The sequence below is a fragment of the Pseudothauera nasutitermitis genome (assembly GCF_004801295.1).
GTDB lineage: Bacteria > Pseudomonadota > Gammaproteobacteria > Burkholderiales > Rhodocyclaceae > Pseudothauera > Pseudothauera nasutitermitis.
Genome location: NZ_SSOC01000008.1, coordinates 57365 through 169834 on the forward strand (window position 1 = coordinate 57365; position 112470 = coordinate 169834).

Here is a 112470-nt window from a genome sequence, read left to right on the forward strand (position 1 = left end):
AAATACCACCCGGGTCCGTCCCCGCCCATCCCGCGGCGCCCTTCCACGACGCCCACGAACCGGACCGCACGCGCTGGTTCGGTCTGCTGCTGCCCTATTTCGCCCTGGCTCTGCTGATCGCCAGCATCGTGCTGCTGGTCTGGCTGGTGCGCCAGTACGACGCCGACGAGCAGCAGACCACCTTGATCAGCGACGTGCTGTGGATGGAGCAGAGCCTGCGCTTCCAGCTCGACCGCAACGAATCCATCCTGCGCCAGCTCGGCCCCGACCTGCTGGGCGCCGCGCGCCTGCCGGCGCAGGCCGAGGCCCAGTTGAAGCAGCTGATGAGCCAGGACCGCAGCCTCGTCCGCGTGTTCTGGCTCGGCCCGGACGGCACGCCCCTGGGGGCCTTCCCGCCCCAGCCCCGCAGCGGAGCGGGGGGAGAAGACAGCCTCACCGCCACCTCCGCCTCGGTCGCCACCCTGGCCCATGCCGTCGGCCGCGCGGTCTATGGCCCCGCCTACCAGGCCGCCGGCGCCCATCACCAGTTCGAGGTGCATACCCCGGCGTGGTCGGGAGAAGCCTTCCTCGGCACGGTCGCCGGCGTGTATTCGCTCTCCGACCTCATCAGCCGGGAACTCCCCTGGTGGTTCTCCGAGCGCTACCGGGTGGAAGTCCTCGACCCCGACGGCCGCGAAATCGCCGCGAAGACCAAGATCGCCCCGCTGGAAGCCCACCGCAGCTACACTACCCCCTTCGACCCACCCGGCCACGGCCTGATGCTGCGCATCACCGCCTACCGGGGCGAAACCCGCTGGATGCCATTGCTGCTGATCGCCTCCATCGTCCTGTTCGGCGCGGTGATCGTCTGGAGCATCTGGCAACTGCGCCTGCAACTCGCCCGCCGCCAGGCCGCGGAAGCCGCGCTGCTGCGCGAGACCGCATTCCGCAACGCCATGGAGAACTCCGTCATCACCGGCCTGCGCGCACGCGACCGCCAGGGCCGGCTCACCCACGTCAATCCGGCCTTCTGCCGCATGGTCGGCTACAGCGCCGAGGAGCTCATCGGCCGCCCGCCGCCCATGCCCTACTGGGACCCCGAATACATCGAGCGCACCCAGGAGATGCACGACATCATCATGAACGGCGGCACGCCGCGCGAAGGGGTGGAACTGCGCCTGCGGCGCAAGGACGGCACCCGCCTGGATGCACTGGTGTTCGAAGCCCCGCTGATCGACAGCCAGGGCCGGCACAGCGGCTGGATGGGCTCGGTGCTCGACATCACCGAGCAGAAGCGCGCCGAGGAACTCGCCCGACAGCAGGAAGAACGCCTGCAGGCCACCTCGCGCCTGATCACCATGGGCGAAATGGCCTCCACTCTGGCCCACGAACTCAACCAGCCGCTGGCCGCCATCTCCAGCTACAACAGCGGCTGCATCTACCGGCTGGACGCCGGCGGCGAGATCGACCGCGCCGAACTGCGCGACATCCACGCCCGGCTGGGCCGCCAGGCCCAGCGCGCCGGCGAGATCATCCGCCGCGTCCACGACTTCGTGCGGCGCTCCGAGCCCAAGCGCGTGCCGGTGGACATCAACGCCACCATCCGCGACGCCCTGGAACTGTTCGAGGGCGACACGCGCAAGCGGCGCATGCGCGTGCTCACCCAGCTCGCCGACCGCCTGCCGGAAATCGACGCCGACCCGGTGATGATCGAACAGATCCTGGTGAACCTGGTGCGCAACGCCATGGACGCCATGCGCGACAACCCGCCGGGCCGCCGCAGCGTGCGCATCACCACCGGCCTGGAGGACGATCTGCTGGTCGTGCGCGTGGCCGACCTCGGCCACGGCATCCCGCCGGAAGCCGCGCGCCGGCTGTTCGAGCCCTTCTTCACCACCAAGCAGGAAGGCATGGGCATGGGCCTCAACATCTGCCGCTCCATCGCCGAACTGCACCGCGGACGCCTCGGTTTCGAAGCCAACCCCGAAGGCGGTACCATCTTCATCCTTTCGCTTCCGGTGCAACCCGCATGACCACCGCCCGCGCCCACATCATCGACGACGACGAAGCCATCCGCGACGCCCTCGAATGGCAGTTCCGCACACGCGGCATCGCCTGCACGCTGTGGCCCGGCGCGGAAGAGTTCCTCGCCGCCTGGCAGCCCGACTGGCGTGGCTGCATCGTGCTGGACATCCGCATGAAAGGCATGAGCGGGCTGGAATGCTTCGACACCCTGCTCGCGCGCGACTGCCAGTTGCCCGTGGTGTTCATCACCGGCCACGGCGACGTGCCGATGGCGGTCGGCGCATTGAAGAAGGGGGCCTTCGACTTCCTCGAAAAACCCTTCGGCGACAATGAACTGATCACCGTGGTGGAAAAGGCCCTGGCGACCGACGCCGAACGCCACCGCGCCGCCGCCGGCCGCGAAACCGTCGAGGCCCGCCTGGTCACCCTGACCGCGCGCGAACGCGAAGTGATGACGCTGATCCTGGAAGGCAAGTTCAACAAGGTCATCGCCGACCAGTTGGGCATCTCGATGCGCACCGTGGAAGCCCATCGCGCCAAGATCTTCGACAAGATGGGCGTGCGTTCGGCGGTCGAACTCGCGCAGATGCTCACCGGCACGCGCGCCTGAACACCCGCCCGCGTTCCTGCCGGCGCCCGGGCATGCTCAGCCGGAACGCCAGAGCGGCTCCACGCCCGCCTCACCGTGCCCTGCGCGCCAGGCCCCGGCGCAGCCGATACCGCCGATCCACACCGCCTCGCCATCGGCCTCCAGCACCGGCAGGCGCCCGCGCAGCCAGGGCGGCACGCCGGCTTCCTGGCAGAGCTGCTTGAACGCGCGGCGCGGCCGCCCCGCCTCCAAACGCATCGCCAGGCCCGGCCAGCGGCAGCGCAAGCGCACCGAAGCGGCGCCCTGCAGCGCCGCCGCACTCAGCCCCAGCCCCTCGGCCGGACGCAGCAGCACCTCGCCGTCGCCCCAAGGCAGCACCGGCTCGCCGCGCCATGCGCACGCCTGCGGCGCCGCCGTCTCGGCCGGCTCCAGCCACAAACGGCCGCGATAGGCGCAGCACGCCAGATCACCAAACGCCATGCGCAAGGGCGCCTGCACGGCCGCCTCGCGCAACTGGCGTTCGACTTCCAGCAGGCGGGCACGCACCGGCGGCAAGACCCCGAAGCGCCGTACCTGCCAGCGCAGCAGATTGCGCAGACGCGCCGAGGGCAGCGCGAGCACGGCCTCCAGCCTCAGCACACGGCCGCCGCAGGTCGCCTCATCCAGCGCGGCCAATTCATCGAGCAGCCCATCAGCCTCGCGGAAATTTTCGGCGGCGCGCACCAGCGCCGGCACCGCGGCGGGAAAAGCCGCTTCCAGCACCGGCAACACACGATGGCGCAGACGGTTGCGCGCATGCGCCAGCCTGGCGTTGCTCTCATCCTCCACCCACGCCAGCCCGGCTGCGCGGGCGGCGGATTCGATGCGTTCGCGGCGCACGCCGAACAAGGGCCGCAGCACGCCGGGCCGACCCGCCTCATGCTCCGCCATCGCCGCCGCGCCGCGCACGCCGGTGCCGCGCAGCAGACGGAACAACAGGGTTTCGGCCTGATCGTCCTGGTGATGGCCGAACACCAGCCAGTCGCAAGCCAGGCTGCCCAGCACCGCATGCCGCGCACGCCGTGCGGCCGCCTCCAAGCCATCCGGCGCGCCACGCTCGACCTCGACGCGGAAAACCCGCAGCGGCACTGCCAGCGCGGCGCACACCGCCATGCAATGCGTGGCCCACGCATCGGCGTGCGGACTCAATCCATGATGAACGTGCGCGGCTTCCAGGCGAAAGCCGAACGTGCCGCGCAGCGCGGCCAGCCCGTGCAGCAGCACGCTGGAATCCACGCCGCCGCTGAATGCGCAGCACAAAGTGGCGCCGGGAAACACGGCGGCGGCCCGCAAGGCCGCCGCCAGTTCGTCCTGCAGCGGCGCGCACGCCGGGGGACGCATGAAGAGTGCGAGGGCCGCCGTCAGGCGACCTTCTGTTCCTTGAAGCGACCGTGCCCCATGAGCTTCTCGAAGCGCTGTTCGACGAGTTGCGCAGGGGTCAGATCGGCCAGTTGGCGCAGCGAATCGGTCAGCGCGCGCTTCAGGTTCTGCGCCATCGCGCGGTAATCGCGGTGGGCGCCGCCCACCGGCTCGTTGACCACCTTGTCGATCAAACCCAGGGACTTCAGGCGCGCGGCGGTGATGCCCATGGTCTCGGCGGCCTCGGAAGCCTTTTCCGCGCTCTTCCACAGGATGGACGCGCAGCCTTCCGGCGAGATCACCGAATAGGTGGAGTACTGCAGCATCTGCACCTGATCGGCCACGGCGATGGCCAGCGCGCCGCCGGAACCGCCCTCGCCGATGATGGTGGTGATGATGGGCACCTTGAGTTCGGCCATCACGTACAGATTGTGGCCGATGGCCTCGGACTGCCCGCGCTCCTCGGCGCCGATGCCGGGATAGGCGCCCGGCGTATCCACGAAGGTGAATACCGGCAGGCCGAACTTCTCGGCCAGTTTCATCAGGCGCAGGGCCTTGCGGTAGCCTTCGGGGCGCGGCATGCCGAAATTGCGCGCGATCTTTTCCTTGGTGTCGCGGCCCTTCTGGTGGCCGATGACCACGCAGCTCTGCCCGTTGAAGCGCGCCAAGCCGCCGACGATGGCCTTGTCGTCGGCGAACGCGCGGTCGCCGTGCAGTTCTTCGAAATCGGTGAAGATCAGTTGCAGGTAATCCAGCGTGTAGGGACGTTGCGGATGGCGCGCCACCTGGGCGATCTGCCAGGGGGTCAGCTTGGCGTACAGATCCTTGGTCAGCGTCTGGCTCTTGGCCTCGAGGCGGGCAATCTCCTCGGAGATATCCACCGCCGAATCATCCTGCACGAAGCGCAGTTCCTCGATCTTGGCCGCGAGGTCGGCGAGCGGCTGTTCGAAATCCAGAAAGGTGGTCTTCATCTGACCCGTCCAAACTTGAGAGGCGCGTATTGTACCCCCACCCCCGCCATGGGGAAGCGTGCGGATGCAAACCCGCGCGTAAACAGAAACGGGCGGCCCGCGGGCCGCCCGTTCCTCGCATGGCGACGAAGAATCAGTCGCTGTTCATGAAGCCCAGCAGGTGCAGCAGGCTGGTGAAGAGGTTGTAGATGGACACGTACAGGGTCACCGTGGCCATGATGTAGTTGGTCTCGCCGCCGTGGATGATGTTGCTGGTTTCGTACAGGATCAGACCGGACATCAGCAGCACGAACATCGCCGACACGGCCAGCGACAGCGCGGGGATGGAGAAGAAGATCGCTCCCAGGCCGGCCAGGAAGGCCACCAGGATGCCGACCATCAGGAAGCCGCCCATGAAGGAGAAATCCTTGCGGGTGGTCAGCGCGTAGCCGGACAGGCCGAGGAAGATCGCCGCGGTGCCGCCCATGGCCTGCATGACCACGGCGTGGCCGTTGGGCATGGACAGGTAGTACGACAGGATCGGCCCCAGGGTGTAGCCCATGAAGCCGGTGAGCGCGAACACGGCGAGGATGCCGGCCGAGCTGTTGCGCAGCTTGGTGGTCAGGAACAGCAGGCCGAAATAGCCCACCAGGGTCAGGATCAGCCCCGGATGCGGCAGGCCCAGCGACATCGAGATGCCGGCCACGACCGCCGAGAAGGCCAGCGTGAGCGACAACAGGATGTAGGTGTTGCGGATGACCTTGTTGGTCGAGAGGACGGATGCCTCGGACCGGGTCATGGTGGTCATGCGGTTTTCCATGGAACGTCTACCTCCTGTTCAAAGCGAAAAATCTGTGGGTCGGTCCGGTTCAGGCACCGGCCAGGGCCAGTTGGGGCATCCGCTGCGCGTGGAGGCGGCGTTGCAGCCTGCTCGCCAGCACGCGCGAAACGCGATCGGCCGCGCGGTCCACCGCGGTGCGCACCTCCAGTTCGGTGATCGCGAAGATCACGTCCGGCAGGTTGCGCAGGCGCAGTTGTACCACACAGCGCTTGTCGGTTCCGCCGCGCGGACCGTTCACATCGGCCACCTTCACCCGCGCCCACTGGATGTGGTCGCGGAAACGGCCGATGGCGAAACGCATCCGTCGCGCCACGTAGTCCTTCAGTCCCGGGTTGGCTTCGATGCCATCACAACGCAGATCGATTCGCATGCCTGTCTCCTTGTATTGCGCACTGGATCGGCATGCTCACGGTCATGCCGAATGCTACGTCTAAGACTGTTCGGTAAAATCCGAGTTCAACGGAATCTTTATCCGGTTTTTCCGAACATTGGGGCCGCATGCTCAATTTCAAGCAACTGCATCACTTCTGGAACGTCGCGCGTGCCGGCGGCATCGTGCGCGCCAGCGAACGCTCCGGCCTGGCGCCGCAGACGCTCTCGGGCCAGATCGCCGCGCTGGAGGCCAGCCTGGGCATCACCCTGTTCCGCCGCCAGGGCCGCCGCCTGGCGCTGACCGAAACCGGACAGATGGTGCTGGCCTACGCCGAGGAGATCTTCCGCGTCGGCAGCGAACTGGAAGAGGCGCTGAACAGCCGCTCGGCCGGTCGCGTGGTGCCGTTCCGCGTGGGCGTCGCCGACGTGGTACCGAAGGCCATCGCCTGGCTGTTGCTGGCGCCGTCGATGGCCCTGCCCGAGCCGATGCGCATCGTCTGCCGCGAGGACAAGCTGGAACGCCTGCTCGGCGAACTGGCCATCCACAAGCTCGACGTGGTGCTGGCCGACAGTCCGCTGCCTTCCCACATGGATGTGCGCGGCTACAGCCACAAGCTGGCCGAATCCCCGGTCAGCCTGTTCGCCGCGGAGCCGCTCGCGGCCACGCTGGGCGAGCGCTTCCCGGCCTCCCTGGACCGCGCCCCGCTGCTGCTGCCGGGCGCCGAGGCGGCGGTGCGCGCGCCCCTGCTGCGCTGGCTGGAGGAACACCGCATCCGTCCGCGCATCGTCGGCGAATTCGACGACAGCGCGTTGATGAAGGCTTTCGGCGAGGCCGGCGCCGGCGTATTCCCGGCGCCCACGCTGATCGCCGAACAGGTCTGCCGCCAGCACGGCGTGCGCTGCATCGGCGAGGCCAGCCCGGTGATCGACGCGTTCTATGCGATCTCCGTGGAGCGCCGGCTGATCCATCCGGCGATCCGTGCGATCAGTCGGGAACACGGCACCGGCACGCGAACGCCCCATCCACCGCAGGACGCGGCGCCCCGGGAAACCCCGGCGGACGATGGGCCTGCTCCCCCCGCGGCCAGCGCCCGCCGTGTGGCCCGCACACGCAAACGGACGCGCGGCGAGCCGACCGGCTAGGCTCAAACTTCCAGCCCGTGCTGCAGCGCGTAGCGCACCAGTTCGGCGTTGGAATGCACATTGAGCTTTTGCATCAGGCGTGCCTTGTGCGTGCTGATGGTCTTGGCGGAAACGTGCAGCACCTCGGCGATGTCGTTGAGGCTTTCGCCGCGCGCGATGCGCACCAGCACTTCGTACTCGCGATTGGAAAGGAGTTCGTGCGGCAGGCGGTCGCCGGCCAGCGAGGTTTCGAACACCAGCTTCTCGGCCAGCGCGAGGTCGATATGCCGTCCGCCGGTCGCCACCTTGCGCGCCGCGGCGATCAATACCTCCGGCTCGCTGTCCTTGGTCAGGTAGCCGGTGGCCCCGGCCTTGAGCACGCGCGCGGTGATCTGCGCCTCGCCGTGCATGCTGAGCACCAGCACAGGCAGACGCGGGTGTTCATCCTTGACGCGCTTGACGAGGTCCACGCCGTGCGGCCCCGGCATGCTCATGTCGGTGATCAGCAGGTCGATGCCACCCCGGCGCAGGCTTTCCACCACCTCCCAGCCGTCGCGCGCCTCGGCCACCACCTCCATGTCGCCGGCCAGGGCGAGCACCTGACGCACGCCCTGGCGCACGATGGCATGGTCGTCGGCAATCAGGATGCGGATCATGGCATGACTCCCTCGGCATTCTCATCCTTCAGCGGGATTTCGACACGCAGACTCGTACCGGCCCCAGGCCGGCTGGAGAACCGCGCGCTGCCGCCGAACATGCGTGCGCGCTCGCGGATGCCCATCAGGCCGAAGGTTTTCTTGCCGCGGACTTCGTCCAGATCGAAACCGCCCCCGTCGTCGCGCACTTCCAGTACCACGTTCTCGTCGAGCTGGAAGATGTCCACCTCGACACGCGAAGCGCCCGCATGGCGGCTGATGTTGGTCAGCGACTCCTGCAGGATGCGGAACACCACAGTGGCGCGCGCGTCATCCAGCTCCAGTTCCTGCTCGGGCTGACTCAGTTCGCAATGCACGCCGGAGCGGGTGCTGAATTCCCCGACCAGCCATTCGGCGGCCGACCCCAGACCCAGGTCGAGCGCGGCCGGACGCAGGCTGCTGGCCACCCCGCGTACCACCTGGATGGTGCGGTCGATGCTCTTCTTCATCACGCTGACGCGCTGCGCCAGCGCGGGATGGTCCTCGCCGAACTGCAGTTGCAGCAGCGCCGCCTCCATGCGCAGGGCGGTCAGATGCTGGCCGAACTCGTCATGGATTTCCCGCGCGATATGGGTGCGCTCCTCCTCGCGCAGCTTCTCGTGGTGAGCGGCCAGTTCGCGCAGTTTCTGGCGCGAATCGAGCAGTTCCGCCTCGCGCGCCTTGCGCTCGGAGACGTCCTCCACCGTACCCGTGGTGCCGGAAGGGGTCGTTCCGCCCCTTTCGAATTCGGGCTCCGCGCGCTCGCGCACCCAGCGTGTCTTGCCGGCCGCGAGGATGCGGTATTCGATGTCGTGCGGCTCGCCGCCCAGCGCGGAACGCCAGGCCGCGCGCACGCGCGCGCGCTCGTCGGGGTGAATGGCGCTGATCACCCGCCGGTGATTGATCGAAGTGCCGCGTTCGGCCCCGAAGATGCGGTAGGTTTCGTCCGACCAGGCGATGCTTCCGCTGCGCGCGCTGGCGTACCAGCTGCCCACGCGGGCCACTGCCTGGGCGCGGTTGAGCGCCCGTTCGGTGCGGCTCAGGCGCAGCAGCAGCGGCTTCACGTGGCGATGCACCACCGCGCCGCCAGCCAGCGCCACCAGCAGCACCAGCAGCACGCCGCCCCACAGGGTACGGCGCAGCGGCGCCTGCAGGTCGGCCACATCCACTTTCAGCACCACACCGGCGGCGCTGCCGGCGATCGGCGCATAGGCCGCCATCACCCGGCGCTGGCGATAATCGCGCACCAGCTCCACACCCGACTCCCCCTCCAGCGCACGGGCCATCGGCGTGGGTTGCGGCTTGCGCGCCTGCACCAGCATGCGTTCGAAAGCCCGTCCGATGCGTCGGGTGGGAAAGCAGTGCTCCATCCCGTCCCCGTCCGGCTGCCCACAAACCACCAGTTCGCCGCTGCGCCCCAGCGCCGCGATGCGCTCGGCGAGCAGATCGAACGGGGCGAAGGGCATTTCCACCACGATGTCGCCGCGCTCTGCGTCGAGCGTGCGCCGGCTTTCGATCCACCAGCCTGCACGCAGCGTCAGCGCGGCCTCGCCGTCCCGCCCGAGCGGCATGCGCAGCCCCCCGTCGCGTGGCGCCCGGGTGCCGGGGGGCTCAATGCGGATCGAGACCGCCGCGGCACGTGCGCCGGCGAGGTTTTCGGGCGCAACGAACCAGTCCAGCGCCCCGCCTTCGGCCCTGCGCCGGGCTTCCTCGGCGATGCTGCCCGCCACCCGGAGTTCGGCATCGGCCAGCAGCAGGTGGGCGCGCAGGGATTCCGCCAGCGCGTCGCGCTGCCCCTGCAGGCTCGCGCCGGCCAGCAGGCCGCTGGTCAGCACCCCGCCGACCACCAGCATGCCCATCAGACCCACCGCACTGAGCGCAAACACGCTGCGGTCCGGACGCCCCGCGAAATACGCCGCCACCGGCGGCGCGCCCACCGCCATGCGGAACAGCGCCAGCACCAGGGCGAGCAGCCCGCAGGCAGTACCCATGCCGGTTTCCACCGACTCGCCGAACGGGCTCACCAGCAGCGGCAGTTCGACCAGAGGACCGAGCACGCCGACCAAGCCCAGGGCGAACAGTGCGGTGAGCGCGACGAACCACAGCTTCACGCCGCGTCCGCCAGCCAGACGGCCGAGCATGATCAGGCAGCCCGCCGCGAGCATCAGCCCGATGCTGCTGAACATCGACATCCGCCCCGGCCAGAAGTCCGCGCGGCCGGGCTCCTGCCGAGTGTCGAGAATCAGGCGCAGCACGCCGTCGGCCGGATGGAGTCCGAGCAGGGCTTGCAGCAGCGGGCCGACTGCCAGCAACAGGGCCGCGCCGGCGAACAGGTCGCCGAGGTGTGGGCGGTCGGTGCGCAGGGCGATCACCGCGGCGCCGAGCAAGGCCAGCGCCAGCAGCGAGTTGGGGCCGCTGGTCTGCAGCACGGGCAGCCAGCGCATCAGGACGGTGGGCGCCAGGACGGCCCCCAGTGCCAGCGGCAGGCCGAACGCCGCCAGCAGGATGCCGATCAGCATCGGCAGCCGGGCCAGCCAGTGCGGATCGGATTCGATCCGCGGCCGGTGCGATCCGAACAGGGTGGCCGTGGCATCTGACATGAACAGGGCCGCCGGACGCGCCGGCCGGTCGTTGTTATTCCCTCGCCATGGGATTCGATCAAAATCCATCAGGCGGCGCAAGCATCCGCTCCCATAACCACCGTCATCGGCGATCATCCCGGGGTACGATCGATTTCACGGTGCTACTGCGACGTCAGACAAAAAGGGTAGACTGCGGCATAGACTGTATCATCAGGACGGCGCCGTCAAAGAATCGGCCATCTCCCCTGCCCTGTCCAACCGGTGGGGAGTTGCTGCGTGGCGCGAACCGTCATGCCTTGCCAGCAATCCTGCGAAGCGCGCGCAGACCGCCACGGCATCAGTCGTGGGCGCTGTACGACACTTCCGGAAAATCGCACGGATACGACCGCCGACCACCGCTGCATTCGACCATCAGTCGGCGCGCGACGAAACGGGGAGAAGTGACCGCACAAGGACAGTCGATTATCGCCATTAGATGCCATATGAGGCAACTCGTCAATACAAGCAACCATATCAGATACCAACCAGAAAGGAAATATACCTGATATGGCACACCTCGCCAATCAAACCCCTACCCCAGATCAGTCATGCAGCGGCGCCACCGCGCGAATCGGGGTGGATATTCTGCACCGAAATGCCGATGAGTCTTGCTGACCGGATCCGGCAGGCACGCAATGCGCTGCGGATGAAGCAAGGTGAAGTCGCTTCGATCGCGGGCATCCCGCTGAGCACCTATCGGAAATACGAAGGCGGTACCACCGAACCCGGAGCGGCCGCCATCGCGGGCCTGCTCAGGACGGGAATGAGTGCCAACTGGCTGCTCACCGGCGAAGGACCGATGCTGATGGGAAGGCCCGACGGGCCACACGACGACCCTGCTCCCGCAGCGCAGGACCGCCCTGGCGCGGCCTGGGACGAGGCCACGGCGGACGCCCTGCCGTTCAACGGCGCGGCAATGCGCCGCATCATCGCCGGCGTGCTGGAAGCCCAGCGCGACTGGCGCGACCTCTCCGCCGACGAACTGGCGCAGCGCGCCGTGGGACTGTACGCCCAGGCGATGACGCCCCAGCCGCGCCTGCCGCACGGCCAGGACCGGAAAACCCGAGGGAACAGCAAGGACAGGCCGGTCTGAGGCCGGCGAGGTCTGTTAGAATCCGCGGCCGCGGACGCCCTGCAACGGCGTGCAGCACCGGAACCCGCGACGGGCCGGAGCTGGTGCCGGGAGTGGGACTCGAACCCACACACCTTGCGGCGGCGGATTTTGAATCCGCTGCGTCTACCGATTCCGCCATCCCGGCACGGGAAGCCGTGCATTATCCACGATCACCGCAGCGCACAGCAAGCCGATGCCCCTGACCCTAGACGACTTCGACTACCCCCTGCCCCCCGAGCGCATTGCCCAGGCTCCGCTGGCCGAACGCAGCGCCAGCCGCCTGCTGACGATCGAACGGGGCGAGCCGGTGGACCGCATGTTCACCGATCTGCCCGCCCTGCTGCGCGCCGGCGATCTGCTGGTATTCAACGACACCCGGGTGATCCACGCCCGCCTGCACGGAGTGAAGGACAGCGGCGGCCAGGTGGAGGTGCTGGTGGAACGCGCCGTCGGCCCGCACGAGGCGCTCGCCCAGATACGCGCCAGCAAGTCGCCGCGCGCCGGTAGCCGGCTGCGCCTGGCCGATGCCTTCGAGGTCGAGGTGCTGGGCCGGGTGGGCGAATTCTTCCACCTGCGTTTTCCCGCCGGTGAGGAACTGTTCGCCCTGCTCGAACGCCACGGCAAGCTCCCGCTGCCGCCCTACATCCGGCGCAGCGCCGGCGATGCCGACGAGGCGCGCTACCAGACCGTATATGCGCGCGAACCGGGCTCGGTGGCCGCGCCCACGGCCGGCCTGCATTTCGACGACGCGCTGCTCGGCCAGGCGAAGACGCGCGGCGTGCAGCTCGCCTGGCTGACCCTGCATGTGGGCGCCGGCACCTTCCAGCCGGTGCGCGAGAACGATCTCGGCAAGCACCACATGCACACCGAGCGCTACGTGATCCCCGCCGCCACGGTGGCCGCCATCGAGGCCACCCGCCAGGCCGGCGGGCGCGTCATCGCGGTGGGCACCACCAGCCTGCGCGCGCTGGAAGCCGCCGCACAGGACGGCCCGCTCGCCGCCGGCAGCGGCGAGACCGATCTGTTCATCCTGCCCGGTTTCCGCTTCCAGGTCGCCGACGGCCTGGTCACCAATTTCCATCTGCCCAGGTCCACGCTGCTGATGCTGGTCTCGGCCTTCGCCGGCCTGCAGGCCATCCGCCGCGCCTACGCTCACGCGGTGGCGCAGGAATACCGCTTCTTCAGCTACGGCGACGCCATGTTCCTGACCCGGAGCGACGATGCACTTTGAACTCCTGAGCACCGCCGGCGGCGCGCGGCGCGGCCGTCTCACCCTGAATCACGGCGTGGTGGAAACCCCAGTGTTCATGCCGGTGGGCACCTACGGCACGGTGAAGGCGATGACGCCCGGCATGCTGGCCGGCATCGGCGCGCAGATCTGCCTGGGCAACACCTTCCACCTGTGGCTGCGCCCGGGGCTGGAGGTGATCGCCGCGCACGCGGGGCTGCACCGCTTCATGGCCTGGGACAAACCCATCCTCACCGACTCCGGCGGCTTCCAGGTGTTCAGCCTGGGGGCGCTGCGCAAGATCAGCGAGGAAGGGGTGAAGTTCGCCAGCCCGATCGACGGCGCGCGCCTGTTCCTCACCCCCGAGATTTCCATGGAAATCCAGACCGTGCTGAACTCGGACATCGTGATGATCTTCGACGAATGCACGCCCTACCCGGCCACCCGCGATGAGGCCGCCAAGTCCATGCGCCTGTCGCAACGCTGGGCGCGCCGCTCGCGCGATGCGTTCGACGGCCTGGAAAACCCCAACGCGCTGTTCGGCATCGTGCAGGGCGGCATGTATGAAGACCTGCGCGACGAATCGCTCGGCGCGCTGGAAGAGATCGGCTTCCACGGCTTCGCCATCGGCGGGCTGTCGGTGGGCGAACCCAAGGAAGACATGGCGCGCATCTTGGCGCACACCGCGCCGCGCCTGCCGCGCGAAAAGCCGCGTTATTTGATGGGCGTGGGCACGCCGGAAGACATCGTCGCCGGCGTGGCCGCCGGCATCGACATGTTCGATTGTGTGATGCCCACGCGCAACGCGCGCAACGGCTGGCTGTTCACCCGCTACGGCGATCTGAAGATCAAGAACGCCATCCACAAGGCCGACACCCGCCCGCTGGATCCGAGCTGCGACTGCTACACCTGCCGCAACTTCAGCCGCGCCTACCTGCACCACCTGCACCGCACCGGCGAAATCCTCGGCAGCATGCTCAACACCGTGCACAACCTGCGCTACTACCAGACGCTGACCGCCGAACTGCGCGAGGCCATCGCCGCCGACCGCCTTGCCGAACACATCGCGCGCTTCCGCAGCGAACGCGCTACCGGCACGGCCTGAACAGAGACGGCCGCTGCGGGCGGAAAAACTAGCGCCCGAGAGATTTGGCGGAAACGCCGGCGATACCCCAGTTCTCCTTGGGCACATCGTGGACCCAGACGCGCACGTTCTCCTTCGGTGCGCCGACCGCCTCGACCAGCGCGGCGGTAACCTTTTCGATCACGGCGCGCTTCTGTTCTTCGGTGCGGCCTTCGATCATGTAGATCTGGGCGAATGGCATGATTGTGCTCCTTGCTGTCGAGGGGCCGGCGGCGCGTGCCCGCGCCATCGGCCGGAACTCCCCTCGCGGGAGAGGGGCCGGGGGAGAGGGGGCGCCCCGCCAGGAGCGCACGGTGAATCAGCCACTGCGCCGCCCCGCCAGCCAGCCGTGCAGCAGCCGGGTCAGGCGCGGCATCACCACCCAGGTCATGACCGCCACGATCAGCGCGGTCAGCAGCGCGGTGCGCAGCAGGAAGGGCAGCGCCTGCAGCAGCGGCGCTACCAACCACAGCACCAGTGACACGGTGGGGAAGATGCCCAACCAGGTCACCACCGCCATGCGGGCGCGCGGCGGGTGCATGGTGGCCGGCACCACCGCCGGCGCGAACCAGGCTTCCAGCCCGGAGAGGCGGCGGAATTCGGGTTCGCCCTCGGCGACTTCGCGCAGCCGGGCATGGCTGTGCGCGCGTTCCGGCGACTCGTCCCAGGCCTGCAGCGCCGCTTCGGAAGCGAAGCGCACCACGATCTGGTAGTCGCCGCCGGCCTGCTCGGGCGGCAGCAGGTCGGCGCCGAGAAAGCCGGCGCGGTTGCGCATCGCCGCGAACATCTCGCGCACTCTCGCCTCGTACTCCGCTTCCCTGCCCGGTATCGCCCTGCGCCGCGCGATGCGGGTCAAGGGGGCCGGTGTGGATGTGCCGTGTTGCATGGCCGGACCTCCGTGTTGTTGCGCACCGGCCCGCCGCGGCGGGCCTGCGGCGTCAAAGCGGCATGATCAGCTTGAACCAGACCTTGTCGCCGCCGAAGCGGTTGCGCACCCGCGTTTCGTGCTGCCACTGGCCGATGAAGTGCACGCCGGCCTGGTTGGTGTAGGTCACGCTCGGCCCCGCCGCGAAGACCTCGCCCTTGCGCCCCGCCGACCAGAAGCCCGGGTTCTCGGCGATCCGGTGGCCGTCCAGCTTGTCGCTGTTGACCTGCTTCAGGTAGTAGCCGGAGACGCCCACGCCCCACGGGCCGAAACGCTTGCCGACGAGGTAGTCCAAGTGAAATTCGTCGCCCGATGCGTAGCGCATCCTGGGCGCGCCGGGGGCGGGGCGGAAGTCCTTGTTCTTGCTCTTGATGTTGTACATGAACTTGGCCGACACCTCCCAGCCCGTATCGCCCATCCAGCTCAGCGCGACGAGGGGCTCCACGCTCCAGTAGTTGGCGCCGATGCTGCGCCGCGGGTCGCCTTCCTTGTAGCGGCCGGTGGGCAGGTTGATGTCCAGCCCCACCGCCCAGTGCCAGTTGTCGGCGTGCCAGGAGAGGATGAAGGGGTTGACGGTGATGTCGCCCAGCCCGCTCGTCGTCTTCGCGCCGCCCAGGTCCACCTTCTGGTGCACCAGCGGCACGATCACGTGCCAGCCCCAGTTGCCGCCCAGTATCCGGTGTTCGGTGACCTGGATGAAGCGCAGCGCGTCGAACCAGGCATCCACCTTGCCGGCCGGCGCCTTGTCGCCGTTGCCGTCACGCAGTTTGCCGCCGTAGTAGCCGAAATAGTTGATGAAGTAGTTGCCGGGCGGCGGTACCGCGCCGGCCAGCCAGTTTTCCGCGCCGTTCGGATACTGGTCGCCGCCTTCCTTGGCCTGCGCGCCGCCGATGGCGAGGCTTGCGAGCGTGGCCGCTGCCAATTGTCTGCCGAGCTTCATGTCTTTCTCCTCCTCCTGGTGGTGCTGCGATGGGTGCTGCTGTATCGATGGACGCACGCAGCCCCGACCTCTGGCGGGCCGTGAACGGGGCTGCCCGTGTTGTGTGGGGGCGGGCTAGGTGAAGCGCACCGAGACCGAGCCGAGGTGCTGCGCCCGCAGCGTCACCGCGTCGCCCGGCTGCACCGCCACCGCTTCGGTGATGCCGCCGGACAGGATCAGCGTGCCGGCGGGGATTTCCTCGCCTTTTTCGCCCAGCTTGTTGGCCAGCATGGCGATGGCCGCCGCCGGATGGCCGAGCACCGCCGCGCCGGCTCCGAAGGCCACCGGCTCGCCGTTCTTTTCCAGCACGATGCCGAGGGTGCGCAGGTCGAGGTCGGCCGCGTCGCCCATCCGCCCGCCGACCACGAAGCGGCTGGACGAGCAGTTGTCGGCGACCACGCTCTTGAGGTCGAACTTGAAGTCGCGGTAGCGGCTGTCGATGATCTCGATGGCCGGGATGACGAAGTCGGTGGCGGCCAGCACCGCGCCGATGTGGCAGCCCGGCCCTTTCAGCGGCGCCTTGGTGACGAAGGCGATTTCCGGCTCGACCTTGGGATGGATCAGCTTGCCGGTGTCGATCTCGCCGCCTTCGGGCACGCCGAAGTAATCGGCGAGAAAGCCGAACACCGGGGTGTCCACGCCCATCTGCTTCATCTTGGCGTGGGAGGTGAGCCCGGCCTTGAGGCCGACGATGCGCGTGCCGCGGGCGATCTTGCGGCACTTGATCTCATCCTGGATGGCGTAGGCGTCGTCCCAGTCCATGTCCGGGTGCTCGTCGGTGATCTTGGGCGTGTCCTGCGCCTGCAGCTCGCAGGTTTCGAGATGGGTCGCCAGTTTCTCGATGGTCGCGCGGTCCAGTTTCATGCTGTCACTCCTTTTGCCTTGGCGAGGCTCAACGCGGTGTCCTCGATCATGTCCTCCTGGCCGCCGACCATGCCGCGCCGGCCCATCTCCACGAGGATCTCGCGCGCCGATACGCCGTATTTCTTCTCCGCGCGCTTGGCGAACAGCAGGAAGGAGCCATACACCCCGGCGTAGCCCAGGGTCAGCGCGTCCCGGTCGATGCGGATCGGGAAGTCCATGATCGGCACCACTAGGTCTTCGGCCACGTCCTGGATCCGGAACACGTCGACGCCGGTTTCGATGCCCATCAGCTCGCACACCGCCACCAGCACTTCCATCGGCGTGTTGCCCGCCCCTGCACCCAGCCCGGCCGCGGCGGCGTCGATGCGCGTCGCCCCGGCTTCGATTGCGGCGATGCTGTTGGCGACGCCCATCGCCAGGTTGTGGTGGCCGTGGAAACCCAGTTCCGTTTCCGGCTTCAAGGCTTCGCGCACCGCGCCCAGGCGCGCCTTCACCGTGTCCGGCAGCAAATGCCCGGCCGAGTCGGTGATGTAGATGCAGTTGGCGCCGTAGCCTTCCATCAGCCTCGCCTGCGTCACCAGCCCCTCGGGGCTGTTCATGTGGCTCATCATCAGAAAGCCCACGGTGTCCAGGCCGAGCTTGCGGGCCAGGCCGATGTGCTGTTCGGAGACGTCGGCCTCGGTGCAGTGGGTGGCCACCCGGATCGTCGCCACGCCCAGTTCGTGGGCCATCTTCAGGTGATCCACGGTGCCGATGCCGGGCAGCAGCAGGGCCGAGACCTTGGCCTGCTTCATCAGCGGGATCACCGCGCCCAGGTATTCCTCGTCCGAGTGCGCCGGAAAGCCGTAATTGACCGAGCTGCCCCCCAGGCCGTCGCCGTGGGTGACTTCGATCAGCGGCACGCCCGCTTCGTCCAGCCCCCGGGCGATGGTCTTCATCTGTTCCAGCGTCATCAGGTGGCGCTTGGGGTGCATGCCGTCGCGCAGGGTCATGTCATGAACGGTGATCTTCTTGCCCTTCAGTTCCATGGCGGGGCTCCTTATGCGGTGACGGGTTCGAGGACCAGTTCGCCCTTGAGGATTTCCTCGGCGAACATCTCGGCGGTACGCGCGGCGGCTGCGGTCATGATGTCCAGGTTGCCGGCGTACTTGGGCAGGTAGTCGCCCAGGCCCTCGACCTCCATGAAGATCGACACGCGCTTGCCGTCGAACACGGGGCCATTGACCAGGCGGTAGCCGGGCACGTACTTCTGCACTTCGCCGATCATGGCCTGCACCGATGCGGTGATCGCGGCCTGGTCCGGTTCGGTCTCGGTCAGGCAGTGGATGGTGTCGCGCATGATCAAGGGCGGTTCGGCCGGGTTGATGATGATGATGGCCTTGCCCTGCCTGGCGCCGCCCACCTTTTCCACCGCGCCGGCGGTGGTGCGGGTGAATTCGTCGATGTTCTTGCGCGTGCCGGGGCCAACCGAGCGGCTGGAGACCGTGGCGACGATCTCGCCGTAGGCCACCGGCTGCACGCGGGAGACCGCGGCGACCATCGGAATCGTGGCCTGCCCGCCGCAGGTGACCATGTTCACGTTCATCTCCCGCCGGCCGACGTGGGCGGCGAGGTTCACCGGCGGCACGCAGTACGGGCCGATGGCCGCGGGGGTGAGGTCGATCATCAGCACCCCGAGTTCGTTGAGCTTGCGGCTGTTCTCGGCATGCACGTAGGCGCTGGTGGCGTCGAAGGCGATCTGCACGCCGTCGGCGGCCACGTGGGGCAGCAGGCCGTCAACGCCGTCGGCGGTGGTCTTCAGGCCCAGCTCGCGGGCGCGGGCCAGGCCGTCGGAGGTGGGGTCGATGCCCACCATCCACACCGGTTCAAGCACCGGGCTTCTCTTCAGCTTGTAGAGCAGATCGGTGCCGATGTTGCCCGGACCGATCAGCGCGCATTTGATCTTGTTCATTCAGCGGTCTCCTTGAAATCAGACGAAGCGCACCGAGCAGCCGCCGATGCCGCCGATGGTCACGCGCAGGCTGTCGCCGGCCTGCACCGGCACCATGATCGCCAGCGAGCCGGACAGGATCACTTCGCCGGCCTCGAGGGGGATGTCGAGCGCGCCCAGGGTGTTGGCGAGCCAGGCCACCGCATTGGCCGGCGCGCCGAGCGCGGCCGCGCCGGCGCCGGTGGCGACGATCTCGCCGTTCTTTTCCAGCACCATGCCGCAGGTGTTCAGATCCACCCGGCGCGGGTCCACCAGGCGGTCGCCGAGCACGAACACGCCGCACGAGGCGTTGTCGGCGACGGTGTCCTGGATCTTGATCTTCCAGTCGCGGATGCGCGAATCGACGATCTCGAAGCAGGTCATCACGCCTTCGGTGGCGGCCAGCACGTCGGCGGCGGTGACGCCGGGGCCCTTGAGATCCTTCTTGAGCACGAAGGCGATCTCGCCTTCGGCCTTGGGCTGGATCAGCGTGTCGGCGGGGATGGCCTCGCCCTCGTTGTAGAGCATGCCGTCGAGCAGGTAGCCGAAGTCGGGCTGGTACACGCCCAGCATGTTCATCACCGCCTTGCTGGTGACGCCGATCTTCTTGCCCACCACGCGCTCGCCCGCTTCCAGGCGGCGCGCGATCATGCGCTGCTGGACGTGGTAGGCGTCGTCGATGGCGATCTCCGGGTGGCGCTCGGTCAGCGGCGCGAGCACTTCGCGCTTGACCAGCGCCTGGTAGAGCTCGTCGCCGAGCCGGGTGATCAGTTCCTTGTCCATGTCGCCTCTCTCAGTTCAGGGGATGGGGTTCGTCGGCGCCGGCCTCGGCCACAAAGTCGCCGACCAGGCGGGCGAAGCGCGCGGCGTGCTCGATCTGCGTCCAGTGCCCGCAGCGGCCATACACGTGCAGTTGGGCGCGGGGAATCCAGTCGGCCAGGGTCAGCGAATTGGCCAGCGGGATGACCCGGTCGTCGCGGCCGTGGATCACCAGGGTTTCGTGCGGCAGCGCGCGGAGGTCGGCCTCGCGGCTCGCCATTGCGTCCACCCAGCGTTGGCGCGGGGCGGGGAACATCGCCGCGAAGGACTCCTGGAAGCCGGGGCGGATGCTGGCCTCGTAGCGCAGCCGCGCCAGTTCGTCGTTGACCAGGGAGCGGTCCCAGGCGAAGAGATCGAGCAGCGCGCGCATGTTGTCGAGGGACGGCGTGTAGCCCCACACCGCGTCCAGCCCCGGGGTGATCTCGAAGGGCACGCCGACGCTGCCCATCAGCACCAGCCGGCGCACCCGCCGCGGGTGGCGGATGGCGAGCGCCAGCGCCAGTGCGCCGCCGAAGGAGTTGCCGACCAGGTCGGTGCGTTCGATCTGCAAGGCGTCGAGCAGGCCCACCGCCTGGCCGACCCAGGCGTCCATGTCATAGACCTGACCGGCGGGGCGCTCGGTGAAGCCGAAGCCGACCATGTCGGGAGCGATCACCCGCGCCCGCTGCACCAGTGCCGGCATCACCAGCCGCCAGTTGGCCCACGCGCTGACGCCCGGCCCGGAACCATGGAGCATCAGCAGCGCATGCCCGGTGCCGCTGTCGTGGTAATTGCTGCGGATGCCGGCGGCAGCGGTGCTGCGGCCGATCTCGGGGTTTTGCTCGCTCATCGCGGCACGCTCACAGCTTGATGCAGACATTCTTGAGTTCGGTGTAGAACTCCAGCGAATGCACGCCGCCCTCGCGGCCGATGCCGGACTGTCTGGCGCCGCCGAAGGGGGTGCGCAGATCGCGCAGGAACCAAGAGTTCACCCACACCAGGCCGGCTTCGATCTGTGCCGCCACCCGGTGGGCGCGGGCCAGGTCGCGGGTCCACACCGAGCAGGCCAGGCCGTAGTCGGTGTCGTTGGCGCGGCGGATCACCTCGTCCTCGGCGTCGAAGGGCTGGATCAGCGTGCACGGGCCGAAGATCTCCTCGCGCGCGATCGGCGAGTCGTCGCCCAGCCCGGTCCAGATCGTCGGCTGCACCCAGGCGCCTTCGGCCAGTTCGCCGGGCATCTGCGGCACGCCGCCGCCGGTGACCACGGTGGCGCCGAGCGCTTTCGCTTTCTCGTAGTAGGAGAGCACCTTGCTGCGGTGTTCCTGCGAGATCAGCGGCCCCAGGCCGGTGGCCGGATCTTCCGGACGGCCGGGCTTGAGGCCCTCGGCGCCCTGTTTCAGCGCCGCGACGAAGCGTTCGAACAGTGGCCGCTCGACATAGACGCGCTCGGTGCCCAGGCAGACCTGGCCGCAGTTGGCGAACACCGAGCGCATCGTGCCTTCGATCGCGGCGTCGAAGTCGCAGTCGGCGAACACGATGGCCGGGTTCTTACCGCCCATCTCCAGCGACACCGGGCGCGCGCCGTCGGCCGCGGCCTTCATGATCGCGGCGCCGGTGCGGGTCTCGCCGGTGAAGGTGATGGCGTTGACCTGCGGATGGGTGGTGACGAACTCGCCCGCCGAACCGGGGCCGAAGCCGTGCACCACGTTGTAGACGCCCTTGGGCAGGCCGACCTCGTTCATCACCTCGCCGAGCAGGGTGGCGGTGTGCGGGGTCTCTTCCGAGGGCTTGACCACCACGGTGTTGCCGCAGGCCAGCGCCGGGCCCACCTTCCAGGTCATCAGCAGCAGCGGCAGGTTCCACGGGCAGATCACCCCGACCACGCCGACCGGGCGGCGCAGCGCGTAGTTGAGCGCACCGCGGCCGTCCGGCGTGGCCATCTCGAAGAACTCGGTGGGCACGCTCTTGATCACGTCGGCGAAGATCTTGAAGTTGGCCGCGCCGCGCGGAATGTCGATGTGGCTGGCAAGGCTGCGCGGCTTGCCGGTGTCGGCGCACTCGGCGGCGAGGAAGTCGTCGAAGCGCCGGTTGATGCCGTCGGCCACGGCGTTGAGCAGGTCGACCCGCTCGGCCACCGTCAGCCGCCCCCACGGGCCGGACAGCGCCGTGCGGGCAGACGCCACTGCGGCGTCCACCTCGCTGCGGCCGGCTTCGTGCACCGCGGCGATGACGCGGTTGTCGAGCGGCGAACGCTTGTCGAAGGTCCGCGCGGTGGCGACGAACTCGCCATTGATGAAGTTGTGGATCTGTTGCATGGCTTCTCTCCGTGAGTCACTCCCGCCTGGAGGCAGGCGCTTCCTCGCCACAAAATGGCGGCGCCTTCGGCGCCAAAACTGGCTTGCCTTGCTTGACCTCGCCCTGAAGGGCGAGGCTTGCACTCTGGCCCGTGGTCAAGCTTCGCCGGCGTCGGCGCCGATTTCGAGCAGTCCCGCCCGCGCACACGCCTCGTCCTGTTGTGCGGAGGCACCGGAAACGCCGATGCCGCCGATGAGTTGTCCCTGGGCGCGGATCGGCAGGCCGCCGCCGAACACGATCAGCCCGGGCTGGGCGGAAAAACCCAGCCGCATGCCCTCGTCGCCGGCGCACACGTCCATCCACTGTGCGGTCGGAAAGCCGAAGCCGCCGGCGGTATGGGCCTTGTCGATGGCGATGCGGACCGACTGCGGAAAGGCGCCGGGCATGCGCAGGAAGGCCACCAGGTTGCCGGCGCAGTCGGCCACCGCGACGTTGATCCGCACGCCCAGCGACCGGGCATGGCCCACCGCGGCCTTCACCGCAGCATGGGCCGCTTCCCAGGAAATCGTTGCCTGCGGCACTGCGATGTTCATTCCTGCTCTCCTTGTCCGCCCCGCAGGGGCCGGCACGTGTCCAGGTGGGAAAGATAGACCCGGGCAAATATCGATGTCAATAAATAATATCGAGATTTTTACGAGATGATATCCGGCGTTCCGGGCCTCGGCTAGAATCCGCAGTAACGAGATTGCCGCGCAGACCATCCTCATGAACGACACCGCCACCCTCCAGCCGCACGCCGCAGCCGAGCCCAAGACCCTAGTCGAGGCCGCCTACAACCGGCTGCGCCGCGACATCATCGAAGGCGTGCATCCGCCCGGTGAAAAGCTGCGCGTGGAGCACCTCAAAGACCAGTACGAGGTCGGCGCCGGCACGCTGCGCGAGGCGCTGCTGCTGCTGGTCACCGACGCCCTGGTGGTCGGCCAGGGACAGCGCGGCTTTCGCGTCGCGCCGATCTCGCTGGCCGACTTCGAGGACATCACCCGCACCCGCGTGCTGCTCGAATCCGAGGCCCTGCGCCAAGCCATCGCGCGCGGCGACGAAGCCTGGGAGGCCGATCTGGTGGCCGCCTTCCACCGCCTGTCGCGCGCCGAGCAGAAGCTCGCCGACCATGACGTGAGCACCACCGAGGAATGGGAGACGCGCAACCGCGCCTTCCACGAGGCGCTGATCGCCGCCTGCCCGTCGCGGTGGATCCGTCATTTCCAGCACATCCTCTATCAGCAGTCGGAGCGCTACCGGCGCATCAGCCTGTTCCGCCAGCCCATCGCGCGCGACATCCACGCCGAACACCAGGCCATCTTCGAGGCCACGCTGGCGCGCGACGCCACGCGCGCCGTTTCCATCCTGTCCGAGCACATCCTGCGCACGCTCGACGCGGTCAAGCGCATGCCGGCCGATTTCTTCACCCACGGCAAGCGCGGCTGAGGCTCTGCCCCCTGCTCGTTGCCCTCATTGCGGGCACGAAACTCCCCTCTCCCGCGAGGGGAGAGGGAGCACGCAGTGCCGGCTGCATACGCTTGCCCTGGACCGATTCGCCTCAGGACACCACGCTGAGGAAGGCCTCGTTGAGCTTGCGGTCGTGGTAGAAGATGCCGGCGCCGACTTCGTCCCAGGTCCACGTCACCGGCTTCCAGTCCGGGTAGCTCTGATAGCCGCCGCAGAAGGTCTCGAAGCGGTTGCCGGAGGGGTCGAAGGCGTAGATCGTGGTGCCGCGGGTGACGCCGTGGCGGGTCGGGCCGATGTCGATCGACACCTTGTTCATCGACATGATGTCGGCCGCGCGCAGCACCTTCTCCCAGCTTTCCAGCAGGAAGGAGACGTGGTGCAGCTTGCCCGGCTCGGGGTGGCGCACGAAGGCGATGTCGTGGGCCTTGATCGAGCACGACAGCCAGACCGCCAGGTTGGTCTTGCCGTCTTCCATCAGCACGTGCTCGACCAGGTAGAAGCCCAGCACCTTCTCGAAGATCTCCTGCACTTTCTCGATGTCCGGGCCGTACAGCAGGCAGTGGTCCAGGCGGATCGGCGCGATGCCGTGCTCGGCGCTGTCGGTCCACGGCGGCGGGTTGGTGTAGGTCTCGGGCGTGCCGATGTCGGTCTTTTCCCAGTACAGCTCGATCTGGTGCCCGGACGGGATGCCGAAGCGCACCCGCTCGCCGGTCTCCAGCAGTTCGCCGGCGGGGATGCGCTCGGTCTTCAGGCCGTATTCCTGCAGGTCGCGCTCCAGCTTGTCCAGCGTGGCCTGGTCGGCCACCTTGAAGGCGAAGAAGTCGATGCCGGCGCTGTCGGCCTCGCGGATGATGACGCTGTTGTGGTCGCGCTCGTCCCAGGCCTTGAAGTACACCCGGCCCTGCTTGTCGCGGCCGGTCTCGATCAGGCCGAGCACGTTCTTGTAGTGGTTGATGCCTTCTTCCAGGTCCAGCACGCGGATCTGGGCGTGGCCCGGACGCAATACACCAGTCATTGCCATGGTCGTCTCCTCCAGTCGTTCGCTCGTCCGTGCATTGCCAGCCGGATCGAAACGGGTTGTCAGCCATCGAACATCAGGCTGGGGAATGGTAGCGCGTGAAATACGATAAAGTAAACTTTTCTCGAGATTATTTGAGAAATCTCAAATTCTCTTGAACAGCGGGCTGCGCACCTGCTGCACGTCGGCCGCGGAGAAGAACTTCTCGGTGTAGATGTCGTTCTCGAACAGCCGCCCCTGCATCAGCGCGGCGATGCACGCCTCGATCATCAGCGGCGGGCCGCACAGGTAGGCCTTGTGGCCGCGGAAGTCGCCGCCGAAGAGCGCCAGCGCCGCCTCGTGCACGAAGCCCCGCGCGCCCTGCCAGGCGGAATCGGCGGCTTCGTCGGACAGGGTCGGCAGGTAGCGGAACTGCGGGTGGCGCGCGGCCAGGGCGAGGAACGCTTCGTGGTAGTACAGTTCCGCGCGGTTGCGCTGCCCGTAGACCAGGGTGATGGGCCGCGGGTCGCCGGCTTCCAGCAGGTCGAGGATCATCGCCCGCGGACTGGAGAGCCCCGAGCCGCCGGCCATGAAGATCAGCGGCTGGGGCGCGGAACGGCGCACGAAGAAGCGCCCGTAGGGGCCGGACAGCTTGACCCGGTCGCCGGCCTGCAGGTGGTGGTGGATCCAGCCGGTGCCCTCGCCGCCCGGCACGATGCGGATGTCCAGTTCCACCTCCACCGCGCGCCCGCCGGAAGGCGGGTTGGCCAGCGAGAAGGTGCGGGACAGGCGCCCGCCGTCGATCTCCAGGTTGATGTACTGCCCGGCCTGGAAGCGGATGGGCTCGTCCAGGGTGATGAACACGCCCTTGATGGTGGGCGTGAGGGCTTCGATCCGGCCGACGGTGCCGTGGAAATCCCGCACCGGAATGGATTCGGCGTCCGGGTCGTCATCCACTTCGGCCTCGATCACCACGTCGCTCTGCAGGCGCGCACAGCAGGCCAGGGCCTTGCCCTCGTCGCGCTCGAAATCCATCAGCGCGAAGCTGGACGCCTCGCCGTGGTCGATCTCGCCGTCCACCACCTTGACCTTGCAGGTGGCACACAGGCCATGGCAGCAGGCATGGGGCAGCCAGATGCCGGCACGCAGCGCGGCGTCGAGGATGGTCTGCTCGTCCTCGACGGCGATGGTCTGGCCGAGCGGTTCTATGGTCAGTTCGTAGCTCATGGTGCGTTTCCGTTGGGGGGTGCAAAGCCCCTCTCCCCCCGCGGGAGAGGGGTTGGGGAGAGGGGAGTTTCCGTGGGCGTTCAACGGGGCGTGCCCGTTCTCAACTGCTGGAACCGGCGATGCCGTTCAGCCCCGGCGTGCGAAACCGGATCACGTCCTTGTGCCCCAGCCCGTTCTCCGCCAGCGACTTGCCGAAGTCCGGCTGCCAGGGCTTGCCGGACTTGAACCACTCGGCCTTCGCCCAGTCGATGCGGGCGAAATCCGGGTGGTAGCCGAAGCAGCCGGGCAGCACCCCGGTGACGATGTCGCCGAAGCGCATGGCGGGCGGAAAGGGCAAGGCGAACGGGGCGCAGAACAGCAGGTGGTCTTCCCAGCCGATGTAGAGCAACTGGTTGCCGTGGAATTTCTCCACGCTGTCGAGCGGTGCGAATTCGTACTGGGTGATGGCGGCTACGGCCATGTGGTGTCTCCTCGTATGCTGTGTGCGGACCCGCGTCAGACGTTCTTCGTGGCCTGGCCGCGCCAGGTCTCGAAGTTCTTCTGGTCTTCCGAGCCTTCGAAATCCAGGTTGTCGCGGCCGAATTCCAAGTGGTAGTACTGCAGCACCGCGGCCAGCGGGTCGAAGCCCTCGGCGGTGGGGTCGGTGCCTTCCGGGAAGCAGTTGCCCTGGTAGATCTGGTGCACCGGCAGCCAGGACTGCACGTACTTCTCCGGCTCGTGCTCGAAGATCTCCTTGCAGTGGTCGGAGCAGAAGTGGTACTTGCCGCCCTTGTAGTCCACCTCCCGGTAGCAGATCTTGGTGGGGTCGCCCGGTTCGGTGAACAGCATGGGGATCTGGCAGGTCTGGCACAGCATGGGCAGGGTCTTGTTGTAGAAGCGCTTGCCCTGGGCGGCCTGCTCGCGCCAGTATTCCAGGCGCGGTCGGTAGTACTTGTCGAAGCTGTCGGGGTACTTGGCCGCCAGCCAGTCCATCTCGTCCTTCTCCGGCACCCAGGTGTGGAAGGCCGCGGCCGCGCCGTAGTTGTAGAAGGTGCCCCAGGCCTGGTGGGAGAGGTGGTCCTTTTCCAGCGCGATGGTCTCGGCGCACTTGGGAATCTTGATGCCGTAGCGGGCCAGGTCCTTGAACAGGGCGCCGCCGTTCTCCTCGAAGTACACCTCCCAGGCTTCCTTCCAGCTCATCGTGCGCTTGGGCAGCATGTAGTCCATCATCATCGCCACCAGGGTCAGCACGCGGTAGCCGCGCCAGGTCCATTTGTCGATCCAGCGCTGCACGATGGGCAGGTTGTCCGGGTCCTGTTCGAGGATGAACTTGATCACCTCCAGACCCAGGGTCATGTGGCGGGCCTCGTCGGACTGGGCGGAGAAGCCGAAGGTCATGGTGCCCATGTCGCCGTTGTAGGCCGCGCCGGAGACGAAGGGCACGAACAGCAGGTTGGTGAGCACGTATTCGAACGAGAAGCCGATGGCGATCATGAACTCGAACGGCCCGGCGGTGATCGCGTCGTCGAAGAAGCTCTTGGGCACGGAGAGGTACCACACCCGGTCGTGCATGTGGCGGAACTCATGCAGGCCGTTGTAGTGCTTGTTGTAGTTGGACAGGGCGTGGATCTGGGTCTGGGCGTGGCGGATCTCGTCCAGCGACTGCATCAGGCAGGCCACCCGCGGCCCGGCGCCGGGGAACTGCCGGCCCACGTGGGCGAAGCCGCGGTGGGCCATGTATTCCAGCGGGCTCACGCCGGTGAGGAAGAGCTTCACCGTGTTCAGGTAGCGCGCGTCGGTCACGTTCAGGTGGCCGTTGCTCTGCGCATAGGCGTCGATGATGGCGTAGAGCTTGCGCTCCTTTTCCGCCTGGTACTTCCAGTAGGCGTCCATGGTGAGGCGGAAGGGGTCTTCCCACTTGTCCCAGTCGTGGATCTTGATGCCCTCGTAGGTGGCATAGGGGTAGATGTCTTCCTTCTTCTGGTAGCTCGGCTCCCAGTCCAGGCCGCGGGTCATGACCTGGTACTTTTCCTTCAGGCCGAGCTTCTTCTTGGGGGCGTGCATGTCCATTGTGCGGTTTCCTCAGGCATTCCAGCTCAGGGTGAATTCGTCGTCGGTCTCGTCGATGTGGCCGGACAGGGAGATCAGGTTCACGTGCAGTTCCTGCAGGTCGAAGTCGCGCCCCAGGCGCTCCTCGATGGAACTGCGGCGCACCGTCAGGCGGCCCTCGGCGTCGATCTTGACCATGGCCGGCGCCTCGTTGAGGCGGGCGTGGGGGTTGTCCTCGGCAATCGCCTCGATGATCGGGCGGGTGTCCTCGTTGGCCTGAAAGGCGATGAATACGGTGGACATCGGCGGCTCCTCAGACGGTCAGGCCGGCTTTCGCCAGGCGGGCGTTGAACTGGCCGAGCGCGTCGGCCAGCATTTCGTCGGCCGCCTCCCCCAGCCCGATGCGGGCCACCGGGCGCAGCGCAGAGGCGGCGCGGTCGCGCCAGTGGGTGCTCCAGTGCTCCAGCAGGGCCTTGTTGTCCGCCGATTCGCCGGCCGCGGTCTTCAGCGTGGCGTCCACCCACTTGCGGGTTTCCTGGAACCATTCGCTCATGAAGCTGGTGAGCAGGGCCACCGCGCTGCCGCCGCGGCTGGCGAACACGTCGTCCACCGTGGTCAGGTACACCAGCGGGTAGAGCAGGCCGTCGAGCGCCACGTTCTGCGCCACGTAGAGTTCGATCGGGTCCTGCACCACGAAGCTGTCTTCCACGTAGCGGCGCAGCCCCTGCCAGGCCTCGTCCTCCAGCCAGGCGCGGCGCCCCTCGTCGAGCGCGTCCAGATCCCCCAGCAGCAGGCCGGCGCGGGTCAGGTACTGGGCGATGCCCAGTTGGTCCATGGCGTGGTAGATGCACGGCTGGGTGATCGCGGTGCCGTAGGCATAGGCACAGATGGCGGCGTTGTTCATGTTCGCCCCCCAGGCCACGTGGCGCAGCGGCACCAGCAGCCGGGTGGCGGCGGTGCGCAGTTCGGGCTCCAGCATGTCCGCCAGGCCGCGCGTGTCGACGAAGTCGAAATTGGCCTCGGCAGTCTCCTGCTGCCGCCCCCGGGTGATGGTGTAGGTGCCGTAGTAGAACTGGCGCGGGTCCTTGAAGGCGTACCAGTCCGCCATGCGCAGCGCGGTGCGCGAGACGTCGAAGATCTCGTGCGCCGGGTCCCAGGTGGGGCGGTAGTGGAAATTGGCCGTGGCCTGCAGGTCCAACGTGCCTTCCTGGTAGCGCGATGCCGCCTTGCCCTCGCCGATGCGTCTGGCCACATGGTCGAAGGTCTGGCGCAGCGGCTTGATGGATACGGTGCGCAGGTCAATGTGCATGAACTCTCTCCTCCTTGGTCTTGTATGGACCGCTCAGCGGAAACGCTGGCGGGTCGCCTCGCGCAGCCCCCACTCCCAATCGCTGCCGGTGGCCTCGCGCGGCGGCAGGAACTGCACCGCGTTGCTGCGGCAGAACTGCCGGAAGCCCTCCTCCGGCAGCAGCAGTTCCACGCACAGATCGGGCTCGCCGATGGCGAACTCGAATTCGACGAACCCGTCGGGCCGGCGCTCGATCAGGCGGACGAACTTCAGATTGACGTCGATCTCGGGCTTTTCGGTGTTCATGGGCCGGCCTTTCTCCAAGCTGGAACATTGCGGGGGTGTGGCGGGGGTCACCTAACAAGCTTCGTGCCATGTTCACGAAAACCAGGCACTTACACAGAAAATGCACTTTCTCGATATTTATTGCTTCAATCAGCAAAACTTATCAGATCATCAAATGATCAAATCCACCCCTACGCTTCACCATTTGCACAAGCCGCCTTATTGCCTTGCAGCAAAAAGAAAGGCCGGAACGCCTGCGCGCTCCGGCCGCCGTACTCCCTTCTGCGCCTGCTCTGCCCCCTCAGCCGCAGCCCCGCTCCAACGCCCTGCCCATTTTGCCCACCACCCTGAGTGCCAGGTCGCTGGCGGGAAACAGCTTGCAGGCCAGCACCACGCCAGCGGCCTCTTCCTCCGCGCTCACGCAGGAGCGGCTCATCCTGCTGGTACGGTAGCGGCCGCGCAGCACCTGCACCTTGCACACCCCGCAGCCACCGCCGCGGCAGCCTACCGGGATGCCGCGGCGGCCCAGCAGTTCCATCGCGCGCAGCACGTTCTGGTCGTCCGCGCAAACCACGCGCTGCTCGCAACCGTCGATGCACACCCAAAAACGACCACCCATGTCTCCTCCTTTTTTTCGCTTTGGCGGACCGCACGGCAGGTGGTGAAATGATCCACCGCCGCCACGACCGGCCTGAACAGGCAAAATACATGCTACCCACGGCAATATATCGAGATTATGCACTTCGATCGATATAAACACGCCTTTCCGCGCAACCCGCCCGCCACCTGTGCTATAAGCGGGAAAGAGAGCCCGTCACAGAACGGCGCCGAAGAAGGAAGGAGGAGTCCTTGCAGGCAAACACCATCCACTATCCGGAAAGTGCCGACCTGCGCAGCCTGCTGCGCTTTTCCGCCGAAGACGGCCTGATCTGGCTGGGCGAGAACCGCATGGTGCTGCTGCACGTGGCCGCCCTGTCCGAGTTGCGCAGGGAACTGATCGCCTCCATCGGCAGGGAGCAGGCCCGCCGCATCCTGACCCGCATGGGCTTCGCTTCCGGCATGCGCGACGCGGAACTGGCACGCAAGACCCGCAGCGCCTGCAGCCTGGCCGAAGCCTTCGCCGTCGGCCCGCAGTTGCACATGCTGGAAGGCTGCGTGCAGGTCGAACCGGTGCGCCTGGACATCGACCCGGACAGCGGCGGCTTCTACGGCGAGTTCCTGTGGCGCCACTCCTGGGAGGCGGAAGCCCACGTCCAGCAGTTCGGCGAAGTGGACCACCCGGTGTGCTGGATGATGATCGGCTACGCCTCGGGCTATACCTCGGCCTTCATGGGCCGCTTCATCCTGTTCCGCGAAGAGCAGTGCACGGCCACCGGCACGGAGCATTGCCGCATCGTCGGCAAGCCGGCCGAAGACTGGCCGGACGCCCACGAACTGACCCCCTACTTCGAGGCCGACACGCTAGTCGGACGCCTGCTGGAACTGCGCGAGGAAATGGAAGCCATGCGGCGCAGCATCGTCTGTCCGCGGCGCATCCCCAGCCTGATCGGCAACTCCAGCGGCTTCCGCAGCGCCTACGATCTGATGGTGAAGGCGGCCGGCACCAGCGTGTCGGTGCTCCTGCTGGGCGAAACGGGGGTCGGCAAGGAGCGCTTCGCACGGGCACTCCATGAAATGAGCCCGCGCCGCGACGCGCCCTTCGTGGCCGTCAACTGTGCGGCACTGCCGGACGAACTGATCGAGTCCGAACTGTTCGGCGTCGAGCGCGGCGCCTTCACCGGAGCGCATGCCTCGCGCGCCGGCAAGTTCGAGCGCGCCGACGGCGGCACGCTGTTCCTCGACGAAATCGGCGAACTGCCGCTGGCCGCCCAGGCCAAGCTGCTGCGCGTGCTGCAGGAGGGCGAGATCGAGCGCCTGGGCGACGACCACACGCGCAAGGTGAACGTCCGCCTGGTCGCGGCCACCAACGTGGACCTGCGCACGGCGGTGGCGGCGGGAAGCTTCCGCAAGGACCTGTTCTACCGCCTCAACGTCTATCCGATCACCATCCCGCCGCTGCGCGAGCGCGCCGCAGACATTCCGCCGCTGGCCGAAGCGATGATGGAACGCTTCCAGACCCTGCACGACAAGCGCATCGCCGGCATCACCGACAGGGCCATGCATGCGCTCAAGTGCCATTCCTGGCCGGGCAACGTGCGCGAACTGGAGAACGTCCTCGAACGCGGCGTGATCCTGGCGCCGCACAACGGCATGATCGAGGTGCAACACCTGTTCCTCGGCGCCACCAGCGAGGATGAGCCCCACAGCGGCCTCAACGCCGCTGGCACGCTGGAAGAGCACTCGGTGCCCCCGGCCGTGCCCGACTTGCCCGCTGCGGTGCTGGACGCCGGGCTGGACCTGGAAAGTTTCGAGCAGGCGCTGCTGCAGTGCGCGGTGGAACGCGCGGAAGGCAACCTGGCCGCTGCGGCCCGCCTGCTCGGCATCACCCGCCCCCAACTCGACTACCGCCTGAAGAAAACCTCCCGGCAGGCGGGCGACCACGGCCAGGCCCGCAGCATTCCGGACTGATCATCCGGGCGGGAGGCCACAGCTGCACGGCAGTGGCGGACAAGCCGGCCGCCGTCTCCGTCCGTTCAGCTCCGCCCCACCGGCACCCCCATCTCGTCCTTGACGTTCTCCATCACCACATAAGTGTGGGTCTGCTTCACGCAGGGCAGTTCGGAGATCTTCTCGCCCATCACCCGGCGGTACTCGTGGATGTCGCGCGTGCGCACCTTCAGCAGGTAGTCGAAGTCGCCGGCGATCATGTGGCAGGACTGAATCTCCGGCACGCGCATGACCGCCTCGTTGAAGCGCCGCAGATCGTGTGCGGTGGTACTCGTCAACAGCACCTGGACGATGACGATATGGCCGGCATCCACGGCCTCGGGGTTCAGGTCCGCGTGATAGCCGCGGATCACCCCGGCCTTCTCCAGCCGCCGGATGCGCTCCGCGCAGGGGGTCTTGGTCAGCCCGACGCGGCGCGACAACTCCACCAGCGACAGACGGGCGTCGGCCTGCAGTTCGGCGAGGATTCTGAAGTCGATTCTGTCCATTGCGGCGCAGCAGGCGTTTTTCCTGCAAAAGATAGAAATGAAAGTGATTATGTCTGAATTAACCCAATTTTTGGAGCCATAAACTTTTGCTGTTCAGCCATATTTCAGCCACTCGACCTTCCGGCGCCGAGGCCTGTTCCGTGCCCGCCGGATCACCACTGATGGAGCCCTTGTCGTGAACATGCCCGTTTCGTTCCCGGCGGCCGCCGCCGCGCTCACCGACACCCCGCGCGAAGCGCTGCGGCAAAGCATCGAGGCCGCCTGGCGCACGCCCGAACCGGAGTGCGTCCCGCCGCTGGTGAGCGCCGCACGCGTGGACGAGACCCTGGCCGCGCGCGTCGCCCAGCTCGCCCACAAGCTGGTCAGCGGGCTGCGCGCCAAGCGCGTGCGCTCTTCCGGCGTCGATGCGCTGATGAAGGAATTCTCCCTGTCCAGCCAGGAAGGCGTGGCACTGATGTGCCTGGCCGAAGCCTTGCTGCGCGTGCCCGACCGCGCCACCGCCGACCGCCTGATCCGCGACAAGCTGTCCGGTGGCGACTGGCGCGCACACATCGGCCACAGCCCCTCGCTGTTCGTCAACGCGGCCACCTGGGGCCTGCTGATCACCGGCCGCCTGGTGTCCACCAACAGCGAGGAAGGCCTGGCCAGCGCGCTCTCCCGTCTGCTGGCGCGCGGTGGCGAACCGCTGATCCGCAAGGGCATGGACCTGGCGATGCGCATGCTGGGCGAGCAGTTCGTCACCGGACGCACCATCGACGAAGCCCTCGACCGCGGCCGCAGCGCCGAGAAGCGCGGCTACCGCTACTCCTTCGACATGCTGGGCGAAGCCGCGATGACCGCCGCCGACGCCGAGCGCTACCTCCGCTCCTACGAGGAAGCCATCCACGCCATCGGCCAGCGCGCCGCCGGGCGCGGCGTGGTGGACGGCAACGGCATCTCGGTGAAGCTCTCCGCGCTGCACCCGCGCTACGTCTGGGCGCAGCGCGAGCGCATGATGGAAGAACTGCTGCCGCGCATGAAGGCGCTCTGCCTGCTCGCCAAGCGCTACGACATCGGCCTGAACATCGACGCCGAGGAGGCCGACCGCCTCGACCTCTCCCTCGACCTGCTCGAAGCGCTCGCCCACGACCAGGACCTCGCCGGATGGAGCGGCCTGGGCTTCGTCGTGCAGGCCTACCAGAAGCGCGCGCCCTTCGTGCTCGACTGGATCATCGAACTGGCGCGCAAGAGCGGCCGGCGCATGATGGTCCGCCTGGTCAAGGGCGCCTACTGGGACGCCGAGATCAAGCGTGCGCAGGCCGACGGCATGAGCGGCTACCCGGTGTACACCCGCAAGGTGTACACCGACGTGGCCTACATTGCCTGCGCCAAGAAGCTGCTGGCCGCGCGCGAGGTCATCTACCCGCAGTTCGCCACCCACAACGCGCACACGCTGTCCACCGTGTTCCATCTGGCTGGCGACGACTACCGCGAGGGCAGCTACGAGTTCCAGTGCCTGCACGGCATGGGCGAACCGCTCTACGACCAGCTCGTCGGTAATCCAGAAACCCGCCGCCTGGTGCGCATCTACGCCCCGGTCGGCAGCCACGAGACGCTGCTCGCCTACCTGGTGCGCCGCCTGCTGGAAAACGGCGCCAACTCCAGCTTCGTCAACCGCATCGTCGATGAGAGCGTCCCGGTCGAAGCGCTGATCGCCGACCCGGTCGCCGAGGCCGCCCCGCTGGCCGGCACGCCGCATCCGCGCATTCCGCTGCCGGCCGATCTGTACGGCGCCACGCGCAGCAACTCGGCCGGCATCGACCTGGCCGCCGAGGCCGTGCGCACACGCTTCGCCGCCGCGCTCGAAGCCAGCCGAGCCGAGCCCGCCGTGGCCGGTCCGCTGATCGCCGAAGGCGCCACCGGCGGCGGCAGCCAGCGTCCGCTGCCCAACCCGGCCGATCATCGCGACGTGGTCGGCCACACCACCGAAAGCACGCCGGCCGAGGTCGAGGCCGCGCTCGGCGCGGCCACCGCCCACGCGCCCATCTGGGCCGCCGAAGCGCCGGCCGCGCGCGCCGCCTGCCTGGAGCGCGCCGCCGATCTGCTCGAACGCGACGGCGACCGCCTGATGGCACTCGCCGTGCGCGAGGCCGGCAAGACTTGGGCCAACGCGGTCGCCGAACTGCGCGAGGCGGTGGACTTCTGCCGCTACTACGCCGCCCAGGTACGCGCATTCGACAACGGCACGCACACCCCGCTCGGCCCCATCCTGTGCATCAGCCCGTGGAACTTCCCGCTGGCCATCTTCACCGGCCAGGTCGCTGCCGCGCTCGCCGCCGGCAACCCGGTGCTCGCCAAGCCGGCCGAACTGACCCCGCTGATCGCCGCCGCCGCCGTGCGCCTGTTCCACGAGGCCGGTGTGCCCGCCGCCGCGCTGCAGCTGGTGCCCGGCCGCGGCTCCGTGGTCGGCAACGCGCTGGTCGGCGACCCGCGCGTGCGCGGGGTGATGTTCACCGGCTCCACCGAAGTCGCCGCGCAGATCAACCGCACGCTCGCCGCGCGCGGCGGCAACGTGCCGCTGATCGCCGAGACCGGCGGGCAGAACGCCATGATCGTCGACTCCACCGCGCTGCCCGAGCAGGTGGTGGCCGACGTGCTGGCCTCCAGCTTCGACTCCGCCGGCCAGCGCTGCTCCGCGCTGCGCGTGCTGTGCCTCCAGGAAGACGTGGCCGACGGCATCCTGGAAATGCTCGTCGGCGCCGCGCGCGAACTGACCCTGGGCAACCCCGCCGACGTACGCCGCGACGTCGGCCCGGTGATCGATGCCAAGGCGCGCGACAGCCTGGAAGCCCACGTCACCGCCATGCGCGCCGCCGGCTGCAAGGTCACCCGCCCGGAACTGCCGGCCGAATGCGCGCACGGCACCTACGTGCCGCCCACGCTGATCGAGATCGACAGCCTGTCGCGCCTCGGCCGCGAGCAGTTCGGCCCCATCCTGCACGTGCTGCGCTATCGCGAGCGCGATCTGGAAAAACTGGTGGAAGACATCAACGCCACCGGCTACGGCCTCACCATGGGCGTGCATACGCGCATCGACGAGACCATCGCCCGCGTGGTTTCGCGCGCCCACGTCGGCAACCTGTACGTGAATCGCAACATGATCGGCGCGGTGGTCGGCGTACAGCCCTTCGGCGGCGAAGGCCTGTCCGGCACCGGCCCCAAGGCCGGCGGCCCGCTCTACCTGCACCGCCTGCTCGCCCGCACGCCGGGCCCTCGCTTCGAGCGTCCGCTGGGCGACACGCCGGCCGTGCTCGACCAGTTCGCCGAATGGCTGGAACGCGACGGCCGCGCCCTGCTGGAAGGCGACGACGTGGCCGTGCTGCGCGACCGCCTGGATGCCTACCGCGCGCGCCGCATCGACCACCTCAGGGTGAGCCTGCCCGGCCCCACCGGCGAGGACAACAGCCTCAACTTCGTGCCGCGCGGCCAGATCGCCGGGGTGGCCGGCAGCGCCGCCGCGCGCGTGCATCAACTGCTCGCCGCGCTGGCCACCGGCAACCGTCTGCTGGTCGATGACAGCGAGCCGGCCCGCCGGCTGGCCGCCGCCCTGCCCGCCGAACTGGCCAAATGGCTGGTGCTGGACACCGGCTGGCAGGATGCCGCCTTCGGCGCGCTGCTGTTCGACGGCCCCGACATGGAAGCCGACGCCTGGCGCGTGCGCCTGGCCGAACGCTCCGGCCCCATCGTCGGCCTGCTGCGGCCGGAGCCGGAATACGACCCGGCGCGCCTGGTGCATGAACGCACCATCAGCGTGAACACCGCGGCCGCCGGCGGCAACGCCAGCCTGATGGCCATGGGGGCCTGATTGGAGGAGGGCGTCGCGCCGGCACTGCGCCACGGCCGGCCGGAATGCGTGCGGACCCGGGTCCGGCGCTCCGGGTCAACCCGGATGGCAATGTGTAAGATTTCGTATATCGTATACTTTCGTACGAAACGAAAACGCAACACACGCAACAAGCGTCCATCCATGCCCTCCGCGCTCGACCGCCTCGCGCCCACCCGCGCGCGGGTTTCCTCGACTTCCGACCAGATCGCCGACGCCCTGCGCCGCGCGATCGCCGACGGCCTGCTGCCGGCCGGCGCAATGCTGCGCCAGGACGACATCGCCGCGCGCTTCGAGGTCAGCAAGATTCCCGTGCGCGAGGCGCTGAAGCGCCTGGAGGCCGAAGGTCTGGTGCGCTTCAACCCGCATCGCGGCGCGGTGGTCGCCTCGCTGTCCGCCGCCGCGCTGGCCGAATACCTGGAAATCCGCGCCCTGCTGGAAGGCCACGCCGCCGCGCTGGCCGCGCCGCGCATCACCGACGAACAACTGGCCGAGGCGCGCGCCCGGCTCGACGATTTCGCCTGCGCCACCGAACCCGCCCGGCGCGGCGCGCTCAACTGGGCCTTCCACGCCGCGCTCTACCAGGCCGCCGAGCGCCCGTTGCTGGTCGAGGAAATCCGCGCCCTGCACCACAAGGTGGAGCGCTACGTGGCCGCCGCCGTGGAGCGCCACGCCGATACCGAAATGCCCAAGACCCGGGGGGAGCACGAGGCCATTCTGGCCGCCTTCACCCGCCGGGACGCCGACGCCGCGGCATGCCTGACCCGCGCCCATGTGCGCGGGGCGGGAGCGTCACTCCTTCCGTCCACGCAAGACCAAAGCCACCAAGGAGATACTCGATGAAAAAAACCCTGCTTGCCACTGCCTGCCTCGCGCTCGGCGTCTACTCCCAGGCTACCCTGGCCGACCTGTCGGTGGCCATCGCCGGTCCGATGACCGGCCAGTACGCATCCGCCGGTGACCAGATCCGCCGCGGCGCGGACATGGCGATCGCCGACATCAACGCGCGCGGCGGTGTGCTGGGCGAGAAGCTGAAGCTGGAAGTCGGCGACGACGCCTGCGATCCGAAGCAGGCCGTGTCGGTGGCCAACACCATGGTCAACCGCAACATCGTCTTCATGCACGGCCACTGGTGCTCCAGCTCGACCATCCCGGCTTCCGACGTGTACAACGAAGCCGACATCCTGATGGCCACCGTGTCCACCAACCCGCAGGTCACCGAGCGCGGGCTGCAGAACATCTTCCGCATCATGGGCCGCGACGACCAGCAGGGCATGGTGGCCGGCGGCTACATCGCCGACACCTTCAAGGGCAAGAAGGTCGCCGTGGTGGACGACAAGAGCGCCTACGGCAAGGGCCTGGCCGACGAGACCGCCAAGGCCATGGAAGCCAACGGCCTGAAGCCCGCGCTGCGCGAGGCGATCACCGCCGGCGAGAAGGACTATTCCGGCCTGGTCACCAAGATGAAGCAGGCCGGCGTGGAAGCGATGGCCTATGGCGGCTACCACACCGAAGTGGCGCTGATCCTGCGCCAGGCCCAGCAGGCCGGCCTGAACCTGACTGTGATCGGCGGCGACACCATGACCAACTCCGAACTGGTCACCGCCGCCGGCCCGGCCGCCGACAACGTGCTGTTCACCTTCTCGCCGGATCCGCGCAAGAACCCGGATGCCGCCCCGGTGGTCGAGAAGTTCCGCGCCGCCAAGGTCGAGCCGGAAGGCTACGTGCTGTATGCCTACGCCGCCTTCCAGCTGTTCGAGCAGGCCGCCACCAAGGCCGGCAGCACGGACTACAAGGCGCTGGAAAAGGCGGTGCGCGGCAACACCTTCAAGACCGTGATCGGCGATCTGGCCTTCGACGCCCAGGGCAACCTGGCCACGCCGGGCTTCGTGGTGTACCGCTGGCAAGGCGGCGCCTACGACTACGCCAAGTAAGCCGCAGGCAGTCCGCTTCACCCACGCCCTCCGCTCGCCGGGGGGCGTTTGTTCATACAACTCAACCGGCGCACGGCCGCCCGCTCCCCGCGGGCGGCCGTCGTGCGGCGCCACCAGGGAGACATCGTGGCCTACGCACTGCAACAACTCATCAACGGCCTGACGCTCGGTGCCATGTACGGCCTGATCGCGATCGGCTACACGATGGTGTACGGCATCATCGGCATGATCAACTTCGCCCACGGCGACATCTTCATGGTGAGCGCGTTCATCGCGATCACCGCCTTCACCCTGCTCGCGGCCGCCGACGTCACCTCGATCCCGCTGGCGCTGACCTTCGTGCTGATCGTGGCGATCTTCTTCACCTCGGCCTACGGCTGGGCGGTGGAGCGCACCGCCTACCGCCCGCTGCGCGGCTCCACCCGCCTGGCCCCGCTGATCTCCGCGATCGGCATGTCGATCTTCCTGCAGAACGCCGTGCAGCTCACCCAGGGCGCGCGCGTCAAGCCGATTCCCCCGGTCATCGAAGGCGGCCTGGAACTGTGGAGCACACCCGGCTTCACCGTGCAGATCGGCTGGAGCCAGCTGCTGATCATCGTCACCACCGTGGTGCTGATGATCGCCTTCACCTGGATGATCACCCAGACCCCCTTCGGCCGCCAGCAGCGCGCCTGCGAGCAGGACCGCACCATGGCCGGACTGCTCGGCGTGAATGTGGACCGCACCATCTCGCTGACCTTCATGCTCGGCGCCTCGCTGGCCGCGGTGGCCGGGGTGATGGTCACGGTGTACTACGGCGTGGTGGATTTCTTCATCGGCTTCCTGGTGGGCATCAAGGCCTTCACGGCGGCGGTGCTGGGCGGCATCGGCTCGCTGCCGGGCGCCATGCTCGGCGGCCTGCTGATCGGCCTCATCGAAGCCTTCTGGGCCGCCTACCTGTGGGCGGAGTACAAGGACGTGGCGACCTTCGGCATCCTCTGCCTGGTGCTCATCCTGCGTCCGTCGGGCCTGCTCGGCCGGCCTGAAGTGGAGAAGGTCTGATGAGTACCGTCGTTTTCGCCCATCATGGCATGACGCCCGCCGAGCGCCTGCGCGACGCCGGCTGGATCGCCTTCGTCGCCCTCATCCTCGGCGTTCCGCTGATCGGCCTGACCACCGTCGACGTCGGCGGCCGCCTGGCGGTGGACACCCGCTTCGGCCTGCTGGCCGTGGCGGTGGTTGCTGCCTTCGCAGGCCGCTTGGCGCTGCGCTGGGCCATCGACAGCCTGCGCGCACACAAGCAGAGCAAGGCCAGGCAGCATACCGCCGACACCCTCTCCAGCCGCGCACGCACGCTGTCCATGGTGCTCGGCTGGATGGCGCTGGGGGTCTCCATCGCCCTGCCGATCTTCTTTTCCGACAACCGCTATGTGGTCGACACCGCCACCACCGTGCTGATCTACGTGATGCTCGGCTGGGGCCTCAACGTGGTGGTCGGCCTGGCCGGCCTGCTCGACCTTGGCTACGTGGCCTTCTACGCGGTGGGCGCGTATTCCTACGCGCTGCTGTCCACCCAGTACGGCTGGGGCTTCTGGGAAGCGCTGCCGGTGTCCGGCGCGCTGGCGGCGATGTTCGGTATTCTGCTCGGCTACCCCATCCTGCGCCTGCGCGGCGACTACCTGGCCATCGTCACGCTGGGCTTCGGCGAGATCATCCGCGTGGTGCTGCTGAACTGGACCGAGTTCTCCGGCGGCCCCAATGGCATCAGCTCGATTCCGCGCCCGAGCTTCTTCGGGCTGGAATTCACCCGCAGCGCACCGGAAGGCGGCCACAGCTTCGCCAGCTTCTTCGGGCTGGAGTTCTCCGCCATGCACCGGCTGATCTTCCTGTACTACCTGATCCTGGTGCTGGCGCTGCTCACCCACGCCTTCGTCTCGCGGCTGCGCAAGCTGCCGGTGGGGCGCGCCTGGGAGGCGCTGCGCGAGGACGAGATCGCCTGCAAGGCGATGGGCATGAACACCACCAACATCAAGCTCTCGGCCTTCGCCATCGGCGCCATGCTGGGCGGCTTCGCCGGGGTGTTCTTCGCTGCGCGCCAGGGCTTCATCTCGCCGGAGAGCTTCACCTTCAGCGAATCGGCGATCATCCTCGCCATCGTCGTGCTCGGCGGCATGGGCTCGCAGCTGGGCGTGGTGCTGGCTGCCACGCTGCTGGTGCTGATCCCCGAGTTCGGCCGCAACTTCGCCGAGTACCGCATGCTGCTGTTCGGCATGGCCATGGTGCTGATCATGATCTGGAAGCCGGGCGGCCTGCTCTCCCACCGCGAACCCACGCTGCGCCTGCGCGATCCGCGCGCCAAGGCCGCCACCACGGAGGGCGCGCAATGAGCACCCTGCTGTCCGTCCGCGACCTGACCATGCGCTTCGGCGGCCTCACCGCCATCGACGACCTGTCGCTGGAAGTGCCCGCCGGCAAGATCACCGGCATCATCGGCCCCAACGGCGCCGGCAAGACCACGCTGTTCAACTGCCTGACCGGCTTCTACAAGCCCACCGTCGGCACGCTGCGGCTGGCCCACCCGAGGCGCGGCGAACTGCGCCTGGAAAAGCTGCCCAGCCACCGCGTCGCACGCGACGCCCAGGTGGTGCGCACCTTCCAGAACATCCGCCTGTTCCCCAAGATGACGGTGCTGGAAAACCTCATCGTCGCCCAGCACAACGTGCTGCAGCGTGCCTCGCGCTTCTCCCTCGCCGGCCTGTTCAGCCTGCCCGGCTACCGGCGCGCCGAGCGCGAGGCCGTCGAGCGCGCGCGCACCTGGCTGGAGCGCCTGCGCCTCACCCAGTTCGCCGACGATGCCGCCGGCGCGTTGCCCTACGGCACCCAGCGGCGCATCGAGATCGCCCGCGCGCTGTGCGTCGACCCGGTGCTGCTGTGCCTGGACGAGCCGGCCGCCGGCCTCAACCCGCGCGAATCGGCCGAGCTCAACGAGCTGCTGCTGTATTTGTGCGACGAACTGGGCATCGCCATCCTGCTGATCGAGCACGACATGAGCGTGGTGATGAACGTGTCCGACCACATCTGCGTGATCAACTACGGCCGCAAGATCGCCGAGGGTACGCCCGATGCGGTGAAGAACGACCCCCACGTCATCAAGGCCTATCTGGGCGAGGACGACGAAGAAGGCGTCATGCAGGCATACGACGAAACGGAGGAACGCGCATCATGATGCTGACCATGGAAGGCGTACACGCCCACTACGGCCACATTCACGCGCTGCGCGGCATCGACGTGGAAGTACAGGTCGGCGAGATCGTCACGCTGATCGGCGCCAACGGCGCCGGCAAATCCACGCTGATGATGAGCCTGTTCGGCAATCCCAAGGCGAGCGCCGGGCGCATCGTGTTCGACGGCGAGGACATCACCCGCCTGACCACCCACGAGATCGCCCGCCGCGGCATCGCCCTGGTACCGGAAGGCCGGCGCATCTTCCCGCGCATGACGGTGCTGGAGAACCTGCAGCTGGGCGCGGCGCATGCCGACCCGGCCAACTACGACGCCGACATGGCGCGCGTATATGCCATGTTCCCCATCCTGCAGGAGCGCGAGAGCCAGCGCGCCGGCACGCTGTCCGGCGGCGAGCAGCAGATGCTCGCCATCGGCCGCGCGCTGATGAGCCGGCCCAAGCTGCTGCTGCTCGACGAGCCCTCGCTGGGCCTGGCGCCGATCTACATCCGCAAGATCTTCCAGATCGTCCGCGAGCTGAACCGCGACCACGGCATGACCATCCTGCTGGTCGAGCAGAACGCCAACCAGGCACTGCGCGTAGCCCATCGCGGCTACGTGCTGCAGCACGGCGAAATCACCCTGGCGGGCAGCGGCGCCGAACTGCTGGCCAGCCCCGAGGTGCGCGCCGCCTACCTGGAAGGCGGCGGCCACGGCTGAAGCCTCGCGCGCCCGGACGGCCCGCCTTAGGGCGGGTCGTTCTATGGCTACGCGGAAATGGATATCCATATGCATAAAACGTCGTTGCATCCGCCGGCCGAGCGGGTAGACTCGGCGCTTCTTCGCGAAACCGGCAGCCGCCGGACCGGACAAGCAAGGCAACACGCGTGATCGAACTACAGCAGGCAGGCAAGACGTATCGGGTGGACGGCCGGGACATTCCCGCCCTGCTGCCCACCGACCTGCGCGTCGAACGCGGCGAGATCTTCGGCCTGATCGGCCATTCCGGCGCGGGCAAGAGCACCCTGCTGCGCCTCATCAACCGGCTGGAAGAACCCACTGGCGGACGCGTGGTGGTCGACGGCGAGGACGTCACCGCGCTCGACGCCATCGGCCTGCGCGCGTTCCGCCGCCAGGTCGGCATGATCTTCCAGCACTTCAACCTGCTGTCGTCCAAGACCGTGGCCGAGAACATCGGCCTGCCGCTGCGCTTCGCCGGCAATACCGACAAGGCCGGCATCGCCCGCCGGGTCGATGCCCTGCTCGCGCGCGTCGGCCTGGAGGCCCACGCCAGCAAGTACCCGGCGCAGCTTTCCGGCGGGCAGAAACAGCGCGTGGGCATCGCCCGCGCGCTGGCCACCGAGCCCAAGATCCTGCTGTGCGACGAGGCCACCAGCGCGCTCGACCCGCAGACCACCGGGCAGGTGCTGCAACTGCTGGCCGACATCAACCGCGAACTGGGGCTGACCATCGTGCTGATCACCCACGAGATGGACGTGATCCGCCGCGTGTGTGACCGCGTCGCGGTGATGGACGGCGGCACCATCGTCGAGCAGGGCAACGTGGGCGACGTGTTCCTCCACCCCCGGCACGCCACCACGCGCCGCTTCGTGCTCGAAGCCGAGCAGGTCGACGAGAACGAACAGCTGGAAGACTTCGCCCACGTGGGCGGGCGCATCCTGCGCCTGACCTTCCGCGGCGAGGCCACCTACGCCCCGCTGCTGGGCCGCGTGGCGCGCGAGACCGGGGTGGATTACAGCATCCTCGCCGGGCGCATCGACCACATCAAGGACACGCCCTACGGCCAGCTCACCATCGCGCTGATCGGCGGCGACATCGAAGCCGCGCAGCGCCGCCTGGGCGAGGCCGAGGTGCATCTGGAGGTGTTGCGCGGCGAGGTGTCGCACGGGGAAGGGGGCGCGCATGGGTGAGCTGCTCGCCAACGTCGACCCGGTGGAAATCTGGCAGGCCACCCTCGACACCCTGCTGATGCTCGGCGGCTCGCTGCTGTTCACCGTGCTGTTCGGCCTGCCGCTGGGCGTGCTGCTGTTCCTCACCGGCCCGCGCCAGATGTTCGAACGGCGCGGCCTGTACGGCCTGCTCTCGGTGCTGGTGAATGCGCTGCGCTCGCTGCCCTTCATCATCCTGCTGATCGTCATGATCCCGTTCACCGTGCTGATCACCGGCACCTCGCTGGGCGTGGCGGGCGCCATTCCGCCGCTGGTGGCCGGCGCCACGCCGTTCTTCGCCCGCCTGGTGGAAACCGCGCTGCGCGAGGTGGACCGCGGCATCATCGAGGCCAGCCAGGCCATGGGCGCCACGCCCCGGCAGATCGTCATCGACGCGCTGCTGCCGGAAGCGCGCCCGGGCATCATCGCCGCCATCACCATCACCGCGATCACCCTGGTGTCCTACACCGCGATGGCCGGCGTGGTGGGCGCCGGCGGCCTGGGCGACCTGGCCATCCGCTTCGGCTACCAACGCTTCCAGACCGACGTGATGGTGGTCACCGTGATCCTGCTGCTCGTGCTCGTGCAGATCCTGCAATCCATCGGCGACCGGCTGGTGGTGCATTTCTCCCGCAAGTAGTTCCCCCGCAACACCACTCCACAAGAGGACAGAACCATGAAGAAACTGCTGACCGCGCTGGCCGTCGTCGCCAGCTTTTCCGCCCAAGCCGAAACCCTCAGCGTGGCCGCCACCGCGGTGCCGCACGCGGAGATCCTGGAATTCGTCAAGCCGGCGCTCGCCAAGGAAGGCGTGACCCTGGACGTCAAGGTGTTCACCGACTACGTGCAGCCCAACGTGCAGGTTGCCGAAAAGCGCCTGGACGCCAACTTCTTCCAGCACCAGCCCTACCTCACCGAGTTCAACAAGAGCCGCGGTACCCAGCTGGTGAGCGTGGCCGCCGTGCACGTCGAACCGTTCGGCGCCTACTCCAGCAAGGTCAAGAACCTCGCCGACCTGCCGCAAGGCGCCAGCGTGGTGATCCCCAACGACGCCACCAACGGCGGCCGCGCCCTGCTGCTGCTGGAAAAGGCCGGCGTGATCAAACTGAAGGATTCGGCCAACATCCTGTCCACCCCGAAGGACATCGCCGGGAACCCGAAGGGCATCAAGATCCGCGAACTGGAAGCCGCCACCCTGCCGCGCGTGCTCAACCAGGTCGACCTGGCGCTGATCAACACCAACTACGCGCTGGAGGCCAAGCTCAACCCGAGCAAGGACGCGCTGGCCATCGAGGGCGCCGAATCGCCCTACGCCAACATCCTGGTGACCCGCGAGGACAACAAGGACAGTGCCGCCGTGCAGAAACTGATCAAGGCGCTGCATACCCCGGAAGTGAAGCAGTTCATCCTGGAGAAGTACCAGGGCGCCGTGGTTCCGGTGTTCTGAGCGGATCGACAGCCGTTCCAGGCGGGCGTACCATTTCGGTGCGTCCGCTGCGCAACACGCAAGGGCCGCCCCATTCCGGGGCGGCCCTTTGCACTCCGGCGCGCGCATCCCTTCCTTTCCCGATACCGGTCCGCAGAGGCCACCTGATCGCCCCCTTTCCATGTCCGCCGCCCCTACCACGCCCCCCCGCTGGCTGCCCTACCTCGTCCTCGGGCTCGGCCTCACCGCCCTTTCCTTTGGTGCCATCTTCGCCCGCATCGCCCAGGCCGAGGGCGTCGATTCCCTGGTCGTCGCCACCTGGCGGCTGGGCCTGGCCGCCCTCATCGTCACGCCGATCGCGCTGCTGCAGTCGCGCCGCGATCTCGCCGCGCTGAACGGCCGGCAACTGCTCATGGCGCTGACCGCCGGGCTGTTCCTCGCCGGTCACTTCGGCACCTGGATCACTTCGCTGGAATACACCTCGGTGGCCTCCAGCACCGCCCTGGTCACCACCAACCCGCTGTGGATCGGCCTGGCCTCCTACGTGCTGTTCCGCGAGACGCCCACACGCCTGATGCTGGGGGGCATCGTGCTGTCCTTCGGCGGCAGCCTGCTGATCTTCTGGAGCGACAGCCAGACCGCCAGCGCGGGCAGCGACCCGCTGTTCGGCAACCTGCTGGCGCTGATCGGCGCATGGTGCTTCTCGGCCTATCTGCTGATCGGCCGCAAGCTGCGCGCGGGGCTGGGGCTGGCGGCCTACATCTGGCTGGCCTATGGCGTGGCCGCGCTGTTCCTGCTGGCCGCCAGCGGCATCGGCGGCGGCGCGCTGACCGGCCACAGCCTGGCCGCCTGGGCGGTACTCGCGGGCATGGCGCTGGGCCCGCAGCTGCTCGGCCACACGGCCTACAACTGGTCGCTGCGCTACGTCTCCGCCACCTTCGTGGCAGTGGTGACGCTGGGCGAGCCGGTGGGCAGCGCGGCGATGGCCTGGATCATCTTCGGGGAGGGTTTCGCCCCCCTGCAGCTCGCCGGCTTCGTACTGCTGCTGGTGGGCATCTACCTGGCCGCGCGCGGCGAACGGAGCGGCTGAAAGCCTTCCCCGCCCGCCAGGCGGGTCATTCCTCGTCGGGGAAGCGGTAGACGTTGCCGGACACCGCGCCGGTGTCGTGGCGGCGCGCGCGCAGGTCGCGGTACACGGCGGCGCGCATGATCAGCATGGCGACCACCGGAGCGGTCATCAGGATGAACACCGAGATGATCAGCTCATGGATCACCGGGCGTTCCTGCAGCACGCTGAAGTACACCATGGACGCCACCAGCAGGCAGCCGGCGCCCAGGGTCACGGTGATCGCCGGGCCGTGGATGCGCTGGTAGAAATTGGGCAGGCGCATCAGGCCCAGCGCGCCGATCAGCACGATGGCCCCGCCCAGCACCAGCAGTGCGGCGACGATCACCGCGGCCCACACGGGCAGGTCGGCCGCCGCGCTCATTCGATGATCTCCCCGCGCATCAGGAACTTGGCCAGCGCGATGCTGGAGACGAAGCCGGTCAGCGCGATCAGCATGGCCGCCTCAAAATAGATCAGGCTGCCGAAGCGCATGCCGAGCACCACGGCCAGCAGCATCGCGCACATCCACAGGGTATCGAGCGCCAGCACGCGGTCCTGCGCAGTGGGCCCGAGCAGCAGGCGCACCGCGCAGAACAGCATGGCCAGGATCACGCAGACCAGCACGAAACCGATCGCCAGTTCCAGCACCGTGGTCATCATCGGCGGCCTCCTTCGAATATCTCCATGATGGGCCCTTCGTAGCGCGTCTTGATGGTATCCACCCACCACTGCTCGTCATGCAGATCGAACACGTGCAGGGCCAGTTCATCGCTGTCGGGCAGGATTTCCACCCACACCGTGCCCGGCGTCGAATTGATCAGGCAGGACAGCAGCGCCAGCCCGTAGGGATCGCGCAGATCCAGCGGAATGCGGATGAACTGCGAGTTCACCCCGGCCTTGCCGCCGAACAGGATGATGCCGCTGACGTTGAAGCACGAACGCACGATCTCGATGAAGGACATCACCGCCAGGCGGAGCAGCGCACCGGGATTGCGCAAGGGCGTCGGCACCAGCGGACGCAGCGGACGCGCGAGCACCGGAATGCCGATGGCCAGCAGGCCGCCGAGCAGCAGATGCGCGGGATGCACCGTCTGGTTGAGCAGCAGCCAGGTCAGGAACAGCACCAGCGAAAGCCACGGAGAAGGCAACCAGCGTTTCATCGCGCGTCCTCCGTGCCCACCACGCCGGGCACCACCGGCGCGGACAGCACGCCATCCACGTAGCGCGGGGTGCTGTGCAGATCGGTGCTGGCGCGCTCCAGATAGCCGAACATCGGGCCGGCACCCACCGTCAGGCTCACGCACAGCACCAGCAACAGCGCCACCGGCAGCACCTCGGTGGCCTGCAGGCGCGGCGGCATGACCGCGCCGGAGGCCCAGAAGGTACGCACGCCGAAACGCATCATAGCGAGCACCGCGGCGAAGCCGGCGAACAGGATCACCCCCATCATGAACCACGCCGAGGAGTGCACCGCCGCATCCCCGCCCAGGGGATTGAGCAGGGCGTGGAACAGGCCGAACTTGGCGACGAAGCCCGACAGCGGCGGCAGGCCGGCGATGATCAGCGCGCAGCCGGCGAAGGCCAGGCCGAGGAAGGCCAGCGCGCCGGGAATGCCCACGCCCACCGGCTCGTCCGGCGTCTCCTCGATGGCGAAGGCCTCCATGGTCAGCGCCAGCAGCGCGGCGCCCGGCGAGCGGATGCGTTCGATCAGTTCGATGAGCAGCATGAAGGCCGCCATCGCCATCGTCGAACCGAGCAGGTAGTACAGCCCGGCGGTCACCAGGCTGGGCTGGCCGTAGCCGACCACCGCCAGCAGCGTGCCGGACGACACGATGGCGCCGTAGCCGGCCAGCCGCCCGAGCTCCTCGCTGGCCATCATGCCGGCGGCGCCGAACACGATGGTCACCATGCCCGCCCACAGCAGCGCCTGGTAGCCGAAACCGGCCGCCTCGCCGGCCCCGTCGGAGAACACCAGCAGCCACAGGCGCAGGATGGCGTAGGCGCCCACCTTGGTCATCAGCACCAGCATCGCGGCCACCGGCGGCGAGGCCGCCGAATAGGTGGTCGGCAGCCAGAAGCCCAGCGGCCACATCGCGCTCTTCACCAGGAAGGCCAGCGCCAGGATCGCCACGCCGGCCTTCAGCAGCACCAGATCGGTACCGGCGATGGCCGGCATGCGCGCGGCCAGGTCGGCCATGTTGAGCGTGCCGGCGCTCGCGTAGATCAGCGCCACGCCGATCAGGAAGAACAGCGAGGCGGCCAGGTTGATGGTGATGTACTGCAGCCCGGCGCGGATGCGCGTGGCATTGTAGCCGTGCAGCAGCAGCCCGTAGGAGGCCGCCAGCATGACCTCGAAGAACACGAACAGGTTGAACAGGTCGTGGGTCAGGAAGGCCCCGTTGATGCCCATCAGCAGGAACTGGAAGAGCGAGTGGAAGTGCACGCCGATGCGGCTCCAGCGCTGCGTGGAATACAGCAGCGCGGCGAACGCCAGCACGGCGGTGAGCAGCAGCATCAGCGCGGCCAGGCGGTCGACCATCAGCGCGATGCCGAACGGCGCCGCCCAGTTGGCCGCCAGGTAGACGCCGATGCCGGCGTCCCAGGCACCGTTGTCGGCCAGCCAGATCAAGGCCACCGCGGTGGCCAGCAGACCGAGTACGGAAAACAGGTTCACCGCGTACTTGAAGCGGTGGCGGGTCTCGTTCACCGGAATCAGCAGCGCGCCGCACAGCAGCGGCAGCAGCACCGGCACGAGAATCAGGTGGTGCAGCCAGGAGGACGGACTCACTCGTCACCCTCCTCGCCATCGACGTGGTCGGTGCCGGTGAGGCCGCGCGCGCCGATCATCACCACCAGGAACAGCGCGGTGGTGGCGAAACCGATGACGATGGCGGTGAGCACCAGCGCCTGCGGCAGCGGATCGGCGAAGGTGTTCGGATCGGGCACGCCCTCGCCCAGGGTCAGCGGCGGTGCGTTCACCCACAGCCGGCCCATGATGAAGATGAACAGATTCACCGCGTAGGACATCAGCAGCAGGCCAGTGATGACCTGGAAGGTACGCGGACGCAGCACCAGCCACAGGCCGGAGCCGAACAGCACGCCGATGGCGATGGCGATCACCGTTTCCATCAGCCCGCCTCCTGCGCTTGGTCGGCGCGCGGCGGTGCGCCGGTCGAACCCGGCACGCGGTGGCTGCGGATGGACTGGTGGGCCAGCGCCACGAGAATCAGCATGGTGGAACCCACCACGACCATGAACACCCCCAGATCGAACATGAAGGCACTGGGCACATGCACTTCGCCCAGCACCGGCAGATGCAGGTGCGCGGTATGGCTGGTCAGGAAGGGATAACCCAGCAGCCAGGCGCCGATGCCGGTCATCGCCGCCACCCCCAGGCCCCAGGCCAGCCAGCGGTGCGGCTGCAGGCGCAGGTGCGATTCCACCCAGGCGGTGCCCGCCAGCATGTACTGCACGATGATCGCCACCGAGAAGATCAGCCCGGCGACGAAACCGCCGCCCGGCAGATTATGGCCGCGCATGAAGAAGTACACCGCCGCCAGCCCCATGAAGGGCAGCAGCGCGCGCAGATACACCCCGGCCACCAGCAGGTAGCCGCGCTCCGCCTGTTCGGCCGGGGTCTGCGCGGACGCCGGATCGATGCCGCCGGCCTGCTGGGCGGGCAGCGCCACGCTCTCGGGCGCCGGGCGGAAGCGGCGCAGCAGCGCATACACGGTGAGCGCGACGATGGCCAGCACGGTGATCTCGCCCATGGTGTCGAAGCCGCGGAAATCCACCAGCAGCACGTTGACCACGTTGGTGCCGCCACCCTCGCTCAAGGCGCGCAGCAGGAAGAAGTCGCCGATGCTGGGCGGCTGCGGGCGCACCAGCACCACGTAGCTCACCGTCGCCATGGCCAGCCCGCCGATCACCGCCACCGCCATGTCGCGCGAGCGGCGCAGCCAGACCATGCGCGGCACTTTGATGTTCAGTTCGCGCGGCACGATGCGCGGCGGCAACCAGCGCAGGCCGAGCAGGATCAGCACGGTGGTCACCGTTTCCACCATCAACTGGGTGAGCGCCAGATCGGGCGCCGACAGCCACAGGAAGGTCATGCTGGTGACGATGCCGGTGCCGCCCACCAGGATCAGCGCCGCCAGGCGGTGGTACTTGGCCTGCCAGGCGGCGGCCAGCGCGCAGCCGCAGCCGATCACCCACATCAGCGCGAACAGCGGATCGGCGCCGGCCAGCATGGTCGGATCGAACACCAGCAGCGCCGGCGGACGCGCCAGCAGCACCGGCACGGCGACCAGCGCCACCATCAGCAGCAGCAACTGCGGCTGCAGCCGCCGCGTGCTCAGGCGCTTGACCAGCCAGCTCATGCCGGCGGTCAGCCGCAGCATGGCGGTTTCGTAGGCCTGCGCGCCGTTGAAGCGGTACAGCACCGGCACCCGTTCGCGCGCGGCCAAGTCGTAGTAGCGCCGCAGCGCGGTGTAGAACAGCACCCCGCCGACCAGCGCCGCCAGGCTCATCAGCAGCGGCAGGTTGAAACCGTGCCAGACCGCCAGGTCGTAGTGCGGCGTGCGTGCGCCGAGCACCGATTCCACCGCGTACTCCAGCACCGGCCCGACCACCAGCCCCGGCGCCACGCCCACCAGCAGGCAGAGCAGTACCAGGCATTCCACCGGGAAGCGCATCCAGCGCGGCGGCTCGTGCGGCGCGCGCGGCAGGTCGACGGGCAGCCTGCCGAAGAACACGCTGATGAAACGCAGCGAATAGGCCACGCCGAACACGCCCATGGCCACCGCCGCCCACGACATCCACCAGTTCTCGCTGCCGCCCACCAGCAAGGCTTCGGCGAAGAACATTTCCTTGGAGATGAAGCCGTTGAGCAGCGGCACCCCGGCCATCGCGCCGCTGGCCACGATGGCCAGCGTGGCGGTGATCGGCAGCGCCTGGCGCAGGCCGCGCAGCACCCGCATGTCGCGCGTGCCGGTCTCGTGGTCGATGATGCCGGCGGCCATGAACAGCGAGGCCTTGAAGGTGGCGTGGTTGAGGGTGTGGAAGATCGCCGCGACCATCGCCAGTGGCGTGCCGATGCCGAGCAGCACGGTGATCAGCCCCAGGTGGCTGATCGTCGAATACGCCAGCAGCCCTTTCAGATCGTGCTGGAAGATGGCCGCGAAGGCACCGATGAGCATGGTCAGCACCCCGGCGCCGGCGACGATCCAGGTCCACTCCGGCGTGCCCGACAAGGTCGGCCACAGGCGCATCAGCAGGAACACGCCGGCCTTCACCATGGTGGCCGAGTGCAGGTAGGACGACACCGGCGTGGGCGCCGCCATGGCGTGCGGCAGCCAGAAATGGAAGGGGAACTGCGCGCTCTTGGTCAGCGCGCCGAGCGCCACCAGCACCAGCGCCGGTACGTACCACGGGTGCCCTTTCACCAGTTCGCCGGCGGCCAGCACGGCATCCAGTTCGTAGCTGCCGACGATGTGGCCGATGATCAGCACGCCGGCGAGCAGGCACAGGCCGCCGGTGGCGGTCACCGTGAACGCCATGCGCGCGCCGCGCCGCGCGTCGATGCGGTGATGCCAGTAGGCGATCAGCAGGAAGGAGGTGATGCTGGTCAGCTCCCAGAACACCACCAGCTGGATCAGGTTGCCGGACAGCACCACGCCCAGCATCGAGCCCATGAAGGCGAGCAGGAAGGAGAAGAAGCGCGGCACCGGATCTTCCGGCGACATGTAGTAGCGCGCATACAGCACCACCAGCGCGCCGATGCCCAGCACCAGCAGGGAGAACAGCCAGGCCAGGCCGTCCAGGCGCAGCGAGAAGGCCACGCCCTGCAGCGGCATCCATTCGAGGCGGAAATGCGCCACCCCGCCGTCGACGATGGCCGGATACAGCCAGACCACCAGCAGCAGCCCGCACAAAGAAACGCCGCCAGCCAGCCAGGCCTCGCGATTGCGGGCGTCGGATGGCATGCAGGCGGCGATCACGCTCCCGATGAACGGCAGCAGCACCAGGAGCGGGAGCAGGTACTCAGGCGTCGGCATGGAGGCTCACATTATAAAGGTTGAACTTTAGCATTTATCGTGCCACGCTCGAACTGCGGACAACCCCTATCCATGCGGCAGCGCGCGGGAACCGAACGCGCCGCGCCGGCGGATCACCCACTTTTCCAGCTCCGCACCGACGAACACCAGCAGCCCCGCCCCCAGCACCTTGCTCCATTCGAGCGGCGTCAGCGACGCCGAGTGGAACACCGCCTGCAGGGCCGGCGCGTGGGTGTAGGCCAGTTGCAAGGGCAGGCAGGCGGCGATGGCGACCAGCACGTAGCGGTTGCCGAACAGCCCTTCGCGGCTCAGTGCCGGGGAAAACACGTGGCGGCTGTTGATCAGGTAGAACATCTCGCTGACCACGATGGCATTCACCGCCATGGTGCGCGCGGTTTCCACGCTGGTGCCCAGCGACAGCTCCCACAGGAACAGGCCGAGCGCGCCGGTCATCATCAGCACCGAAACCAGCGCCACCCGCCACACGAAGAAGCCGGAAAGCAAGGCCTCGCCGGGCGGACGCGGATGGCGCCGCATGATGTTGCCCTCGGCCGGCTCGAAGGCCAGCGCCAGCCCCAGGCAGGTGGAGGTCACCATGTTCACCCACAGCACCTGCGCCGGGGTCAGCGGCAGGGTCAGCTCGAACAGGATTGCGGCGATCACCACCAGGGTCTGCCCGCCATTGGTCGGCAGCATGAACAGCACGAACTTCTTCAGGTTGTCGTACACCGCGCGCCCTTCGCGCACCGCGGCGGCGATGGTGGCGAAATTGTCGTCGGCCAGCACCATGTCGGCGGATTCCTTGGCGGCCTCGGCGCCCTTCCTGCCCATCGCGATGCCCACGTCGGCGCGCTTCAGTGCGGGCGCGTCATTGACCCCGTCGCCGGTCATCGCCACCACCTGGCCACTGTCCTGCAGAGCCTGCACCAGGCGCAGCTTGTGTTCCGGGCTGGCGCGCGCAAACACGTCCACGTCCATGACCACGCGGCGCAGTTCGGCGTCGTCCATCACCGCCACCTCGGCGCCGGTGATCGCCGGCCTGCCCACCCCGATCGCCAGCTGGGCGCCGATGGCGCGCGCGGTTTCGGCGTGGTCGCCGGTGATCATCTTCACGCGGATGCCGGCGCGGTGGCATTCGGCCACCGCGCGGATGGCCTCCTCGCGCGGCGGGTCGATGATGCCCACCAGCGCGACCAGCACGAAGCCTTCCTCGCAGTCCGCGAAACCCAGCCCCTCGCCGCGCGGCGCCGCGCGCTTGGCGGCCAGCGCGAGCAGGCGCAGGCCCTGCGCGGCGGTGTCGGTGGCCATGCGCCGCCAGTAGTCGATGTCCAGCGGGCGTTCGCCATGGCCATCAAGCTGCGCGTCGCACATCTCGAACACGCGCTCCGGCGCGCCCTTGACGAAGATCCACGACTCGCCGTCGGCGTCCCGGTGCCAGGTGGCCATGAAGCGGTGTTCGGATTCGAAGGGCACGCTGTCCAGGCGCGGCCAGGCCACCTCCGCGGCATGCACGGAAAAGCCGCCCTTGTCGCCGGCCACCAGCAGCGCGCCCTCGGTGGGATCGCCCTCCACCCACCACGCGCCTTCATCCTGGCGCATGCGCGCGTCGTTGCACAGCACGCCGATGCGCAAGGCCAGCTCCAGCGCAGGATAGTGCACCGGCTCGACGATGCGCCCATCGACGGAGAAATCGCCCACCGGCGCGTAGCCCACGCCGCCCACGTCGAACACGTGGCCGGCGCACACCATGCGCTGCACGGTCATCTCGTTGCGCGTCAGCGTACCGGTCTTGTCCGAGCAGATCACCGTGACCGAGCCCAGCGTCTCCACCGCCGGCAGGCGGCGGATGATGGCCTGCTTGCGCGCCATGCGCTGCACGCCGAGCGCCAGGGTCACGGTCATGATCGCCGGCAGGCCCTCCGGGATCGCCGAGGCGGTGAGCGCCACCGCCATCAGGAACATCTCGCCGGCGGAATGCTCGCGCAGCAGCGTGCCGAAGGCGAAGGTGGCTGCCGCCGCGCCGAGGATGACCACCGCCAGCGCGCGCCCGAAGCGGTCGATCTGGCGCAGCAGCGGGGTACTGGAAAGGCCGATGCTGTCCAGCATGTGGTTGATGCGGCCGAGCTCGGTGGCCGCGCCGGTGGCCACCACCACGCCCTCGGCCTGCCCATACACCACCAGCGTGCCGGAATAGGCCATGCACAGGCGGTCGCCCAGCGGCGCATCCACGGCCACCCTGGCCGCCGCTTTCTCCACCGGCACCGATTCGCCGGTCAGCGCGGCTTCCTCGACGCGCAATTCCTTCACCGCGACGAGGCGCAGATCGGCCGGCACCCGGTCGCCGGAAGCCAGCAGCACGCGGTCGCCCGGCACCAGGCCGGCGGCGTCGATCTCCATGCGCGTGCCGCCGCGCAGCACCGTGGCGCGCGGCGACAGCATGGCGCGGATGGCGTCGAGCGCCGATTCCGCCTTGCCTTCCTGGATGAAGCCGATGATGGCATTGAGCACCACCGCCGCCAGCAGCACGGCGGTATCCACCCAGTGGCCGAGCAGCGCGGTGACCAGCGCCGCGCCCAGCATCACGTACAGCAGGATGTTGTGGAACTGCGCGAGCAGGCGGCGCAGCGGGCCGCGCCGTTTCGGCGGCGCCAGCCGGTTGGGGCCGTATTCGCGCTCGCGGCGCGCGGCCTCCTCCCCGCTCAGCCCGCCCACCGGGCTATCCAGCATCTGCGCGACGTCCTGGTGTTCCGACGCGTGCCAGTTCCTTTCCATGCCAGCCTCGTGCTCGGTCATTTTCACTCCGGCGCATGTCCGCATTGCCAACGGAATACATTGTCGACGAATCACTTGCCGAACGAAACCGCGATCGCGCCGGCCGCCTGCGCAGCGCTCTCCCCGCATGGAACCGAGTCCCGCGAGACGGATCAGAGGGTTTCGCCGCCCCCGGGAAGCGGACCGCTCGAAGCGTGTTCGGTTCGGCAAAAAATCCCTTCCGCTGGTCGGCAACGCTTATAATTACCGATTTCACGCCAACCTTCGGAGTATCGAACGTGCTGATTTCCAACGCTTATGCCCAGGCCGCCGACGGCGCCGCGCAGGGCGGCGGCCTGATGGGCCTGCTGCCGCTGATCCTGATGTTCGTGGTGCTGTGGTTCCTGATGATCCGCCCGCAGATGAAGCGCGCGAAGGAACACAAGGCCATGGTCGAAGCACTCGCCAAGGGCGACGAAGTGGTCACCGGTGGCGGCATCGCCGGCCGCGTGGTCGAAGTGGGCGATGCCTTCGTGCAGGTCGAAGTCGCCGCCGATACCGTGGTCGCCGTGCAGAAGCAGGCTGTCGCCACCGTGCTGCCCAAGGGCACGCTGAAGGCGCTCTGAGCGCCTTTCCCTCCTGCCGGCGCCCCGCGCGCCGGCCCCCGCCCCGCCTCCCGCCTATCCCGTCATGAATCGCTATCCGCTCTGGAAAAACATCCTCATCGGCCTGATCCTGCTCTGGGGGGTGATCTACACCCTGCCCAATTTCTACGGCGAAGTCCCCGCCGTGCAGGTGTCCAGCGCCAAGGCCACGCTCAGACTGGACCACGCGGGGGCCAGCGGACAGATCGAGGAGGCCCTGCGCGGCGCCGGCATCGCGCATACCGGCCTGTTCACCGACGCCAACAGCCTGCGCTTCCGCTTCGGCAGTTCCGAAGACCAGTTGCGCGCCCGCGACGTCATCGAACGCTCGCTGAATCCGGACGCGCAGGATCCTTCCTACGTGGTCGCGCTGAACCTGCTGTCGGCCTCGCCGAACTGGCTGACCAGCATCCACGCGCTACCCATGTACCTGGGCCTGGACCTGCGCGGCGGCGTGCACTTCCTGCTGCAGGTGGACATGCCGGGCGCGCTGACCAAGCGCCTCGACTCCACCGCCGGCGATCTGCGCACGCTGATGCGCGACCGCAGCGTGCGCCACAGCGGCATCAGCCGCGAGGGCAACGCCATCCACCTGCGCTTCCGCGACGTGGAACAGCGCAACGCGGCGCGCAGCGCCATCCAGAACAACACCGGCGACCTGCAGCTGGTTGACCGCGACGACGGCCCCGGCGACCTGCGCCTGATCGCCACGCTGACCGCGCAGGCGCAGCAGACCATGCGCGACTTCGCCATCCGCCAGAACATCTCCACGCTGCACAACCGTATCAACGAACTCGGCGTGGCCGAGCCGGTGATCCAGCAGCAGGGCGCCGACCGCATCGTCGTGCAGTTGCCCGGCGTGCAGGACGTGGCCAAGGCCAAGGACATCCTGGGCCGCACCGCCACGCTGGAGGTGCGCCTGGTCGACGACACCCCGGGCGCGCTGGAGGCCGCGCTGGCCGGCAACCCGCCGTTCGGCACCGAGATCTACTCCGACCGCGACGGCACCCCGCTGCTGGTGCGCCGTCAGGTGGTGCTCACCGGCGACCGCCTGGTCGACGCGCAGCCCGGCTTCGACGGCCAGACCAACGAACCGGCCGTGCATCTGAGCCTGGACTCCGCCGGCTCGCGCATCTTCCGCGACGTCACCCGCGAGAACGTCGGCAAGCGCATGGCCATCCTGCTGATCGAGAAGGGCAAGGGCGAGGTGGTCACCGCGCCGGTGATCCGCACCGAGATCGGCGGCGGGCGCGTGCAGATCTCCGGCCGCATGACCACCACCGAGGCCAACGACGTGGCCCTGCTGCTGCGCGCCGGCGCGCTGGCCGCGCCGATGGAGATCATCGAGGAACGCACCGTCGGCCCCAGCCTGGGCGCGGACAACATCGCCAAGGGCTTCAACTCCACGCTGTGGGGCTTCATCGCCATCGCGGTGTTCATGACGGTCTACTACACCCTGTTCGGCCTGGTTTCGTCGATCGCGCTGGCCGCCAACCTGATGTTGCTGATCGCCCTGCTGTCGCTGCTGCAGGCCACCCTGACGCTGCCCGGCATCGCGGCCATGGCGCTGACCCTGGGCATGGCCATCGACGCCAACGTGCTGATCAACGAACGCATCCGCGAGGAACTGCGCAACGGCGCCACGCCGCAGGCGGCCATCCACGCCGGCTACGATCGCGCCTTCGACACCATCCTGGACGCCAACATCACCAACCTGATCGCCGGCATCGCGCTGCTGGTGTTCGGCTCCGGCCCGGTGCGCGGCTTCGCTGTGGTGCACTGCCTGGGCATCCTCACCTCGATGTTCAGCGCCATCATGGTCTCGCGCATGCTCATCAACCTGATCTACGGCCGCCAGCGCAAGATCGCCAAGCTGCATCTGGGCCAGGCACCCAACTAACCGACCGGACGACGCACCACCATGGAATTTTTCCGCCAGCGCAACGACATTCCCTTCATGCGCCATGCGCTGAAGTTCAATGCCGTTTCCACCATCACCTTCCTGCTCGCGGTGTTCTTCATCGTCGTCCGCGGCCTGAACTTCTCGGTGGAGTTCACCGGGGGCACCCTGGTCGAGGTCGGCTACAGCGAACCGCCCCGCCTGGAGACCGTGCGCCACGCGCTCGCCACCGGCGGCTATCCGGACGCCCAGGCGCAGAACTTCGGCAGCGGCGAGATCCTCATCCGCCTGCCCAACCGCGAAGGACTGGACACCGCCCAGGTCTCCCAGCACGTGCTCGGCATGCTGCAGTCGCTGGAGGGCTCCGAGCCCCAGCTGCGCCGCGTCGAATTCGTCGGCCCGCAGATCGGCAAGGAGCTCGCCAGCGACGGCGCCATGGCCCTGCTGCTGGTGGTATTCGGCATCATCGTGTATCTGGCGCTGCGCTTCGAATGGCGCTTCGCGGTGTCCACCATCGTCGCCAACCTGCACGACGTGGTCATCATTCTGGGCTTCTTCGCCTTCTTCCAGTGGGAGTTCTCCCTTCCCGTGCTGGCCGCCGTGCTGGCCGTGCTGGGCTATTCGGTGAACGAATCGGTGATCGTCTTCGACCGCGTGCGCGAGACCTTCCGCAAGAAGCGCAACATGAACACCGCGCAGATCATCGACCACGCCATCACCGCGATGATCTCGCGCACGGTGATCACCCACGGCAGCACCCTGATGATGGTGCTGTCCATGCTGATCTTCGGCGGCGAGGTGCTGCACTACTTCGCCCTGGCGCTGACCATCGGCATCATCTTCGGCGTGTATTCGTCGATCTTCGTCGCCAGCCCGATGGCCATGTGGCTGGGCACCTCGCGCGAACACTTCGTCAAGCCGAAGAAGGAAAAGCAGGACGAAGCCGTGGTCTGAGACTGCCCCGGCAAAACAAAAGGGCGCCGCAGGGGCGCCCTTTTTCGTGGACCGGCGGCCCGCACCACTTACACCGCGAACACCTGCTTCACCCGCAGGCTCTCCCCGCGCTCGATCAGACCGATCAGCCGGTCGATGTTCGGGTGCTTGCCTGGATTGGCACGTGCATCCTCACTGTGTTCCGCATAGATTTCCAGCCCGCGCGCAGCGGCATCGGGGCCGATGGCGCCGTACAACTGGGCCAGATGGTTGTACACCGCCAGCGAACCGGCCTGCCCCGGCTTGTTCTCGATGGTGGCGACCAGCACCCCCTGGGCGTCGAGGAGTTCCAGCGCGGACAGATGGGAAATGCCCGGCAGTTGCTTCAGATTGTCGGCGAAAGCCATCGTTGCTTGTTCCTTGATGTGTGAATGGACACCCTCGGCGCGGGCGGGCCCGCGCCTAGATGCGCCGGGCCAGTTCGGCGGCCTTGCCGACGTAGCTCGCCGGTGTCATCGCCAGCAGGCGGTCGCGCTCGCCCTGGGGGATTTCCAGCGTGGCGATGAAGGCATGCAGGGCCTCGCGGGTGATGCCCTTGCCGCGGGTCAGCGCCTTGAGCTTCTCGTAGGGCTGCTCGATGGCGTAGCGGCGCATCACGGTCTGCACCGGCTCGGCCAGCACTTCCCAGCATTCGCCCAGATCGGCGGCCAGGCGCTGCGGATCGGCCTCCAGCTTGTTCAGCCCGCGCAGCGCGGAATCGAGCGCCAGCACCACGTGGCCGAAGCCCACGCCCATGTTGCGCAGCACGGTGGAATCGGTGAGGTCGCGCTGCATGCGCGACACCGGCAGCTTCTCGGAGAAGTGGCGCAGCACCGCGTTGGCCACGCCCAGGTTGCCCTCGGCGTTCTCGAAGTCGATCGGGTTGACCTTGTGCGGCATGGTGGAGGAGCCCACCTCGCCTTCCTTGAGCTTCTGCTTGAAGTAGCCGAAGGAGATGTACATCCAGATGTCGCGGCAGGCATCGATCAGGATGGTGTTGGCGCGTCCCACGGCATCGAACAGTTCGGCCATGGCGTCGTGCGGCTCGATCTGGATGGTGTAGGGGTTGAATTCCACGCCCAGCGATTCGATGAAGCGGCGGTTGAAGCCTTCCCAGTCGAATTCCGGCCAGGCCGACAGGTGGGCGTTGTAGTTGCCCACCGCGCCATTGAACTTGGCGGTCAGCGACACCCCGACAATCTGCGCGCGCGCGCGCAGCAGGCGGGCGGCGATGTTGGCCATCTCCTTGCCCAGCGTGGTCGGGCTGGCCGGCTGGCCGTGGGTGCGCGAGAGCATCGCCAGATTGGCCAGATCGTGCGCCAGCGCGCGGAAGCGCTCGATCACGCGGTCCAGCGCGGGCAGCAGCACCTCGTCGCGGCCGGCCTTGAGCATCAGCGCGTGGGAGGTGTTGTTGATGTCTTCGGAGGTACACGCGAAGTGGATGAACTCCGACACCTTCATCACCTCGGCGTTGTGGCCCAGGCGCTGCTTGAGCCAGTATTCCATCGCCTTGACGTCGTGGTTGGTGGTGGCCTCGATGGCCTTCACCGCCTCGCCGTCGGCGGGCGAGAAGCCGCTCACCACCGCGTCCAGCTCGGCCACCGTGGCCGCGGAGAACGGTGCGATCTCGGCGAGCGCGGGCTCGGCGGCGAGCGCCTTCAGCCATTCGACCTCGACGCGCACGCGGTTGCGGATCAGGCCATGCTCGGAGAAATGATCGCGCAGGCCGGCCACCTTGGCGTGGTAGCGGCCGTCGAGCGGAGAGAGCGCGGTAAGGGCAAAAGCGGACATGGCGGGAATTCCGGACAAAGAGTGTTATTTTACCGTTCACCCGGCCGGCGGAAGAATCCGCCCATCAGACCGTGGCGGAATACACCCGCGCCCACCCGACAGATCGACATGAGCCCACAGGAAAAATACCGCATCGAGGTCCAGGCGGTCGCCGAGTACCTCCCCGCGCAATCCGACCCCGCCGGCGAGCGCCATGTCTTCGCCTACCACATCACCATCACCAACCACGGCACGCTGGCGGCGCGGCTGATCTCCCGCCACTGGCTGATCGAGGATGGCGCGGGCAAGACCCAGGAAGTGCGCGGCGAGGGCGTGGTGGGCGAGCAGCCCCTGCTGGCGCCCGGTGAAAGCTACCGCTACAGCAGCGGCGCCAGCCTGTCGGCGGAAGTGGGCACGATGCGCGGCAGCTACCAGATGGTCGCCGAGGACGGCATGCGCTTCGAGGCCAACATCCCGCCCTTCGTGCTGGCCATGCCGCGCGTGCTGCACTGAGCGCCGCCGCCGCCCTGCCCGCTCAGGCGCCGGAAAACTCGGCGCGCAGTTCCTCAAAACGCACCCGGATGCGCTCCGCCAGCGAGGTGTACAGCTCGCCCAGCAGGCCCTCTGGATTGCGCCCGTCGATCCACTCGAAATCGGCCAGCGCCAGCAGATTCGCGGCATAGACGATCTCGCCCAGGTTGCGCGGGCGCTCGATGAGCGGCGCGCGCGGCTGGTCGTGATGGCTGACCGCGTTGACGAAATCCTCCGGCAGGCGCAGGGCGAACATCAGCGATTCGCCGATGCTCTCGTGCCACTGCACGATCAGGTGGCGCACGGTGTCGGGCCGCATGCGCAGTTCTTCGTACTGCGCGGCGCGGTACAGCATGTAGAACGCGCCCAGGTCATGCACCAGCCCGGCGAACAGTGCCTCGTCCGGATTGATCCGCGACAGTTCGGCGGCCACCACCTCGGCCGCCGCCGCGCTGAACAGCGAATGCAGCCACAGCTTGCGCGACAGATCGGCGAACGGCACCAGCTCCTTGCAGCGCACCAGCTGGGCCATGGCCACGGTGAGCGCCACGTTGCGCACCGCATTGAGCCCCAGGCGGGTGACCGCCGAGCGGATGTCGCGCACCTCGCCGCGCCCGCCCTGCGCGGCCGAATTGGCCTGCTGCAGCAGGCGCACGCAGATCAGCGGCTCGGCACGTACCAGGCCGACGATGCGCTCGACACTGACCTCCGGATCGCGCAGCGCGTTGCGCAGGCGCAGTACCGCGTCGAAGTAGCTCGGGAAGACCACCTCGTCGGACATCTCCGCGGCGATGTCCTCGAGCATCTGGAAACGCTGCTGCTTGAGCGCGTCACCGGTCTTGTCGCCGAGCGCCCCGGATGGTTCGCGTGCCTGCGGTTCCGGTTCGCTCGGATTTTCGTGCGTGGCGGCCATCGTGGAAGGAAGTGGAAAGGAGGGGATCAGCTACGGTAGTCCGCGTTGATCTTGACGTAATCGTAGGAGAAATCGCAAGTCCACACCGTGGCAAGCGCCTCGCCGCGCGCCAGATCGATGCGCACGGTGAGTTCGCTGTGCGCCATGATGCGCGCGCCGGCTTCCTCCACGTAGCTCGCCGCCCGCCCGCCGTGCTCGGCGACCAGCACGCTCTCGTCCGGGTTGCCCAGCCACACGCGCAGGCGGCCGACGTCCAGGTCCGCGATGCCGGCATAGCCGATGGCCGCGAGGATGCGTCCGAGATTGGGGTCGGAGGCGAAGAAAGCGGTCTTGACCAGCGGCGAGTGCGCCACGGCGTAGGCCACCTTGCGGCATTCCTCGCGGTCCGCGCCGCCTTCCACGGCGATGCTCATGAACTTGGTGGCGCCCTCGCCGTCGCGCACGATGGCCTGGGCCAGGCGCACGGAAACGTCGATCAGCGCCTCGCGCAGCGCCGCCCAGTCCGAGCCGGCGGCCTCGGTGATCTCCGCGTTGCCGGCCTGTCCGGTGGCGATGACGATGAAGGAGTCGTTGGTGGAGGTGTCGCCATCCACGGTGATGCTGTTGAACGACAGGTCGGCCGCCTCGCGCACCAGTTCGTCGAGCAGGGCCTGGGAAACGGCTGCGTCGCAGGCCACGAAGCCCAGCATGGTGGCCATGTTGGGGCGGATCATGCCGGCGCCCTTGCTGATCCCGCTGAGGGTCACCGTGCGCCCGCCCACCTGCACGGTGCGCGACACCGCCTTGGGCAGCGTATCGGTGGTCATGATGGCGTGCGCGGCGTCGAACCAGCCGTCGGCGCGCAGCGCCCCCCGGGCCTTGGGCAGGCCGGCGACCAGACGGTCGACCGGCAGCGGCTCGAGGATCACCCCGGTGGAGAACGGCAGCACCTGGCCGGCCTTGATGCCGAGCAGGTCCGCCACGGCGGCGCAGGTCGCGTTGGCCGCGGCCAGCCCGCTCTCGCCGGTGCCGGCGTTGGCGATGCCGGTGTTGATGACCAGCGCGCGGATCGCGCCGCCGGCGATGTGCGCCTTGCACACCTGCACAGGGGCGGCACAGAAGCGGTTCTGCGTGAACACGCCGGAAACACGGCTGCCCGCCGCCAGTTCGATCAGCGTCAGGTCGCGCCGGTTGGCCTTGCGGATGCCGGCTTCGGCCACGCCGAGGCGCACGCCGGGAACCGGCAGCAGGTCGGCGGGATTGGGAGTGCTCAGATTGACGGCCATGTGGGCTCCTGTGCGGAAATAGGGCGAAACCGGCCCATGCGCCGCACGGAGCCGGTCCGCAGGATCAGTTCAGCTTGCCGTGGCAGTGCTTGTACTTCTTGCCCGAGCCGCAGGGGCACGGATCGTTGCGCCCCACCTTGGGCCCGGCCACCGCCGGCTGGCGGGCGCCGTCGCGCTCGGCATTCGCTGCACCCAGCGCTTCGTCGTAGTCGGCATGGTGGTACTGCACGTTCTCGACTTCGGGCGGAGTTTCGGCCTGCTCGAGCTGGCTTTCGGTGCGGATCTGCACGGTCAGCAGCAGTTTGGTGACGTCGGCGCGCACGGTGTCGAGCAGGGCTTCGAACAGTTCGAAGGCTTCGCGCTTGTATTCCTGCTTGGGGTTCTTCTGCGCGTAGCCGCGCAGGTGGATGCCCTGGCGCAGGTGGTCGAGCGCGGCCAGATGCTCGCGCCAGTGGGTGTCCAGGCTCTGCAGCATGACGTTGCGTTCGAACTGGTGCCAGGCGGCCGGATCGACCAGCGCGATCTTGGCCGCGTAGGCTTGCTCGGCGGCATCCAGGATGCGCTTGAGCAGATTGTCGGCATCCAGATTGGGCTCGGCCTTCAGCCATTCCACCAGCGGCAGCTTGAGCAGGAAGTCGGCCGCCAGGCTCTGCTCCAGCGACGGGATTTCCCACTGATCTTCCACGCTGTCTTCCGGCACGTGGGTGCGGAAGGCGTCGTGCAGCACGCCCTGGCGCATGGCCTGGATGGTTTCGGAGATGTCCTCGGTTTCCAGCAGTTCGTTGCGCTGCTGGTAGATGACCTTGCGCTGGTCGTTGGCGACATCGTCGTATTCAAGCAGTTGCTTGCGGATGTCGAAGTTGCGCTGCTCCACCTTGCGCTGCGCGGATTCCAGCGAACGGGTGACCATGGCGTGCTCGATGGCCTCGCCCTCGGGCATCTTCAGGCGCACCATGATGGCGTTGAGGCGATCGCCGGCGAAGATCTTCATCAGCGGATCTTCCAGCGACAGGTAGAAGCGGCTGGAGCCCGGGTCGCCCTGGCGGCCCGAACGGCCACGCAGCTGATTGTCGATGCGGCGCGATTCGTGACGCTCGGTGCCGATGATGTGCAGGCCGCCGGCGGCCACCACCTGTTCGTGCACCTTCTGCCAGTCGGCGCGCAGTTCGGCGATCTTCGCGCCCTTCTGCTCGGCCGAGAGCGCCTCGTCCGCACGCACGGCGGCAACCTGCTTGTCGATGTTGCCGCCCAGCACGATGTCGGTACCACGGCCGGCCATGTTGGTGGCGATGGTGACCACGCCCGGACGGCCGGCCTCGGCGACGATCTGCGCCTCGCTGTCGTGCTGCTTGGCATTGAGCAGCTGGTGGTCGATCTTTTCCTTCTTCAGCAGCGCGGAAAGGAATTCGTTGGTTTCGATGGAGGTGGTGCCCACCAGCACCGGCTGGCCGCGCTGCACGCAGTCGCGGATGTCGGCGATCACCGCATCCCACTTTTCCTTGGCGGTGCGATAGACCTTGTCGTTCTCGTCGCGCCGGACCATCGCCCGGTTGGTCGGCACCACCACGGTTTCCAGCCCGTAGATGGAATGGAACTCGAAGGCTTCGGTGTCGGCCGTGCCGGTCATGCCGGCGAGCTTGCCGTACATGCGGAAGTAATTCTGGAAGGTGATCGAGGCGAGCGTCTGGTTCTCCGCCTGGATCTTCACGCCTTCCTTGGCCTCCACGGCCTGGTGCAGGCCCTCGGACCAGCGCCGGCCGGCCATCAGGCGGCCGGTGAATTCGTCGACGATCACCACTTCGCCGTTCTGCACCACGTAGTGCTGATCCTTGTGGTACAGCGCGTGGGCACGCAGCGCGGCATACAGGTGATGCACCAGCAGGATGTTGCCCGGCTCGTACAGGCCGCCGCCCTCGGTCAGCAGACCCATGCGCACCAGGATCTGCTCGGCCGTTTCGTGGCCCTGCTCGGTGAGCAGCACCTGGTTGGCCTTCAGATCCACCGTGTAGTCGCCCGGCACGCTGATGTTGTCGCCCTCGCCTTCCTGCCGCTTCAGCAGCGGCGCCACCTGGTTCATCTTCAGGTACAGCTCGGTGTGGTCCTCGGCCTGGCCGGAGATGATCAGCGGGGTGCGCGCCTCGTCGATGAGGATGGAGTCCACCTCGTCGACGATGGCGAAGTTCAGTCCGCGCTGCACGCGCTCGGTGGTCGCATAGACCATGTTGTCGCGCAGGTAGTCGAAACCGAATTCGTTGTTGGTGCCGTAGGTGATGTCGGCCTCGTAGGCGGCCTTCTTCTCGTCGTGCGGCAGGCGCGACAGGTTGCAGCCGGTGGTCATGCCGAGGAAGGCGAAGATGCGCCCCATTTGCTCGGCGTCGCGGCTGGCCAGGTAATCGTTGACGGTGACGATGTGCACGCCCTTGCCGGTCAGCGCGTTCAGGTAGGCCGGCAGCGTGGCCACCAGGGTCTTGCCCTCGCCGGTGCGCATTTCGGCGATCTTGCCGTTGTGCAGCACCATGCCGCCGACCAGCTGCACGTCGAAGTGGCGCATGCCGAGCACCCGCTTGCCGGTCTCGCGCACCACCGCGAAGGCCTCCGGCAGCAGCGCGTCGAGCTTCTCGCCCTGTTCCAGGCGCTGTCGGAACTCCCCGGTCTTGCCGCGCAGCGCCTCGTCCGAGAGCGCCGAGATTTCCGGCTCCAGCGCGTTGATCCGATTGACGGTCTGCTGATACTGGCGAATCAGGCGGTCGTTGCGACTGCCGAAGATTTTCTTGAGGAGGCCGGAGATCATGGGGTCCTGTCGGTCGATTTCGACAAAGGCGGAAGTTTAGCACGCCCGTCTGACCGCCTCGTAGCACCCCCATGGCACGCGCTTGCCCCGGCGCACGCACGCCCCTACCATCTGGAAGCCCACTCGGACTTCCGCCATGACCCAGCTTCTCCAGCGCTACCTCGGCGGCGGCGATACCCTTGCCCGCCTGCAGGACCACGCCGCGCGCCTGCGCCGCCTGCAGGGCGCTTTCGAGCGCTGCCTGCCGCCCTTGCTGGCGGCCTCCTGCAAGGTTGCCAATCTGAAGGACGACACCCTGGTGGTGTTCGCCCAGGGCAACGCGGTGGCGGTCAAGCTCAAGCAGATGGCCCCCAGCCTGGTCCAGCGCCTCGCCGAACAGGGCCATGCGCTGCGGGAAATCCGCGTGCGCGTCGCCCTGCGCGAGGCGGCGCCGTGGCGTCCGGCGCCGCCGACACGCAGCATCCCGGAAGCAGGCAAGCGCAGCCTGAACGAACTGGCGGCCTCGCTGCCGGCGGACTCGCCCCTGCGCGAGGCGCTCGAACGCCTGGCGCGGCGCAGCCGCTAGAAAACAGGGGGAAGGCCCTCAGGCCGAGAAGAAGATCCGCTCGAAGGCGAACAGCACCAGCACCAGCAGCACCGCCAGCAGCGTACCGCGGGTGAAGTTCCACGCCCACTGGCGGTAGCGCGGATTGCCGGTGAGCAGCCAGGCGAGCAGCGACGCGCCGATGCCCACGGCGGCGAACAGGATCAGGATGCGGACGATCACCATCGGCTCTGGGACTCAGGCCAGCGCCAGGTCGAACTGGTGGCTGACCGCGGGCGGCGTGGCCGCGGCCTGTTCGAAGGTGACAATCTCCCAGGCTTCCTGGTCCTCCAGCAGCACGCGCAGAATCTGGTTGTTGAGCGCGTGCCCGGACTTGTGCGCCGAATACGCGGCGAGCAGCGGGTGGCCGCACAGGTACAGGTCGCCGATGGCGTCGAGGATCTTGTGCTTGACGAACTCGTCGGCGTAGCGCAGCCCGTCGGCATTGAGCACGCGGTACTCGTCCATCACGATGGCGTTGTCCAGGCTGCCGCCCAGGCCCAGGCCGTTGGCGCGCATGAACTCGACGTCCTGCATGAAGCCGAAGGTGCGCGCGCGCGCCACTTCGCGCACGTAGGAATGCTCGGCGAAATCCACGGTGACCGTGGTCGGCGTACGCTCGATGGCGGGATGATTGAAGACGATGGAGAAGGTCAGGCGGAAGCCGTCGTAGGGCTCCAGGCGCACCCACTTGTCGCCCTCGCGATACTCCACCGCGCGCTTGACGCGCAGGAAGCGCTTGGGCGCGTTCTGCTCCTCGATGCCGGCGGACTGCAGCAGGAACACGAAGGGGCCGGAGCTGCCGTCGAGGATGGGAATCTCGGGCGCATCCACATCCACGTACAGATTGTCGATGCCCAGGCCGGCCAGCGCCGACATCAGGTGTTCGACGGTGCCCACCTTGTGACCGTCGCGCTCCAGGCCGGAGCACATGCGCGTGTCGCACACCGCGTAGGGGTCGGCGGGCAGGGTCAGCGGCGGATCGAGGTCCACGCGATGGAACACGATGCCCGTGCCCGGCGCCGCCGGACGCAGAGACAGATTGACCTTGCGGCCGCCGTGCAGGCCCACGCCGGTGGCCTTGACGATGGATTTGAGCGTGCGCTGCCTGATCATGATGGCTTTCCTTGAACCGGGCGATTTTAACACGCGATATCGGTCCATCCGGCGCGCGCATTGCTTCACCGTGTTAGGGCGTGTTGACGCGATCCACGGTGGATCGCGTGAGTCTGTGTGGCTGGCTGGCAAGGCGCGCGAGGCGGTCAAGGGTGGTTTCCTTGACAATGAGCGCAACGCAGCCAGACGGCCACACAGACTCACCCGAAGGGCCACCGTCCAATCCGGCGCATCTCGGCGTTGCGGCTCCTTGCAAGGCCCCGGCATTGCCGCGTCGCCGCGCCTTGATCTGCGCCGGATTGGACGGTGGCGCGACCGCTGTGGATCGCGTCAACACGCCCTGAAGGGCGACGGGCGCCCGGACACGGACCGGAGGCGGGAGGTCCGTGCCTGGGCGCCCGTACGCGCGGGCGGCGAAGCGGGCGACGCCGTCAGTCGGCCTGCTTGCGCAGGAAGGCCGGAATGTCGTAGGTGCCCATGCCGTTGGCGCTCATCGCTTCCACCGTGGTGCGGCGGCCGCTGCGGATCACCGCCGGCACGTCGAGGTTGCTCATGTCGGGCGCGCCGCTGGCCGGACCATAGGTGCCGGTGCCCTGCACCACCTGCATGACCGGCTGACGCGCGGCGCGCGGCGTGCCCAGGCCGGTGGCGACCACGGTGATGCGGATGCGGTCTTCCATGGACTCCTCGAACACCGTGCCGTACTTGACGAAGGCTTCCGGCGCGGCGAAGGCCTGCACGGTCTTCACCGCGTCGCGCACTTCGGACATCTTCAGCGAGCGGCTGGCGGTGATGTTGATCAGCACGCAACGCGCACCGGACAGTTCGGTGCCTTCCAGCAGCGGGGAAACGGCGGCCTGCTCGGCGGCGATGCGCGCGCGGTCCAGGCCGGCGGCCTCGGCCGAGCCCATCATCGCGCGGCCCATCTCGGCCATCGCGGTGCGCACGTCCTGGAAGTCCACGTTGACCAGGCCCGGCACGTTGATGATCTCGGCGATGCCGCCCACCGCGGAACGCAGCACGTTGTCGGCGGAGCGGAAGCAATCCTCGAAGCCGGCATCGTCGCCGAACACTTCGAGCAGCTTGTCGTTGAGCACGACGATCAGCGAGTCCACGTTGCGGGTGAGTTCCTCCACGCCGCTCTCGGCCACCCGCAGGCGGTTCTCGAAGTCGAACGGCTTGGTGACCACGGCCACGGTGAGGATGCCCAGTTCCTTGGCGATCTCGGCCACCACGGGCGCGGCGCCGGTACCCGTGCCGCCGCCCATGCCGCCGGTGATGAAGCACATATGCGCGCCTTCCAGCGCGGCGACCAGCGCCTCGCGCGATTCCTGCGCGGCGGCGCGTCCGGCTTCCGGCTTGGAGCCGGCGCCCAGGCCCGAGGTGCCGAGCTGGATCTTGATGGGTGCGAGGCAGCGCGACAGCGCCTGCGCATCGGTGTTGGCGGCGATGAACTGCACGCCCTGCACGCCGTCGCGGATCATGTGGTCGACCGCATTGCCGCCGGCACCGCCGACACCGATCACCTTGATCACCGTTCCGGTGGGAACCTTCTCAACGATTTCAAACATTTGACTCGCCTCCGAGTGAAAAAGCAGTACTGCACACAGAACACCCACCGGACCTGTATTTAGTATCGCGAACGCAGTCTACAACTAAATACCGATTCACGGCAGGCACTCATTCACAACGAGTGGAACGGCCCATCCGTCCTACTCAGAAATTCTTCTCGAACCACGCCTTCATGCGCCCGAACACCTGGCGCACGCTGCGCGTCTCGCGCGCCTGGATGCCACGCCGGCGCTGCGCGGCCCCTTCCATCAACAAACCCATCGCGGTGGCGTAGCGCGGCTGGCAGACCACGTCGGCCAGCCCGCCGTCGTATTGCGGCGAGCCCACGCGCACCGGCATGTGGAACACCTCCTCGCCCAGCTCGACCATGCCGCGCATCACCGACGAACCGCCGGTCAGCACGATCCCCGAGGACAGCAATTCCTCGTAGCCGCTGCGGCGCAGTTCGGCCTGCACCAGCTCGAACAGCTCGGACACGCGCGGCTCGATCACGTCGGCCAGCGCCTGGCGCGAGAGCTTGCGCGGCGGGCGGTCGCCCACGCCGGGCACTTCGATCATTTCCTCGGGATCGGCCAGGGTGTGCATGGCCACGCCGTGGCGAATCTTCAGATCCTCGGCCTCGGCGGTGGGGGTGCGCAGCGCCATGGCGATGTCGTTGGTGATCTGGTCGCCGGCCACCGGAATCACCGCGGTGTGGCGGATGGCGCCCTGGGTGAACACGGCGATGTCGGTGGTGCCTCCGCCGATGTCCACCATGCACACGCCCAGTTCCTTTTCGTCCTCGGTGAGCACCGCGTAGCTGGAGGCCAGCGGTTGCAGGATCAGGTCCATCACTTCCAGCCCGCAGCGGCGCACGCACTTGATGACGTTCTGCGCGGCGGACACGGCGCCGGTGACGATGTGCACCTTCACCTCCAGCTTCGCCCCGCTCATGCCGATGGGCTCGCGCACGCCGCCCTGGCCGTCGATGATGAATTCCTGGGTGAGGATGTGCAGGATCTGCTGCTCGGCCGGGATGGGCATGGCGCGCGCCACCTCGATCACGCGCTCCAGGTCCATCGGGGTGACTTCCTTGTCCTTGATCGCCACCATGCCGTTGGAGTTGAAGCTCTTGATGTGGCTGCCGGCGATGCCGGTATACACGTCGTGGATCTTGCAGTCGGCCATCAGCTCGACTTCCTGGATCACCCGCGAGATGGCATCCACGGTGGCCTCGATGTTCACCACCACGCCGCGCTTCAGGCCGTTGGTGGCCTGCGTGCCCAGGCCGACCACGTCCAGCCGCCCGTCGGGGCGCGCTTCCGCCACGATGCAGGTGATCTTGGCGGTGCCGATGTCGAGGCCGACGATCAGATCCTTGTAGTCCTTGCTCATTGCTTGCCTTTCATAGCCAGAGTGCCCGCCGGGGTCAGGGCAAACCCACTCGGATAGCGCAGGTCGGCCACCGCCACCTGTACGCCGATGCCTTCGCGCGCCTGGGGCCAGGCGGCGACGAAGCGCGCCAGGCGCTCGTCCAGCGGCGCCTTGTCCTGCTCGCGCCCCAGCACGATCACCATGTCGTTGTCCAGGCGCAGTTGCCAAGCTTCGCGCGCCGACAGCACCACGCCGACCAGTTCGTGGCCCAGCGGCGCCAGCCGCCGGACGAAGGATTCGTAGTGCGCGAGCACGTAGGCGGCCGAGCCCTGCGGGCCGGCGAAACTGGGCAGGCGGGCGTTGCTGGCGGCCACGAATACTTCGCCCTGACGGTTCACCAAGCGCGTGTCGCCGTCGTCGCCCGAGGTCCAGTAGGCCACTGCCTGGTGCTCCTGCAGGCGCAGTTCCAGGGTGTCCGGCCAGCGCCGGCGCACCTCGGCGCGGCGCACCCAGGGCAGCTTCTCGAAGTCCGCGCGCACCTGGTCCAGATCGACGGTGAAGAAGTTGCCGTGGATCGCCGCGCGCGCCACGTATTCGAGCTGCGCGGAAGTCACCTGCGCCGGCGGCGACAGCAGCACCACTTCGCGCAGCGGGAAGAACGGCCGGGCCAGCAGCCAGCTCACCGCGGCCCAGGTCAGCCCCAGGGCGGCGAACATCATCAGCACGTCGGCGATCAGGTTGAGCACCAGCGGGCGGTGCCACAGCCCTTCCGACTCGCGCGCGCGCCCTCCCCGGCCCGCGCCAGAGGCGGCCGGAGCAGAGGACAGCGGGCGGCGGGTCGTCTCAGCCAAGGCGGGCCTCCGCAAGGATTTCCAGGCACAGGGCGTCGAACTCCAGGCCCGCCACGCGCGCCGACATGGGCACCAGCGAGTGCCCGGTCATGCCCGGCGCAGTGTTCATTTCCAGCAGGTAGGGGCGGCCGTCATCGGTGAGGATCAGGTCGGCGCGGCCCCAGCCCCGGCAGCCCAGCACCTTCGCCGACTTCATCACCAGCGCCTGCAGCTCGCGCTCCAGCGCTGCCGGCAGGCCGCTCGGGCAGTCGTAGCGGGTATCGTCGGTGAAGTACTTGTGCTGGTAGTCGTAATTGCCGTCCGGCGCGACGATGCGCACCAGCGGCAGCACGCGCTCGCCCAGGAAGGGCGCGGTGAGCTCGGCACCGGCGACGAACTCCTCGGCGATTACCAGGGTGTCGTAGCGCGCCGCCAATTCCCAGGCGGCTTTCAACTGGCCGGCCTCGGTGACCTTGGTGGCGCCCATGCTGGAGCCTTCATGGACCGGCTTGACGAAGATCGGCAGCCCCAGCTCGGCGGCCACCGCGTCCCAATCGCTGTGTTCGTCGAGGATGGCGTAGCGCGGCGTGGGCAGGCCGGCGGCCAGCCAGACCATCTTGGTGCGCCACTTGTCCATGGACAGCGCGGAGGCCATCACGCCGCTGCCGGTGTAGGGAATGCCCATCAGTTCGAGGGCGCCCTGCACCGTGCCGTCCTCGCCGCCGCGCCCGTGCAGCACGATGAAGGCGCGCTCGAAGCCTTCGTCCTTGAGGATGTGCAGATCGCGCTCGGCCGGGTCGAAGGCGTGCGCATCCACGCCCGCGCGCTGCAGGGCGGCGAGCACCGCGCCGCCGGACATCAACGACACCTCGCGCTCGGCGGAGGCACCGCCGAACAGCACCGCGACCTTGCCGAAATCCTTGTTCGCCTTGCCGCTCACGCCTCGCCTCCGTCCTTGCTCAACCTGCCGGGCACCGCGCCGACCGAGCCGGCGCCCATGGTGATGACCACGTCGCCGTCCTGCGCCACGTCCAGAATGGCCTGCGGCATGTCCTCGATGTCCTCGACGAACACCGGCTCCACCTTGCCGGCCACGCGCAGCGCGCGCGCCAGCGAGCGGCCGTCGGCGGCCACGATGGGCGCTTCGCCGGCGGCATACACCTCGGCGAGCAGCAGGGCATCCACCGAAGAGAGCACCTTGACGAAGTCCTCGAAGCAGTCGCGCGTGCGCGTGTAGCGGTGCGGCTGGAAGGCCAGCACCAGGCGGCGCTCCGGGAACGCGCCGCGCGCGGCGGCGATGGTTGCGGCCATTTCCACGGGGTGGTGGCCGTAGTCGTCCACCAACGTGAAGCTGCCGCGCGGCCGGCCCTCGGCATCGCTCAGCGGCACCTCGCCATAGCGCTGGAAGCGCCGGCCCACGCCGTGGAATTCGGCCAGCGCCTTGACGATGGCGGCGTCCGGCACCTGCACCTCGGTGGCCACCGCGATGGCGGCCAGGGCGTTGAGCACGTTGTGCAGGCCGGGCAGGTTGAGCTCGATAGGCAGGCGGGTGGTGGTGCCGTTGACGCGCACCGCGTCGAACAGCATGCGCCCGCCGTCCGCGCGGATGTTCTCGGCACGCACGTTGGCGGTTTCATTGAAGCCGTAGCGCACGATCTGCTTGGACACCAGCGGCATGATCGAACGCACGTGCGGGTCGTCCTCGCACAGCACGGCCACGCCGTAGAACGGCAGGTGCTGGAGGAAATCGACGAAGGCCTGCTTGACCCGGGCGAAGTCGTGCCCGTAGGTGTCCATGTGGTCGGCGTCAATGTTGGTGACCACCGAGATCACCGGATTGAGCATCAGGAAGGAGGCGTCCGATTCGTCCGCCTCGGCCACCAGGAAGTCGCCCTTGCCCAGGCGCGCGTTGGCGCCCGCCGCGTTGAGGCGGCCGCCGATGACGAAGGTCGGGTCCATGCCGCCTTCGGCGAGGATGCTGGCCACCAGCGAGGTGGTGGTGGTCTTGCCGTGCGTGCCGGCGATGGCGATGCCGCGCTGGAAGCGCATCAGTTCGGCGAGCATCTGCGCGCGCGGCACCACCGGCACGTTGCGCGCGCGCGCGGCGATCACCTCGGGGTTGTCGCCCTTGACCGCGGTGGAGGTCACCACCACGTCGGCGCGTTCGATGTGGGCCGCGTCGTGCCCGCGCAGCACGCGCGCGCCCAGCGCCTGCAGGCGGCGGGTGGCGGCGTTGGCGCCGAGGTCGGAGCCGCTCACCGTGAAGCCCTGGTTGACCAGCACCTCGGCGATGCCGCTCATCCCCGAACCGCCGATGCCGACGAAGTGGATGTGTCGTACCTTGTGTTTCATCGCCGGTCCCCGGCCAGTCGTTCGCATTCGGCCGCCACGTCCAGGGCGGCGACCGGTTTTGCCAGCGCGCGCGCGCGGCTGGCCATGTCCAGCAGACGCGCACGTTCCAGCCCGGCGAGGATGCCGGCCAGTCTGTCCGCGTCGAGTTCGCCCTGCGGCAGCAGGAAGGCCGCGTCGCGCTCCGCGAGGAAGCGCGCATTGCTGGTCTGGTGGTCGTCCACCGCGTACGGGAAAGGCACCAGCAGGCTGGCCGCGCCCACCGCCGCGAGTTCGGCCACGGTCAGCGCGCCGGCACGGCAGATAACCAGATCGGCCTCGGCATAGCGCGCCGCCATGTCGTCGATGAAGGGCAGCAGTTCGCCCTCCACGCCGGCCGCCGCATAGGCCGCGCGCAGCGCGTCGATCTGCTTTTCGCCGGCCTGATGGGTAACCCGCGGGCGCTGTTCCGCCGGCAGCTTCGCCAGCGCCTGTGGCACCGTGGTGTTCAGCACGGCCGCACCCAGGCTGCCGCCGACCACCAGCACGCGCAGCGCGCCGGTGCGCCCGGCGAAGCGCTCGGCGGGCGGCGGCACGGCGGCGATCTCCGCGCGCACCGGGTTGCCCACCCAGCGCGCTTTCTTCAACACGCCGGGGAAGCCCGACAGCACGCTGTCGGCCACCACCGCCAGCACGCGGTTGGCCAGCCCGGCGACGGAATTCTGTTCATGCAGCACCAGCGGACGGCCCAGCAGGGCGGTCATCATGCCGCCCGGAAAGGTCACGTAGCCGCCCATGCCCAGCACCGCGTCCGGCTTCGCCCGGCGCAGTTCGCGCAGTGCCTGCCAGAAGCCGGAAAGCAGGTTCACCGGCAGCAGCAGCTTGCGCACGAGGCCCTTGCCGCGCAGCGCACCGAAGCGCACCCAGGCGGTGTCGTAGCCGCGCGCCGGGATCAGGCGGGCCTCCATGCCCTCCGGGTGGCCCATCCACACGATGCGCCAGCCTTTCGCGCGCAGCGCCTCGGCCACCGCGATGCCGGGGAAGATGTGCCCGCCGGTGCCGCCAGCCATGACCAGGAGGGTCTTCATGCGCGCCCCCCCCGCATGATTTGCCTGTTTTCCCAATCCACCCGCAGCAGAATCGCCAGCGCCAGGCAGTTGGCGACGATGCCCGAGCCGCCGAAGCTCATCAGCGGCAGGGTCAGCCCCTTGGTGGGCAGCAGCCCCATGTTCACGCCCATGTTGATGAAGGACTGCACGCCCATCCACAGGCCGATGCCCTGCGCCACCAGGCCGGCGAAGTAGCGTTCCAGCTTGATCGCCGAGCGGCCGATGGCGAAGGCGCGCTGCACCAGCAGGGCGAACAGCACCACCACCGCCAGCACGCCGACGAAGCCGAGTTCCTCGGCCAGCACGGCGAGGAGGAAATCGGTGTGCGCTTCGGGCAGGTAGAACAGCTTCTCCACGCTGCCCCCCAGGCCCACGCCGAACCATTCGCCGCGTCCGAAGGCGATCAGCGCGTGGGAGAGCTGGTAGCCCTTGCCGAAGGCGTCCTTCCACGGATCCATGTAGCCCAGCACGCGCTCCAGGCGGTAGGGCGAACTCATGATGAGGAGGATGAAGCCGAGCACGGCGGCGACCGCCAGCAGCGCGAACACCCGGCCATTCACCCCGCCCAGGAACAGCACGCCGAAGGCGATGGTGGTGATGACCACGAAGGCGCCGAAGTCCGGCTCGCGCAGCAGCAGGAAGCCGACGAACAGGATCACCATCATCATCGGCAGGAAGCCGCGCTTGAAGCTGCTCATGGCATCGAGCTTGCGCACCGTGTAGTCGGCGGCGTAGAGCGCGGCGAACACCTTCATCAGTTCGGACGGTTGCAGGTTGACCGGCCCCAGCGACAGCCAGCGGCGCGCACCGTTGACCTCGCGGCCGATGCCGGGAATCAGCACCAGCACCAGCAGCAGCACGCCGACCACGAACAGCCAGGGCGCAGCCTGCTGCCAGCGCCCCATCGGCACCTGGAAGGCCAGCAGGCCGAGCGCGGTGCCGAGCGCCAGATACACCCCGTGGCGCAGCAGGAAGTAATGCGCCTGATAGCCGGTGAAGCGCGAGCCTTCGGCAATCGCGATGGAGGCCGAATACACCATCACCAGACCGATCAGCAGCAGCGACACGGCCGACCAGATCAGCAGCGGATCGAGTTCGCGTGTCGGCGCGCCGGGGCGCATCAGGCGGCTCACCGTGCGCGCGGCCTCGCCCCCGCCGGCGGGGCGGCGGGAAGCGGAGCGGGCGGCGAACGGCAGCGCGAGCTTCATCGCGGGCTCACTCCCGGCAGGCGGCGCGCGGCGGCGACGAACACCTCGGCGCGCTGCGGATAGTTGCGGAACATGTCGAGGCTGGAGCACGCCGGCGAGAGCAGCACCACGTCGCCCGGCTCGGCCAAGGCATTGGCGCGCGCCACCGCGGCGTCGAGGTCGGCGGCGTGCTCCAGCGCGCTGCCGCAGCCTGCCAGCGCATCAGCGATGTGCCCGGCATCGCGGCCGATGAGGATCACCGCGCGCGCATAACGTGCGACCGGTTCGCGCAGCGGCGAGAAGTCCTGCCCCTTGCCGTCGCCCCCGGCGATCAGCACCACCGTGCGCGCCAGGCCATCCAGCGCGGCCAGCGTGGCACCCACGTTGGTGCCCTTGGAATCGTTGTAGAACAGTACGCCGTCGGCACGCTCGGCGACCAGTTCGACGCGGTGCGGCAGGCCCTTGAAGGTCTTCAGCCCGGCCGCCAGCGCATCCAGCGGCAGGCCGATGGCGCGGCACAGCGCCAGCGCGGCCAGCGCATTGGCGGCATTGTGCAGGCCGGCCAGCGGCAGTTCGTCGAGGGCGAGCACGCGCTGCGCGCCTTCGGCCAGCCAGCGCCGGCCGTCCGCTTCGACGATGCCGTAGTCGCCCGGCCCCGTGGGGGCATCGGTACCGAAGCTGCGCAGCGCGCGGCCCGGCAGGGCCATCGCGGCAACGCGCGCATCCTGGCGGTTGAGGATCTGCACGCCACCACCGGCGAAGATGTGCGCCTTGGTGGCGGCGTACTCGTCCAGACCGGCGTAGCGGTCCAGATGATCGTCAGTGACGTTGAGCACCGTGGCCGCGTCGGCGCCGAAGCCCTCGGCGGCCTCCAGCTGGAAGCTGGACAGTTCCAGCACCCAGCACGCCGGCAGCGCGGCGCCGGCGTCCAGCCGGTCGGCCAGCACGGCCAGCGGCGCCGGGCTGATGTTGCCGGCGGCCACCGCATCCACGCCGGCGGCGCGCGCCAGATGGGCGGCCAGCGCGGTGGTGGTGGTCTTGCCGTTGGTGCCGGTGACCGCCAGCACGCGGGTCGCGGCGCGCGCGCCCAGTTCGTCGAGCGCGGCGGCGAACAGACTCATTTCGCCGACGACCGGCAGGCCGCGCCGGCGCGCTTCGGCGACCACGCCGCCGCGCGGATCGAGTCCGGGGCTGAGCGCGAGCAGGTCGACGCCGTCGAGCAGCGCATTGGTGAATGCCCCGGTGAGCAGTTCCGCCTGCGGCGCGAAACGGCGCAGCTCGTCGCTGCCCGGCGGCCGGGCGCGGGTGTCGGCGACGCGCAGGCGGGCACCCTGGCGTGCGCACCAGCGCGCCATCGCCAGCCCCGATTCGCCGAGGCCGAGTACCAGAACGAGTTTGCCCGCCAGCGCGCTCATCTCGTGCTCATCTCAGTTTCAGCGAGGACAGGCCGAACAGCACCAGCATGATGGTGATGATCCAGAAGCGCACCACCACCTGGGTTTCCTTCCAGCCGCCCAGTTCGTAGTGGTGGTGCAGCGGCGCCATGCGGAAGATGCGCTTGCCGCCGGTGGCGCGGAAGTACAGCACCTGCACCATCACCGACAGGGTTTCGGCGACGAACAGGCCGCCCATGATGAACAGCACGATTTCCTGGCGCACCACCACGGCGATGGTGCCCAGCGCCGCACCCAGCGCCAGCGCGCCCACGTCGCCCATGAACACTTCCGCCGGATAGGCGTTGAACCACAGGAAACCCAGGCCGGCGCCGCAGATCGCCCCGCAGAACACCGCCAGTTCCCCGGCGCCGGCCACGTAGGGCACGCCCAGGTACTTGGCGAAGCCGGCGTGGCCGGCCACGTAGGCGAAGATCGCCAGCGCGCCCGCCACCATCACCGTGGGCATGATCGCTAGGCCGTCCAGGCCGTCGGTGAGGTTCACCGCGTGGCTGGTGCCGTTGATGACGAAGTAGGACAGCGCGACAAAGCCGAACAGGCCGAGCGGGTAGGCCACCGCCTTGAAGAAGGGCACGATCAGCTCGGTCTCCGCCGGCGTGCTGGCGGTCAGACCGAGATACAGCGCGGCGGCCAGCGCGATGGCCGAGGTCCACAGGTACTTCCAGCGGCTGGCCAGCCCCTTCGGGTCGCGGTGCACCACCTTGCGCCAGTCGTCCACCCAGCCCACCGCGCCGAAGCCCAGGGTGACCAGCAGGGTGATCCACACGTATTCGTTGGAGAGATCGCCCCACAGCAGGATGGTGACCGCGATGGCGATGAGGATCAGCGCGCCGCCCATGGTCGGCGTGCCCGCCTTGGTCAGATGCGACTTGGGGCCGTCGTCGCGCACCGCCTGGCCGATCTTCTTGGCCGCCAGCCAGCGGATCACCCGCGGGCCGAACATCAGCGAGATGGCCAGCGCGGTCAGCGCGGCCAGCACCGTGCGCAGCGTGATGTAGCCGAACACGTTGAAGGCGCGGATGTCCTGGCCGAGCCAGAGGGCAAGTTCAAGCAGCATCGTCGTTCTCTTCCGGTTTGGCGCTGTCGCCGGGCGGCAACACGAGGCGGTCGGCCACACGCTCCATGCGCATGAAGCGCGAACCCTTGACCAGCACCACGGTGTCGGCGTCCAGTTCGCCGGTCAGCGCGCCGACCAGTGCATCCACGCCGTTGAAGTGCGCGCCGCCCTCGCCGAAATTGCGTGCCGCCACCGCGCTCATCTCGCCCAGCGCGTACAGCGCATCCACGCCCTTGCTCTTGGCGTAGCCGCCGATCTCGTCATGCACCTGGGCGCTGGTCTGGCCGATCTCGCCCATATCGCCGAGCACCAGGATCTTGCGGCCCGGGGTGGAGGCCAGCACGTCGATGCCGGCGCGCACCGAATCCGGGTTGGCGTTGTAGGTGTCGTCCAGCAACGTGGCACCGTGGAGCGCGGCGCGGCATTGCAGGCGGCCGCGCGTGCCGGCGTAGCCCGCCAGCCCTGCGCCCACCGCATCCAGCGACGCACCCGCGGCCAGGCAGGCCGCGGCCGCGCCCACGGCGTTGCGCGCGTTGTGCTCGCCCGGCACCTGCAGGTCGAAGGCCAGCTGCCCGGCCGGGGCATTGATCTCTACCCGGCAGCCCAGGCCGTGCAGCACGCAGTGCCCGGCCACGTCGGCGGGATGGCGCAGGGCGAAGGACACCACCCGGCGGCCGGCGTTGAGTTCGCGCCAGTAGCCGGCGTGCGGGTCGTCGGCATTGATCACCGCCACACCGTCGGCGCCCAGTCCTTCATAGATGCCGCCCTTCTCGCGCGCCACCTCGGCCACGCTGCCCATGCCGAGCAGGTGGGCGCGCTGGGCGTTGGTGACGATGGCCACCGTGGGCCGGGCGATGCGCGTGAGGTAGGCGATCTCGCCCGGATGGTTCATGCCCATCTCGACCACCGCCGCACGGTGCTCGGCGCGCAGGACGAGCAGGGTCAGCGGCAGGCCGATGTCGTTGTTCAGATTGCCCGTGGTGGCCAGCACGCTTTCCGGGCCGAAGCCGTCGAGGGCGGCCTGCGCACGCAGGATGGCCGCGCACATGTCCTTCACGGTGGTCTTGCCGTTGCTGCCAGTCACGCCGATCAGCGGCAGCTTCAGTTGCGCGCGCCAGTACGCGGCCAGTGCGCCGAGCGCCAGCCGGGTGTCGTCGACCACCAGCAGGGGCAACGGCGCGGGATCGTGTTCGGCCGCCCAGCGCGCATCGACCAGCGCGGCCACCGCGCCGGCGGCGGCCGCGTCGGCGATGAAATCATGGCCGTCGAAACGCTCGCCGCGCAGCGCGACGAACAGCTGGCCGGGCTTCACCGCACGGCTGTCGGTGCCCACATGAGTGAAGCGCGCCACGCCGGTGGCGCGCGCGGACAAGGCGCGGGAGGCGTCCTGCAGGCTCAGCATGCGCCCGGCTCCTGATGTTTGCGGTTCCAGGCGCGCAAGGCGAGGCGCGCCTGCTCCAGATCGGAGAACGGCAGGCGCCGCCCCTGGATTTCCTGATACGGTTCGTGGCCCTTGCCGGCCACCACGACGACGTCGTCGGCGCCAGCGTCCGCCACCGCCATCCCGATGGCGCGGGCGCGGTCGGCCTCGTGTTCGGCGCGCGGGCCGGCGGCCTCGGCGATTTCGTCGATGATGCGCTGCGGGTCCTCGCCGCGCGGGTTGTCGCTGGTGATCACCACGCGGTCGGCCAGACGCTCGGCCACTTCGCCCATCAGCGGACGCTTGCCGGCATCGCGGTCGCCGCCGCAGCCGAACACGCAGACCACCTTGCCCCCGCGGCTCTCGGCGGTGGCGCGTACCGCCTCCAGCACCTTGGCGAGCGCATCGGGAGTGTGGGCGTAATCGATGACCACGAGCGGCTCGGCCACCCCGCCGACCAGTTGCATGCGGCCTTCCGGCGGGGTCAGACGCGCCACCGCGCCGACCACCTCGTCCACCGGCAGACCACGGCCGAGCAGCGCGCCGGCCACCGCCAGCAGGTTGGAAACGTTGAAAGGCGCCACCATGCGCACCTGCAGGTCGTGCGCGCGCCCGTTCCATTCCAGCGCGAAGCGCAATCCGCCCGATGCGGCCTGCAGCCCCTCGCCGATCAGCACGCGGGCGCCCGGCACCGCGTCGGCATTGGTGGCCACGCGGGTGTAGGCAATCACCGGCAGGCCGCGCGCCACGAGCTGGCGCGCCAGCCCGAGTCCGTACACATCGTCCAGGTTGACCACCGCGCAGCCCAGGCCGGGCCAGTCGAACAGGCGGGTCTTGGTGGCGCCGTAGGCCTCCATGGTGCCGTGGTAGTCGAGATGGTCGCGCGAGAGGTTGGTGAACATCGCCACGTCGAAGTGCACGCCATTGACACGCCCCTGATCAAGGCCGATGGACGACACCTCCATCGCCGCGGCGGAGGCCCCCGCGTGCAGGAAGCCGGCCAGCAGACGTTGGATCTCGATGGCGTCCGGCGTGGTGTTGGGGCTGTCGGCGAGTTCCCCGGGGAAGCCGCAGCCCAGCGTGCCGATGATGCCGCAGCGCTCGCCCAGCGCACCCATGGCCTGCGCCAGCCACTGGCTCACCGTGGTCTTGCCGTTGGTGCCGGTCACCCCGGCCATCCACAGGCGCTCGGAGGGGCGTCCGAACAGTTCGCTGGCGATCGGCCCGGCCAGCGCGCGCAGGCCGCCGACCGCCAATGCGGGCACCCCCGGATCGGGCAGTTGTGCGCCGTCGCCGTCGTCCCACAGCACCGCCGCGGCACCGCGCGCCACGGCATCCGCCACATGGCGACGGCCGTCGGCGCGAAAACCCGGCCAGGCGGCGAACACCTCTCCCGGCGTGACCCTGCGCGAATCGGCGGTGATGCCCGTGGGCGCCACGCCCAGCCGGGTCAGTTCGGCGAGAATCAGGCTGACCTCGACGCTGCTCACATCGCCTCCCGTGCCGCACTCGCCTCGCCGCCGTGGGTGGGGCGGGCGAGTTGCAGCGGCGCGAGCGGCGCATCGGGCGCCACGCCGAGCGCGCGCAATGCACTCTCGGTGATGCGCGCGAACACCGGCGCGGCCACTGCGCCGCCGTAGTGCTGGCCGGCGGTGGGTTCGTCGATCATCACCGCGACGATCAGGCGCGGGCTGGATACCGGCGCGAAGCCGACGTAGGAGGATACGTACTTGGTGGTGTAGCGCCCGCCTTCGAGCTTGTGCGCGGTGCCGGTCTTGCCGGCCACCCGGTAGCCGGCGATCTGCGCGCGCGGCGCGGTGCCGCCCGGCCCGGAGGCCATTTCCAGGATGGTGCGCATCTCGCGCGCGGTTTCCGGAGAGATCACCCGCTTGCCGGCTTTCGGCAGACCTTCCATGCGGGTCAGCGACACTGGCAGCAGTTCGCCGTCGCGCGCGAAGGCCAGATAGCCGCGCGCGATCTGGATCAGCGTGGTGGACAGGCCGTGGCCATAGGACATGGTGGCCTGCTCCACCGGCCGCCAGGTACGCGGCGCGCGCAGGCGCCCGGCTGCCTCGCCGGGAAAGCCCAGGCCGAGCGGCGAGCCGAAGCCCAGCGCATCGTAGAAGGCCCACATCTCGTCCGGGCTGAATTCCATGGCCATCTTGACCGAACCCACGTTGGACGATTTCTGCACGATCTCGGCCACGCTCAGCAGGCCGTGGCGGGAGGTGTCGGAAATGGTGTGGCGGCCGAAGGTGATGCGCCCCTGCTGCGTGTCGATCTGCGTGTCGGGGCGCACTTTGCCGCGTTCGAGTGCCAGCGCGGCGATGAAGGGCTTCATCGTCGAACCGGGTTCGAAGGTGTCGGTGATGACCCGGTTGCGCAGTTGCGCACCGGTGAGGTTGGCGCGGTTGTTGGGGTTGTAGGTGGGCGCGTTGGCCAGCGCGAGCACCTCGCCGGTGCGCGCGTCGAGCACCACCACCGCGCCGGCCTTGGCCTTGTGCTTCTGCATGGTGTCGCGCAGCGCGGTGTAGGCGAGGTACTGGATCTTGCCGTCGATGGACAGCGCGATGTCCTCGCCATCGCGCGGCAGGCGGATCGACTCGACGTCCTCGATGATCTCTCCGCGGCGGTCCTTGATGACGCGGCGCGAACCGGACTTGCCGGCCAGGCGCTGGTCGAAGGCCAGCTCGATGCCTTCCTGCCCGCGATCATCGACGCCGGTGAAGCCGAGCAGGTGCGCGACGGTTTCGCCGCCCGGGTAGTAGCGGCGGTACTCCTGCTGTTGATGGATGCCGGGCAGCTTCAGTGCCGCCACACGCTCGGCCTGCTCGGGGGAAAGCTGGCGGCGCAGGTAGACGAAGTCGCGCGCGCTGCTCAGGCGCGCGTTGAGGTCGGCCACGTTCATGTCCAGCAGGGCGGCCAGCGCGCGCGCATCGGCGGGCGACAGGCGGGCATCGGAGGGAATCGCCCAGATCGAGCGCACCGGCGTGCTGATCGCCAGGATGTCGCCGTTGCGGTCGGTGATGCGCCCGCGCGTGGCCGGCACTTCCAGCACGCGCGAGTAGCGCGATTCGCCCTTGGCCTGCAGGAATTCGTTGTTGAAGCCCTGCAGCCAGGCCGCGCGCGCCACCAGCGCCACCGAGCAGCCCAGCAGGCCGACCAGCACCAGGCGGGCGCGCCAGGCCGGCAGCTCGCGCTTGAGCAGCGGATTGTGATTGAGGGTGACCGGCTGGGCCTTCTTTCTCATCGCCCAGGCTCCACCACGATCATCTGGCCGGACGCCGGCGTGCGCATGCCCAGCGTGTCGCGCGCCATGCGCTCCACGCGCGCGTGCGCGGCCCAGGTGCTCTGTTCGAGCTGCAGTTGCCCCCACTCCACTTCCAGCCCGCGCGCGCGCGCCTGCTCGCGTTCCAGTTCGGAGAACAGCTTGCGCGACTGGTGCTGCGCGGCCACCACGCCCAGGGCGCTGGCCACGGTGAGCGCGAGGAAGAAGGCGTCGAGGCGGATCATGCGGCCTCCGTGCGCTCAGCCACGCGCATCACCGCGCTGCGCGCGCGCGGGTTGGCCGCCACCTCGTCCTCCGATGGCCGCAACGCGCGGCCGACCGTTCGCAGCCGCGGCGGCGGCAGCTGGTCGGCACGCAGCGGCAGACGGGACGGCAGGCTGTCCGGCCTGGCCTGGTCACGCATGAAGCGCTTGACGATGCGATCCTCGAGGGAATGAAAGCTGATCACCACCAGCCTGCCGCCCGCGCACAGACGATTCACCGCCTGCGGCAGGATGCGATTCAGCTCCTCGAGCTCCTGATTGATGAAAATCCGTAGAGCCTGAAAGCTGCGCGTCGCCGGGTGCTGACCCGGCTCGCGTGTGCGGACCGCCTTTTCCACGAGCGCGGCAAGTTGTCCAGTGGTTGCAACAGCCCCCCCTGTCCGAGCAGTTGCAATCGCCTTTGCAATCGCATGAGCAAACCGTTCTTCCCCATAATCCCTGAGCACCTCCGTGATTTGGCCGACGCTGGCCTCCGCCAGCCATTCCGCCACGGTCTGCCCGCGGCTCGTATCCATGCGCATGTCCAGCGGCGCATCGAAGCGGAAACTCATGCCGCGCGCGCCGTCGTCGAGCTGCGGCGACGAAACCCCCAGATCGAGCAGCACCCCGTCCACCGCCGTCACGCCGCGCTCGCCGAGCACCTCGTCGAGCGCGCTGAACGGCGCATGGATCAGTTCGAAGCGGCCATCCGTCCACCCCTGCCCGGCGGCGACGGCCTGCGGGTCGCGGTCGAGGGCGATCAGCCGCCCGTTCCCGCCCAGACGCGCGAGCAGCGCGCGCGAATGCCCGCCACGGCCGAAGGTGCCGTCCACGTACACCCCGTCCGGCTTGATCGCCAGCGCGTCCAGTGCCTCGTCGAGCAGGACGCTGACATGCTGCACGGCGGCGCTCACAGGGACAGGCTCTCGAATCCCAGCGGCAGGGCGTCGCTGTCGATTTCCTGCATGGCAGCCATCTGCTGCTGCCAGCCGGCATCGGACCACAGCTCGAAATGCGAACCCTGACCAACCAACCAGACCTGCTTGTCGAGCTTGGCCCACTGGCGCAGCGAGGGCGCCACCAGCACGCGCCCGGCGGCATCCGCCTCCTCGGTCTGCGCGAAGCCGACGAGCAGGCGCTTGAGCGAGGCGGTGGCCTTGTCCAGCCCCGGCATCGCGGCGATCTTCTGGCTGATGGGCACCCACGCTTCCTGCGGATAGACCAGCAGGCATTGATGGGGATGCGCGGTGATGACCAGCGGGGCACCGTTGGGCACGAGCGCGTCACGATGCCGCGCAGGAATCGCCAAGCGACCCTTCGCATCGAGACTGAGCGCGAACGCACCCTGGAACATGGATCCCCCTGAGAGTGACCGGCAAAGCGTCGAATCGACACCTTCACCCACTTTTTTCCACTAATCCCCACTTTAGAGTAAAGCCACAACCCGGTCAAGGCGCGTACCACGGGCTTTCCCGTTGTTACACAATGACTTACGGAGAAAATGCGGCGCACAATAATTCCTGAAAAATCAAGGAACATAGCGCGCGTTCATGAGAAACAGGTGTAGGTTTGCCGCCACCGCGGAACGCGGTGGGGGAAAGTGGGAAAAGCTTCCCGGAAAAACGCCGTTTCGGGCAGAAAACGCCGGCCGGAACACACCGGCGGACATCTGGAACGGCGAAAGCGTCCCCGGAGCGGGCACGCGAAGAATGGGAGAAGGAAGTCCGCCGATAAGCCGGGTTCTGTCGAACGCCACGAACCGGAGTCCGCGGCGCCGGGCAATCATTCCTCTGGGCGCCGCGTTGCCGCGGCGCTCAAGCAGCCTACCCGGGAGCAGCGCGAGCCACGCCATCGCTCCCCTATTTGGCCTTGCCCCGGATGGGGTTTGCCGTGCCGGTCCTGTTGCCAGTCCCGCGGTGGGCTCTTACCCGCCAAGGCTTTCGCCCTGGCCGCTGACGCGCTTACGCGCGCCACCGCACCGTTTCACCCTTGCCTGTGCTTTTCGAAGAGCAAGCTCTTCAAAGGACTTTGCCGCCTGTCGGCGGCGAAGCCCTTCCGCGAAGAAACGCCACCCGAAGGCGACCTCCTCCACGAAGGGGACTTTGCCGCCTGTCGGCGGCGAAGCCCAAGCCATCGGCGGTCTGCTCTCTGTTGCACTTTCCGTCGCCTCGCGGCGCCCGGCCGTTAGCCGGCATCCTGCTCTGCGGGGCCCGGACTTTCCTCCACGCGCCACGAGGGCGCGCAGCGATTGCCTGGCGGACTTCCGGCAGGGATTATAGCGCGTGGCGATCAGCCGCCGGCGGGCACGAAGGCGGGCTTGCCGTCGCGCAGCCGGAAAGTGCCGACCAGCGCGCCCGGCGGCGGGCCGTCATGGGCCCAATCCTGCACCAGGCAACGCTCGGTGCTCGCCAGATACCAGTGCTGCCCCTGGCGCAGCGCCCACAGCAGATCTCCGGCTTCGTACACGTCCACCTCCGCCAGTTCGACGCCGCCGGGATGGATGCCGACCCTGCGCTGGCAATGCGGCAGACGCGAAACCACCACCGCCTGGTCGATCTCCTCACTCCAGAAATACGCCTGCTCGCGCACCAGGATCACCGCATGCTGGCTGCCTTCCACCATGAACGCGGTGGCGCTGTTCTCGCAGGCGACCAGCAGCGGGATGGCGGCCAGCAACAGCAGACGGGAAAGTAGTTTCGGCATTGAAGCGCTCCGTACTCAGACCAGCCGCCAGGCGACCGCTTCGCCCGCGCGCAGCGGCACCAGCGGATCGTTTTCCAGATAGTCGAAGGTCTGCGGCACCGTCCAGGCATCACGCGCAAGGGTGATGGTGTCCGGATTCGGCGGCAGGCCATAGAACGCCGGCCCATTGAGGCTGGCGAAGGATTCCAGCCGGTCGAGCGCGCCAGCCGCATCGAAGGCTTCGGCGTACAACTCGATGCCGGCATGCGCGGTGTAGCAGCCGGCACAGCCGCAGGCCGCTTCCTTGGCGCCGCGCGCATGGGGGGCCGAGTCGGTACCCAGGAAGAACTTGCGGCTGCCCGAGGTGACCGCCTCGACCAGCGCACGGCGGTGCGTTTCACGCTTGAGCACGGGCAGGCAGTAGTGGTGCGGACGGATTCCGCCGGCGAAGATGGCATTGCGGTTGAGCAGCAGGTGGTGCGCGGTGACCGTGGCGCCCACGTTGTCACCGGACTCCCGCACGAAGGCGGCCGCCTCGGCGGTGGTGATGTGCTCGAACACCACGCGCAATGCGGGGAATCGCCCGACCAGGGGAGCCAGCACGCGATCGATGAAGACCTTCTCGCGGTCAAATACATCCACCTCTGCGCCGGTCGCCTCGCCATGCACGCACAGCACCAGCCCGACCTTCTCCATGCGTTCGAGCAGCGGATGGATCTTCTCGATGGCGGTCACCCCGGCATCCGAATTGGTCGTGGCACCCGCCGGGTAGAGCTTGGCGGCCACCACCGCGCCGCTGTCGCGCGCGCGCTCGATCTCGTCGGGCGGCGTGTTGTCGGTCAGATAGAGGCTCATCAGCGGCTCGAAACGCGCGCCGGCCGGCACCGCCGCGAGGATGCGCGCACGATACTCGAGCGCCTGCGCGGCGGTGACCACCGGCGGGCGCAGGTTGGGCATGATCAGCGCCCGCCCGAAACGGCGCGCACTATGCGGCACCACGGCGCGCAGGGCGGCGCCGTCGCGCACGTGCAGATGCCAGTCGTCGGGGCGGGTCAGAGTGATCGAGGTCATGCGCGGCAAATCCATACGAAACGATGGGAATCAGGCTAAGCGACCCATTATAGGCGGGGATCACCCGCCCTTGAGCGCCAGCGCGCGGGCATACAGCGCCTTGCGCGGCGCGCCGGTGATCTCGGCCGCCAGCCGGGCGGCGCTCTTCACCGGCAGTTCTTCCAGCAGCAGGCCGAGTACGCGCTCCGCCTCGCCATCCAGCCCCTCCACGGGCGGCGCGCCCTCCACCACCAGCACGAACTCGCCGCGCACATGATTGGCGTCGCTCGCCAGCCAGGCGGCCGCCTCGCCGAGCGGCAGCAGCACGCTCTGCTCATGCAGCTTGGTGAGTTCGCGGGCGATCAGCACCCGGCGCTGCGCGCCGAATTCGGCGCGCAGATCATCGACGCATTCGGCGATGCGGTGCGGCGCCTCGTAGAACACCAGCGCATCGGCATCCTCGCGCAGCACCGCAAGCGCCGCGCGGCGCGCGGCCGAGCGCGGCGGCAGGAAGCCGACGAAGCGGAAACCGCCCCCGGCGAATCCACTCACCGACAGCGCGGCCACCGCCGCGCACGGCCCCGGCACGGCAATCACCGGATGACCGGCCTCGCGCACCCGCGCCACCGCCCGCGCGCCCGGATCGGAAATGGCAGGCGTGCCGGCGTCGCTGATCAGGGCCACCGACTCCCCTTCTCCCAGCAGCCGGATCACCTGCTCGGCGGCCCCCCGCTCGTTGTGTTCATGCAGGGCGAGCAGCCGCGCCCGGATGCCGAAGGCATCGAGCAGGCGCTGGCTGTGCCGCGTATCCTCGGCGGCGATCGCGCCCACGGCACCGAGTACCGCCGCCGCGCGCGGCGACAGGTCCCCCAGGTTCCCCAGCGGCGTGGCCACCACGTACAATGACGGCGTACTAGACAGCGCGGCAGCCCCGTGGCCCATGAACCGATTCCTCAATCGCGGACAAAGACCGATTGTCGGCGCGCCCAAGGCCGATGCGCAAGCACGCGGACGTGCCGCCGAGGAACTCGCGGCGCGTCATCTCGCCCGCCAGGGCGTGCGCATCCTCGCGCGCAACGTGCATTGCCGGGGCGGTGAAATCGACCTGATCGGCCTGCACGACGGCACCCTGGTGTTCTTCGAAGTCCGCCTGCGCGCCGACGAACGCTTCGGCGGCGCGGCGGACAGCCTCACTGCACGCAAGCGCCGGCGCGTCGTGCTGGCCGCGCGCTGGTGGCTGGCCGGCGCCGGCCGCGCCCATGCCGAGCGCCCTTGCCGCTTCGACGCGATCCTGCTGCGCGCGCTGGACGAAACCACCCTGCGCTGGATTCGCGGCGCCTTCGACGCGGATTGAGCCATCCTCGCCGCCGCGCGCATCGTAAATTCCTGTAAGGGCGGAAACCCGCGCCAACCCGCACGAGTTACAGTGCGCCGCGTATCCAACCATGCACGACGGCAAGACGGCCACGCCGCCATGCTAGACTTCCGCCCCCGTATTCGAGCCCCAGCCGGACCGACCATGGACCTGATCGAACGCATCTCCCGCCAGTTTCAGGACAGCGCGCAGACCAAGCTCGCCGCCGTCGATGCACTGGCCGCGCCGCTCGCCGACGCGATCGAGGCGATGACCCAGTGCCTGCTCAACAACGGCAAGATCCTGGCCTGCGGCAACGGCGGCTCGGCCGCTGACGCGCAGCACTTCGCCGCCGAGCTGCTCAACCGTTTCGAGATGGAGCGTCCGCCGCTCGCCGCCGTGGCGCTGACCACCGACAGCTCCACGCTGACCTCGATCGCCAACGATTACGACTACGGCCAGGTGTTCTCCAAGCAGGTCCGCGCGCTCGGCCAGCCCGGCGACGTGCTGCTGGCGATCTCCACCAGCGGCAATTCGCCCAACGTCATGCAGGCCATCGACGCCGCGCATGAACGCGACATGCGCGTGGTGGCGCTGACCGGCAAGGGCGGCGGCCGCATGGGAGAACAGCTGCGCCCGGACGATGTCCACCTGTGTGTTCCGGCCGATCGCACCGCGCGTATCCAGGAAGTCCACCTGCTCACGCTGCACTGCCTGTGCGACGGCATCGATTGTCTGCTGCTCGGAGTCGAAGAATGATGAACCAACAACAATCCGCCACCTTCACCCGTCGCAAGACCCTGCTGACCCTGCTCGCGCTCGGCGCCACGCCAGCCCTGCAGGGCTGCTTCCCGGTCGTGGCCACCGGCGTGGCCGCCGGCGCCGCGATGGTCGCCGACCGGCGCACCTCCGGCTCCTATGTGGAAGACGAAGGCATCGAATGGCGCACCCGCTCGCGCATCCGCGAACGCTTCGGCGACAGCGTCAACATCAGCGTCACCTCCTACAACCGCAATGTGCTGCTGACCGGCGAAGTCCCCAACGAACAGGTCCGCACGGAGGCCGAACAGATCGCCACCGCCGTGGCCAACGTGCGCGCGGTGATGAACGAGACCCGCGTGGCCGGCATCAGCACGTTGAGCGCGCGCGCCAACGACACGATGATCACCTCCAAGGTCAAGGCCCGCTTCGTCGACGACAACTCCTTCGGCACCCACCACGTCAAGGTGGTCACCGAGGCTGGCACGGTGTTCCTGATGGGGCTGGTGACACGCGCCGAAGCGGACGCCGCCACCGAGGTCGCGCGCACCACCGCCGGCGTGCAGAAGGTTGTCCGCGTGTTCGAATACATCAGCGCCGAAGAAGCCAAGCGGCTGGACGCACGGGTCGGCGAGAGCAAGTAGAAGCGGGCTTGCCCACGATACGGCGTTTCCGGGTGCCAATGACGCCTTGTCGCGGGCAACGCTCCTACGCTTGGCTTGAACACCGAACATGGTTATAATCGCGCCCTTTCTGTTCACCAGACACTCAAGGAAACCCTCATGCCGGGTATTCGCGTCAAAGAAAACGAGCCGTTTGAAGTTGCGATCCGCCGTTTCAAGCGCACGATCGAAAAGACCGGTGTGCTGACCGAACTGCGCTCGCGCGAGTTCTACGAAAAGCCCACCGCCGAGCGCAAGCGCAAGCTGGCCGCCGCCGTCAAGCGCAACCACAAGCGCCTGCGCAGCCAGACCCTGCCGCCGAAGCTGTACTGATCCCGCACCGGCAAGCGCCGGCTGCCACCGCACCGAGAGCCGATCGAATGGTCGCGTTCCGGTGCGGTTTCGCATTTCTCGACCAGGAGCAAGACATGTCCCTCAGGAGCCGTATCCAGGATGACATGAAGGCCGCCCTGCGCGCCAAGGAAAGCGCCCGGCTGGCAGCCATCCGCCTGCTGCTCGCCGCGATCAAGCAGCGCGAGGTCGACGAGCGCATTGCCGAACTGGACGACCAGGCGGTACTGGCCACCATCGAGAAGCTGGTCAAGCAGCGCCGCGACGCCGCCGCCCAGTACGAAGCCGCCGGCCGCGCGGAACTCGCCGCCGCCGAACGTTTCGAGATCGAGGTGCTGTCCGCCTACCTCCCGGCCCGCCTGACGGAAGCCGAGATCACCGCGGAGATCGACGCCGCGCTGGCCGCCAGCGGTGCCTCCACGGCCGCCGACATGGGCCGCGCGATGGCCGTGCTCAAGCCCCGCCTGGCCGGCAAGGCCGACATGGGCGAGGTCTCGCGCCTGCTGCGCGCCCGCCTGTCCGCCTGACCCGCCGCCCCTACGCGGCCCCACGCCGCCGATGATTCCCCAGGCCTTCATCCAGGATCTGCTTGCCCGCGTCGACATCGTCGAGGTCATCGAACGCTACCTGCCGCTGAAGAAGGGCGGCGCCAACTACTTCGCCTGCTGCCCCTTCCACGGCGAAAAATCCCCCTCGTTCTCGGTCAGCCCCAGCAAGCAGTTCTATCACTGCTTCGGTTGCGGCGCGCACGGCAGCGCCCTGGGTTTCCTGATGGAATACAGCGGACTGAGCTTCGTCGAGGCCATCAAGGAACTGGCTGCCCAGGTCGGCATGCAGGTGCCCGACGACGGCAAATTCACCGCGCGCGCCGACGACGGGCGCGACCAGTTGCTCGACGCCATGAGCGCGGCCGCGCGCTTCTACCGCGACCAGCTCAAGCACAGCCAAAACGCCATCGACTACCTGAAGCGGCGTGGCGTCAGCGGCGAGGTCGCCGCGCGCTTCGGCATCGGCTACGCGCCGGACGCCTGGCAATCGCTCGACAAGGTGTTCACCGAATACCGCGCCAAGCACCTGCTCGACGCCGGCCTGGTGATCGACAACGATCAAGGACGGCGCTACGACCGCTTCCGCGACCGCATCATGTTCCCCATCCTGGACCGGCGCGGACGCGTGATCGCCTTCGGCGGACGCATCCTGGAGCAGGGCGAACCCAAGTACCTGAACTCGCCGGAAACCCCGCTGTTCGAAAAGGGCCGCGAACTGTACGGCCTGTTCCAGGCACAGAAGGCCATCCGCGACGCCGGCTTCGCGCTCGTCGTCGAAGGCTACATGGACGTCGTCGCGCTCGCCCAGTTCGGCGTCGGCAACGCGGTGGCCGCGCTTGGCACGGCCACCACGCCGCATCACATCAACACCCTGCTGCGCCAGACCGACCGCGTGGTGTTCTGCTTCGATGGCGACGCGGCCGGACGCAAGGCGGCCTGGCGCGCCCTGGAAAACGCGCTCGAAGCCCTGCGCGACGACGCCACGCTGGCCTTCCTGTTCCTGCCGGAAGAGCACGACCCGGACTCCTTCGTGCGCGCGGAAGGCGCCGACGCCTTCCTGCACGCCGCGCGCAACGCTACCCCGCTGGCCGCCTTCCTGATCCAGAACCTGCGCACGCAGTGCGACATGGACAGCGCGGAAGGCCGCGCGCGCTTCGTCCATGAAGCGCGCCCGCTGGTCAGCCGGATCGCCGCACCGCTGCTGCGCCTGCAACTGCTCAAGATGGTGGCCGAGGAAAGCGCGCTGACCCAGCACGAGGTCGAACAAGCCTTCGGCCTGCAGGCCCCGACGCAGCGCAGCCAATCCCGCCCCGGCGGAGAATCCCGCACGCCGCGCGCCGCCCCCCGGGGCAATGCCCGCTTCGGCAGCGCGCGCTTCGGCGGCACCCGCCGCCCGCCATCACTGGTCGATGCCCTGCTGCGCCTGGTGCTGCACCACCCGCATCGCGCGGCGCGCCTGCCGGTCGGCCTGATTCCCGGCGATTCGGCCGAATCGCGCGCGCTGGTGGCGATCATCGACGCCATCGAGGTGGGCGACCTCAACCCCTCCTGCGGACTCGGCGCCCTCGTCGAGCGCTTCCGCGAGAGCGAGCACGGCGACACGCTGGCCCGCGTGGCGAGCGAGTTGATGGAAGAGGAGTTCGACGACGCATCGGTTGAAACCTTGTTCGAGGACACTCTGCGCAAATTGCAGGCCGATGCCGTGGCCGCCGAAATCGCCCGTCTGACCGCGCTCGCGGCCGAAGGCGGGCTGGACGCCACCGGCCGCCACCGCCTCGCGGAACTGCTGCTGGAGAAGCGGAACCTGAGCCCAGCCGGCAAAGTCTGAGTTTTTTAGTATAATTCCCTGTTTACTCAATTAGTCAGCCCCCTGAACCGAGGAGCGTTATGGCCCGCGACAAGACCAAGGATTCGCGCAAGGACGGCGCACGAGGCAAGTCCTCCAAAGCCGGCAAGGCCGCACAGGTCACCGAAAGCCCGCAGGTTTCTCCGCTCGACGCCGAAGTGCGTCGCACCCGGCTGAAGACCCTGATCACGCTCGGCAAGGAGCGCGGCTACCTGACCTACGCCGAGATCAGCGACCACCTGCCCGACGACGTGGCGGACGCCGAACAGATCGAAGGCATCATCGCCACCTTCAACAACATGAACATCCAGGTCTTCGACGAGGCACCGGCCTCCGAGGATCTGCTGATGTCGGACAACGTGCCGTCCACCGTGGACGCCGACGAAGCCGAGGAAGAAGCCGAGCAGGCGCTGTCCTCCGTCGACTCCGAGTTCGGCCGTACCACCGACCCGGTGCGCATGTACATGCGCGAGATGGGCACGGTGGAACTGCTCACCCGCGAAGGCGAGATCGAGATCGCCAAGCGCATCGAGGATGGTCTCAAGCACATGGTGCTGGCCATCTCCGCGTGCCCGACCACGATCACCGAAATGCTCGCAATCGCCGACAAGGTGTCGCGCGAGGAGATGCGCATCGATGAACTGATCGACGGGCTGATCGACCCCAACGGCGGCGAGGAGGCCCAACTGGCCGACGGCGCCTCTTCCGAAGACGGCGACGACGCCAGCGGCGACGGCGATGCCGACGGCGACGAGAGCGAAGACGAGAGCGACGACGATTCCGGCGACAGCGACAGCGCCAGCGCGGCCTCTCTGCTGAAGCTCAAGACCGAGGGCCTGCAGCGCTTCGAAACCATCCGCGGGCTGTACGACAAGATGATGGTGTCGCTGGCCAAGAAGGGCTCGCAGGACAAGACCTACCTGAAGATCCAGCAGCAGATCTCCGACGAACTGCTCAACATCCGCTTCACCGCCAAGGCCATCGAAAAGCTGTGCGACGCGGTGCGCCACATGGTCGAGCAGGTGCGCGGCCACGAGCGCCACATCCTGCAGCTGTGCGTGGACCGCGCCGGCATGCCGCGCGCCCACTTCATCAAGGTCTTCCCCGGCAAGGAAACCGACCTCGACTGGCTCAAGAACGAGATCGCCGCCGGCAAGAGCTACGCCGAGGCCCTGATCCGCATCCACCCGGCCGTGCTCGAGGAGCAGCAGAAGCTCATCGACCTGCAGGAACGCATCGGCATTCCGCTGAAGGAACTCAAGGACATCAACCGCCAGATGTCCACCGGCGAGGCCAAGATGCGCCGCGCCAAGCGCGAGATGACCGAGGCCAACCTGCGCCTGGTGATCTCCATCGCCAAGAAGTACACCAACCGCGGCCTGCAGTTCCTCGATCTGATCCAGGAAGGCAACATCGGCCTGATGAAGGCGGTGGACAAGTTCGAATACCGCCGCGGCTACAAATTCTCCACCTACGCCACGTGGTGGATCCGCCAGGCCATCACGCGCTCGATCGCCGACCAGGCGCGCACCATCCGCATCCCGGTGCACATGATCGAGACCATCAACAAGATGAACCGCATCAGCCGGCAGATCCTCCAGGAAACCGGGCAGGAGCCCGATCCGGCCACCCTGGCGGAAAAGATGGACATGCCGGAGGACAAGATCCGCAAGATCATGAAGATCTCCAAGGAGCCCATCTCCATGGAGACCCCGATCGGCGACGACGACGACTCCCATCTGGGCGACTTCATCGAGGACACCGCCACCCTGGCGCCGGCCGACGCGGCCATGTACTCCAGCCTGCGCGACGCCACCGGCGAAGTGCTCGATTCGCTGACCCCGCGCGAAGCCAAGGTGCTGCGCATGCGCTTCGGCATCGAAATGAACACCGACCACACGCTGGAAGAGGTCGGCAAGCAGTTCGACGTCACCCGCGAGCGCATCCGCCAGATCGAAGCCAAGGCCCTGCGCAAGCTGCGCCACCCCAGCCGCTCCGAGCGCCTGCGCAGCTTCCTCGACAGCGACGCCTGAGTCCTCCCGCGCCCGCCCCGTGCGGGCGCGCGGGCCTTTAGCTCAATCGGTTAGAGCAGAGGACTCATAATCCTTTGGTTGCGGGTTCGAGTCCCGCAGGGCCCACCAGCAATGCAAAACGCCAGCCTCCGGGCTGGCGTTTCCCCATTCACCACAACGCTCCGGGCATTCAGGGCGCCGCGCGCAACGCGGCCAGCAGCTTCTCGTGCACGCCGCCGAAGCCGCCGTTGCTCATCACCAGCACGTGATCGCCCGGCCGCGCCGCCGTGCGCACGGCGGCCACCAGATCGTCCAGGCTTGCATGGCAGCTCGCGCGTTCGCCCAGCGGCACCAGCGCTTCGGCCGCATCCCAGCCCAGCCCGGCGGTATGGCAGAACACCTGGTCGGCGCCCTCCAGGCTTGCCGGCAGGCGCGCCTTCATGACCCCCAGCTTCATCGTGTTGGAACGCGGCTCCAGCACCGCCAGGATACGCCCGGCGGACGCCCGGCGGCGCAGCCCGTCGATGGTCAGCGCGATGGCCGTGGGATGGTGGGCGAAATCGTCGTACACCGTGACCCCGCCGGCCTGGCCACGCGTCTCCAGGCGGCGCTTGATGCCTTCGAAACGCGCCAGGCTGGCGATGGCCTGGGCCGGCGGCACGCCCACGTGGCGAGCGGCGGCGATGGCCGCGAGCGCATTGGCGCGGTTGTGGCGCCCCGCCAGCGGCATGGCCACGCGCCCCAGTTCCTCGCCGGCCAGGCGGAATACCGCCTCCCCCTCATCCGTACCCGCCGCCGCGGACCAGCCGGCCGGATCGTCGAACCACTCCAGTTCGGACCAGCAGCCCCGCTCCAGCACGCGCTTGAGCGCTTCCTCCGCGGCGTTGGCGACGATGCGCCCGCTCCCGGGCAGAATGCGCACGAGATGGTGGAACTGCGTCTCGATCGCCGCCAGATCCGCGAAGATGTCCGCATGATCGAATTCGAGGTTGTTGAGGATCGCGGTGCGCGGCCGGTAATGCACGAATTTCGAGCGCTTGTCGCAGAACGCCGTGTCGTACTCGTCCGCCTCGATGACGAAGAACGATGAATCGGTCAGCCGCGCGGACACGCCAAAATTCTTCGGCACCCCGCCGACCAGAAAGCCCGGGTTCAGCCCGGCATCCTCCAGCATCCAGGCGAGCAGCGAGGTGGTCGTGGTCTTGCCATGCGTGCCGGCCACCGCCAGCACCCAGCGCCCGGCCAGCACGTGCTCGGCCAGCCATTGCGGGCCGGATACATACGGCAGACCGCGATCGAGGATCGCTTCCAGCAACGGATTGCCACGCGAGATGGCATTGCCGACCACGAACACGTCGGGCGCCAGATCGATCTGCGCCGGGTCGTAGCCCTCGGTGAGCGCGATGCCCTGCTCCGCCAGCTGCGTGCTCATCGGCGGATAGACATTGGCGTCGCAGCCGGTGACGGTATGGCCCGCGGCACGCGCGAGCAGCGCGATGCCGCCCATGAAGGTGCCGCAGATGCCGAGGATGTGGATGTGCATGAAGACTCCGCGCGAACCCGCCGATACGCCGGAATGGCGCCCCGCGGCCAGTGTAGAATGGCCGGCATTCTACCCGATGGCACCTTGCCGCCCGCGACCATGCCCCCACGAGCCAGCTCGCCCCGAACCGGCACCCTGCGGCGTGAAATTGCCGCGCTCGCCGCCCGCATGATGGCCGAGGATGGCATCAGCGATTACGGCTTCGCCAAACGCAAGGCCGCCCGCCAACTGGGCGCCGGTGAAGGCGAAACGCTGCCGACCAATGCCGAGATCGAAACCGAACTGCGTGCCTGGCAGTCCATCTACCAGGATGAGGAACAGGCCGAACGGCTGCATGAAATGCGCACCGCCGCCGTCGAGGTGATGCGCTGGCTGGCCGATTTCCGCCCCTATCTCACCGGCGGCGTACTCGACGGCACCGCCGGGCGCTACGCCGAGATCGAAATCGAGCTGTTCCCGGAAAGCGCCAAGGAGGTGGAAATCTTCTTCCTCAACCAGAACGCCGCGTACGAGCACCGCGTCTCGCGCCACCCCGGCCCCAACCCGCCGGAAGCGGTGCTCACGCTCGACTGGGACGAATTGCCGGTACGCCTGTCGATCTTCTCCCCGGGCGCCGGGCGCGGCGCCCGCAAACCGCAGGAACGCGCCCGCCTCCAGCAGGTCGAAACCTTGCTCGACACCCCCAGCCCCGCTACCGCACCATGAAACGCTCCACGCAATTCCTGCTCATCGGCATCGTCGCCGCGGCTGCCGCAACGGCCGGTTATCTGACCCGCGGCACGCCCCCCGCTCCCGCAGCCGCGGCACAGGACATCGAAATCGCCCAGGAAGCCGGCGGCGCCCTGCTCGCCCTCACGCTGCCCGATCTCGACGGCACCCCCCAAGCGCTGGCGCAATGGCAGGGCAAGGTGCTGGTATTGAATTTCTGGGCGACCTGGTGCCCCCCCTGCCGCAAGGAAATCCCCGACTTCTCCGCCGTCAGCGCGCGGATGAGCGGAGAGCCGGTGCAGTTCGTCGGCCTGTCCATCGACAGCGCCGAAAAGGTGCGTGCGTTCCAGGATGAATTCCAGGTGCCCTACCCGCTGCTGATCGGCGGCAACGACACCCTGCAGTTGACCACGGCGCTGGGCAACCCCTCGCAAGGTCTGCCTTTCACCGTCCTGGTCGGTCGCGACGGACGAATCGCACAAATCAAGCTCGGCACCTTGAAAGAGGACGAACTCGAGCGCAGAATCCGCACATTGCTGTAGCGCAGCATCTTCCGGGCAAATAGCGCCGGACTGGACAAAATGTTGCGATTTGCGGCAAACTTGCCGGCATGACGCGCTCAAAACGCAGCCAAAAGACCCAGTCGGCACCGCCCCCGGCGGCTCGCATCCTGGTTCTCCACGGTCCCAATCTCAACCTCCTCGGCACCCGCGAACCGGACATCTACGGTCGCACCACCCTGGCGGACATCCACGCCGCCATGGAAGCCCGGGCCAAGGCCGAAGCCGTCCTGGTCGAATCCTTCCAGAGCAATCACGAAGGACAACTGATCGACCGCGTCCAGGCGGCCGCTGCGGAAAGCGTCAGTTTCATCATCATCAACCCGGCGGGCTACACCCACACCAGCGTCGCACTGCGCGACGCCCTGGCGGCGGTGGCCATTCCGTACGTCGAGGTGCACCTGTCCAACGTCCATGCGCGCGAGCCGTTCCGGCGGCATTCGTACTTCTCCGACCGCGCGGCCGGCGTCATCTGCGGACTGGGTGCCTACGGCTACATGGCCGCACTGGAGTTCGCCCTCTCGCGCCTGCGGGAAGCACAACCCTAAGAAACCATCCCTGGCGGCGCCCGCCCGGGTGCCGTTCTGTCCGGAGAACAACATGGATCTGCGCAAGCTGAAGAAACTGATCGACCTCGTTCAGGAATCGGGTATTTCCGAACTGGAAGTGACCGAAGGCGAGGAAAAGGTGCGCATCGCCAAGCATCTGGCCGCTGCCCCGCAAGCCACCTACGTGGCCCAGGTACCGGCGGCCGCGCCGGCCGCTGCCGCCCCCGCCGCACCGGCCGAGGACGCACTGCCCGCCGGCCATATCGTCAAGTCGCCGATGGTCGGCACCTTCTATCGCGCCTCCTCGCCGGGCGGCAAGCCCTTCGTCGATGTGGGCCAGAGCGTCTCCGAGGGCGACGCGCTGTGCATCATCGAAGCGATGAAGCTGATGAACGAGATCGAAGCCGACGCCTCGGGCGTGGTCAAGGCCATCCTGGTCGACAACGGCGAACCGGTCGAATACGGCCAGCCGCTGTTCGTCATCGGCTGATCGAATCATGTTCGAGAAGATTCTGATCGCCAACCGGGGGGAGATCGCGTTGCGCGTGCTGCGCGCGTGCCGCGAACTCGGCATCCGCACGGTGGCCGTGCATTCCGAGGCCGACACCGAAGCCAAGTACGTCAAGCTCGCCGACGAGTCGGTGTGCATCGGCCCGGCGCCCTCCGGGCAGAGCTACCTGAACGTGCCGGCCATCATCTCGGCCGCCGAGGTCACCGACGCCGAGGCCATCCACCCCGGCTACGGCTTCCTCTCCGAGAACGCCGATTTCGCCGAGCGCGTCGAGCAGTCCGGCTTCGTGTTCATCGGCCCGCGTCCCGACACCATCCGCCTGATGGGCGACAAGGTGTCCGCCAAGGATGCGATGAAGGCCGCCGGCGTGCCCTGCGTGCCCGGCTCGGAAGGCGCGCTGCCGGACGACCCCAAGGAAATCGTCAAGATCGCCCGCGCCATCGGCTATCCGGTGATCATCAAGGCGGCGGGCGGCGGCGGCGGGCGTGGCATGCGCGTGGTGCATACCGAGGCGGCCCTGCTCAACGCGGTCACCACCACCCGTTCGGAAGCCGCGGCGGCGTTCGGCAATCCCATCGTGTACATGGAGAAGTTCCTGGAGAATCCACGCCACGTGGAGATCCAGGTGCTCGCCGACCAGCACGGCAACGCGGTGTATCTGGGCGAGCGCGACTGCTCCATGCAGCGCCGCCACCAGAAGGTCATCGAGGAGGCGCCCGCGCCGGGCATCGAACGCCGCCTGATCGCCCGCATCGGCGAACGCTGCGCCGAGGCCTGCCGCAAGATCGGCTACCGTGGCGCCGGCACCTTCGAGTTCCTGTACGAAAACAGCGAGTTCTACTTCATCGAGATGAACACCCGCGTGCAGGTCGAACACCCGGTCACCGAAATGATCACCGGCATCGACATCGTGCAGACGCAGATCCGCGTGGCCGCCGGCGAGAAGCTGAGCTTCAAGCAGCGCGACATCGAGTTCCGCGGACATTCCATCGAATGCCGCATCAATGCCGAGGATCCGTTCAAGTTCACCCCCTCGCCCGGGCGCATCACCAACTGGCACACCCCCGGCGGGCCGGGCATCCGCGTCGATTCGCACGTCTACAACAACTACACCGTGCCGCCGCACTACGACTCGATGATCGGCAAGCTGATCGCCTATGGCGACACCCGCGAGCAGGCCATCCGCCGCATGCGCATCGCCCTGTCGGAAATGGCGGTTTCCGGCATCAAGACCAACGTGCCCCTGCACCAGGAGCTGATGCTGGACGCGCGCTTCATCGAAGGCGGCACCAGCATCCACTACCTGGAGCACAAGCTGGCCGAGCGCAGCGAAGTCAAGAAGACCTGAGGCATCCGCACGATGTGGCTTTCCGTCATCCTGCAGGCCGATTCCGCCAGGGCCGAAGCGCTCTCCGACGCGCTGATGGACGCCGGTGCCCTGTCAGTGGGCATCGAGGACGCGGACGCCGGCACCGAGGCGGAAAAGCCGCAGTTCGGCGAACCCGGCCACCACCCCACCCAGCTGTGGGACCATAGCCGGGTGGTCGCGCTGTTCGACGCCGAAGCCGATCTCGCCAGCGCGCTTGCGGCCGCCGCCAGCGCGGCCGGCTTCGACGCGGTGCCGCCGTTCACGCTGGAAGAAGTCGCCGAGCAGAACTGGGTGAGCCTCACGCAAAGCCAGTTCGAACCCATCCACATCACCGACCGCCTGTGGATCGTGCCTTCCTGGCACGACGCACCCGACCCGGCGGCCATCAACATCGAACTCGACCCCGGCATGGCCTTCGGCACCGGCTCGCACCCCACCACGCGGCTGTGCCTGCAATGGCTGTGCGATGCGGTGCGCCCCGGCATGTCGGTGCTCGACTACGGCTGCGGCTCCGGCATCCTCGGCATCGCCGCGGCACGCCTGGAAGCCGGTGAAGTGCTCGGCGTGGATATCGACGACAAGGCCCTGCTCGCCGCCGCAGACAACGCCGAACGCAATGGCGTGCGCCTGGCCCTGCGCCATTCGCGCGAAACGCTCAACGAGCGCTTCGACCTGGTCGTCGCCAACATCCTCACCAACCCGCTGTGCGTGCTCGCCCCGCTGCTCAGCGCGCGCCTCGCCCCCGGCGGACGCATCGCCCTGTCCGGCGTGCTGGAAACCCAGACCGAACAGGTCATCGCCGCCTACGCCCCCTTCCTCGAACTGCGCATCGGCGCCACGCATGAGGGCTGGGCGCGCCTGGAAGGCCAGCGAAGGGAGCACGACGGGCCATGATGTTCGCCCGCTGCCCGGCCTGCCAGACGGTGTTCCGGGTTCGGCCGGAACAGCTGCGCGCCCGGCGCGGCGAAGTCCGCTGCGGACACTGCTTCAACCCCTTCAACGCGCTGGAACACCTGCTGACCGACGCCGAATCGGCCGCAGCGGCGGCGGGCGCGGCGCAGCCGTCCGGCGCCCAGGCCGCGCCCTCCACGCCCGCGCCTGCCGTGGAGACGGCCGCTCCGGCCGCGCCCCAGGCCTCTCCCGTCGTTCCGCCCAGCGCGGCACCGGAAACGCCCGCCCCGGCCGCTGCCGAACAGCCACCGGCCAGCAGCGTCCACGAGAACCCGGCGCTCGATTTCGAAATCCCCGAGGTCTGGCGCTCCCCCCGCGAGCGCCTGAAAGCCTCCACCGCGGAGACTTCTCCGTCCCCCGAACCCAGCGCACCCGCGGCTCCGTGGCCCGCGCTCGATGCGGACAAACCCGTGGAGTTCCAGGCTGCACAGCCGGAAGAGATTCCGGAGCCACCAGACACGCTGCCCACGCCGGATTTCGCTCCCAGTTCAGCACGCCGGCACGGCGCCGATGCGGACGCTCCCCTGCCGGACATCCAATCCTCCTTCTCGGCTGCGCTCGCACAGGCCGGCAGAGGACGCATCGAGCCGGGCGCACGCCAGGAAAGCACGCCCTCCCCGGATCCACAGCACGCCCCCCTTCCTGCCTGGACCGAGGAGACCCACGCGGACGCGCCCCCCCCCGCCGCCACCGACGCCGCGGCGGAAGCGGACGACGACACGGATGCGGAACACCAGCTCGCCCGCCTGGATCAGCGCTATGGCCCGGCGCCGGGCACAGCGGAACCACGCCGCTGGCTGGCCGGCCTGGGCGTGGGCGTGCTGCTGGGCGCGCTGGCGGCGCAGTCCGCCTATCTGTTCCGCCAGGAAATCACCCGCGCCCTCCCCTCGCTGCGCCCACTCTACCTGGCGGCCTGCCAGACCTTCGGTTGCACGCTGCCGCTGCCGCAGGACAGCGAACGCATCGGCATCGTCAATTCCGAACTGCAATCCGACCCGCGCGTGCCGGGCCGCTACATCCTGCACGCCAGCGTGCGCAACAACGCACCCTACCCGCAGGCCTGGCCGCAGCTCGAGCTCACGCTCACCGACACGGCCGACCGCCCGGTGGCCCGCCGCGTGCTCGCCCCGCAGGAATGGGCACATGCCGAAACCGCCAAACTGCGCGCCGGCTTCCCCGCCGGGCGGGATCAGACGGTGGAACTGCATTTCGACGCGCCCGAGGTAGCGCCGACCGGCTACCGGCTCTACATTTTCTATCCCTGAAGCGCCGCGCCGGGCATCCGCCCCGCGCCCTTCTCCAACCCGATCGAGACGACGCATGCAAACGCCGCCTCCCCCCACGCCGCCGCGGGAAAGCCCGTTCAAGGGCAAGACCGGCCTGAAGAGAATCTGGAATGCCCTGCGCTACTCGCTCGACGGCCTGCGCGCGGCCTTCCGACACGAGGACGCCTTCCGCCAGGAATGCCTGCTGGCCGCCGTGCTGGTGCCGCTGGCGCTGTTCATGCCGGTGCCGGGTGCATCCAAGGCCCTGCTGGTGGGCAGCGTACTGCTGGTCCTGCTGGTGGAGCTGCTCAATTCGGCCATCGAGGCCACGGTGGACCGCGTCTCGCTGGAACGCCATCAGTTGGCGAAGCGGGCGAAGGACATCGGCAGCGCGGCCGTATTGATCGCCCTGCTCAATCTCGCCCTGGTCTGGGGACTGGTGCTGTTCGGCTGAATGCGCGACCCGCGTCGTTCAGCGCGTCACCCGCGTGGTGCCGCCGTCGCGCAGCAGGCGCACGCGCTCGCCGGCGCGGAACTGCTCGCCGCCGTCTTCCTGCACCACCGCCAGGTAGGAACCGCCGTCCAGGCGCACGGTGACTTCCACGCCCTGCCGGCGGGTCACGCCTTCCTCGACCGCCGCGCCGGCCATGCCGCCGGCCACCGCGCCGAGGATCGCCCCCACCGCCGCGCCGCTGCCGCGCCCCACGTTGGAGCCGGCGATCCCGCCGACCGCCGCGCCGGCGCCGGCGCCGATCGGCGTCTTGGTGCCTTCCAGCATCACCTGGCGCACACTCTCCACCGTGCCGAACTGCACGGTCATCGCGCGGCGCGCCTCGCCGCGCTGATAAGTGCCGCCGCCCAGTCCGGCGGCGCAACCGCTCATCACCAGCGCCACCCCCACCAGGATGGCGGCGCCGAAGCGGTTCAGTCTGTTTGCCCCCATGGCTCTTCTCCAAAGGCCGCCCGATAGCGGGCGGCGATGTCCGCGCGCGACGGCGCGTGGTTCTGCCCGCCGCGATGGGCGATCTTGATCGCCCCCATGACCGAGGCTAGCCGACCGCTACGCTCCCAGCCGTAACCGTTTGCAATGCCGTACAGCAGGCCGGCGCGGTAGGCGTCACCGCAACCGGTGGGGTCGACGATGGCATCCGGCTGCACGCTGGGCACATCGATCCAGCGCCCTTCGACATGGATGCGCGAACCTTCGCCGCCCTGCGTGACGATCAATGCCTCCACCCGCCCGGCCAATTGCTCCAGGCTCTGCCCGGTGCGTTCGCACATCAGGCGCGCCTCATAGTCATTGACCGTGCAATAGCTCGCAAGATCCAGGAAATGCAGGAGATCCTCGCCGGAGAACATCGGCATTCCCTGGCCCGGATCGAAGATGAACGGGATGCCCGCAGCGGCGAACTGTTCCGCGTGTCCCAGCATGCCGTCCCGCCCGTCCGGGGCGACGATGCCGAGTTTCACGCCGGTGGCGTCGCTCACGCGGTTCTGGTGCGAATGGTTCATCGCGCCGGGATGGAAGGCGGTGATCTGGTTGTCGTCCAGGTCGGTGGTGATGAAGGCCTGCGCGGTGTAGGCGCCGGGCACCGTGCGCACGTGCTCCTGGCGCAGCCCCAGGCGCTCCATGCGGTAGCGGTAGGGGCCGTCGTCATCGCCCACGGTCGCCATGATCAGCGGATCGCCACCGAGCAGTTTCAGGTTGTAGGCGATGTTGCCCGCGCAGCCGCCGAACTCGCGGCGCATGTCGGGCACCAGGAAAGAGACGTTGAGGATGTGGATCTGCTCGGGAAGGATGTGATTCGTGAAGCGATCACTGAACACCATGATGGTGTCGTAGGCGATGGAACCGCAGATGAGGGTGGACATGACGAATACGGAACAGTGGACACAAAGTTCCGCATTATAGGGGTCCGCGCGCGGACCGTCCCGCTCAGGCGGCCCTCAGGCAGCCAATTCCCCTGCGCCGCGCCGCTCGTGCGCGCGCACCACGTCGTCGAGCACCGCCAGCAGGCGCCGTGTCACCCCGTCCCAGCCCGCGTCCACCACCGTCGCCGGGGCACGCGCGGCCATGTGCGCCCGCAGGGCGGCGTCGCCGGCCACGCGCTCGGCGGCGGCCAGGAAGGCCGCCTCGTCGCCGGATGGTGCAAGCCAGCCGTTCTCGCCATCGCGCACATAGCTGGCCGCCGCCGCGTAATCGAAGCCGACCACCGGCAGGCCGCTGGCCAGTGCTTCGATCACCACGTTGCCGAAGGTTTCGGTGAGGCTGGGGAACAGGAACAGATCGGCGGAAGCGTAATGCGCGGCGAGATCCTCGCCGCCGCGCATGCCCGCGTAGAGGAATTCCGGGCGCTGCGCCTGCAGGGCCGCGCGCGACGGCCCGTCGCCGACGAACAGCAGGCGCGCATGCGGCGCCACGGCACGCAGGCGATCGAAGGCCTGCACCGCGAGCCCCAGATTCTTCTCCGGCGCCATGCGGCCCACCACCACCGCCACCAGATCGCCGGGCTGCACGCCCCAGGATGCGCGCAAGGCTTCCGAGCGGCGTCCGGGCGAGAACAACTGGATATCCACGCCGCGCGACACCACCTCCACGCGGCGCACGCCGCGTTCGGTCAGGCTGGCGGCCAGTTCGGCGGTGGGTACCAGACAGGCATCGCCCTTGCCGTGGAAACGTCGCAGCCAGGCATGCACCGGCTGCTTCAGCCAGCTGATGCCGTAATAGTCGCTGTAGCTGTGGAAATTGGTATGGAATTCGGTGACCACCGGCAAGCGCAGCTTGCGCGCCGCCGACACCGCCGACCAGCCCAGCGGCCCCTCGGTCACCACCTGCACGACGTCGGGGCGCTGCACGGACCACAGGCGGGTCAATGCGCCACGCGCGGGCAGCCCCATGCGCAGGTGGTTGTAACGCGGAATCGGCAGGCCGCGCGACAGCACTTCCTCGAAGCCCCCTGCGCTGGCCGGCCGATCGGCGGCGCCCTGGCGGGGGCGCACCAGCTGCACGCGATGCCCGCCGCGCAGCATGCCCTCGACCAGACGGCCGGTGGTCATCGCCACGCCATTGACTTCGGGGGGATAGGTTTCGGTAACCACCGCCACGCGCAACTGGCGGTCGGCCCCGGCGAGATGCTGGAAGACGAGTGGGGAGTCCATGGTCCGGCATGCTGCGTGCGCCAGACGACAGGGACGTGACGCGGCGATGACGGAACGATGAAGCGCGGCCGGCGCCCGAATGGCCCCGATGGTCACCGCGCGGTCATCCCGGCGTCACGTCAACGCAACGCAGGCCACCCAGAATGCGCCGCACACCCCGCAAGAGGAGAAGCCGCGCCATGCTGCAGAAGACCCTACAAGCCACCCGCCGCACCGGCCGCAACCTGCATGTCGGCCTGGCCGCCTGCGAAACCGAGATTCTCGAAGCGCAGAAGCTGCGCTACCGCGTGTTCGCCGAGGAAATGGGCGCCCGCCTGAACACCCGCGTCGCCGGCGTGGACCGCGACCTCTACGACCCCTTCTGCGAACACCTGATCGTGCGCGACGAAGACGCCGGGCGCATCGTCGGCACCTACCGCATCCTGTCGCCGGCGGCCTCCCGCCGGGTCGGCGGCTACTACTCGGAAAACGAATTCGACCTGACCCGCCTGCAGCACCTGCGCAGCCGCATGGTGGAGATCGGCCGCTCGTGCATCGACGCCGACTATCGCAGCGGCGCGGTGATCGCCCTGCTGTGGGGCGGGCTGGCGCGCTACATGCAGGACAATGGCCACGACTACCTGATCGGCTGCGCCTCGATCAGCATGGCCGACGGCGGGCACGCCGCGGCCAGTCTGTATAATCGGCTGCACGAAGCGCATCGGTCCCCGCCGGAATACCGCGTGTTCCCGCGCTGCCCATTGCCGCTGGCGCGCCTGCGCGGCGACCTGCCGGCCGAGGCGCCGCCGCTGATCAAGGGCTACCTGCGCGCCGGCGCGTGGATCTGCGGCGAACCCGCGTGGGACCCCGACTTCAACACCGCCGACCTGCCGATCCTGATGCCGATGAGCAAGGTGGACGGCCGCTACGCCCGGCACTTCATGGAACGCAAGGACTGAACGCCTCCGCCCCCCCCTCCCCCGCCCCGGCCGCGCTGCGCATCTGGCGCATGGCGCGCACCCTGCTCCATGTGCTGGCCGGCCTGCTCACCGTGGCCGTGGCCTTCCCGTTCCTCGGCAGGGCCCGCCGCCAGGCCCTGCGCGCGCGCTGGTCGCGCGCCCTGCTCGGCATCCTCGGCATCGAGTTGCGCGCCGAGGGTGTGCCGGTGGCGCCCGGCTGCCTGCTGGTGGCCAACCACATTTCCTGGATCGACATCTTCGTGATCAACGCGCTGGCGCCCGCGGCCTTCGTCTCCAAGGCCGAGGTGCGCACCTGGCCGGTGGCCGGCTGGCTCGCCGCGCGCAACGACACGGTATTCCTGCGGCGCGGCAGCCGGGGGCATGCGCGCATCGTCAACGCGGAGATCGCCGCGCTGCTCGATGCCGGCTGCAACGTCGCGGTGTTTCCGGAAGGCACCACCACCGAGGGCGATCACGTGCTGCATTTCCACGGTGCGCTGCTGCAGCCGGCCATCGCCGCCGGCAAGCCGGTGCAGGCCCTGGCGCTGTCCTACCACGAGGCAGGCGGCGCACGCTCGAAGGCACCGGCCTATGTGGGCGACACCTCCTTCGGCGAATGCATGCAGGCCATCGTCGGCCAGCGCCGCATCGTCGCCCGCCTGCATGCCACCGAGCCCATGCGGACCGATCCGGACGCTACCGACCGGCGCGAACTGGCGCGGCAGGCCCACGAGCGCATCGCCGCGCTGGTGGAGGCCGCCGCTCAGCCGGCGACCTGCCAGGCCTCGCCGTCCTCCAGCCGCACGGCGGTGAGCTTGCCGCCCCATACGCAGCCCGAATCGAGCGCGATCAGCCCCGCTTCACGGTAGTACCCCAACGCCGACCAGTGCCCGCACACCACCGTATGCGTGGCGCTCACCCGGCCCGGCACGCGAAACCACGGCAGCGTGCCCAGCGGTGCGCGTTCCGGGGGACCCTTGGCGCGCAGCGCGAGACGTCCGTCCGGCGTGCAGAAGCGCATCCGGGTCAGCGCATTGACGATGAAGCGCAGGCGGTCCCAGCCTTCCAGCGCATCGTCCCAGCGCTCCGGGCGGTCGCCCTGCAGATGCATCAGGAACTTGCGCCGGCGCTCGCCGCGCAGCACCTTTTCCACTTCGGCGGCCAGCTCGACGGCGCGCTCCACGCTCCAGGACGGCGGCAGACCCGCATGCACCATCACCCGCACCCCCTCGACGTGCAGCAGCGGCCGGCCCGCCAGCCAGTCCATCAGCTCCTCGCGGTCGGGAGCTTCCAGCACGCGGGCCAGCGTGTCATCCTTGCCGCGCCGGTCGAAGCCGGCATCCACCATCAGCAGGTACAGATCATGATTGCCGAGTACCACGATGGCCGCCTCGCCCAGCTCGCGCACGCTGCGCAGCACGCGCAGCGAATCCGGCCCGCGGTTGACCAGATCGCCGACGATCCACAGGCGGTCCACCGCCGGGTCGAAGCGGATCTTCTCCAGGAGTTGGAAAAACTGGGCGTAACAGCCCTGAATGTCGCCGATCGCATAACTAGCCATGGGCGCTATTTTTACCCAGAATGATGCGCTTGTGCCGCACCTGGAGCGCTGATTCCGCTCCCCATCCCATGCTCCTCCGCCTGCCCTACACGCTGCTCTGGCTGTTCGCCCTGCCGCTGGTCCTGCTGCGCCTCGTCTGGCGCGCGCGCCGCCAGCCCGCATACCTCAAACACGTCGGCGAGCGCTTCGCGCGCTACCGCAAGCGCGCGCCCTGCGAGGTGATCTGGGTGCATGCCGTATCGGTCGGCGAAACGCGCGCCGCCGAACCGCTGATACGCGCGCTGCTGGAACGCCATCCCGGCCACAGCGTGCTGCTCACCCACATGACGCCCACCGGGCGGGCGACCTCGAAGACGCTGTTCGGCAACGACCCGCGCGTGCTGCGCGCCTATCTGCCCTACGACCTCGGCCTGCTGTGCGGACGCTTCCTGCGGCATTTCCGCCCGGCGCTGGGCATCGTCATGGAAACCGAGTTGTGGCCCAACCTGCTGGCCGCCTGCGCGCGGCGCGGGGTGCCGGTGCTGCTCGCCAACGCCCGCCTGTCGGCGCGCTCCGCGCGGCGCTACGCGCGCTGGCCGGCGCTCACGCGCGCCACGCTGGGCGCCCTGAGCGCGCTGGGCGCACAGACCGACGCGGACGCCGAACGCTTGCGGGCGCTGGGCGCGCCGAACGTGGAGACCACCGGCAACGCCAAGTTCGACGTCGAACCCACGCCCGCCCTGCTCGAACTCGGCGGGCGTTTCCGCGCGCGCGCCGGCGGACGGTCGCTGGTGCTCGCCGCGAGTACCCGCGAGGGCGAGGAGGCGCCGCTGCTCGACGCCTTCCTGCGCCTGGCGCCGGACGATGCCGTGCTGCTGCTGGTGCCGCGCCATCCGCAGCGCTTCGACGAGGTGGCCGCCCTGGCCGCCGCACGCGGCGTGCGCCTGCAACGGCGTTCGGGGAACGACGACCTGGCGGCGGACACGCGTGTCTGGCTGGGCGATTCGATGGGCGAGATGTTCGCCTACTACGCGGCGGCGGAGGTTGCGCTGATCGGCGGCAGCTGGCTGCCCTTCGGCGGGCAGAACCTGATCGAGGCCTGCGCGGTGGGCACGCCGGTGGTGCTCGGCCCGCACACCTTCAACTTCGCGCTGGCCGCCGCCCAGGCCGAGGAAGCCGGCGCGGCCCTGCGCTGCGATGATGCCGAAGCCGGCATGCGCGCGGCGCTGGAACTGCTGGGCGACGGGGCGCGCCGCCGCGCCATGGGCGAAGCCGGGCGGATCTATGCTGCCACGCACCGGGGCGCCACGGCGCGCACGCTGGAACTGGCGGAAAGGCTGCTCAACGCTCGTCCAGCAGGGCGTTGACCTGCGCGAGGTCTTCCTCGCCGAGCGTGCCGGCGGCGGCCTTCAGACGCAACTGGGCGAGCAGCGTGTCGTAGCGCGCGCGCGCCAGACGCTGGCGGGTATCGGCGAGCTGGCTCTGCGCGTTGAGCACGTCGATGTTGATGCGCACGCCCACCTCGTAGCCCAGCCGGTTGGCTTCCAGCGCGGACGCCGAGGACACCTGCGCGGCTTCCAGCGCGCCGACCTGGGCGAGCCCGCTGGTCACCCCGAGGAAGGCTTGGCGCGCGGCCAGCGCGGCCTCGCGGCGCGCAGTGTCCAGATCGGCATCGGCCTTGATCTTCAGCGCGGCGGCCTCGCGCTCGCGCGAGGAAATGCCGCCGCCGGCGTACAAGGGCACGTTCAGTTGCACGCCGATGGTCGATGAATCGGTGCGGCTGCCGCCATCCACCCCCTGGGTGTAGTAGCCGCTGTTGGCGCGCCCGTGGGTGGCCACCAGGTCCAGCGTGGGGTAGTGGCCCGCGCGGTTGCGCTGCACCTCGCGCGCGGCGATCTCGCGCGCCAGGTGCTGGGCCTGCACGCCGTAGCTGCCGAGTTCGGCGGCATCCACCCACTCGTTGATGTTCTCCGGCTGCGGACGCAGCAGTTCGACGCCGGGACGCAGCGAGGCCAGCATCCCCGGCTGCTCGCCGATGAGCACCGCGAGCGCCTGGCGGCGCACGGTGAGTTCGTTGTCCGCGGCGATCTCCTGCGCCACCGCCAGGTCGTGGCGGGACTGCGCCTCGTGCACGTCGGTGATGGTCACCGTGCCCACCTCGAAGCTGGTCCGGGCGATCTCCAGCTGCTCGGCGGCGGCCGTGCGCAGCTGGGTCACCGCGTCGAGCGCGTCCTGCGCGTTGAGCACGTTGAAATAGGCTTCCGCCACGCGCAGCATCAGGTCCTGGCGGGCCTCGCCGAAGCGCGCCTCCGCCAGGGCGCCCTGCAGTTCGCCTTGGCGGTACTGCACCCAGTTCTGCCAGCGGAACAGCGGCTGGGTGAGCTGCACGGTGTAGCCGTGGGTGTTGTAGTTGCGCTCCTGGCGGGGCAGCACGGTATGCACGTCGACCTCGTTCCAGGTGGAGTACCCGGACAGGCCCACGCTGGGCAGCAGCCCGGCGCGCCCCTGCACCACCTTCTCCAGTCCGGCGTCGCGCTCGGCCCGCGCGGCGGCAATGCGCGCGTCGTTGGCGAGCGCCTGGCGGTAGATCGCCAGCAGGTCGCCGGACCATGCCGGCAGCGCGCACAGGCTGGCGAACAGGGCGGCGGCGAGACGTCTCATGGTGGCTCCAGAGTGGGGGCTGCGGTTCAGTACTGCGGCATGCGGGGGTCGATGCGCTCGGCCCAGGCGGCGACGCCGCCGGACAGATTGATGACCCGGGCGAAGCCCTGGTGTTCCAGGAAGCGGCACACCTGCGCGCTGCGCATGCCGTGGTGGCAGATCACCACGGTCTCGCGTGCGGGGTCGAGTTCGGCGATGCGCGCGGGCAGCACGCTCATCGGCAAGGGCAGCGAACCGTCGATGTGGCAGTACTGGAATTCCCATGGCTCGCGCACGTCGAGCAGCAAGGGACGCTCGCCGGGCGGGTCGGCCAGACGGGCGGCCAGTTCGGCGGGCGTCATTTCCTGCATGCCGGGGCGGCCCTCAGAAGCGGAAGCCGTCCGGCTTGGGCGCGTTCTGCAGCACCGTCACCAGGCTCTCGAACACGTCCTCGGTCTGGAAGCGGCCTTCGCCCAGGTTGGTGACCAGACGGCCCTTCATCACCGGGGCTTCGCCGACGAAGGCGAACAGGCGGCCGCCGGGCTTGAGCTGCTGGAGCAGCGCGTCCGGCAGCTGCGGCAGGCCGCCGGAGACCACGATGACGTCGTAGGGCCCGTGCGCCGCACAGCCCTGCACGCCGTCGCCTTCCTCGACGACCACGTTGGCCACGCCGTAGCGCGCCAGATTCTCCTGGGCCAGACGCACCATCGCCGGGTCGATGTCCACGCTGCGCACCGATTCGGCGCGCGCGGCGAGCAGGGCGGCGAAGTAGCCGGACCCCGCGCCCACTTCCAGCACGCTGTCGGTCGGACGCACCTGCACGGCCTGCAACACTTTGCCCTCGACCACCGGCTTGAGCATGGTGTGCCCGCCGCCGAGCGGAATCTCGATGTCGGCGAAGGCCAGCGTCTTGTACGCGGCCGGCACGAATTCCTCGCGCCGTACCGTCATCAGCAGATCGAGTACGACCGGATCGAGCACATCCCAGGGGCGGATCTGCTGCTCGACCATGTTGAAACGGGCTTTTTCGAAATTCATTCGGAGCTCCCTGAATTATGCGTGGGGTGCGCGGACCGCCCGCGCAACGGGACAAACCTTGGCATTCTATCCCACTTGCGCGTCCGGCTTCACGCGGTACCAGGCGGCGTACAGCGCCGGCAGGAACAGCATGGTGAGCAAGGTGGCGACCAGCAGGCCGCCCATGATGGCCACCGCCATCGGCCCGAAGAAGGCGCTGCGCGACAGCGGGATCATCGCCAGCACGGCCGCCGCTGCGGTCAGCACGATGGGACGGAAGCGCCGCACGGTGGATTCGACGATGGCCTGCCAGGGACTCAGGCCGGCTTCCAGGTCCTGGCGGATCTGGTCCACCAGGATCACCGAGTTGCGCATGATCATGCCGGACAGCGCGATGGTGCCGAGCATGGCGACGAAGCCGAAAGGCTTGTTGAACAGCAGCAGGAAGGCGGTGACGCCGATCATGCCGAGCGGCGCGGTGAGCAGCACCATGGCGGTGCGGCTGAAGCTCTGCAGCTGCAGCATCAGCACGGTGACCACGACGAACAGGAACAGCGGCAGCCCGGCGGCCACCGAACTGCCGCCCTTGGCGCTTTCCTCCACCGCGCCGCCGGTCTCCAGGCGATAGCCGAGCGGCAGCCCGGCGGCGATGCGGCGCATCTCCGGCGCCAGCTCGGCGACCACCTGGGCGGGCTGCTTGGCGCCGTACAGCGAGGCGCGCACGGTGACCGTGGGCACGCGGTTGCGCCGCCAGAGCACGCCTTCCTCGAAGCCGTATTCCGGGGTGACGAACTGCGCCAGCGGCACCGCGCGTCCGCCCGCGCCGGGCAGCGACAGGTCGGTCAGGTTGCCCAGGCGCACGCGCTCCTCGGGCGCGCCGCGCAGCACCACCGGGATGGTCTCGTCGCCCTCGCGGAACTCGGTGACCGTATAGCCCTGCAGGGCGGTATCGAGCAGGCGCGCCAGATCGGCGCTGGACACGCCGAGCAGACGGGCCTTGTCCTGGTCGATGCGCAGGCGCACCACCTTGGAGGGCTCTTCCCAGTCCAGATGCACGTTGGTCAGTTCCGCATGCGTGCGCAGCGCGGCGGCCACTTCATGCGCGCCCGCGCGCATCTGCGCGATTTCCGGACCGCTCACCCGGTACTGCACCGGAAAGCCCACCGGCGGCCCGTTCTCCAGCCGGGTCACCACGCCGCGCAACACCGCCGGCTGTTCCTCGAAACGGCGGATCAGGGCCGTGCGCAGCGCCTCGCGCTCCGGCACGCCATGGGTGAGCACGACGAACTGCGCGAAGCTGGTCTGCGCCAGTTGCTGGTCCAGCGGCAGGTAGAAGCGCGGGCTGCCGCCGCCCACCCAGGCCACGTAGTTCTCGATGCCCGGCTGCCCGTCGAGGAAGGCTTCCAGTTCGCGCACCGCGCGCTCGGTGGCCTGGTGCGAACTGCCTTCCGCCAGGCGCAGATCGACCAGCAGCTCCGGCCGCGTGGAATCGGGGAAGAACTGCTGCGGCACGAAGCGCGCGAACACCGCCAGCGAGGCGACGAACAGCGCC

Annotated in this window: 108 protein-coding genes, 2 tRNA genes and 1 other RNA gene (2 of these 111 only partly in view); 43 read left to right on the top strand and 68 right to left on the bottom strand. The window is 68.5% G+C overall.

Annotated features, from left to right (window positions below):
* Positions 1-2012, top strand: partial view of a sensor histidine kinase gene (locus E6C76_RS19425; protein WP_136349918.1) — the 3' portion only. The gene continues 7 nt to the left of window position 1, outside the view; the window shows 2012 of its 2019 coding nt (coding positions 8-2019); its start codon lies beyond the left edge, outside the window; its stop codon occupies positions 2010-2012.
* Positions 2009-2614, top strand: a complete 606-nt coding sequence (locus E6C76_RS19430) for a response regulator transcription factor (protein WP_136349919.1) — start codon at positions 2009-2011, stop codon at positions 2612-2614. The genes E6C76_RS19425 and E6C76_RS19430 overlap by 4 nt, the downstream gene beginning before the upstream one ends.
* Before the next feature lie 36 nt (positions 2615-2650).
* On the opposite strand, the gene tilS is transcribed toward E6C76_RS19430, so the two are convergent.
* From tilS to E6C76_RS19450, 4 genes are all read right to left on the bottom strand, one after another.
* Positions 2651-3973 carry a tRNA lysidine(34) synthetase TilS gene (gene tilS / locus E6C76_RS19435; protein ID WP_136349920.1) on the bottom strand — a complete coding sequence of 441 codons (1323 nt, stop codon included), beginning with the start codon at positions 3971-3973 and terminating at the stop codon, positions 2651-2653.
* Positions 3974-3993: 20 nt separating this feature from the next.
* A complete protein-coding gene (locus E6C76_RS19440) occupies positions 3994-4962 on the bottom strand; it encodes an acetyl-CoA carboxylase carboxyltransferase subunit alpha (protein WP_136349921.1) in 969 nt (322 codons plus the stop codon).
* A 133-nt stretch (positions 4963-5095) separates the two neighbouring features.
* Complete coding sequence (locus E6C76_RS19445) at positions 5096-5761, bottom strand: Bax inhibitor-1/YccA family protein (RefSeq protein ID WP_136349922.1); 666 nt, start codon at positions 5759-5761, stop codon at positions 5096-5098.
* A 49-nt stretch (positions 5762-5810) separates the two neighbouring features.
* The gene (locus E6C76_RS19450) at positions 5811-6152 is read right to left on the bottom strand and encodes an HPF/RaiA family ribosome-associated protein (RefSeq protein ID WP_136349923.1); all 342 of its coding nucleotides are present in this window, start codon (positions 6150-6152) and stop codon (positions 5811-5813) included.
* A 128-nt stretch (positions 6153-6280) separates the two neighbouring features.
* On the opposite strand from E6C76_RS19450, the gene nhaR reads away from it, so the two are divergent.
* Positions 6281-7297 carry a transcriptional activator NhaR gene (nhaR, locus tag E6C76_RS19455; protein WP_136349924.1) on the top strand — a complete coding sequence of 339 codons (1017 nt, stop codon included), beginning with the start codon at positions 6281-6283 and terminating at the stop codon, positions 7295-7297.
* Between the two features lie 2 nt (positions 7298-7299).
* On the opposite strand, the gene E6C76_RS19460 is transcribed toward nhaR, so the two are convergent.
* Together E6C76_RS19460 and E6C76_RS19465 are read right to left on the bottom strand one after the other, a co-directional pair.
* On the bottom strand, positions 7300-7932 hold the full coding sequence (locus E6C76_RS19460; protein WP_136349925.1) for a response regulator: 633 nt from the start codon (positions 7930-7932) through the stop codon (positions 7300-7302).
* Entirely contained in the window at positions 7929-10550 is a 2622-nt protein-coding gene (locus E6C76_RS19465) for a histidine kinase (protein WP_168734389.1), read from the bottom strand. Before E6C76_RS19465 ends, E6C76_RS19460 begins: the two co-directional genes overlap by 4 nt.
* A gap of 622 nt (positions 10551-11172) precedes the next feature.
* Here E6C76_RS19465 and E6C76_RS19470 point away from each other — a divergent pair.
* Positions 11173-11664 carry a helix-turn-helix domain-containing protein gene (locus E6C76_RS19470; RefSeq protein WP_168734390.1) on the top strand — a complete coding sequence of 164 codons (492 nt, stop codon included), beginning with the start codon at positions 11173-11175 and terminating at the stop codon, positions 11662-11664.
* A gap of 81 nt (positions 11665-11745) precedes the next feature.
* On the opposite strand, the gene E6C76_RS19475 is transcribed toward E6C76_RS19470, so the two are convergent.
* Positions 11746-11830 (bottom strand) — tRNA-Leu (locus E6C76_RS19475).
* 48 nt (positions 11831-11878) lie between these two features.
* On the opposite strand from E6C76_RS19475, the gene queA reads away from it, so the two are divergent.
* Together queA and tgt are read left to right on the top strand one after the other, a co-directional pair.
* Entirely contained in the window at positions 11879-12916 is a 1038-nt protein-coding gene (gene queA, locus E6C76_RS19480) for a tRNA preQ1(34) S-adenosylmethionine ribosyltransferase-isomerase QueA (RefSeq protein ID WP_136349928.1), read from the top strand.
* A complete protein-coding gene (tgt, locus tag E6C76_RS19485; RefSeq protein ID WP_136349929.1) occupies positions 12906-14018 on the top strand; it encodes a tRNA guanosine(34) transglycosylase Tgt in 1113 nt (370 codons plus the stop codon). Before queA ends, tgt begins: the two co-directional genes overlap by 11 nt.
* Positions 14019-14046: 28 nt before the next feature.
* Here the strand turns inward: tgt and E6C76_RS19490 are convergent, their stop codons facing one another.
* The 10 genes from E6C76_RS19490 to E6C76_RS19535 all read right to left on the bottom strand — a co-directional run bounded on the left by E6C76_RS19490 (position 14047) and on the right by E6C76_RS19535 (position 22459).
* Entirely contained in the window at positions 14047-14286 is a 240-nt protein-coding gene (locus E6C76_RS19490; RefSeq protein ID WP_136349930.1) for a 2-hydroxymuconate tautomerase, read from the bottom strand.
* 69 nt (positions 14287-14355) lie between these two features.
* A complete protein-coding gene (locus E6C76_RS19495) occupies positions 14356-14922 on the bottom strand; it encodes an antibiotic biosynthesis monooxygenase (protein ID WP_136349931.1) in 567 nt (188 codons plus the stop codon).
* Between the two features lie 52 nt (positions 14923-14974).
* A complete protein-coding gene (locus E6C76_RS19500; RefSeq protein WP_136349932.1) occupies positions 14975-15901 on the bottom strand; it encodes a SphA family protein in 927 nt (308 codons plus the stop codon).
* A gap of 114 nt (positions 15902-16015) precedes the next feature.
* Complete coding sequence (gene dmpH / locus E6C76_RS19505) at positions 16016-16804, bottom strand: 2-oxo-3-hexenedioate decarboxylase (RefSeq protein WP_136349933.1); 789 nt, start codon at positions 16802-16804, stop codon at positions 16016-16018.
* Positions 16801-17832, bottom strand: coding sequence for a 4-hydroxy-2-oxovalerate aldolase (gene dmpG, locus E6C76_RS19510; protein WP_136349934.1), 1032 nt, complete (start codon positions 17830-17832; stop codon positions 16801-16803). Before dmpG ends, dmpH begins: the two co-directional genes overlap by 4 nt.
* Before the next feature lie 11 nt (positions 17833-17843).
* Positions 17844-18755, bottom strand: a complete 912-nt coding sequence (locus E6C76_RS19515; RefSeq protein WP_136349935.1) for an acetaldehyde dehydrogenase (acetylating) — start codon at positions 18753-18755, stop codon at positions 17844-17846.
* Between the two features lie 18 nt (positions 18756-18773).
* Entirely contained in the window at positions 18774-19556 is a 783-nt protein-coding gene (gene dmpE / locus E6C76_RS19520; RefSeq protein WP_136349936.1) for a 2-oxopent-4-enoate hydratase, read from the bottom strand.
* Between the two features lie 10 nt (positions 19557-19566).
* Positions 19567-20421 carry an alpha/beta fold hydrolase gene (locus E6C76_RS19525; RefSeq protein ID WP_211090295.1) on the bottom strand — a complete coding sequence of 285 codons (855 nt, stop codon included), beginning with the start codon at positions 20419-20421 and terminating at the stop codon, positions 19567-19569.
* Positions 20422-20431: 10 nt separating this feature from the next.
* Positions 20432-21886, bottom strand: coding sequence for a 2-hydroxymuconic semialdehyde dehydrogenase (locus E6C76_RS19530; RefSeq protein ID WP_136349938.1), 1455 nt, complete (start codon positions 21884-21886; stop codon positions 20432-20434).
* Between the two features lie 135 nt (positions 21887-22021).
* Complete coding sequence (locus E6C76_RS19535) at positions 22022-22459, bottom strand: GlcG/HbpS family heme-binding protein (protein ID WP_136349939.1); 438 nt, start codon at positions 22457-22459, stop codon at positions 22022-22024.
* A 172-nt stretch (positions 22460-22631) separates the two neighbouring features.
* Between E6C76_RS19535 and E6C76_RS19540 the strand changes: the two genes are divergently transcribed.
* On the top strand, positions 22632-23351 hold the full coding sequence (locus E6C76_RS19540; RefSeq protein WP_136349940.1) for an FCD domain-containing protein: 720 nt from the start codon (positions 22632-22634) through the stop codon (positions 23349-23351).
* 112 nt (positions 23352-23463) lie between these two features.
* On the opposite strand, the gene E6C76_RS19545 is transcribed toward E6C76_RS19540, so the two are convergent.
* From E6C76_RS19545 to E6C76_RS19580, 8 genes are all read right to left on the bottom strand, one after another.
* On the bottom strand, positions 23464-24393 hold the full coding sequence (locus E6C76_RS19545) for a catechol 2,3-dioxygenase (RefSeq protein ID WP_136349941.1): 930 nt from the start codon (positions 24391-24393) through the stop codon (positions 23464-23466).
* Positions 24394-24534: 141 nt separating this feature from the next.
* The gene (locus E6C76_RS19550; protein WP_136349942.1) at positions 24535-25596 is read right to left on the bottom strand and encodes an NADH:ubiquinone reductase (Na(+)-transporting) subunit F; all 1062 of its coding nucleotides are present in this window, start codon (positions 25594-25596) and stop codon (positions 24535-24537) included.
* A gap of 100 nt (positions 25597-25696) precedes the next feature.
* Positions 25697-26056 carry a phenol hydroxylase subunit P4 gene (locus E6C76_RS19555; RefSeq protein ID WP_136349943.1) on the bottom strand — a complete coding sequence of 120 codons (360 nt, stop codon included), beginning with the start codon at positions 26054-26056 and terminating at the stop codon, positions 25697-25699.
* A gap of 35 nt (positions 26057-26091) precedes the next feature.
* Positions 26092-27645, bottom strand: coding sequence for an aromatic/alkene/methane monooxygenase hydroxylase/oxygenase subunit alpha (locus tag E6C76_RS19560; protein WP_136349944.1), 1554 nt, complete (start codon positions 27643-27645; stop codon positions 26092-26094).
* A 12-nt stretch (positions 27646-27657) separates the two neighbouring features.
* Positions 27658-27927, bottom strand: coding sequence for an MmoB/DmpM family protein (locus E6C76_RS19565; RefSeq protein ID WP_136349945.1), 270 nt, complete (start codon positions 27925-27927; stop codon positions 27658-27660).
* A gap of 10 nt (positions 27928-27937) precedes the next feature.
* Positions 27938-28933: an aromatic/alkene monooxygenase hydroxylase subunit beta gene (locus E6C76_RS19570; RefSeq protein WP_136349946.1), complete on the bottom strand. Its 996-nt coding sequence runs from the start codon at positions 28931-28933 to the stop codon at positions 27938-27940.
* Between the two features lie 33 nt (positions 28934-28966).
* On the bottom strand, positions 28967-29218 hold the full coding sequence (locus E6C76_RS19575; RefSeq protein WP_136349947.1) for a phenol hydroxylase subunit: 252 nt from the start codon (positions 29216-29218) through the stop codon (positions 28967-28969).
* A gap of 280 nt (positions 29219-29498) precedes the next feature.
* The gene (locus E6C76_RS19580) at positions 29499-29816 is read right to left on the bottom strand and encodes a 2Fe-2S iron-sulfur cluster-binding protein (RefSeq protein WP_136349948.1); all 318 of its coding nucleotides are present in this window, start codon (positions 29814-29816) and stop codon (positions 29499-29501) included.
* 230 nt (positions 29817-30046) lie between these two features.
* Here E6C76_RS19580 and E6C76_RS19585 point away from each other — a divergent pair, with 230 nt between their 5' ends.
* Positions 30047-31765 (top strand): sigma-54-dependent Fis family transcriptional regulator, encoded by a 1719-nt coding sequence (locus tag E6C76_RS19585; protein WP_230976334.1) that lies wholly within the window; start codon positions 30047-30049, stop codon positions 31763-31765.
* Between the two features lie 65 nt (positions 31766-31830).
* On the opposite strand, the gene E6C76_RS19590 is transcribed toward E6C76_RS19585, so the two are convergent.
* Positions 31831-32292, bottom strand: coding sequence for an Lrp/AsnC ligand binding domain-containing protein (locus E6C76_RS19590; RefSeq protein ID WP_136349949.1), 462 nt, complete (start codon positions 32290-32292; stop codon positions 31831-31833).
* Positions 32293-32473: 181 nt separating this feature from the next.
* On the opposite strand from E6C76_RS19590, the gene putA reads away from it, so the two are divergent.
* From putA to E6C76_RS19645, 11 genes are all read left to right on the top strand, one after another.
* Positions 32474-36136: a trifunctional transcriptional regulator/proline dehydrogenase/L-glutamate gamma-semialdehyde dehydrogenase gene (putA, locus tag E6C76_RS19595; protein ID WP_136350041.1), complete on the top strand. Its 3663-nt coding sequence runs from the start codon at positions 32474-32476 to the stop codon at positions 36134-36136.
* A gap of 162 nt (positions 36137-36298) precedes the next feature.
* A complete protein-coding gene (locus E6C76_RS19600) occupies positions 36299-36997 on the top strand; it encodes a GntR family transcriptional regulator (RefSeq protein ID WP_136349950.1) in 699 nt (232 codons plus the stop codon).
* Positions 36994-38088: a branched-chain amino acid ABC transporter substrate-binding protein gene (locus E6C76_RS19605; protein ID WP_136349951.1), complete on the top strand. Its 1095-nt coding sequence runs from the start codon at positions 36994-36996 to the stop codon at positions 38086-38088. Before E6C76_RS19600 ends, E6C76_RS19605 begins: the two co-directional genes overlap by 4 nt.
* 126 nt (positions 38089-38214) lie before the next feature.
* Positions 38215-39129: an ABC transporter permease subunit gene (locus E6C76_RS19610; RefSeq protein ID WP_136349952.1), complete on the top strand. Its 915-nt coding sequence runs from the start codon at positions 38215-38217 to the stop codon at positions 39127-39129.
* Positions 39129-40454, top strand: coding sequence for a high-affinity branched-chain amino acid ABC transporter permease LivM (gene livM, locus E6C76_RS19615; RefSeq protein WP_136349953.1), 1326 nt, complete (start codon positions 39129-39131; stop codon positions 40452-40454). The genes E6C76_RS19610 and livM overlap by 1 nt, the downstream gene beginning before the upstream one ends.
* Positions 40451-41293: an ABC transporter ATP-binding protein gene (locus tag E6C76_RS19620; RefSeq protein ID WP_136349954.1), complete on the top strand. Its 843-nt coding sequence runs from the start codon at positions 40451-40453 to the stop codon at positions 41291-41293. Before livM ends, E6C76_RS19620 begins: the two co-directional genes overlap by 4 nt.
* A complete protein-coding gene (locus tag E6C76_RS19625) occupies positions 41293-42009 on the top strand; it encodes an ABC transporter ATP-binding protein (RefSeq protein WP_136350042.1) in 717 nt (238 codons plus the stop codon). Before E6C76_RS19620 ends, E6C76_RS19625 begins: the two co-directional genes overlap by 1 nt.
* Before the next feature lie 167 nt (positions 42010-42176).
* Positions 42177-43220 carry a methionine ABC transporter ATP-binding protein gene (locus E6C76_RS19630; protein WP_136349955.1) on the top strand — a complete coding sequence of 348 codons (1044 nt, stop codon included), beginning with the start codon at positions 42177-42179 and terminating at the stop codon, positions 43218-43220.
* On the top strand, positions 43213-43878 hold the full coding sequence (locus tag E6C76_RS19635) for a methionine ABC transporter permease (protein WP_136349956.1): 666 nt from the start codon (positions 43213-43215) through the stop codon (positions 43876-43878). Before E6C76_RS19630 ends, E6C76_RS19635 begins: the two co-directional genes overlap by 8 nt.
* Positions 43879-43914: 36 nt before the next feature.
* The gene (locus E6C76_RS19640) at positions 43915-44685 is read left to right on the top strand and encodes a MetQ/NlpA family ABC transporter substrate-binding protein (RefSeq protein ID WP_136349957.1); all 771 of its coding nucleotides are present in this window, start codon (positions 43915-43917) and stop codon (positions 44683-44685) included.
* A 160-nt stretch (positions 44686-44845) separates the two neighbouring features.
* Positions 44846-45754 (top strand): DMT family transporter, encoded by a 909-nt coding sequence (locus tag E6C76_RS19645; RefSeq protein ID WP_136349958.1) that lies wholly within the window; start codon positions 44846-44848, stop codon positions 45752-45754.
* Between the two features lie 25 nt (positions 45755-45779).
* Here E6C76_RS19645 and mnhG read toward each other — a convergent pair whose 3' ends face one another.
* From mnhG to E6C76_RS19680, 7 genes are all read right to left on the bottom strand, one after another.
* Positions 45780-46154 carry a monovalent cation/H(+) antiporter subunit G gene (gene mnhG / locus E6C76_RS19650; RefSeq protein ID WP_136349959.1) on the bottom strand — a complete coding sequence of 125 codons (375 nt, stop codon included), beginning with the start codon at positions 46152-46154 and terminating at the stop codon, positions 45780-45782.
* Entirely contained in the window at positions 46151-46432 is a 282-nt protein-coding gene (locus E6C76_RS19655; protein WP_230976335.1) for a K+/H+ antiporter subunit F, read from the bottom strand. The genes mnhG and E6C76_RS19655 overlap by 4 nt, the downstream gene beginning before the upstream one ends.
* Positions 46429-46932: a Na+/H+ antiporter subunit E gene (locus tag E6C76_RS19660; RefSeq protein WP_136349960.1), complete on the bottom strand. Its 504-nt coding sequence runs from the start codon at positions 46930-46932 to the stop codon at positions 46429-46431. The genes E6C76_RS19655 and E6C76_RS19660 overlap by 4 nt, the downstream gene beginning before the upstream one ends.
* Positions 46929-48560, bottom strand: coding sequence for a monovalent cation/H+ antiporter subunit D (locus E6C76_RS19665; RefSeq protein ID WP_136349961.1), 1632 nt, complete (start codon positions 48558-48560; stop codon positions 46929-46931). The genes E6C76_RS19660 and E6C76_RS19665 overlap by 4 nt, the downstream gene beginning before the upstream one ends.
* The gene (locus E6C76_RS19670; RefSeq protein WP_136349962.1) at positions 48557-48901 is read right to left on the bottom strand and encodes a Na+/H+ antiporter subunit C; all 345 of its coding nucleotides are present in this window, start codon (positions 48899-48901) and stop codon (positions 48557-48559) included. Before E6C76_RS19670 ends, E6C76_RS19665 begins: the two co-directional genes overlap by 4 nt.
* Entirely contained in the window at positions 48901-51828 is a 2928-nt protein-coding gene (locus E6C76_RS19675; protein ID WP_136349963.1) for a monovalent cation/H+ antiporter subunit A, read from the bottom strand. Before E6C76_RS19675 ends, E6C76_RS19670 begins: the two co-directional genes overlap by 1 nt.
* Before the next feature lie 66 nt (positions 51829-51894).
* Positions 51895-54621, bottom strand: a complete 2727-nt coding sequence (locus E6C76_RS19680) for a cation-transporting P-type ATPase (RefSeq protein WP_136349964.1) — start codon at positions 54619-54621, stop codon at positions 51895-51897.
* Positions 54622-54878: 257 nt separating this feature from the next.
* Between E6C76_RS19680 and yajC the strand changes: the two genes are divergently transcribed.
* The 3 genes from yajC to secF all read left to right on the top strand — a co-directional run bounded on the left by yajC (position 54879) and on the right by secF (position 58077).
* A complete protein-coding gene (gene yajC, locus E6C76_RS19685) occupies positions 54879-55205 on the top strand; it encodes a preprotein translocase subunit YajC (protein WP_136349965.1) in 327 nt (108 codons plus the stop codon).
* Positions 55206-55269: 64 nt separating this feature from the next.
* Positions 55270-57123, top strand: a complete 1854-nt coding sequence (gene secD / locus E6C76_RS19690; RefSeq protein ID WP_136349966.1) for a protein translocase subunit SecD — start codon at positions 55270-55272, stop codon at positions 57121-57123.
* A gap of 21 nt (positions 57124-57144) precedes the next feature.
* On the top strand, positions 57145-58077 hold the full coding sequence (secF, locus tag E6C76_RS19695) for a protein translocase subunit SecF (protein WP_136349967.1): 933 nt from the start codon (positions 57145-57147) through the stop codon (positions 58075-58077).
* A 68-nt stretch (positions 58078-58145) separates the two neighbouring features.
* Here secF and E6C76_RS19700 read toward each other — a convergent pair whose 3' ends face one another.
* Together E6C76_RS19700 and purB are read right to left on the bottom strand one after the other, a co-directional pair.
* The gene (locus E6C76_RS19700) at positions 58146-58463 is read right to left on the bottom strand and encodes a DUF2322 family protein (protein WP_136349968.1); all 318 of its coding nucleotides are present in this window, start codon (positions 58461-58463) and stop codon (positions 58146-58148) included.
* A 55-nt stretch (positions 58464-58518) separates the two neighbouring features.
* Entirely contained in the window at positions 58519-59886 is a 1368-nt protein-coding gene (gene purB, locus E6C76_RS19705; RefSeq protein WP_136349969.1) for an adenylosuccinate lyase, read from the bottom strand.
* Positions 59887-59994: 108 nt separating this feature from the next.
* Here purB and apaG point away from each other — a divergent pair, with 108 nt between their 5' ends.
* Positions 59995-60378, top strand: a complete 384-nt coding sequence (apaG, locus tag E6C76_RS19710) for a Co2+/Mg2+ efflux protein ApaG (RefSeq protein WP_136349970.1) — start codon at positions 59995-59997, stop codon at positions 60376-60378.
* Positions 60379-60400: 22 nt separating this feature from the next.
* On the opposite strand, the gene E6C76_RS19715 is transcribed toward apaG, so the two are convergent.
* The 3 genes from E6C76_RS19715 to secA form a co-directional block, all read right to left on the bottom strand.
* A complete protein-coding gene (locus E6C76_RS19715; protein ID WP_136349971.1) occupies positions 60401-61309 on the bottom strand; it encodes an HDOD domain-containing protein in 909 nt (302 codons plus the stop codon).
* Between the two features lie 26 nt (positions 61310-61335).
* Entirely contained in the window at positions 61336-62574 is a 1239-nt protein-coding gene (gene argJ, locus E6C76_RS19720; protein ID WP_136349972.1) for a bifunctional glutamate N-acetyltransferase/amino-acid acetyltransferase ArgJ, read from the bottom strand.
* A 64-nt stretch (positions 62575-62638) separates the two neighbouring features.
* Positions 62639-65365 (bottom strand): preprotein translocase subunit SecA, encoded by a 2727-nt coding sequence (secA, locus tag E6C76_RS19725; RefSeq protein ID WP_136349973.1) that lies wholly within the window; start codon positions 65363-65365, stop codon positions 62639-62641.
* Positions 65366-65501: 136 nt separating this feature from the next.
* Here secA and E6C76_RS19730 point away from each other — a divergent pair, with 136 nt between their 5' ends.
* Positions 65502-65930, top strand: coding sequence for a DUF721 domain-containing protein (locus E6C76_RS19730; RefSeq protein WP_136349974.1), 429 nt, complete (start codon positions 65502-65504; stop codon positions 65928-65930).
* A gap of 18 nt (positions 65931-65948) precedes the next feature.
* On the opposite strand, the gene E6C76_RS19735 is transcribed toward E6C76_RS19730, so the two are convergent.
* From E6C76_RS19735 to rsmI, 21 genes are all read right to left on the bottom strand, one after another.
* Positions 65949-66134, bottom strand: coding sequence for a hypothetical protein (locus E6C76_RS19735; RefSeq protein ID WP_136349975.1), 186 nt, complete (start codon positions 66132-66134; stop codon positions 65949-65951).
* Between the two features lie 12 nt (positions 66135-66146).
* Positions 66147-67064 (bottom strand): UDP-3-O-acyl-N-acetylglucosamine deacetylase, encoded by a 918-nt coding sequence (lpxC, locus tag E6C76_RS19740; RefSeq protein ID WP_136349976.1) that lies wholly within the window; start codon positions 67062-67064, stop codon positions 66147-66149.
* Between the two features lie 431 nt (positions 67065-67495).
* Entirely contained in the window at positions 67496-68635 is a 1140-nt protein-coding gene (ftsZ, locus tag E6C76_RS19745; protein WP_136349977.1) for a cell division protein FtsZ, read from the bottom strand.
* Positions 68636-68780: 145 nt separating this feature from the next.
* Positions 68781-70010 (bottom strand): cell division protein FtsA, encoded by a 1230-nt coding sequence (ftsA, locus tag E6C76_RS19750; protein WP_136349978.1) that lies wholly within the window; start codon positions 70008-70010, stop codon positions 68781-68783.
* Positions 70007-70840 (bottom strand): cell division protein FtsQ/DivIB, encoded by an 834-nt coding sequence (locus tag E6C76_RS19755; protein ID WP_408003497.1) that lies wholly within the window; start codon positions 70838-70840, stop codon positions 70007-70009. Before E6C76_RS19755 ends, ftsA begins: the two co-directional genes overlap by 4 nt.
* Positions 70833-71759 carry a D-alanine--D-alanine ligase gene (locus E6C76_RS19760; protein WP_136349979.1) on the bottom strand — a complete coding sequence of 309 codons (927 nt, stop codon included), beginning with the start codon at positions 71757-71759 and terminating at the stop codon, positions 70833-70835. Before E6C76_RS19760 ends, E6C76_RS19755 begins: the two co-directional genes overlap by 8 nt.
* Complete coding sequence (gene murC / locus E6C76_RS19765; RefSeq protein WP_136349980.1) at positions 71756-73171, bottom strand: UDP-N-acetylmuramate--L-alanine ligase; 1416 nt, start codon at positions 73169-73171, stop codon at positions 71756-71758. Before murC ends, E6C76_RS19760 begins: the two co-directional genes overlap by 4 nt.
* Positions 73168-74235 (bottom strand): undecaprenyldiphospho-muramoylpentapeptide beta-N-acetylglucosaminyltransferase, encoded by a 1068-nt coding sequence (murG, locus tag E6C76_RS19770; RefSeq protein ID WP_136349981.1) that lies wholly within the window; start codon positions 74233-74235, stop codon positions 73168-73170. Before murG ends, murC begins: the two co-directional genes overlap by 4 nt.
* Positions 74232-75464, bottom strand: coding sequence for a putative lipid II flippase FtsW (gene ftsW, locus E6C76_RS19775; RefSeq protein WP_136349982.1), 1233 nt, complete (start codon positions 75462-75464; stop codon positions 74232-74234). Before ftsW ends, murG begins: the two co-directional genes overlap by 4 nt.
* Entirely contained in the window at positions 75461-76858 is a 1398-nt protein-coding gene (gene murD / locus E6C76_RS19780; RefSeq protein ID WP_136349983.1) for a UDP-N-acetylmuramoyl-L-alanine--D-glutamate ligase, read from the bottom strand. Before murD ends, ftsW begins: the two co-directional genes overlap by 4 nt.
* Before the next feature lie 7 nt (positions 76859-76865).
* Entirely contained in the window at positions 76866-77954 is a 1089-nt protein-coding gene (mraY, locus tag E6C76_RS19785) for a phospho-N-acetylmuramoyl-pentapeptide-transferase (RefSeq protein ID WP_136349984.1), read from the bottom strand.
* A complete protein-coding gene (locus E6C76_RS19790) occupies positions 77944-79356 on the bottom strand; it encodes a UDP-N-acetylmuramoyl-tripeptide--D-alanyl-D-alanine ligase (protein ID WP_136349985.1) in 1413 nt (470 codons plus the stop codon). The genes mraY and E6C76_RS19790 overlap by 11 nt, the downstream gene beginning before the upstream one ends.
* Entirely contained in the window at positions 79350-80864 is a 1515-nt protein-coding gene (locus E6C76_RS19795; protein WP_136349986.1) for a UDP-N-acetylmuramoyl-L-alanyl-D-glutamate--2,6-diaminopimelate ligase, read from the bottom strand. Before E6C76_RS19795 ends, E6C76_RS19790 begins: the two co-directional genes overlap by 7 nt.
* On the bottom strand, positions 80861-82624 hold the full coding sequence (locus E6C76_RS19800) for a peptidoglycan D,D-transpeptidase FtsI family protein (RefSeq protein ID WP_136349987.1): 1764 nt from the start codon (positions 82622-82624) through the stop codon (positions 80861-80863). The genes E6C76_RS19795 and E6C76_RS19800 overlap by 4 nt, the downstream gene beginning before the upstream one ends.
* Positions 82621-82887, bottom strand: a complete 267-nt coding sequence (gene ftsL / locus E6C76_RS19805) for a cell division protein FtsL (protein WP_136349988.1) — start codon at positions 82885-82887, stop codon at positions 82621-82623. The genes E6C76_RS19800 and ftsL overlap by 4 nt, the downstream gene beginning before the upstream one ends.
* Entirely contained in the window at positions 82884-83819 is a 936-nt protein-coding gene (gene rsmH / locus E6C76_RS19810; protein WP_136349989.1) for a 16S rRNA (cytosine(1402)-N(4))-methyltransferase RsmH, read from the bottom strand. Before rsmH ends, ftsL begins: the two co-directional genes overlap by 4 nt.
* Positions 83816-84259 carry a division/cell wall cluster transcriptional repressor MraZ gene (gene mraZ / locus E6C76_RS19815; protein ID WP_136349990.1) on the bottom strand — a complete coding sequence of 148 codons (444 nt, stop codon included), beginning with the start codon at positions 84257-84259 and terminating at the stop codon, positions 83816-83818. Before mraZ ends, rsmH begins: the two co-directional genes overlap by 4 nt.
* 361 nt (positions 84260-84620) lie before the next feature.
* Positions 84621-85169: RNase P RNA component class A (gene rnpB / locus E6C76_RS19820), an RNA gene on the bottom strand.
* A 25-nt stretch (positions 85170-85194) separates the two neighbouring features.
* Positions 85195-85608: a hypothetical protein gene (locus E6C76_RS19825; RefSeq protein WP_136349991.1), complete on the bottom strand. Its 414-nt coding sequence runs from the start codon at positions 85606-85608 to the stop codon at positions 85195-85197.
* A gap of 15 nt (positions 85609-85623) precedes the next feature.
* Positions 85624-86658, bottom strand: coding sequence for a dihydroorotase (gene pyrC, locus E6C76_RS19830; RefSeq protein ID WP_136349992.1), 1035 nt, complete (start codon positions 86656-86658; stop codon positions 85624-85626).
* 60 nt (positions 86659-86718) lie between these two features.
* Positions 86719-87579 carry a 16S rRNA (cytidine(1402)-2'-O)-methyltransferase gene (gene rsmI / locus E6C76_RS19835; RefSeq protein WP_136349993.1) on the bottom strand — a complete coding sequence of 287 codons (861 nt, stop codon included), beginning with the start codon at positions 87577-87579 and terminating at the stop codon, positions 86719-86721.
* Between rsmI and E6C76_RS19840 the strand changes: the two genes are divergently transcribed.
* The 8 genes from E6C76_RS19840 (at position 87578) to E6C76_RS19875 (ending at position 94298) form a co-directional block, all read left to right on the top strand.
* On the top strand, positions 87578-87991 hold the full coding sequence (locus E6C76_RS19840; RefSeq protein ID WP_136349994.1) for a YraN family protein: 414 nt from the start codon (positions 87578-87580) through the stop codon (positions 87989-87991). The two genes, rsmI and E6C76_RS19840, sit on opposite strands and share 2 nt — an antisense overlap.
* Before the next feature lie 165 nt (positions 87992-88156).
* Positions 88157-88750, top strand: coding sequence for a phosphoheptose isomerase (locus tag E6C76_RS19845; RefSeq protein WP_136349995.1), 594 nt, complete (start codon positions 88157-88159; stop codon positions 88748-88750).
* The gene (locus E6C76_RS19850) at positions 88750-89394 is read left to right on the top strand and encodes a BON domain-containing protein (protein ID WP_408003499.1); all 645 of its coding nucleotides are present in this window, start codon (positions 88750-88752) and stop codon (positions 89392-89394) included. Before E6C76_RS19845 ends, E6C76_RS19850 begins: the two co-directional genes overlap by 1 nt.
* Before the next feature lie 138 nt (positions 89395-89532).
* The gene (gene rpsU / locus E6C76_RS19855) at positions 89533-89745 is read left to right on the top strand and encodes a 30S ribosomal protein S21 (protein WP_002924646.1); all 213 of its coding nucleotides are present in this window, start codon (positions 89533-89535) and stop codon (positions 89743-89745) included.
* A 95-nt stretch (positions 89746-89840) separates the two neighbouring features.
* Complete coding sequence (locus E6C76_RS19860) at positions 89841-90290, top strand: GatB/YqeY domain-containing protein (RefSeq protein WP_136349997.1); 450 nt, start codon at positions 89841-89843, stop codon at positions 90288-90290.
* Positions 90291-90321: 31 nt separating this feature from the next.
* Positions 90322-92139, top strand: coding sequence for a DNA primase (gene dnaG, locus E6C76_RS19865; RefSeq protein ID WP_136349998.1), 1818 nt, complete (start codon positions 90322-90324; stop codon positions 92137-92139).
* Between the two features lie 59 nt (positions 92140-92198).
* Positions 92199-94190: an RNA polymerase sigma factor RpoD gene (gene rpoD, locus E6C76_RS19870; protein ID WP_136349999.1), complete on the top strand. Its 1992-nt coding sequence runs from the start codon at positions 92199-92201 to the stop codon at positions 94188-94190.
* Positions 94191-94221: 31 nt separating this feature from the next.
* Positions 94222-94298, top strand: a tRNA-Ile gene (locus E6C76_RS19875).
* Positions 94299-94359: 61 nt separating this feature from the next.
* Here E6C76_RS19875 and mpl read toward each other — a convergent pair.
* The gene (mpl, locus tag E6C76_RS19880; protein ID WP_136350000.1) at positions 94360-95712 is read right to left on the bottom strand and encodes a UDP-N-acetylmuramate:L-alanyl-gamma-D-glutamyl-meso-diaminopimelate ligase; all 1353 of its coding nucleotides are present in this window, start codon (positions 95710-95712) and stop codon (positions 94360-94362) included.
* Positions 95713-95811: 99 nt separating this feature from the next.
* Between mpl and E6C76_RS19885 the strand changes: the two genes are divergently transcribed.
* The 8 genes from E6C76_RS19885 to E6C76_RS19920 all read left to right on the top strand — a co-directional run bounded on the left by E6C76_RS19885 (position 95812) and on the right by E6C76_RS19920 (position 102078).
* Entirely contained in the window at positions 95812-96417 is a 606-nt protein-coding gene (locus E6C76_RS19885; protein WP_136350001.1) for a hypothetical protein, read from the top strand.
* Positions 96414-96962 (top strand): TlpA family protein disulfide reductase, encoded by a 549-nt coding sequence (locus E6C76_RS19890; RefSeq protein ID WP_136350002.1) that lies wholly within the window; start codon positions 96414-96416, stop codon positions 96960-96962. The genes E6C76_RS19885 and E6C76_RS19890 overlap by 4 nt, the downstream gene beginning before the upstream one ends.
* 68 nt (positions 96963-97030) lie before the next feature.
* Positions 97031-97528 (top strand): type II 3-dehydroquinate dehydratase, encoded by a 498-nt coding sequence (gene aroQ / locus E6C76_RS19895; protein WP_136350003.1) that lies wholly within the window; start codon positions 97031-97033, stop codon positions 97526-97528.
* Between the two features lie 52 nt (positions 97529-97580).
* Complete coding sequence (gene accB / locus E6C76_RS19900; RefSeq protein ID WP_136350004.1) at positions 97581-98018, top strand: acetyl-CoA carboxylase biotin carboxyl carrier protein; 438 nt, start codon at positions 97581-97583, stop codon at positions 98016-98018.
* A 7-nt stretch (positions 98019-98025) separates the two neighbouring features.
* A complete protein-coding gene (accC, locus tag E6C76_RS19905; protein WP_136350005.1) occupies positions 98026-99387 on the top strand; it encodes an acetyl-CoA carboxylase biotin carboxylase subunit in 1362 nt (453 codons plus the stop codon).
* 12 nt (positions 99388-99399) lie between these two features.
* Positions 99400-100302, top strand: a complete 903-nt coding sequence (gene prmA / locus E6C76_RS19910; protein ID WP_136350006.1) for a 50S ribosomal protein L11 methyltransferase — start codon at positions 99400-99402, stop codon at positions 100300-100302.
* Positions 100299-101624 carry a DUF3426 domain-containing protein gene (locus E6C76_RS22590; RefSeq protein WP_136350007.1) on the top strand — a complete coding sequence of 442 codons (1326 nt, stop codon included), beginning with the start codon at positions 100299-100301 and terminating at the stop codon, positions 101622-101624. Before prmA ends, E6C76_RS22590 begins: the two co-directional genes overlap by 4 nt.
* 55 nt (positions 101625-101679) lie before the next feature.
* Entirely contained in the window at positions 101680-102078 is a 399-nt protein-coding gene (locus E6C76_RS19920; RefSeq protein ID WP_136350008.1) for a diacylglycerol kinase, read from the top strand.
* Between the two features lie 18 nt (positions 102079-102096).
* On the opposite strand, the gene E6C76_RS19925 is transcribed toward E6C76_RS19920, so the two are convergent.
* From E6C76_RS19925 to E6C76_RS19935, 3 genes are all read right to left on the bottom strand, one after another.
* Positions 102097-102567: an outer membrane lipoprotein gene (locus E6C76_RS19925; protein WP_136350009.1), complete on the bottom strand. Its 471-nt coding sequence runs from the start codon at positions 102565-102567 to the stop codon at positions 102097-102099.
* Positions 102549-103496 carry a carbohydrate kinase family protein gene (locus E6C76_RS19930; RefSeq protein ID WP_136350010.1) on the bottom strand — a complete coding sequence of 316 codons (948 nt, stop codon included), beginning with the start codon at positions 103494-103496 and terminating at the stop codon, positions 102549-102551. Before E6C76_RS19930 ends, E6C76_RS19925 begins: the two co-directional genes overlap by 19 nt.
* A gap of 75 nt (positions 103497-103571) precedes the next feature.
* The gene (locus E6C76_RS19935) at positions 103572-104783 is read right to left on the bottom strand and encodes a glycosyltransferase family 4 protein (protein WP_136350011.1); all 1212 of its coding nucleotides are present in this window, start codon (positions 104781-104783) and stop codon (positions 103572-103574) included.
* 179 nt (positions 104784-104962) lie between these two features.
* On the opposite strand from E6C76_RS19935, the gene E6C76_RS19940 reads away from it, so the two are divergent.
* Positions 104963-105721, top strand: coding sequence for a GNAT family N-acetyltransferase (locus E6C76_RS19940; RefSeq protein ID WP_136350012.1), 759 nt, complete (start codon positions 104963-104965; stop codon positions 105719-105721).
* Positions 105722-105771: 50 nt separating this feature from the next.
* Entirely contained in the window at positions 105772-106590 is an 819-nt protein-coding gene (locus tag E6C76_RS19945; RefSeq protein WP_136350013.1) for a lysophospholipid acyltransferase family protein, read from the top strand.
* Here the strand turns inward: E6C76_RS19945 and E6C76_RS19950 are convergent.
* Positions 106485-107282, bottom strand: a complete 798-nt coding sequence (locus E6C76_RS19950; protein ID WP_136350014.1) for a symmetrical bis(5'-nucleosyl)-tetraphosphatase — start codon at positions 107280-107282, stop codon at positions 106485-106487. The two genes, E6C76_RS19945 and E6C76_RS19950, sit on opposite strands and share 106 nt — an antisense overlap.
* Positions 107283-107350: 68 nt before the next feature.
* Between E6C76_RS19950 and waaA the strand changes: the two genes are divergently transcribed.
* Entirely contained in the window at positions 107351-108628 is a 1278-nt protein-coding gene (gene waaA / locus E6C76_RS19955; RefSeq protein WP_136350015.1) for a lipid IV(A) 3-deoxy-D-manno-octulosonic acid transferase, read from the top strand.
* Here waaA and E6C76_RS19960 read toward each other — a convergent pair.
* The 4 genes from E6C76_RS19960 to E6C76_RS19975 all read right to left on the bottom strand — a co-directional run.
* On the bottom strand, positions 108603-109922 hold the full coding sequence (locus E6C76_RS19960; protein ID WP_136350016.1) for a TolC family outer membrane protein: 1320 nt from the start codon (positions 109920-109922) through the stop codon (positions 108603-108605). The genes waaA and E6C76_RS19960 overlap by 26 nt on opposite strands.
* A 26-nt stretch (positions 109923-109948) precedes the next feature.
* The gene (locus E6C76_RS19965; protein ID WP_136350017.1) at positions 109949-110272 is read right to left on the bottom strand and encodes a rhodanese-like domain-containing protein; all 324 of its coding nucleotides are present in this window, start codon (positions 110270-110272) and stop codon (positions 109949-109951) included.
* A 13-nt stretch (positions 110273-110285) separates the two neighbouring features.
* A complete protein-coding gene (locus E6C76_RS19970) occupies positions 110286-110939 on the bottom strand; it encodes a protein-L-isoaspartate O-methyltransferase family protein (RefSeq protein WP_136350018.1) in 654 nt (217 codons plus the stop codon).
* A 66-nt stretch (positions 110940-111005) separates the two neighbouring features.
* Positions 111006-112470 carry the 3' end of an efflux RND transporter permease subunit gene (locus E6C76_RS19975; RefSeq protein ID WP_136350019.1) on the bottom strand. Its footprint extends 1697 nt past the window's final position, so only the last 1465 of its 3162 coding nucleotides appear in the window; its start codon lies off the right edge, out of view; the stop codon is at positions 111006-111008.

Coding starts and splice junctions, on each gene's coding strand:
- E6C76_RS19430 (WP_136349919.1), top strand. CDS start 2,009: ATGACCACCGCCCGCGCCCACATCATCGACGACGACGAAGCCATCCGC.
- tilS (WP_136349920.1), bottom strand. CDS start 3,973: ATGCGTCCCCCGGCGTGCGCGCCGCTGCAGGACGAACTGGCGGCGGCC.
- E6C76_RS19440 (WP_136349921.1), bottom strand. CDS start 4,962: ATGAAGACCACCTTTCTGGATTTCGAACAGCCGCTCGCCGACCTCGCG.
- E6C76_RS19445 (WP_136349922.1), bottom strand. CDS start 5,761: ATGGAAAACCGCATGACCACCATGACCCGGTCCGAGGCATCCGTCCTC.
- E6C76_RS19450 (WP_136349923.1), bottom strand. CDS start 6,152: ATGCGAATCGATCTGCGTTGTGATGGCATCGAAGCCAACCCGGGACTG.
- nhaR (WP_136349924.1), top strand. CDS start 6,281: ATGCTCAATTTCAAGCAACTGCATCACTTCTGGAACGTCGCGCGTGCC.
- E6C76_RS19460 (WP_136349925.1), bottom strand. CDS start 7,932: ATGATCCGCATCCTGATTGCCGACGACCATGCCATCGTGCGCCAGGGC.
- E6C76_RS19465 (WP_168734389.1), bottom strand. CDS start 10,550: ATGTCAGATGCCACGGCCACCCTGTTCGGATCGCACCGGCCGCGGATC.
- E6C76_RS19470 (WP_168734390.1), top strand. CDS start 11,173: ATGAGTCTTGCTGACCGGATCCGGCAGGCACGCAATGCGCTGCGGATG.
- queA (WP_136349928.1), top strand. CDS start 11,879: ATGCCCCTGACCCTAGACGACTTCGACTACCCCCTGCCCCCCGAGCGC.
- tgt (WP_136349929.1), top strand. CDS start 12,906: ATGCACTTTGAACTCCTGAGCACCGCCGGCGGCGCGCGGCGCGGCCGT.
- E6C76_RS19490 (WP_136349930.1), bottom strand. CDS start 14,286: ATGGCGCGGGCACGCGCCGCCGGCCCCTCGACAGCAAGGAGCACAATC.
- E6C76_RS19495 (WP_136349931.1), bottom strand. CDS start 14,922: ATGCAACACGGCACATCCACACCGGCCCCCTTGACCCGCATCGCGCGG.
- E6C76_RS19500 (WP_136349932.1), bottom strand. CDS start 15,901: ATGAAGCTCGGCAGACAATTGGCAGCGGCCACGCTCGCAAGCCTCGCC.
- dmpH (WP_136349933.1), bottom strand. CDS start 16,804: ATGAAACTGGACCGCGCGACCATCGAGAAACTGGCGACCCATCTCGAA.
- dmpG (WP_136349934.1), bottom strand. CDS start 17,832: ATGGAACTGAAGGGCAAGAAGATCACCGTTCATGACATGACCCTGCGC.
- E6C76_RS19515 (WP_136349935.1), bottom strand. CDS start 18,755: ATGAACAAGATCAAATGCGCGCTGATCGGTCCGGGCAACATCGGCACC.
- dmpE (WP_136349936.1), bottom strand. CDS start 19,556: ATGGACAAGGAACTGATCACCCGGCTCGGCGACGAGCTCTACCAGGCG.
- E6C76_RS19525 (WP_211090295.1), bottom strand. CDS start 20,421: ATGAGCGAGCAAAACCCCGAGATCGGCCGCAGCACCGCTGCCGCCGGC.
- E6C76_RS19530 (WP_136349938.1), bottom strand. CDS start 21,886: ATGCAACAGATCCACAACTTCATCAATGGCGAGTTCGTCGCCACCGCG.
- E6C76_RS19535 (WP_136349939.1), bottom strand. CDS start 22,459: ATGAACATCGCAGTGCCGCAGGCAACGATTTCCTGGGAAGCGGCCCAT.
- E6C76_RS19540 (WP_136349940.1), top strand. CDS start 22,632: ATGAACGACACCGCCACCCTCCAGCCGCACGCCGCAGCCGAGCCCAAG.
- E6C76_RS19545 (WP_136349941.1), bottom strand. CDS start 24,393: ATGGCAATGACTGGTGTATTGCGTCCGGGCCACGCCCAGATCCGCGTG.
- E6C76_RS19550 (WP_136349942.1), bottom strand. CDS start 25,596: ATGAGCTACGAACTGACCATAGAACCGCTCGGCCAGACCATCGCCGTC.
- E6C76_RS19555 (WP_136349943.1), bottom strand. CDS start 26,056: ATGGCCGTAGCCGCCATCACCCAGTACGAATTCGCACCGCTCGACAGC.
- E6C76_RS19560 (WP_136349944.1), bottom strand. CDS start 27,645: ATGGACATGCACGCCCCCAAGAAGAAGCTCGGCCTGAAGGAAAAGTAC.
- E6C76_RS19565 (WP_136349945.1), bottom strand. CDS start 27,927: ATGTCCACCGTATTCATCGCCTTTCAGGCCAACGAGGACACCCGCCCG.
- E6C76_RS19570 (WP_136349946.1), bottom strand. CDS start 28,933: ATGCACATTGACCTGCGCACCGTATCCATCAAGCCGCTGCGCCAGACC.
- E6C76_RS19575 (WP_136349947.1), bottom strand. CDS start 29,218: ATGAACACCGAAAAGCCCGAGATCGACGTCAATCTGAAGTTCGTCCGC.
- E6C76_RS19580 (WP_136349948.1), bottom strand. CDS start 29,816: ATGGGTGGTCGTTTTTGGGTGTGCATCGACGGTTGCGAGCAGCGCGTG.
- E6C76_RS19590 (WP_136349949.1), bottom strand. CDS start 32,292: ATGGACAGAATCGACTTCAGAATCCTCGCCGAACTGCAGGCCGACGCC.
- putA (WP_136350041.1), top strand. CDS start 32,474: ATGCCCGTTTCGTTCCCGGCGGCCGCCGCCGCGCTCACCGACACCCCG.
- E6C76_RS19600 (WP_136349950.1), top strand. CDS start 36,299: ATGCCCTCCGCGCTCGACCGCCTCGCGCCCACCCGCGCGCGGGTTTCC.
- E6C76_RS19605 (WP_136349951.1), top strand. CDS start 36,994: ATGAAAAAAACCCTGCTTGCCACTGCCTGCCTCGCGCTCGGCGTCTAC.
- livM (WP_136349953.1), top strand. CDS start 39,129: ATGAGTACCGTCGTTTTCGCCCATCATGGCATGACGCCCGCCGAGCGC.
- E6C76_RS19620 (WP_136349954.1), top strand. CDS start 40,451: ATGAGCACCCTGCTGTCCGTCCGCGACCTGACCATGCGCTTCGGCGGC.
- E6C76_RS19625 (WP_136350042.1), top strand. CDS start 41,293: ATGCTGACCATGGAAGGCGTACACGCCCACTACGGCCACATTCACGCG.
- E6C76_RS19635 (WP_136349956.1), top strand. CDS start 43,213: ATGGGTGAGCTGCTCGCCAACGTCGACCCGGTGGAAATCTGGCAGGCC.
- E6C76_RS19640 (WP_136349957.1), top strand. CDS start 43,915: ATGAAGAAACTGCTGACCGCGCTGGCCGTCGTCGCCAGCTTTTCCGCC.
- E6C76_RS19645 (WP_136349958.1), top strand. CDS start 44,846: ATGTCCGCCGCCCCTACCACGCCCCCCCGCTGGCTGCCCTACCTCGTC.
- mnhG (WP_136349959.1), bottom strand. CDS start 46,154: ATGAGCGCGGCGGCCGACCTGCCCGTGTGGGCCGCGGTGATCGTCGCC.
- E6C76_RS19655 (WP_230976335.1), bottom strand. CDS start 46,432: ATGATGACCACGGTGCTGGAACTGGCGATCGGTTTCGTGCTGGTCTGC.
- E6C76_RS19660 (WP_136349960.1), bottom strand. CDS start 46,932: ATGAAACGCTGGTTGCCTTCTCCGTGGCTTTCGCTGGTGCTGTTCCTG.
- E6C76_RS19670 (WP_136349962.1), bottom strand. CDS start 48,901: ATGGAAACGGTGATCGCCATCGCCATCGGCGTGCTGTTCGGCTCCGGC.
- E6C76_RS19675 (WP_136349963.1), bottom strand. CDS start 51,828: ATGCCGACGCCTGAGTACCTGCTCCCGCTCCTGGTGCTGCTGCCGTTC.
- E6C76_RS19680 (WP_136349964.1), bottom strand. CDS start 54,621: ATGACCGAGCACGAGGCTGGCATGGAAAGGAACTGGCACGCGTCGGAA.
- secD (WP_136349966.1), top strand. CDS start 55,270: ATGAATCGCTATCCGCTCTGGAAAAACATCCTCATCGGCCTGATCCTG.
- secF (WP_136349967.1), top strand. CDS start 57,145: ATGGAATTTTTCCGCCAGCGCAACGACATTCCCTTCATGCGCCATGCG.
- E6C76_RS19700 (WP_136349968.1), bottom strand. CDS start 58,463: ATGGCTTTCGCCGACAATCTGAAGCAACTGCCGGGCATTTCCCATCTG.
- purB (WP_136349969.1), bottom strand. CDS start 59,886: ATGTCCGCTTTTGCCCTTACCGCGCTCTCTCCGCTCGACGGCCGCTAC.
- apaG (WP_136349970.1), top strand. CDS start 59,995: ATGAGCCCACAGGAAAAATACCGCATCGAGGTCCAGGCGGTCGCCGAG.
- E6C76_RS19715 (WP_136349971.1), bottom strand. CDS start 61,309: ATGGCCGCCACGCACGAAAATCCGAGCGAACCGGAACCGCAGGCACGC.
- argJ (WP_136349972.1), bottom strand. CDS start 62,574: ATGGCCGTCAATCTGAGCACTCCCAATCCCGCCGACCTGCTGCCGGTT.
- secA (WP_136349973.1), bottom strand. CDS start 65,365: ATGATCTCCGGCCTCCTCAAGAAAATCTTCGGCAGTCGCAACGACCGC.
- E6C76_RS19730 (WP_136349974.1), top strand. CDS start 65,502: ATGACCCAGCTTCTCCAGCGCTACCTCGGCGGCGGCGATACCCTTGCC.
- E6C76_RS19735 (WP_136349975.1), bottom strand. CDS start 66,134: ATGGTGATCGTCCGCATCCTGATCCTGTTCGCCGCCGTGGGCATCGGC.
- lpxC (WP_136349976.1), bottom strand. CDS start 67,064: ATGATCAGGCAGCGCACGCTCAAATCCATCGTCAAGGCCACCGGCGTG.
- ftsZ (WP_136349977.1), bottom strand. CDS start 68,635: ATGTTTGAAATCGTTGAGAAGGTTCCCACCGGAACGGTGATCAAGGTG.
- ftsA (WP_136349978.1), bottom strand. CDS start 70,010: ATGAGCAAGGACTACAAGGATCTGATCGTCGGCCTCGACATCGGCACC.
- murC (WP_136349980.1), bottom strand. CDS start 73,171: ATGAAACACAAGGTACGACACATCCACTTCGTCGGCATCGGCGGTTCG.
- murG (WP_136349981.1), bottom strand. CDS start 74,235: ATGAAGACCCTCCTGGTCATGGCTGGCGGCACCGGCGGGCACATCTTC.
- ftsW (WP_136349982.1), bottom strand. CDS start 75,464: ATGAAGCTCGCGCTGCCGTTCGCCGCCCGCTCCGCTTCCCGCCGCCCC.
- murD (WP_136349983.1), bottom strand. CDS start 76,858: ATGAGCGCGCTGGCGGGCAAACTCGTTCTGGTACTCGGCCTCGGCGAA.
- mraY (WP_136349984.1), bottom strand. CDS start 77,954: ATGCTGCTTGAACTTGCCCTCTGGCTCGGCCAGGACATCCGCGCCTTC.
- E6C76_RS19790 (WP_136349985.1), bottom strand. CDS start 79,356: ATGCTGAGCCTGCAGGACGCCTCCCGCGCCTTGTCCGCGCGCGCCACC.
- E6C76_RS19800 (WP_136349987.1), bottom strand. CDS start 82,624: ATGAGAAAGAAGGCCCAGCCGGTCACCCTCAATCACAATCCGCTGCTC.
- ftsL (WP_136349988.1), bottom strand. CDS start 82,887: ATGATCCGCCTCGACGCCTTCTTCCTCGCGCTCACCGTGGCCAGCGCC.
- mraZ (WP_136349990.1), bottom strand. CDS start 84,259: ATGTTCCAGGGTGCGTTCGCGCTCAGTCTCGATGCGAAGGGTCGCTTG.
- E6C76_RS19825 (WP_136349991.1), bottom strand. CDS start 85,608: ATGCCGAAACTACTTTCCCGTCTGCTGTTGCTGGCCGCCATCCCGCTG.
- pyrC (WP_136349992.1), bottom strand. CDS start 86,658: ATGACCTCGATCACTCTGACCCGCCCCGACGACTGGCATCTGCACGTG.
- E6C76_RS19840 (WP_136349994.1), top strand. CDS start 87,578: ATGAACCGATTCCTCAATCGCGGACAAAGACCGATTGTCGGCGCGCCC.
- rsmI (WP_136349993.1), bottom strand. CDS start 87,579: ATGGGCCACGGGGCTGCCGCGCTGTCTAGTACGCCGTCATTGTACGTG.
- E6C76_RS19845 (WP_136349995.1), top strand. CDS start 88,157: ATGGACCTGATCGAACGCATCTCCCGCCAGTTTCAGGACAGCGCGCAG.
- E6C76_RS19850 (WP_408003499.1), top strand. CDS start 88,750: ATGAACCAACAACAATCCGCCACCTTCACCCGTCGCAAGACCCTGCTG.
- rpsU (WP_002924646.1), top strand. CDS start 89,533: ATGCCGGGTATTCGCGTCAAAGAAAACGAGCCGTTTGAAGTTGCGATC.
- E6C76_RS19860 (WP_136349997.1), top strand. CDS start 89,841: ATGTCCCTCAGGAGCCGTATCCAGGATGACATGAAGGCCGCCCTGCGC.
- dnaG (WP_136349998.1), top strand. CDS start 90,322: ATGATTCCCCAGGCCTTCATCCAGGATCTGCTTGCCCGCGTCGACATC.
- rpoD (WP_136349999.1), top strand. CDS start 92,199: ATGGCCCGCGACAAGACCAAGGATTCGCGCAAGGACGGCGCACGAGGC.
- mpl (WP_136350000.1), bottom strand. CDS start 95,712: ATGCACATCCACATCCTCGGCATCTGCGGCACCTTCATGGGCGGCATC.
- E6C76_RS19885 (WP_136350001.1), top strand. CDS start 95,812: ATGCCCCCACGAGCCAGCTCGCCCCGAACCGGCACCCTGCGGCGTGAA.
- E6C76_RS19890 (WP_136350002.1), top strand. CDS start 96,414: ATGAAACGCTCCACGCAATTCCTGCTCATCGGCATCGTCGCCGCGGCT.
- aroQ (WP_136350003.1), top strand. CDS start 97,031: ATGACGCGCTCAAAACGCAGCCAAAAGACCCAGTCGGCACCGCCCCCG.
- accB (WP_136350004.1), top strand. CDS start 97,581: ATGGATCTGCGCAAGCTGAAGAAACTGATCGACCTCGTTCAGGAATCG.
- accC (WP_136350005.1), top strand. CDS start 98,026: ATGTTCGAGAAGATTCTGATCGCCAACCGGGGGGAGATCGCGTTGCGC.
- prmA (WP_136350006.1), top strand. CDS start 99,400: ATGTGGCTTTCCGTCATCCTGCAGGCCGATTCCGCCAGGGCCGAAGCG.
- E6C76_RS22590 (WP_136350007.1), top strand. CDS start 100,299: ATGATGTTCGCCCGCTGCCCGGCCTGCCAGACGGTGTTCCGGGTTCGG.
- E6C76_RS19920 (WP_136350008.1), top strand. CDS start 101,680: ATGCAAACGCCGCCTCCCCCCACGCCGCCGCGGGAAAGCCCGTTCAAG.
- E6C76_RS19925 (WP_136350009.1), bottom strand. CDS start 102,567: ATGGGGGCAAACAGACTGAACCGCTTCGGCGCCGCCATCCTGGTGGGG.
- E6C76_RS19930 (WP_136350010.1), bottom strand. CDS start 103,496: ATGTCCACCCTCATCTGCGGTTCCATCGCCTACGACACCATCATGGTG.
- E6C76_RS19935 (WP_136350011.1), bottom strand. CDS start 104,783: ATGGACTCCCCACTCGTCTTCCAGCATCTCGCCGGGGCCGACCGCCAG.
- E6C76_RS19940 (WP_136350012.1), top strand. CDS start 104,963: ATGCTGCAGAAGACCCTACAAGCCACCCGCCGCACCGGCCGCAACCTG.
- E6C76_RS19945 (WP_136350013.1), top strand. CDS start 105,772: ATGGCGCGCACCCTGCTCCATGTGCTGGCCGGCCTGCTCACCGTGGCC.
- E6C76_RS19950 (WP_136350014.1), bottom strand. CDS start 107,282: ATGGCTAGTTATGCGATCGGCGACATTCAGGGCTGTTACGCCCAGTTT.
- waaA (WP_136350015.1), top strand. CDS start 107,351: ATGCTCCTCCGCCTGCCCTACACGCTGCTCTGGCTGTTCGCCCTGCCG.
- E6C76_RS19960 (WP_136350016.1), bottom strand. CDS start 109,922: ATGAGACGTCTCGCCGCCGCCCTGTTCGCCAGCCTGTGCGCGCTGCCG.
- E6C76_RS19965 (WP_136350017.1), bottom strand. CDS start 110,272: ATGCAGGAAATGACGCCCGCCGAACTGGCCGCCCGTCTGGCCGACCCG.
- E6C76_RS19970 (WP_136350018.1), bottom strand. CDS start 110,939: ATGAATTTCGAAAAAGCCCGTTTCAACATGGTCGAGCAGCAGATCCGC.